The organism is Streptomyces sp. NPDC001204 (genome assembly GCF_053598035.1).
In genome coordinates this window covers 1-115343 of the sequence record NZ_JBSFJL010000025.1, presented here as the reverse complement: position 1 = coordinate 115343, position 115343 = coordinate 1, and the positions used below count along the sequence as shown (strand labels likewise).

The following is a 115343-nucleotide window of genomic DNA, read 5'->3' as shown; positions in this document are numbered from 1 at the left end:
CTGCCGAGTACGGGAGCATCTCGGCGTGGCGTTCCGCTTGTTCGAGCCACAGCGCATGCCAGCTGGCGGCGATGGGCAGGTCGACGGTGTCCACTGGTCCGCCCTTCAGGGCGTCGGCGGCGCCCACGGCCTCCAGCGAGTAGCCGAGGGCTTCGTCGACGCGGCCCGACTCCATGAGGCGTGACGCGTGGGGGATCAGCGCGCGGACGAGGTCGGCGACGCTGTCCGCGGTGCGCTCGCGCCGTGCCCTCTCCCGGTGCAGGGCGATCGACTGTTCTGAGTAGCGGAGGAACTCAGATGACGATGCGTTGGCTTCCTCAACCAGCAGCAGGTGCAGTCGGAGGGCCGAGATGAGCGGCGACAGGTGCGTGCTGCGGTCCTCGGCGGCCAGCTCACGGCGGACGAGGACTCCTTCTTCGGACACACGGAGGGCTTCCGTATGGCGGCCCAGTTCCGACAGGCGCAGCGCGTGCCGCGCGAGTTCCTCGGCGAGCCGTTGACGGTAGGCGCCTGGGTCCGTGTGCGCCAGTTCCTTCAGGGCCTCGACGGCTTCTTTCGAGTACGGCAGGGCGTCGAGCTGGTGGCCGGTCTGCTCGAGCAGGTCCGCGTGGTCCCGCAGGGACGCGGGGAGTTCCGGCAGGAGCCTCGTGCGGTCCAGCCGGACGAGGTCGCGGAGTCCGGCGAGGGACAGCTTGGACAGCGTGAGGGCCTCGTCGTTCCGGTCGAGGGTCGAGAGGAGTTGGGCGTGACGGGCGGCGGCGGCGTTCAGGTCCTGCAGGGATGGCAGGTGCACGACGCCGCCGGGCCGGAGTGTGAGTTCACGCAGCCCGTCGAGCGCGTCCTGGGACCAGCTCAGCGCCTCTTCGTGGCGTCCCGCGTCCGCCAGCCAGCCCGCGTGGTTGTAATGGGCTCGGGCCAGCTCGGGAAGGTACTCGTCCCGGTCCTGCTTGGTGAGGGTCATCAGCCATAGGATCGTCATGTTCGAGTGGGCGAGCGCCTCGTCGAGGCGACCTGACTGGGCGAGGCGGACCGCGTAGTTGCCTTCCGCGTAGGCGGCTTCGGGCAGGTACGAGGAGACGTCCTGTGGCGCCAGTGCGAAGAACCCGTGGAAGGCTTCCTCGGACAGGGCCAGCGCCCGCTCCCTCTGGCCGACGTTCGCGAGGCGGTGGGCCAGACTCCCGCGGATCCGGGCACGTCCAGCGTCATCCGCGCTGGCCAGGCGCCGCTCCAGCAGCCTGTCCGCGACCGCGGCCGCCGCGGGAGCCCACTCGCTGCGCTGCTCGGGCAGCAGCGCGTCGACAGCTTCAAGGACGTCCAGGTCGATGTGCGCGTGGGCGGCGAGCGCGGCCACGGCAGCGCTGCCCACCTGCAGAGCGAGCGCCGGCCGGGCGATCAGGAGCGGGTACAGCTGTGTCCGCGCCAGGTGGGGCCATCGGCCGGCGGCCTCGACAAGGGTGGTCAGCGCCCGGCGGGTCCACACGGGACCGGCGGCCTCCGCGGCCGGGTCGGTGCTGCCTGTCAGGGGCAGAAGCCGGGCGGGGGCTTCGTCGGACCACAGATCGGCGGGGAAGTCGTAGGTGTGGCCGGGGGTGAGCAGCGCCAGGTAGTCCTCGCCGAGGCGGTCCGGGTACAGCGGCTGCAGCACCGTGGAGGGGGCCTGGCCCGGGGCGCCCGTATGCGCGGCGGCCGGGTAGCAGCGCGCGTGGTCCTTCAGCATCGTCCCCGGCGATTCGGTGCTCTCGACGGCCGCCTGGAGAATGGCCTGCTTCCCGTCGGCGTAGCTGAGCGGGCCGGTGAGCGTGGCGGTGTAGACGAGTTGCCCCAACGCGTCCGCGGTGACCGTGAGGGGCTCCTCGCGGCGGCCGCGAAGGGACAGCCAGTGGTCACGCTCCCGTGCGAGGAGGTACGCCGACACTGCTGCGGGTTCTCCCGGCGCGGTGTCGCCCTGGCGGGCCGCGAGGACCGCGCCGAGTGCGGCCATGTGCACGGACAGGATGAGCTCGTACTCGTCTCGGGCCGACAGGTCCGGCGGAGGAAGCGCCGCTCCTGCTTCGGGTACGCCCAGCAGTTCCGCGAACCGGTCCCGGGCGGCGGCGAACAGCCCTTCCCGGGACACCAGCGGGTCGCTCTCCACCGGCGACAGTTCGAACCGTTCCGCGCGGATGCCGAAGTCGCGCTCGACGCGATACGTGATGTTCTGCCACCACACCCCGCTGGGCCGGGCGAGCAGCAGGACACGGACCCGGATGCCTCGGCCGGCTCCCACGCTCGTGTCCGCGAGCAGCGTCAGCAGGTCCTCGGTGTCCCACCGCTCTGCGTAGTCCACGACCACCAGGACACCGGCCGCGTGGTTCAGGCCGCCGGGGACGTTGAATGCCGGCGGCGCCTGCCGGTCCCGGTGATGGAACGCGCCCAGGACGATCCAGCCCTGCGCACGCCACTCCGCCGCGAGCTGCATCGCGAGCCGCGTCTTGCCCTGACCGCCGGGTCCGTGGACCAGGCACACCCGCAGTGCGCCCTCCGTGTCACGCCACCTGCGGGCCTGCGCGCGCTCCGCCAGCCGGCCCGCGAAGTTCACCGTCGCGGCGCCGGCGTGCAGGAGCGCGCTCGGCCGCACCGGCTCCGCCTCCGCAGCCGGGCCGCGTTCAGGGTTGGCGAGCGGCCACGGCGCGAGCCGGTACGGCTCACCGCCCTCGTACACGACCATGTCACCGGTGGCCTGGAAGATCCTGCCGAACCCGGATACGACAGCCCGCTGCTGCACCCGCGCACCGCCGGCATCCCCGGGCGGGGGCCCTTCCACGGCACTCACTTCGATCTCCGGTGGATCGTGATGTTCCCGCCAGCCTGGTTCACCTTGCTACCGCCGGACGCGACAGCCGACTGATGGACGCCTCCCGCCTCTTGCGGCCCTCCCAGGTGACGGTCCAGCGCATCGACCAGGACCTGCAACTCCTCCGCGAAGCCCGCGTCCCGGTCGGCGCGTTCCGCCACCGCGTCGCGAACCCGCCGGAACGTCCGATCGCTGACCGTGCCGTCCTCGCTCGAGGTCTCCGTGACCAGCGTCTCCAGCGCCGGGTCCCCGGGCAGGTTCCGGGTCACCAGTTCATGGATGGCGTCCATCCCGGTGTCGAGAACCTGATCGACCTCCTCGTCCGCCCGTCCTGCCACCCGGCGCAGCTTGCGGACCAGGTACCCGACCACGGCCCCCGCCAGCAGCTCAATGCCCGTCATCGAACCTCCCCCAGAACGAAATTCGACGCATAGTTCGCGCATGCATACCCACCAAGACCACCGGGGCCACCTCTGGACGGGCAGGTGCGCCGGCACCCGTCGCGCCGCCTCCGGCCCCCTACCCGTGGCGGCCGCCCGGCCCGCACCGCCCCCGACCCGCAGTCTCACGCGCGAGCAGCAAGATCCGCGAACCCGCCCCGCACCGGCGATCAGAGGCTGGTCACTTCGATGTCAACCATGTACCACCAGCAGACGAAGAACGTTCTTTGTTCCTACAGCCCTCAGAAGCTTGGCTTCTTCTAGACCCTGAAGTCGGTTGCCTGGAGGCATCGTTGCGCTCCAGGCAACCCGAAATAACGGCTACACACTGTGATGAGCTGGAGTCTTCGCGCTACTTTCTGACACCCAAGGGGAGTCTCGCCCGGACCAGTCGTGGACCAAACGGCGCCGAGGGACATCACCCCACGATCCGCCCGCTCATGAGCGCCGCGAGTCCAGGACTTCCTGGGACCGGCTCGAGACGACGGCCGAGCCGCCCCCGCGCGACCTCGTCGTCGAGTTCATGGGGTTCCACATCGGGTTCCGGCATGGATGACGGGGGCGGCGACCGATTCGGGGACACCGCCAACTGTCCGCCCGGCGAGAGAAGCTGCCCGGAAGATTTCAAGTCCAGTGAGACGGTCGCCAGCCCCCGCTGCCATACCGCTACTCCCCACCCCGTGCGCCTCCCGCCCTACGCTGCCGGTGATCCTACTGAGGGGGAAGGAGCCCTGAAGGACCTAGTCGCCATCAGGCCAGGAAGGCCCACACCGTCAGGCCGATCACGGTACAGCGAGCCTGAGGTGACTCAGCTGGGCGAACACCCTTCCAAGCTCCCAAGCCCTTCACCGTGGCCCACTCCGCCAGCCTCACGCGACGCGTGACCACCCGTCTATCACCTGCGGAAACAGCTCCGGTCACGCCGAGCGAAGCTCTGCCGGCGCATGGCGAAAAGCAGCGGAAGCGCTGACCGACGGCGAGACGTGAACTGTGGCTCCTGTGTACGGGGTTGGGGCCGGCGGGCAGAGTATGGGCACGGCGAGGACGAGGGGGAACGTCATGGGCAGCGAGCCGCTCGGGGGCTCCCGCATCCTGTCGGAACAGAACGGAGAGGCGGCACTGCACCGGCTGCGGGCCATGACGGTGTCCCACCGCAGGGCCCAGCGCCTGGCCAATGCGCGCATGGGGGTATCGGTTCTCCTGGCCGTGTCCGGCCTCGTCACCGTCTTCGTGCCGCATGTCAGCGCGTCCGTCACGGTGGTGGGCGCGGTGTGGGCGGTGGCGCACTCAGTCGGGCTCACACAGTGGGAGAGCAGCGAGGCCCGTCGCGCGGCGTTGTTGCAGGAGTCGTTCGACGTTCGGCTGTTCCACCTGGAGTGGAACAGCGCCATGGTGGGCTCCCCGCCCGCGTCACACCTGATCAGCAGTCTCAGCCGGCGTTACTCGGGTGAGGAGGCGGAGCTACGTGACTACTACGAGATCCCCGAACTGCTGCACCCTTATGACGTGGTCGCCTGCCAACTGCAAAATCTCGGGTGGGGCGCGCGGGTCCGCCGCCGTTACGCGCGGACGGTGCTGGCAGCGGTCCTGCTCTGGCTGGGTGGCGGTCTCGTCGTCGGCCTGACGACGCGTATGGAGGTGCTCGACCTGGTGCTGCTGTGGTACGTGCCGTCGCTCGGCGCGGCGATGATGGGTCTGGAGGTGTGCCGCACCCAGTGGCAGGTCGCCGCAGAACGGGAGCGGGTGATGGAGCTACTGGAGGCCAGGGTCGCCGCGGGCGGTGACACCGGCGCACTGATGGGTTTCGCCCGGCAGGTGCAGGACGTGATCTTCCATTCGCGGCAGCGGTACACGCGCGTGCCGGACTGGTTCTTCCGCCGCTTCAAGAGCACGGACCGGGCCGATTTCCAGGCCGCCATGGACGACGTGGCACGTCTCGTCGCCCGCCGGACGCCCCAGCCTGGCTGACCGGCCGGCGTCCGGCTGGAGTGGATCGCGCGCGAACGGGACACGGATCAGGGGAATGCACGGTGGAGAACGCGGACAGCCTCGCCTCTCTGTTCGAGAACGACGAGCTGGCGTCCAAGGCGCTGGTCGACTGGGCCCACAAGGTGCATCGGGGCCTGGTTCGGCCCCACGTGCCCCGGTGGCGACCGCTGGGCCAGGGTGCCAGCGGTGCCGGGCTGACGGCCGTGGTGGCCAGCCGAGGACCGGGGGTCATGGTGGTCAAGGTGTCCCCCCACGGCCAGGGAGGCGAGGGGCATCCCCACGCGGAGGCCCGCAAGACGGCTCAGAACCATGTGCCGACGTTGCACGGTTCATGGCCGGTGGAGGACGGGCGCGTACTGACGTTCCAGTCCCCCGCGACCGGCAGCCTGGACGACTTGTGCGCCATGGCGTCCCTGGGGAACGACCTGCCGGCCGGTTGCGCGTACCTCACGAGGTGGCTGCTGACGGAATGGAACAACGGCCCGGGGGGCGGCACGTCCGACCACCTGCCTGTCGGTGAGCTGCTGCGCCAGGAACTCGGAGCGCTTGTCTCCCGCGGTGGCTCGGCACTCGCCTACGGGTCACGGCTCGGGGGCTTGGAGGCGGACACGCCGTGGATCAAAATCAACGGCCTGGACCTGCCGAACCCTCTGGCGCTGGCCCAGGCGGACGCCGGGCACCCGAAGCTGGACGTCATGCGGGGACGGGCGCACGGCGACCTGCACCTGCACAACGTCCTGGTGCCCGTCCGGGAAGGCAGGGCCCGGTTCGAGAAGTTCCAACTCATCGACCTGGCGACGTTCTCGCAGAACGCCCCGTTGTCGCGGGACGTAGCCACGCTGCTCCTGTCCGCCGTGGAACCGACCGTCCGGGAACAGCCGACGGAGGAAGGCGATGCCCTGCTGCACTATCTGGTGCGACCCCACGAGGATTCCCTGCGCCAGATCAAGCCGGCGACGAAAGACATCGTGCAGACAGTGCGGGACACCTGCGAGGAGATCTTCGCGGGCGGCCTGTACGACCTGTGGCACCGCCAGTTCCTGCTCTCCCTGATCGTGACCGGTCTGCAGGGCAGCACCTACGAGAACATGGGCGACGGCGGCCGGTGGTGGTGTTTCAGGCTGGCGGCGCGCGCCGGTGGTGAGCTGCTGCAGCGGTTGGGCACCCCGATTCCGCCGGGCGTGACGATCACGGGACCGGAACCGGCCGGGCGGTACGTGACGTGCGGTACAGCGGTTCCGCCGGAGCGGTGGACCGGCGCCGCCGCAGCGGCGGACCGCGCGGTGCGGGCCGCGTCCGTGTCCCGGGGAGCCACCACGGATCGGTCGGAGGAGCTCCGCGAACTGGAAGCGTACAGCCACACCGCCGTCGCTGCGGCGGGCCACCAGGGTGCGTCCGGCATGCAGGCGCAGCCCCTGGACCTCACGGCGCTCGCTGTCCCCCGGGATCTGGAGAGAGACCTGCTCAAGCTGCTCGGCATGCGGCAGCCGATCTGCGTCGTCGGGGATCCGGGGAGCGGGAAGACGACGCTGCTGTGGCGGCTGCACCATGAGCTCTCGGCTGACCCGTTGGGCCCCCGGCCGTACTTCCTGCGGGCCGGCGACCTCCGGAACACGGCGTCCGGTGCCGGACTCGCCCTGGAGACGCTGCGCGCCGCCTGTCGTTCCATGACGGATCCCGCGGTCTTCCTCTTCGACACCGCGGACCTGCTGGTGTCGGACGCGACGGGCTTCCATGTGCTACAGGAACTGCTCACGATCGCCGCGGACAACTCCGTACGGGTCCTCATGACGTGCAGGAAGGAGGAGTGGAACGTCCTGCAGTCGCAGGTGGAGGACTTCGGCGTCCAGCAGCGCGTGCTGGGCCCCTACAGCCCGCGGGAGCAGGAAGCGGCCATCCGGTCGCACGCGCGGTACTTCTACGAGGGAGAGGCCGAGGTCTCCGTGGACAAGGTGTGCCGGGACATCGCCAACGCGGCGGTGCAGGGGCTGCCGATGCGTAAGGTCTGCGAGGCTCCCCTGACACTGCGCATGCTGTTCGAGACGTTCGCCCCCCAACCGCCCCAAGTGCAGGACATCGACACCGCGATCCTGTACGACCGGTACTGGAGCCACCGTGTCAGCCAGGACCAGCGAGCAGGAGACGCCCCCGCGACCGGCACGGGGCCGCTGCCCGATCTCACCGGGGCCGGTGAGGAACTGGCCCAGTTAATGCTGGGGGAAGGCAGGCTCGACATCTTGGGTGCGGAGGTGCTCGCCGATCGCTCACCCTCCGGCGGCCCTGGACTGGAACGCGGCCTCCAAGGGCTCGTGGCGCGGGGCGTGGTCGAACGACAGGGTGCCGGCACCACGGAGCGCTACACCTACTTCCACCAGACCCTGTTCGAGTACGCGGCGGGCCGCCGGCTCTCCCGGACTGCCGCGTCCGACGACCCGTCACTGCTGGGTGAGCTGCTGGGCTGGCTGAAGGACCATCCCGAGGACCAGTTCCGGCTCGCGGTCGCCGAGCAGGCGCTCATCCAGGCCGGCAGGGGCCGCAACCAGGCCGCCGAGGCGTGCACAGCACTGCTGACCGGCACGCTCGCCGACACCTGGGACGCCGGCACGGCGGACACACACCCGCTGCGCGCGATGCAGCTGCGGGTTTACGCCAGACTGCCACAGCCCGATGCCGCCCTGCGTTGTCATTTCACGTCGCTGATCGCCACGCTGGATCCCGACCTGGCGCGGGTCTACCTAGAGACACTGCCGACAACCCTGCACAAGGACGGTGACCGAATCGTCGATGAGTTGCTGGCCTTGTGGCGCAGCGACTCCGAGGAGTTGAGGCAGCCGGTGCTCATCGCTCTGAAGTGGTTCGCGGAGACGCTGCCCAAGAGCGTGATCACCGTCTTCGACCGGAGCTGCCCGTCCAACGCGACCCGAGGGGTCGCCTGCAAAGGCCCGCACTGTGATCCCCGGAGCTGCGTGTGGGCCTGGTTGCTGACTCTGCATAACTCCGAGATGCACAAGTTCCTCGGGGTTCTCGAGGCGCTCGCGCTGGAGAACCCCGGCTGGGTATGGCATCGGCTGCGCATGGTGGTGACGGATCCGCGGCGCGACCTACTGACGGTGGCCCGCTGCCTTCGGCTGGTGGCCCGGCCGCTCGAATGGCCGGAACGGGAACGGCCGTTCTCCGCGGTCCGGCATATCGTGCGCCACCGATGGGGCCACGGCACCAGGTTCAACAACAGCGATGTACAGGTCCAGGCGGCACTGGGACAATTGATCGCCGGCAACTGGCTGTCCAGCGGCCGACAGCCGCCGCTGGACTCCGTCCTGAGGGCCGCTGCCCGGCATCCCAAGGAATTCACGTCGTACGTGCAAGTACACGCCGTGGCGCGGATGGCGCGGCAGGCGTCCACCGAGGAGGTCGGCCACCTACTCGACGTGCTGGAGGAGGTCACCGCGCCGACGTCGCTGACTCTGCTGTCGACCTGCCTGCTGCTGCCGTTGCTGACCGCCACCCGCGCCCCGGACACGCTCGGCGGCGACACCCCGCCGAGCCGTGCCCGCGGACCGGAGCCGGCCGCCACCCAAGCGGTGCGCAGCTGGCTGGCGCTGAGACTGCGGACCCGGGACCGGGCCGCTCCCGCCGACGCCACCCACCAGTTGGCGGCAGAAACCTGGAAACGCAGCCTGGACGTGGCCACCACGGCCCGGCTGGTCGGCGAAGCGTGGCCGGAGGGCGCCGCAGGCCAGCAGCCTGATAGCGGAGGCAGTTGCGGTGCGGAAGCGGAGTTGCACCGGATCTGGCTGACCGATCCAGACGTGGCCATTCTGCTGGTCGCCGCCGCCGCGGCGGGACAGGCGCAGGCGCGGACGGCCCTGCGGCTGTGGCGCACCGAACGGGCGGGCAAGGGCCACGTCACGGGGCCTGGCAGGGGCACCGGTGTGACCCAGACGGACAAGAAGATCTCCAACTCTCTGCAGGCGCTGGTAGCGGAGCATCCCGAGCTGCTGGACGAGTTGTTCGCCGGAGGGGCCGTAGATCCCCGGCTCGATCCGGCGTGGCTGAACGCGGCGCTGCCTCAAGCCGGGACGGACATCGACCGCCGGCTGGCGGCCGCCCTACGTCGACATCGCACCGCACTCGAGGAGGTATGCGATCTCGCCGTTACGCGTGAATACGGCGCGGACAACGCCAGGACCGCCTTGCACGTACGCGGCAGGCTCATCGCCCTGGGCGTCCTCGGCCCCCCTGCCCCGGCCCGGCTGCGGGAGATGCTGGGCAGGCGCGGTCATCCGCGCCATGTCGGCGCCGCGCTGCAGCTGGTGGAGACCGTGGTCGAGCACAGTCCGAACGGCTCTCTAAACACTCCGGAGTGGCAGCAACTGGAGGAAGAGGACCTGCGTCACTTCGCGGCCGCCGACTACGTCGAGGGGCGTACCGGCCAGGGCGAGCGTGAGCTGGTGCAGGCCGCGGCCCGCCGGTGTATGACGGGTCTGCTGTGCCGCCACCACCCGCTCACCACGCAGGCGCAGGTCGGCCGGGCACGCAACGGGGCGTTGCGCCACCTGGCGACGGCCACGCAGGTCGGCGACGTGACGGTGCTCGGACGGCTCCTCGAACGCCTGGCCGACGCCGCACCGCAGGAGGCGGTGACGTTGGTCAACGCGGCTGCCAGGAAACTGCGCACGCTGTCCACGGGCAAGGTGACGACGCTGGCGCAGCGCTGGCAGAGGCCCCTCTCGCGCCTCGCCGAACGGGCCAGCCCGGAGCAGTGGAGGGAACTCGTCGAGGGTGTGTGGGACGGTCCGGTGGAACTCCTGCGCGTGCTGATCCGCAGTGGCATCCGCCACCGCACCGACGACACAGCGCGGTACCTTCTCTCGATCGCCGACAGCAACCCATGGCCCGGCGTGGTAAGGGAGACGGTCCGGATCGGCACCCTCCTCCGCAGCGAGGGCAGTCCACAGCGCTGGCTGCCGGCCCTGGAGACTCCGTCGAGCGCGCAGAAGTGATGGCCATCGACCGGGGGCCTTGGCCCAAGGCCCATCACCAAGTCCCGGACGATGCCCGGACCAGCCGCCAACCGAAGCTCACCCTGACGCCCATATCCGCAGGTCAAAGGGACCGCAGTCGTGTACCACCAGCAGACGAAGAACCTGCCGGGACGGACGTGCACCGCATCCAGCGCGGCGCCTCGCCCGACACACAGAAACCGAGCAGCAAGGCTGGGCTTGGTCACGCAACGGCTCAGGACCGCTCAGCCCTCAGATGTCCGAGTTCAACGGAGCGTAGTCAGCACCAGTCAGCGCGGGAGAGGTGAACACGGGTGATGACGTGGTCTTTTAGTCAGCACCGAACCAGCACCGGAGTCAGCACGGCACCGTTAAAATCACCCCTAAATGCGCTTCACGGACGGTCCTCACCTCGGCTCTCTTTGGGCCCCTGAATCACCGCTCCACGGGCGGTCATGGTGGCCGCACGCATAGCCAGCCGCCAGACTATGTTGGCTCGCCACATGTGCGTCTGACCTGCATGTTCCTACCGTGTGCCGACACGTACCCGTCCCCACCGCAGACGAGGAAGTGGCGCACATGGCCTCCCCGACCACCTCTCCCCCGCCCCCGGCGAACCTCCCCCGCATCGTCGCCGCCAGCCTCATCGGCACCACCATCGAGTGGTACGACTTCTTCCTGTACGGCTCGGCTGCCGCGCTCGTGTTCAGCAAGCTGTTCTTCCCGGACTCGGATCCGCTGGTGGGAACGCTGCTGTCGTTCCTGACGTATGCGGTCGGGTTCGCGGCGCGGCCGCTGGGCGCGCTGGTGTTCGGGCACTACGGTGACCGGCTGGGGCGCAAGAAGCTGCTGGTGCTGAGCCTGCTCCTGATGGGTGGGGCCACCTTCGCCATCGGGTTGCTGCCCACGCATGCGACGGTGGGCAGCGCGGCTCCGGTGCTGCTCACCGTGCTGCGTCTGGTCCAGGGCTTCGCGCTGGGCGGTGAGTGGGGCGGGGCCGTGCTGCTGGTGTCGGAGCACGGGGACGCGCGGCGGCGCGGGTTCTGGGCCTCCTGGCCGCAGACCGGGGCGCCCGCGGGGCAGTTGCTCGCCACCGGTGTGCTGTCGCTGCTGACCGCGGTGCTCTCCGACAGCGCCTTCGGCAGCTGGGGATGGCGCATTCCGTTCCTGCTTTCCGGTGTACTCGTCGTCGTCGGTTTGTGGATTCGTCTCTCCGTCGATGAATCGCCCGTGTTCCAGCAGGCGTTGGCGCAGGCCGAGAGCCGCAGGGCGGCGCGGGCGGCCGAGGACCGGACCGAGAGGCTGCCGCTGGTGTCCGTGCTGCGGCATCACTGGCGTGATGTGCTGGTGGCGATGGGGGCGCGTATGGCGGAGAACATCAGCTACTACGTGATCACCGCGTTCATCCTCGTCTACGCCACCACCTCCGCCGGCGTCTCCAAGCAGACCGCGCTCAACGCAGTGCTGATCGCGTCCGCGGTGCACTTCGCGGTGATCCCGGCCTGGGGTGCCCTGTCGGACCGGATCGGGCGCCGCCCGGTGTACCTGCTGGGTGCCGCCGGGGTCGGCCTGTGGATGTTCCCTTTCTTCTGGCTCATCGACACCGGCGGCTTCGGCCAACTCGTCCTCGCGGTGACCGTGGGCCTGGTACTGCACGGGGCCATGTACGCCCCGCAGGCGGCCTTCTTCGCCGAGATGTTCGCGACCCGCATGCGCTACTCCGGCGCCTCCATCGGCGCCCAGTTCGCCTCCGTCGCCGCGGGCGCGCCCGCCCCGCTGATCGCCACCGCCCTGCTGTCCGCCTACGGCAGCTCCACCCCCATCGTCCTGTACGTGATCGCGGCGGCCGTGCTGACGCTGATCGCGGTGGGAGTGGCCAAGGAGACCCGGCACCGCGACCTCGCCGACGTCGAGGCGTCCGCGGACGCCGGGCCCACGGCCGCCCGCACCGCCGGCGCGCGTAGCGTCTGATCCCCGCCCGCCCCCTGTTCCGGCCGGCCCCCGTACACCCGCTCGCGTACGGGGGTCAGCTCTGCGCCGGTACCGACAAGCGGTGCAGACGCAGGGCGAGTTGGATCTCCAGGGCGCGGGCCGGGGTCTGCCAGTCCCGGCCGAGCAGCCGGCCCACGCGGTCCAGTCGCTGGGCCACGGTGTTCACATGGACGTGCAGTGCGTCCTTGGTGCGGGCCGGGCTCATGCCGCACGCGAAGTACGCCTCCAGGGTGCGTATGAGCTCCGTACCGCGCCGCTCGTCGTAGGCGACGACCGGGCCGACGGTGCGGTCGACGAAGCCGCCGATGTCCCGGTCACCGGCCAGCAGCAGGCCGAGGAAGCCGAAGTCCTGGGCGGCGGCGCCGTCGCCGGTGCGGCCGAGCAGCCGCAGGGCGTCGAGGCAGCGCCGCGCCTCCTCGTAGGCGGCGGCTACGGTCTCGGGGTGGGCGGCCAGGTTCTCGACGGGGGCGGAGGCGCCCACGGTGACCGCCTCGTGCACCCCGGTGCCGAGGTGGCGGGCGGTTCTGCGGGCCAGTTGAGTGGCGTTGTCCCCGCGGCGCAGCGGCAGCAGCAGGACCGTGCCGCCGTCGCGGGCGGCGGCCAGTCCGTGCCGGGTGGCGGCCAGGTGAAACGCCGCCGACCACAGGCGGTGGCGGGCGGCGGCCTCCTGCTCGGCGTCGGCGGACGGGGCGTCGAGCCGGGCGGCGAGCACGACGTGCGTGGCGTCGAGGTCGGCGTCCAGCCGGGCGGCGCGCTCGCGCAGCAGGCGGGGATCGCGGTCACGGGCGTCCAGGAGGTCGTCGAGGAGTTCGCCGCGAACGCGCTGTTCGGCCTCGGCGGCCGACCGTCTGGCGAGCAGCAGCAGCGAGGTGACCATCGCGGCTCGCTCCAGCGTGCGCTGGTCGACGGGGTCGAGGCCGGGGTGACCGCGCAGCACGAGCGCGCCGAGCAGTTCACCGCCCGCGGCGACGGCGGCGATCCAGTCCGGACCGTGCGGCACCGCGTGTCCCTCGGCCCGGGATGCTTCCAGGGCGTCGGCGGGTGCGGCGGCGGCCTCGGTGAACTCGACGGCCCCGTCGAGCACTTGGGAGACGGCGGCGGCGACGTCGTGCACTCCGCCGCCGCGCAGGACGAGTTCGGCGAGCCGGTCGTGGACGTCGGAGGCGCGCTCGATGACGCCGCTTCGGTCACGGATGATCTCGTTGGCCCGCTCCAGGCCGGCGAGCGCCGAGCGGGTCTCGGTGAGCAGGTTGGCGCTGTCGATGGCCGCCGCGGCGAGGGCGGCGAAGGAGCCGAGCAGGGCGATCTGCTCCCGTTCGAAGACGCGGGCCCGCCGGTCGGCCGCGAACAGTACGCCGATCACCTGTGGCCCGAGCATGAGCGGCACGCCGAGGATCGCGACCAGGCCCTCGTCCCGCACTCCCGCGTCGATGGTTCCGGTGTGCTGGAAGCGGGGGTCCTTGAAGTAGTCGTCGGTGACGTAGGGGCGGGCCGTCTGCGCGACCAGGCCTCCCAGCCCCTCCCCCATGCCCAGGCGCAGTTGCTGGAAGCGGGCGGCCACCGAGCCCTCGGTGACACGCATGCAGGTGTCGCCGCGGGCGGGGTCGTTGAGGGTGAGGTAGGCGATGTCCGTGCCGAGCAGCGAGCGGGCGCGCTGCACGATCGCCTGGAGCACCGCGTCCAGGTCGCGCAGGCCGGCCAGGTCGTGGGCGGTCTCGAACAGCGCCGACAGCTCCGCCTCGCGGCGCCGCCGGCCCTCCAGTTCCGCGCGGACGCGCAGGGCGAGCAGTCTGGCCTGTTCGAGCGCGTCGATCCACTCGGGCGGCCGGCCCTCGGTACGGGCGAGCAGCACCGGCTGTTCGAAGGCGGCGGTGGGCGCGCCCCGGGCCAGCAGCTCGAGGAAGGGGGTCTCGGCGCTGCCGGCCGGAGTCCTGGCTGCGGGGCGCCGGGCGGACTGCACGTGATCGCTGGACATGCCCACAGGATCACCCATCGTCCGGTCCTCTCGTGGAGCCTGTGGAAAACCCGGGTGCGCAGAGGAACCGGGTGGCCGGTCAGTGCGCGGTCCACCCGCCGTCCAGGACCAGCGAGGAGCCGGTGACGAAGGAGGCCTGCGGTCCGCACAGGTACGCCACGGCCTCGGCGACCTCCTCGGGTCCGAGCAGCCGTTTGACCGCGCTGTCCTTGAGCAGCACCTCGGAGAGCACGCGCTCCTCGGAGATGCCGTGGGCCCGCGCCTGGTCGGCGAGCTGCGCCTCGACCAGGGGGGTGCGCACATAGCCGGGGTTGACGCAGTTGGAGGTGACGCCGTGCGGGGCACCTTCGAGGGCGGTGGTCTTGGACAGCCCCTCCAGGCCGTGCTTGGCGGCCACGTAGGCCGACTTGTAGGCGGAGGCGCGCAGGCCGTGCACGGAGGAGATGTTGACGATCCGGCCCCACTGCCGGCCGTACATGTGCGGCAGCGCGCCGCGGATCAGCCGGAAGGGCGCCTCCAGCATCACGGTGAGCACGGTGTGGAAGACCTCGGGCGGGAACTCCTCGATGGGGCAGACCAGTTGCAGCCCGGCGTTGTTGACGAGCACATCGGTCCCGGCGGCCGCCCGCTCGGCGGCGTCGAGGTCGGTGAGGTCGAGCACCAGCGGTTCGAGGGAGCCGGCGAGCGCGCCCGCCCGCTCGGCGAGCGCTTCCAGGCCCGGCGCGTCCCGGTCGACGGCTCTGACCCTCGCCCCGGCGGCGGCGAGCCGCAGCGCGCAGGCGCGGCCGATGCCTCCGGCGGCGCCGGTGACGAGCGCGGTGCGGCCGCCGAGATCGAGCGAGGGGGTGTGCGGAGCGGGGAGCGGCGAGGTCATGGGGTGACCCTAGGCAGACCGTCCGTCACACCACATATGGGCACGACCCATACTTCAGTCCAATTCCGTGGGGTTGAACCACGTGGGTGCATCGGACATGGCCTGCTTGATCCGGAACAGGCCGAACTCGTTCAGGTCCGGCAGCGCGTCCACCGCGAACCAGCCCACCTCCAGCGACTCGTCGTCGTTGACGCGTGCCTCGCCGCCCACGGCACGGCACCGGAAGGTGATGTCCATGTACTGGCAGATGTCGCCGTTGCCGTAGGTGACGGGGTCCAGCGCCTGGACCAGGACCACCCGCTCGGCGACGCAGTGCACCGCGGTCTCCTCGTGGACCTCCCGCACGCAGGCGGCCGGCTGCTCGCCCGGTTCCGGGATGCCACCGATCACCGACCACTTGCCGGTGTCGGAGCGGCGGCCCAGGAGCACTCTGCCGTCGTCGTCGAAGACGATGGCGGTGACGCCGGGCAGCCACAGCAGCTGGCTGCCGGCCGAGGTCCTGATGGTACGGATGAAGTCGGGAGTCGCCATGGAGCCGACCCTAACCGGCCGGATGCCCCGGACCATGGCGCGGTCAGGGGCATCCGGGGGGCGTACGTCCGGCGTACGGTTACATGTTCCGGGCGCGTCGCCCGCGCAGTCCGGCGCCGACGGCCCACCCGAGGCCGCCGGTCGCGACCAGTACCAGGGCGAGCTCCGGCAGGGTGCCCAGCCGGGTGGCGGGCGTCTCGGACGAGCGCAGCGGCACCTTCTGGACCAGGTAGCCGGGCACGAACATGCCGGTCTTCTGCGTGATCCGCCCGTCGGGCATGATGATCGCGCTGACGCCGCTGGTCACCGGGACGGTGACGGTACGGCTGTGCTCGACCGCGCGGATCCGGGACATGGCGAGCTGCTGGTAGGTCATCTCGCTGCGGTCGAAGGTCGCGTTGTTGCTCGGTACGGAGATCATCTGCGCGCCGGACGTGACGGTGTCGCGCACGGCCCAGTCGAAGGCCGCCTCGTAGCAGGTGGCCAGGCCCACCTTCGTGCCGTCGATGGTGAACACGCCCGGCTTGTCGCCCCGGCTGAAGTCCTGCCGGACCATCGACGTCCAGTCCTTGTTGATCGCCCCGAGCAGCGGGCGCAGCGGAAGGTACTCGCCGAACGGCTGGATCTGCCGTTTGTCGTACGTCTGGGTGGGTCCCTTGGCCGGGTCCCACAGGATCTGCTCGTTGAACAGTTCGCCGTCCCGCTCCACGACGCCGCCGACGGAGACCGGCACCCCGATCGCCCTGACGGCCATGCCGATGACGGCACGCGCGTCGGGGTTGACGAAGGGGTCGATGTCGGAGGAGTTCTCCGGCCAGAGCACGAAGTCCGGCCTGGCAGCCTTGCCCGCCTTCACCGCCTGGGCCAGCCGCTCCGTCTCGCGCGCGTGGTAGTCGAGGACCGCGCGCCGCTGGGCGTTGAACTCCAGGCCCGCCCGGGGCACGTTGCCCTGGATGAGGGCGACGGTCGCGGTGCCGTTCTCGGCCTTGTCGCTCACCAGGGGCCGGGCGGCCAACGCGCCCGCCACGGGGACGGCGACGCTCAGCAGGGCCGCCGCCGCGGCCGGACGCCGTACGGCTCCTTCGCGCCGCCCCCGCACCGCCAGGCGCACGGCCTCGCACAGGCCGAAACCGCACAGGGCGACCGCGAAGCCGAGCACAGGGGTGCCGCCCACCGCGGCCAGCGGCAGGAACACGCCGTCGGCCTGACCGAAGGCGATCTTGCCCCAGGGGAAGCCGTGGAACGGCACCCGTGCGCGTACCGCCTCGCCGGCGATCCACACGGCCGCTGCCCACAGGGGCCAGACGGGCAGCCGGGACACCACCGTGACACCCGCGCCCACCAGCGCGACGAAGACCGCCTCCACGGCGACGAGCGCCAGCCACGGACCGGGGCCGACCTCCACACCGGTCCACACCAGCAGCGGCAGCAGGAATCCGAGGCCGAAGAGGTAGCCGAGACCGAGGGCCGCCTTCCAGGTGCGTCCGCGCAGCACCCCGCCGAAGACCGCGAAGGCGGGCAGGGCCAGCCACCACAGGGGGCGCGGGGGGAAGCTGAAGTAGAGGAGGACGCCCGACAGGGCTGCTGCGGCGGCGGGCACGAGCCGGAGGAGCCTCGCCCTCCAGGGCACGGGCGCGGCCTGCGGTCGAAGCCGGTCCGACTCGTCGACGGAAGTTGCGGTGGCGGTCACTCCGGGAGTGTACGGCCGGCACTCTTCGAGGGACCGGCCAGGCCGCTCGGGCAGGTCAGGCCTTGCCGCGGGCCGACGGGTGCAGGCGGTCCCTGATCACGTGCACCGCCGTCTCGGCGTTGTCGATGGTGATCGTGAACGTATGGCCGTCCCACAGGCGCAGCACGACGCCCTCACCGCGGCGTACGACGACCGCGGTGCCCTTCTCGGGCCGCCACCGGTAGCCCCAGCCGCCCCAGTGGCGCGGGGTGACGTGGGGCGCGAACTCGGCGCCCGCGACATGGGCGAGCGGGATGCGGCGGCGCGGCAGACCGATGTGCCCGCAGCGCACCTCCAGGGACTCGTTGTCGACCCGTACGGCGACGTGCACGAAGGCGAGGGTGCCGAAGAGGACCAGCAGACCGGCCGCGATGCAGCCCACGACGGACATCACCAGCGGGGCGACGCCGGAGCTCCAGGCGGAGTCGACGGCCAGTTCGATGCCCAGTGCCATGCAGGCGGCGCCGGCCGGCGCCAGCAGCCACTGCATCCGGTTGGTGGCCCGTCCGGTCCACACCTCGGGATGGGAACTGTTCTCGGGGTGGAGGTGGTCCCTCATAACCATGAGGTTACTCAGGTTTCGCTGCGCGGGTAGCGCGTCGCACAGGGTGACGGACCCGGGCGGCCGTACCGGGACGGGGCGCGTCGGGTGGCCGGCCCGGGTCAGTGGGCCGGGGCTACCTGCTGGAGGAGGCGGCCTTCCGCGTAGGCCAGGGCCGGGGCGGGAAGGACGCCCTCCCGTCCGTTCAGCAGCACGGTCACGCCGCCCTCGGCCGCGGTCTCCGGCTCGGGCCGGGCGCCGATCCGGCGCAGCGCCTGGGCCGCGACGGCGCCCGCCGAGCCGTGCAGGGCCGGCGGCGGGCCGTCCGGGTGCCGGACCGCGGCCCGGATGCGGTCGGCGACCAGTTCGTAGTGCGTGCAGCCCAGGACGACGGTCGTCACGTCCGCGGGGGTGAGCGCGGCGGCCGCGGCGACGGCCTCGTCGATCGCCGTCTGGTCCGCGTGCTCCACCGCCTCGGCGAGGCCCCAGCAGGGCACCTCGGTGACCGGCACGCCGTCGGCGAAGTCGCGGATGAGGTTCCGCTGGTAGGAGCTGCCGGTGGTGGCCGGCGTCGCCCAGATGGCGACGGGTCCGCCGCCGGCCGCGGCCGGTTTGATCGCCGGCACCGTGCCGATGACCGGCAGGTCCGGTTCGAGAGCGGCCCGCAGGGCGGTGAGCGCGTGCACGGTCGCGGTGTTGCAGCCGACGATCAGGGCGTCCGGGCGGTACGCGGCGGCGGCCTCGGCGACGGCGAGGGCGCGCTCGGTGAGGTCCTCCGGCGTGCGCGGACCCCACGGCATGCCCGCGGGGTCCAGGGAGAGCACGAGATCCGCGTCGGGGCGCAGCCTCCGTACCGCAACGGTGGCCGCCAGCAACCCGATCCCGGAGTCCATGAGCGCGATCTTCACCCGGCCACGATAGTCGATCCCCTCGAACCGGCCGCCCGGGTGGGGCAGACTGCGCGGGTGAGCGTGATCGAGTGGAGTGCCGTCGGATCACTCGCCGCCTGGCTGTGGCTGCTGCTCTGCCAGGGCTTCTTCTGGCGTACGGACGTCAGACTTCCGCCCCACGAGGACCCGGCCCCGGGGAACTGGCCGTCGGTGTGCGTCGTCGTCCCCGCGCGGGACGAGGCCGGCGTCCTGCCGGAGAGCCTTCCCTCCCTGCTCGCCCAGGACTATCCGGGCCGGGCGGAGGTCTTCCTGATCGACGACGGCAGCCGCGACGGCACCGGGGAGCTGGCCCGCGAACTGGCCCGGCGGCACGGCGGGCTGCCGCTGACCGTGGCCTCACCGGGTGAGCCGCCCGCCGGCTGGACGGGCAAGCTGTGGGCGGTACGGCACGGCATCGGACTGGCACGCGCGCGTGGACCCGCCTACCTGCTGCTGACGGACGCGGACATCGCCCATGCCCCGGACAGCCTGCGCCATCTGGTGGCGGCGGCACGCACCGGAGGTTTCGACGTCGTCTCGCAGATGGCGCGGCTGCGCGCGGAGAGCCTGTGGGAGCGGCTCGTCGTACCGGCCTTCGTCTATTTCTTCGCGCAGCTGTACCCCTTCCGCCGGATCGGCCGCCGGGGAGCGCGGACGGCGGCGGCCGCGGGCGGCTGCGTGCTGCTGCGCGCCGAGGCCGCCGAGCGGGCGCGGATCCCGGAGGCGATCCGCCAGGCGGTGATCGACGACGTGGCCCTGGCCCGGGCCGTCAAGTCCGGCGGCGGCCACATCTGGCTCGGGCTCGCCGAGCGGGTGGACAGCGTGCGCCCCTATCCGCGGCTGCGCGACCTGTGGCGGATGGTCTCGCGCAGCGCCTACGCGCAGCTGCGCCACAATCCTCCGCTGCTGCTCGGCACGGTCGCCGGGCTGGCGCTGGTGTACCTGGTGCCGCCGGTGGCGCTGACCGCGGGCCTGGCGGCGGGCGACGCGGGGGCGGCGCTCGCCGGAGGCCTGGCCTGGCTGGTGATGGCGGCGACGTACGTCCCGATGCTCCGCTACTACCGGCAGCCTCTGTGGCTCGCTCCCCTGCTGCCGTTCACCGCGTTCCTCTATCTGCTGATGACGGTCGACTCGGCGGTGCAGCACTACCGGGGCCGCGGTGCGGCCTGGAAGGGCCGCACGTACGCGCGTCCGGACGCCGTGCCCGACGAGGGGTGAGCGGGTGACCGTTCACTTGCGGCCGGGGGTCCAGTTCATGCCCCAGCCGTAGGCGCGGTCGATGGTGCGCTGCGGACTGACCCCGCGTTCGGGCACCAGATAGCGGGCCTCCCGCTGGACCACGAGGTCGCCGCCGATGTTGGTGATCAGGGCGAGTGCGCACACCGTCGAGGGGACCGTGCACTCGTCCAGGGAGAAGTCGACGGGGGCGCCGTGCTGCGGCTGGAGGGTGACCGTGGCGTGCAGGTCGGCGAAGGAGCGGGCGCCTTCGTAGATGGTCACGAAGACGAGGATGCGGCGGAAGTCGCCGCTGTGGTCGAGGTTGATGGTGAGGTTCTCGCCGTCGGCGACGGCGCCGGTGCGGTCGTCGCCGTCGAGGTGGATGTACGGCGGCCAGTGCAGCGCGCCGAAGGCGTTGCCGAGGGCCTGGACGACGCCCTTGCGGCCGTCCGACAGCTCGTAGAGGGCGCAGAGGTCGAGGTCGAGGTCCCTGTGCATGGCCACCGCACGGCCCCGCTTGCTGCCCCAGCCGGAGAACTGTTTGCGCACCTCCCAGTTGAGGTTCACGCGCATGGCGCCCGTGGTTCCGCCCTGCTTGGTCAGCGACACCGAGGGAGCCGCCTTGGTGAGCGTCACCTTGCTCAGGCGGACCGGGGCCGCGGCGGGCGTGGGCGTGGCGGGTGCTTGCGTGGGCGTGGCGGGTGCGGGTGCGCCGAACGGGTTCGCGGGTGTGCCGGACTGAGGCATGGTGACCGGCGGCGGAAGGGGAACCGGCGGTCCGACCGGCGGCGGGGGCGTGGCCGGGAAGGGGGCCGGCGCGGGTGGCGGCGGCGCCATGGCGGGTGCCCGCGGGGCCGGCGCCGGGGGCGGCGTGTGCTGCGGCTCGTCCACGGTGATGCCGAAGTCCGTGGCCAGGCCCTCGAGTCCGCTGCCGTAGCCCTGGCCGACGGCCCGGAACTTCCAGGCGCCCTGACGGCGGTAGAACTCGCCGAGCACGAACGCCGTCTCGACGCTCGCGCCGGTGCTGTCGAACCGCGCGGCCACCGTGCCCCGGGCGGCGTCCCGGACCTCGATGTAGAGGCCGGGCACCTGTCCGAAGGTGCCGCCGTCCGCGGAGGCGGCGAGCACCACCTTCTCGATCGAGGGCTCCACGCGCGCGAGGTCGACGAGCAGGGTGTCGGTCACCTGGCCGCCGAGGGTGTCCTTGCCCTCGTACCGGACCGCGCCGGAGGGGTGGGCCGGCTGGTTGTAGAAGACGAAGTCCGCGTCGGAGCGCACCTTTCCCCCCACCAGCAGCAGCGCCGAGACGTCCGCGTCGGGGACCCCCGGACCGGGACGCCAGCCCACCTCGACGCGCAGTGCGGTGGCGGGCACCGGCGTGTTGGACCCCTTCGGCATGGACATCTTTCGCCCCCATCACATGTCGGACAAGCCGTGGCTCCGGCGGCCCGTCGGCTCGCTACCCGACCAACCTAAGCCCGATGACACCGAACTCCCATGAGAAGCACCGGAACACGCCTGGCCGACCGCCGGTAACCCAGCCTGAAGATCGGCTTATACAGCATCCGAGCCTTGCTCGATGCCCCTTTTTAGCCAAGTTCGCTCATATTGAGGACTCCACGTCACCGCCGACACGGAAAACAACCCTCTTATCGGTCTCCCCAACCAGCACATCGTGGGCTTTACTTATGGCCATGACCTCCCCCCGCTCCAGTTATGGCGGCGGCTACTACTCCGCCTCCTTCCCGGACACCCCGATCTACGACTCGCTCGTGGCCGAGCGAGGAACCCCGCAGATCGCCCCCATCCGTGTGCCGGCGCCGTACGACACGGGCAGCCACCTGACCGGCGGCGGCCCGATGAGCACCGGCAGCAACCTGCCCGCGCTGCCCTCGGCGCTGCCCGCCCTCCCGGCGGCCCCGTCCCAGCCCTCCTACGGCTACCCACAGGCGCCGCAACCCGTCCCCCCGCAGCCGGCGCCCACGGCCTACATCCCGCAACAGGCCTCCGCGCCGCGCGGGTATCCCGGCCCGCAGCAGCCGCAGCCACCACGCCCGATGGCGGGCGGCATCGGCTACGAGGCCATGCGTCCCGCCGCTCCCCGGCCCGCCCCGGCGCCCTACCAGGACCCGTACGGCAACCAGCAGTACCGCGGTTACTGATCCGCTCCGGTGCCGTCCGCTCCCCGGCTGTCCGTGCCGCCTGGCAGGATGAGGCCATGGGGAACGCGGAACTGCACGCGCTGCACATCCACCCGGTCAAGGCGCTGCGAGCCGTCCCGCTCGCGGAAGCCGTCGTCCAGCCCTGGGGGCTGGACGGGGACCGGCGCTGGGCGCTGATCGACGACGGGGGAAAGGTCGTCACGCAACGCCAGCAGCCGCACCTCGCGTTGGCCGCCGCCGCACCCGAGCCCGGCGGCGGCCTCCGCCTTTCCGCGCCCGGACGCGCCCCGGTCACCGTCTCCGTCCCCGCGCCGGGCGACACGGTGACCGTGGAGATCTTCGGCGAGAAGGTGGAGGCCGTCCCCGCGGACGCGGCCGCCCACGCCTGGTGCAGCGGCCTCACCGGGGACGACGTCCGCCTGGTCCACCTCGACGACCCCGCCACACGCCGGCCCGTCGATCCGGCCTACGCCCTGCCGGGCGAGACGGTGAGCTTCGCCGACGCCTTCCCGCTGCTGCTCACCACGCTCTCCTCCCTCGCCTCCCTCAACTCCCTGATCGCCGAGGGGGATCACGCCGGCGAGGGCCCGCTGCCCATGAACCGATTCCGGCCCAACGTCGTGGTGTCCGGCACCACCGCGTGGGCCGAGGACGACTGGTCGCGCATCGCCATCGGGGAAGTCACCTTCCGGGTCGCCAAGATGTGCGGACGGTGCGTGGTGACCACCACCGACCAGGCCACCGGAACGCGCGGCAAGGAACCGCTGCGCACCCTCGGCCGCCACCGCCGCTTCGGGGGCGAACTGGTCTTCGGCCAGAACCTGGTGCCCGAGTCCACCGGCACCATCCGGCTCGGCGACCCGGTCACCGTTCTCGAATGACGTCAGGCCACGGGCCGGGAACCCCGGAGCCCGGACCGGTCGTTGGGCCTTCGTGAGGAGTCCGTGAGAAGGCCCGGCCCGAGGTGATTTCCCTCTCTCTTCGGCCGGCGAGGGGACGAACTGCTCCGGCCGGGGTTATCACGGAGGGGAAGGGGGGTTCGGCAACCGTGCGAGCGATCAGCGGACTCTGGCGCTGGCGGCACAACCCGCTGCGGCGCAGGACCGATCTCGTCGAAGCGTGGGTGGCCCTGGCGGCGCTGCTGCTCGTCCTGGTCGCCGCCCCCGTGATCGGCTCCCTCACCGGTTCCCTCGCCCAGGACGCCCTTCAGCAATCGGTGCGCGAGCAGCGCCGGTCCCACCACCCGGTGGTGGCCACGGTGGTGCGGATACTGAACCGGCCGGATCCCGACCCCGAGATCACCACGGGACGGGAGCTGCGCAGCCGCGTCCTCGCCGAATGGACGGCCCCGGACGGCACCCGGCAGCACGGCCCGGTCACGACGGGCCTGGGGTCCCCCCACCCCGGCGACCGCTTCACGCTGTGGACGGACGGGCACGGCCGCACCGTGACCCGCCCCCTGGACTCCACGACGGCCACGACCCATGCGGTGCTGGCCGGTTGCGGCGCGGGCATGCTGGCCGCGGGCCTGGTGGAGGGGATACGCCGGCTGATCGTCCGGTGCCTGGTCCGCCGGCGGTACGCGCGCTGGGACCAGGCCTGGGACCGCGCGGGCCCGGACTGGGGCCGTACCGGCACCGGCAGCTGACGGCCTTTGGGCTCTGGTCAACCGAGCGTCCGCGCGCACGCTACGGTGGACCGGCCGACGCACTCGGCATCAACCAACCCGCGTACGACGAGGTGGGGGCACAGCAGCGCCATGGCACAGGGCACGGTCCAGGTGACGCACACCGGCACATCGCGGTGGCGGCGCCGCACGGGTGAGTACACATCGCTCGCCGCCGCCCTGGAGGCCGCGGCCGACGGTGACGTGCTCACCGTCGCCCCGGGCACCTACCGGGAGAACCTCGTCGTAGAACAGGCGGTGACCCTGCGCGGCCCGGAGGGCGCCCCGGGATCGGTGCGCATCGCCCCCACAGAGGGAGTGCCCCTGACCGTGCGCGCCTCCGCGGTCGTCCAGGACCTGTACATCGAGGGCCAGGACGCCGCCGCACCCGCCCTGCTGGTCGAGGAGGGCGCGCCGGAGCTCAAGGACGTGCGGATCGTGACCCGGTCCGCGGCCGGCATCGAGGTGCGCGGCGGCGCCCGGCCCACCGTGCGGCGCTGCACGGTCGACAACCCGGCCGGTGTCGGCATCGCCGTACTCGACGGCGGCGGTGGGGTGTTCGAGGAGTGCGAGATCGTCGCGGCCGGGCAGTCGGGCGTGGCGGTCCGCGGTGGCGCCCACCCCCGGCTGGAGAACTGCCGCATCCACCACGCCTCCGGCGCGGGACTGACGGCGACAGGCGACAACTCCGCCCTGGAGGCGGTGGGTTGCGAGATCTACGAGGTCCGGGGCAGCGGCGTGCAGATCACCGGCCGGGCCACCGCGCACCTCACCGACTGCGATGTGCACCGCACCGCCGCGGACGGTGTCACGCTCGACACCGACGCCGTGCTGACGCTGGCCGACTGCCGCATCCACGACATCCCGGAGAACGCGGTGGACCTGCGTTCCCGCTCCGTGCTGACGCTGACGCGGACGACGGTGCGTCAGTTCGGGCGCAACGGCCTGTCGGTGTGGGACCCGGGCACGCGCGTGGACGCCAACCAGTGCGAGATCTTCGACAGCACCGGCGACTACCCCGCGGTGTGGGTCAGCGACGGCGCCACCGCGGTGCTCGACTCCTGCCGGGTGCACGACGTGCCCGACGCGCTGTTCGTGCTGGACCGCGGCTCCCGCGCGGACGTCGTCGACAGCGATCTTTCCCAGGTGCGCAACACGGCGGTGTCGGTGAGCGACGGCGCCACCGCGCAGCTCGACGACTGCCGGATCAAGGACGCGGCCACGGGCGCCTGGTTCCGCGACCACGGCAGCGGCGGCACGCTCAACAACTGCACCGTGGACGGCACCCAGACCGGCGTGATCGTCACCAAGGGCGCCGACCCCACCATCGAGCGGTGCACGGTCACCTCCCCCGCCGAGGCCGGCTTCTACGTCTCCGCCGGGGGCCGCGGCAGCTTCCTGGGCTGCCGGGTGACGGGCAGCGGCGGCTACGGCTTCCACGTGATCGACGGCTGCCGTACGACGCTGAAGAAGTGCCGTACGGAGCGGTGCGCCCGCGGGGGTTACGAGTTCGCGGACGGCGGGCCGGACGCCGGGGCCGGGTCGGGCCCCGTGGTCGAGGACTGCACCAGCGACGAGAGCGGCGGCGTGCGCCCGCTCGTGGCCCGGGAGGCGGCCGTGCAGACCTCGCCCCCGTCCACCGGCCTGCTGGGCGCGATCCCCGGGCAGCGCACCACCGAGCAGGAGCCGCTGGTGACCGCCGGTGAGCCGGAGGTGCCCGCGCGGACCGCGAAGGACGTCCTCGGCGAACTCGACACGCTGGTCGGCCTGGACAGCGTCAAGCGGGAGGTGCGCGCCCTGACCGACATGATCGAGGTGGGGCGGCGCCGTCAGCAGGCCGGGCTGAAGGCCGCCTCGGTCAAGCGGCATCTGGTCTTCACCGGCTCCCCCGGCACCGGCAAGACCACGGTCGCCCGTCTGTACGGCGAGATCCTGGCCTCCCTCGGTGTCCTGGAGAAGGGCCACCTCGTGGAGGTGTCCCGCGTCGACCTGGTCGGCGAGCACATCGGATCCACCGCGATCCGCACCCAGGAGGCCTTCGAACGGGCTCGCGGCGGAGTGCTGTTCATCGACGAGGCGTACGCGCTCTCCCCGGAGGACGCCGGGCGCGACTTCGGCAAGGAGGCCATCGACACGCTGGTGAAGCTGATGGAGGACCAGCGGGACGCGGTGGTGGTGATCGTCGCCGGCTACACGGCGGAGATGGAGCGCTTCCTGTCCGTCAACCCGGGTGTGGCCTCCCGTTTCTCCCGCACCATCACCTTCAGCGACTACGGCCCCGACGAACTGCTGCGGATCGTGGAGCAGCAGGCGGAGGAGCACGAGTACCGGCTGGCTCCGGACACGGCGGAGGCCCTGCTGGCGTACTTCACCGCGGTCCCCAAGGGTCCCGCGTTCGGCAACGGCCGTACGGCTCGGCAGACCTTCGAGGCGATGGTGGAGCGGCACGCCGGCCGGGTCGCGCAGCTCGCCGAACCGAGCACGGACGATCTGACACTGCTCTACGCCGAGGACCTGCCCGCGCTGCCCTGAGAGCCGGGCCCGCCCGGCGGCTCCGGGCCGGTGTCCGCCTCTCCGGCCGGGACGTCGGGCTGCCCGTGGCGGGGCCCCGGCAGGTCCGGGCGCAGCCGGGCCAGCAGCCGGCGGCGTTCCTCGTCGAAGGCCGGGTCCGCCTGGTAGTCGGAGTGGCCCAGGATCGGGGCGGGCTGCGGATGGCGTGCGGTGCGGCCGTAGGCGAGCGGGTCCTTGAGCGGGGCACGGTCCACCTCGGGGCCGCAGTCGCCGGGCAGCCGGACCGGGCCGCCGGTCGGGCAGGTGCTCGGTGCGGCCCCGGCGGCAGACGACCCAGACGACGGCGGTGGACCACACGAGCAGGACGGTGAGCAGGAGGCGGCCCGCGGTGTCGAGGGCCTGGGGGCCGCCGGGGCCGCGGTCGAGGGCCGCCGTGGGCACGGCGATCGTCGCGGCGACCGTCAGCAGGCCCGCGGCGGTGTGCGCGGCGCGCAGCCGGGCCACCGGTCGGCGCCCGTACCAGAAGCCGGGACGGCTCAGGGATCCGTTGCCGGAGTCGTCCTCGGGCTCCGGGTCCCGGGAGATCGGCTGCTGGGACTCGTAGGCGCTCCAGGTGCGGTGCGCCAGTTACCACAGCAGCCCGGTGAGCGCGGCGGGCACCAGGGCGGCCAGGGCGAGGCGGCGGCCGGGCATGCTCCACCAGCCGCCGGCCGCGGGCGACAGGAAGCCCAGCCAGGAGTGCCGTGCGGCACACGCGTGCGTGCCCGCGCACTGCCAGGCCGTGAGGTCGAGGGCGACCTCGCAGGCGGCGACGAGCAGCACCGTCAGGGTCAGACCCGCCAGCCGCACCAGCAGTCCGCGCGCCGGAAGACGGCCGCGGTGTCGTCGCCGGTGATCCGCACCGTGCGCGGGGCGTCCAGCATCGTCTCGGGCGTGGTGCCGCCGACGCCGTGGACCAGGAGCTCCAGGGTGCGTCCGGTCGGCCCGTCAGGTGCGGCGGGGCCGTCAGCTCCGGCGGTCCCCGGTTGCCGCTGCGCACGTTCCACTGTTCGCACTTCCCCCGTGACGCCTCCGTCGGTCTGTGTCCGTGCGGACACCAGGATCGCCTCCCGTGGCACGCGGCACATCCCTCGTCACCGAATCTCCCAGATCCGGGTGACGAGAGGCGCGTACGGGAGGGCAACGATGTCATGCGCGCGTCGGTCGGGCGATGGCGCGGTGCGGACCGCCCCGTGAAAGGATGGGACGTCCGCGCACCGGAGGACATGACGGACCTTCTCGTCGTCGGCGGCTGCGCGGGGCGGGTCGGACGGCTTGAGGCGAAAGGAACCGGAGCGCACGTGAGTGAGAATCAGAACCTCCTCGCGGAGCAGCGGCGCGCACTGATCCTGGACGAGGTCCGGCGCCGCGGCGGTGTCCGGGTGAACGAGCTGACCCGGAAGCTCGGCGTGTCGGACATGACGGTGCGCCGCGATCTGGACGCGCTGGCCCGGCAGGGCGTGCTGGAGAAGGTGCACGGCGGCGCGGTTCCCGTGGTGGAGGCCAGTACGCACGAGCCGGGCTTCGAGGCCAAGTCGGGTCTGGAGCTGACCGCCAAGGAGGACATCGCGCGGGCGGCGGCCGCGCTGGTCTCACCGGGCACGGCGATCGCCCTCTCGGGCGGTACGACGACGTACGCGCTGGCCCAGCACCTGCTCGACGTGCCCGATCTGACGGTGGTCACCAACTCGGTCCGGGTCGCCGAGGTCTTCCACTCGGCGCAGCGCACCTCCGGCCGGCGGCAGGGCGCGGCGACGGTCGTGCTGACCGGCGGGGTGCGCACGCCGTCCGACTCGCTGGTGGGTCCGGTGGCCGACCAGGCGATCGCCGCGCTCCACTTCGACGTGCTGTTCCTGGGTGTGCACGGGATATCGGCCGAGGCGGGCCTGTCCACGCCGAACCTGGCCGAGGCAGAGACCAACCGTCGGCTGGTGCAGTCGGCGCGCCGGGTGGTGGTGGTCGCCGACCACACCAAGTGGGGTGTGGTGGGCCTGAGTTCCTTCGCCGCGCTGGACCGGATCGACACGCTGGTGACGGACGCGGGGCTGCCCGCGGGGGCACGCGCCGAGATCTCGGAGCACCTGCGGCTGGTCGTGGCGGGCGAGCCCGGGGACGAGACGGACGTCTGAGGGGCCGTCAGCGGGGGCGCGCCGTGCCCCGCCCGACCACCCGCCCCTTCCGCTGCCACTCCGGGGCCGGCCGGTCCCGAGGACCTGGACCGTCCGGCCGTACCGGCCCTCTCAGCCCGGCCACTCGCCGGTCGTCAGGAACGACTCCAGCGCCTGCGTGTACGGGGCGCTGTCGAGGCCCTGTGCGGTGAGCCAGGCGTCGGAGTAGTACTTGTCGAGGTAGCGGTCGCCCGGGTCGCACAGCAGGGTCACGACACTGCCCTGGCGGCCCTCCGCCAGCATTTCGGCGACGATCTTCAGGGCGCTCCACAGTCCCGTCCCGGTGGAGCCGCCCGCCTTGCGGCCGATGGCCCGCTCCAGGGCGCGTACGGCGGCCACGGCGGCGGCGTCCGGCACCTTCATCATGCGGTCGATGGCCCCGGGCACGAAGCTCGGCTCCATGCGCGGCCGCCCGATGCCCTCGATACGCGAGCCGCAGTCGCAGGTGACGTCCGGATCTCCGGTGGTCCAGCCCTCGAAGAAGCACGAGTTGTCGGGGTCGGCGACGCAGACGCGGGTGTCGTACTGCATGTAGTGGACGTAGCGCGCGATGGTCGCGGAGGTGCCGCCGGTGCCCGCGGTGGCGACGATCCACGCCGGCTCCGGGAAGCGCTCCAACTCCAGCTGCCGGAAGATGGACTCGGCGATGTTGTTGTTGCCGCGCCAGTCCGTGGCCCGCTCGGCGTAGGTGAACTGGTCCATGTAGTGGCCCCCGGTCTCGGCCGCGAGGGCGGCGGAGGCCTCGTACATCGTGCGGGGGTCGTCCACGAAGTGGCACCGCCCGTCGTGGAACTCGATCAGGCGGCACTTCTCGGCGCTGGTCGTGCGCGGCATGACCGCGATGAAGGGCACACCGATCAGCTTCGCGAAGTACGCCTCCGAGACGGCCGTCGAGCCGCTGGACGCCTCGATGACCGGGCGGCCCGGGCGGATCCAGCCATTGCACAGCCCGTACAGGAACAGCGACCGCGCCAGCCGGTGCTTGAGGCTTCCGGTCGGGTGGGTCGACTCGTCCTTCAGATACAGGTCGATGCTCCACTCCTCGGGCAGCGGGAAGCGCAGCAGATGGGTGTCGGCCGAGCGGTTGGCGTCGGCCTGCACCTTGCGGACGGCTTCTTTCAGCCAGTCCCGGTATCCGCTGTCGCTGCGGTCGACGTCGAGGGTGTCGCCGGTCCGGCGCTGCTCGGTGGTGCTCACGGCGGGCTCCTTACGCTGTGCGCCGGCGGCGTCCCGCGCGGCCGGACACGCTCGATGATAGACACCTTCAACACGCTTCTCACCTGCATAAACGCATCTTTGAGAGACTCAAGGAGACGCTTGGGAGCAGGCCGATCCGCGGCGAGGGGGCGCATGTGTGGGGGCGCGTTCGCGCGAGTGCTCCGGGCGCCACCCGCGAGCGCTCCCCGCGCACTGGTGCTCTGTGCCGAAGGCGTGCAGACTGCACCGCGGCGGGACGAAGCGCCCGCCGTGACACACGGGGATCTCGAACGAGCCGGGCCGGCTCGTGGACCAGGCGGAGCGGGAGCCGACGACACGCACGAAAGGGCGGGGAGATGGCCGAACCGGAGTTCACGGCCACGGGCGTACGCATCGACAAGCGGCTGCGCTCACTCACCCGGGCCGGACGGGTCCGGATCCGCGACGGCAGGCTGGAGCTGCTGACCAGCTACGGCAGTGAGATCGACAGCGCTCCGGTGCAGTCGGTGCGCGCGTCCCAGCCCTGGTACGCGCCGGACGACCGGGCGTTGGCCGACCTGGGCGGCGAGCGGTACCTGCTGACCCTGGGAGACCACGACCCCGCACCGGGCGAGCCGGGGCCGCCCGCGGCCCGCCGGTTCGTCGAGGCCGTCCGTCGAGCGGCGCGGCGCGGCGGCTGAGCGAGGCGAGTTGCGTGACCCCACACCGTGGGTCACGCTTGTCTCACGTCACTCAGGGTTTACCGGCGATAACGCTGCGAACCAGCCCGCCGGCCAGGCAGCAGGCGGCAATGTCACGCAGGCGTCCTGCTGCATCCGAAACGTCGTGTTCTTCCGGACCTCAACGTCGGGGAGTCGCAGCCGTGATCAGTCACCCGAGCAGGCACTGCACGGTGGAGCTCCAAGCCCTGCCGTCGCGGATCGGCCAAGTCCGCAGAATCGTATCGGCGCACTTGCGCTACTGGCATCTGGACCCTCTGATAGACCGGGCCGCGCTCGGTGTGACGGAGCTGTTGACCAACGTCCACCGGCACGCCCGGCCCGACAAGCTGTGCACCGTGGAGCTCGAACTGCTGCTGGAGCGGCTCACGGTCTCCGTGCGCGACCACGACCCTCGGCTCCCCGTGGTGGAGAAGATGGGTGACATCGCGCCGCTGGCCACCGAAGGGCGGGGGCTGGCGATGGTGGCCGCGATGAGCGAGAGCTGGGGCGCGCGGCCGGACGGCGAGCAGGGCAAGGTCGTCTGGTTCACCCTGCCGACCGCCGCCCCCTGGGTCGCGGTGCCGGCCCGGGCACCGGCGCTCGTGACCGCGGAGCGGTCGGCGCGCCGCTTGGCCGAGGCCGCCTCCGCGCTCGACGGCGTCCGGCCCGTCCGGCCGGTCCACGCTCCGGCCGGCTCCGCCGTCGTCGGTTGACCGCGTCCGCCGTGGTCGGCTGACGAGGGGGGCGGCCGGGGCGGTGACGGGCCGTAGGCCGTGACGGGCCGTAGGGCATGACGGGCCGTAGGGCATGACGGACCGTAGACGGACCGTAGGGCATGACGGACCGTAGGGCATGACGGACCGTAGGGCATGACGGACCGTAGGCCGCGACGGACCGTAGGGCATGACGGGCCGTAGGCCGTGACGGGCCGTAGGGCATGACGGGTCCTGGGCGGTGACAGGTCCTGGGCGGTGACCGGGTTGCCGTCCGGTCACCGCCCGGTGGTGTGCCGAGCCTGGCGGTGACCGACGGGCCGGTAAGCGCCGGGGCCGGAGTCGCAGTAACCGCCGGGGCCGGAATCCCACGGTGACCGCCGGGAGCCGGAGTCGCACTGACCCCGGCCCCCGGCCCCGGTGCTCACTCCGTGGCGATGGCCCTCAGCACGTCCAGGCGGGCGGCGCGCCGGGCCGGGCGCAGCCCCGCGAGCCCGCCCGCCGCGATCCCCACCAGTGCCACCACGAGCAGTTGCGCCGGCGGTACCGCGAAGGCGAACGCGGTGCCGCTCTCGCCGTCGGACGCCTTCACCAGCACCCAGCCGAGGAAGGCGCCCAGGGCGAGTCCGCCGGCCGTGCCGAACGCGGCGACCAGGACCGATTCCCAGCGGACCATGGCCCGCAGCTGGGACCGGGTCTGGCCGACGGCCCTGAGCAGGCCGAGTTCGCGGGTCCGCTCGTGGATCGCCAGGGTGAGGGTGTTGGCGATGCCGAGGAGCGCGATGAACACCGCGAGGGCGAGCAGCGCGTAGACCAGGGTGAGCATCATGTCGATCCCGGCCGCCGAGGACTGCGCGTACTCGTCGCGGGTCTGCACCTGCGGGTCGCCGTACCGGGCGGCGACCCGTTCGACGGCTGCCTTGCCCGCCTCCGCGCTCACGCCGGGCCGTAGGGAGACGGCGACGAGCCTGTCGGAGTCCTGGGTGCGGTGCGGAGCCCAGGCGGAGCGGCTGACGACGTAGTCGCCGGCGAGTTCGGACCGGCCGTAGACCGCGCGGACGGTGAAGGTCCGCGTGGTGCCGTCGGTGAAGGTGAGCCGTGCCCGGTCCCCCGTCGTCAGGCCCCGGCGGTCGGCCTCGTCGCGGGTGACGGCGAGGCCGTCGGTGCCCAGGCCGTTCAGGGAGCCGTCCACGGTTCCGAGGTCGAAGGTCCGGGCGAGCGCGACCGGGTCGGTGACGGTCAGGGCCCTCCCCTCGCCGTCGACCTCGGCGACGCCCCGGCCGAGTCCGACGGCCGTGTCCACCTCGGGCAGCCGCTGGATCGCCCCGGCCAGCCGGGGGCTCAGGCCGCTGCCGCCGGCTCCGAAGGACGGGGTGCTCACGGCGAGGTCGCCCGCGAAGGACCGGGAGACGGTCTGGTCCATGGTGGCCTTCAGCGAGGCGCCGAAGACCGTGAACAGCGACACCACGGCGACCCCGATCATCAGCGCGCTCGCGGTGGCCGCGGTGCGCTTCGGGCTGCGCAGCGCGTTGCGCCGGGCCAGACCGCCGGTGATGCCGCGCAACCGGCCGAGGGGGCTGCCGAGCAGGCGTACGGCGGTGGCGGAGGCGACCGGGCCGAGCACCACGAAGGCGGCCAGGGCGAGGACGGCGCCGACTCCGGCCGCCCATACGGACGGGGAGACCAGGACACCGGCGAGGGTCGCGGCGACGGCCGTCGCCGCGAGGACCGCTCCCGCCACGGCGCGCGGGCGGGAGGCGCCGGAGGTGTCGACGGCCGTCTCGCGCAACGCGGCCATGGGCGCGGTGCGGCCCGCCCGTACGGCGGGCGTCAGCGCGGAGCCGAGGCAGACCACGACACCGACCACCAGTGGCAGTGCCATCGACAGCGGCCGGACGACCAGGCTGCCCTCCGGGAAGGGGAATCCGATCGCCGGGAACAGCGCCTGGAGCCCGGCGGCGATCCCGATGCCGCCCGCCAGCCCGGCGGCGGACGCGGTCAGGGCGACGGCGCTCGCCTCCACGAGGGTGGCGGCGGTGACCTGCCGGCGGGAGGCGCCCAGAGCGCGCAGCAGCGCGTTCTCGCGGGTGCGCTGGGCGACGACGATCGCGAACGTGTTGTGGATGGAGAAGGTCGCCACCAGCAGCGCCACGCCCGAGAACACCAGCAGGAACGTGGTGAAGACGGTCAGGAACTGGCTGGAGACCATGTCGGTGTTCTCCCGCGCGGCCTCCTGGCCGGTGACCGCCTCGACGCCCTTGGGCAGTACGGGAGTCAGCCGCCGCACCAGCTCGGCCTGGCTCACCCCGGGTCCGGCCCGGACCTCGATGCTCGCCGCCTCCCCGGGCCGCGCGGTCAGGTACTTCTCGGCGTCGGCCTGGGTCAGTCCGGTGAAGGTCACCTGCGCCATGCCGTCCTCGCCGCCGAAGGTCGCCAGTCCCACGACCGTCACCTCGACGGGGTCGGGGGTGCGCAGCGTCGTGGTGTCGCCGATCCGCAGGCCGCCCTTCTTCGCGGCGCCGCGGTTGACGACGGCCTCGCCGGACTTCGCGGGGGCGCGCCCCTCGGCGAGCCGGTACGGATTGAGCTTCGGGTCGGTGATCCAGTTGCCGGCGAGGGTGGGCGGGCCCTGGCCGCCGATGGGCTCGCCGTCGCGGCCCAGGAGCTGGCCCGCGCCCTGGATGTCCGGGGCGGCGGCCGCGACACCGGGGAGCCGCTCGATGGTCCTCACCAGCGCGGTGTTCACCGGCCGGCGTACGCCCTGGCCCTCACCGGCCGCGGTGATGACGCCGGCGCTGCGGACGACGGCGTCCGTGCCGTCGGTCGCCTTGCCGAACATGGAGTCGAAACTGGCGCGCAGGGTGTCGCCCATGACCAGGGTCCCGGCCAGGAAGGCGACGCCGAGGAACACGGCGAGGAAGGTGCCGGCGAAGCGCCGCCGGTGGGCTCGCAGGGAGGAGAGGCTGAGGCGGAGGGAGGCGTTCACGTCCGCACCTCGAAGGCCTTCATCCGGTCCAGGACCCGGTCGGCGGTCGGGGACTCCATGCGGTCGACCAGGCGTCCGTCGGCGAGGAAGAGCACCTCGTCGGCGTGGGCGGCGGCGACCGGGTCGTGGGTGACCATGACGACCGTGCGGTCCGTCTGCCGCACCGCGCGGCCGAGCAGGCCGAGCACCTCCTGGCCGGAGCGTGAGTCGAGGTTGCCGGTGGGCTCGTCGGCGAAGACGACGTCCGGGCGGGCGGCGAACGCGCGGGCCACCGCGACGCGTTGCTGCTGTCCGCCGGAGAGTTCGGCGGGCCGGTGGTGCAGGCGGTCGCGCAGGCCGACGACCTCGACCAGCGCGTCGATCCACTCGGGGTCGCCCGGCCGGCCCGCCAGATCGAGGGGCAGCGTGATGTTCTCGGCGACGGTCAGGGTCGGCACCAGGTTGAACGCCTGGAAGACGAAGCCGACGCGGTCGCGGCGCAGCAGGGTCAGCCGGCGGTCGTCGAGACCGCCCAGTTCGGTGTCGCCGATGAACGCGCTGCCGGAGGTGAGCGTGTCGAGCCCGGCCGCGCAGTGCATCAGGGTGGACTTTCCGGAGCCCGAGGGCCCCATGATCGCGGTGAAGCGCCCGGCCGGGAAGCCGACGCTCACGCCGTCCAGGGCCCGTACGGCGGTGTCGCCGGCGCCGTGGACCTTCACGGCGTCGACGACCCGCGCGGCCGTCCTGGTGGCGGATGTGGTGGAAGAGGCGGTGGAGGCGGGCGTGGTGGTCATCGGGCACCGCCGGTGCGGCCGAACTGCTCCTCCAGCACCGACAGCCGGCGCCAGTACTCGTCCTCGTCGATCTCGCCGGAGGCGAAGCGGCGGCCGAGCACGGCGAGCGGCGAGTCGGCGGCGGGGCGCCCGTCCGGGCCGCGCCAGGGCCCGGTGTCCATGCCGCGCCAGGGGGCGCCGCGGCCGCGCCGGGCGGTACGGCGCAGGAGGGTGACGGCGCCGACGACGAGGGCCGCCCAGAACAGCGGGAAGAAGAGGATCCACGGCCCGGGGCCGCCGTCCCAGTTCGCCAGGGTCTGCATCTTGGTTCATCTCCCTTGAGGGGTCTGCCGAGAGGCTGCGGAGAGTTCTCCGTTGCTGCGTCGACAGTGGCTCGGGGAGGGGCTCCGGGTCGTCGTACGGCCAGCGGCAGTGCGGCTACCTCCCGGGGAGTACGGGGGCGTGCCGCGGCTGCTCCGTGCGGCCTGCCCCGGATCGCGGGACGGATCCGGCGCGGGCCCGCGGTCCGGCGGGCGGGGAGCCGCGGGCTACCGCGCGGGAAGTACGGGGGCGCCGGGGGCCGGGTCAGGTCAGGGCTGCCAGCGGGTCGTCCAGGACCGGCTGCCAGGCCAGTTCGGCCGCGCCGACCAGGCTGTTGTGGTCGAGGGTGCAGGAGAGGATCGGGACGACGCCGCTCTGGCCCCACAGGCTGCGGTCGGCGACGACGGCGCGCAGGCGGTCGGGGGCGGCGTCGAGCAGGGTGCGGTGCAGGCCGCCGAGGATGATCCGGTCCGGGTTGAGGATGTTCACCAGGCCTGCCAGGCCCAGACCCAGGCGGTCGACGAGGGTTTCGACGGCCCCGTGGACGGCCGGGTCGTCGTACTGGTCGCGGATCAGGTCCTCGGCCTGTCGCAGCAGGGACACCTCGGGGCCCGGTTCGCGGCCCGCGGTGGTGAGGAACGCCAGCGGGTCCGTCTCGACGTCCAGGCAGCCGCGGCTGCCGCAGTGGCAGGGACGGCCCTCGGGGTTGACGGTGAGGTGGCCGACCTCCAGCGCCAGGCCCGAACTGCCCGTGTGCAGCCGCCCGTCGAGGACCAGCGCGCCGCCCACGCCCCGGTGCCCGGTCGCCACGCACAGCAGGTCGCGGGCGCCGCGCCCGGCACCGTGCCGGTGCTCGGCGAGCGCGGCGAGGTTGACGTCGTTGGCGGCGAAGGCCGGTCCGGTGATCCCGGCCGCGCGCACGCACTGCGCGAAGATGCGCCGCACCGGTGCTCCGGCGGGCCAGGCCAGATGGAGCGGGTTGAGGGCGAGGCCCTCCGGCTCGGCGACCGCGGACGGCACGGCGAGTCCGGCGCCGACGCAGTGCAGGCCGGTCGTGCGGAGCAGGTCCGCGCCGGCCTCGACGACGGAGCCGAGCACTTCGGCCGGGTCGGCGTCGACGGTCCCGCGGCCGGGCGCGGTCGCCACGATCCGGCCGCCGAGACCGACCAGGGCGGCGCGGAATCCGTCGGCGTGCACCTGCGCGGCGAGGGCGACGGGCCCGTCCTCGGCGACCGCCAGGCGGTGCGAGGGCCGACCCTGGGAACCGGCCGCCGCGCCGGGCCGGGCGTCCACCCGGATCAGGCCCAGCGCCTCCAGTTCGGCGGCCACCGCGCCGGCCGTCGCCCGGGTCACGCCCAGCTCGGCGGTGAGGACCGCGCGGGTCGGGGCGCGCCCGGTGTGCACGAGCTCCAACGCGGGCCCGAGCGCGCCGCGCCCCCGGTCCAGCCGGGTCCTGGAGGTGCTCCCTTCCCCCGCCGTCCGGGGGTCCGCCTTGCCGCTCATGGGGGCGAGTCTCCCATGATCCGTACATCCGGTGACCAGCGACTCGTCCGGCGGGCCGCGCTAGAGGCCGCTCACCCTGAGGGTGAGGTTCAGCCGGCCGGTCAGCCCCAACTCGGCTGGTGCCGTGCCCGGATGGACGCGCGGCACCCCGTGGTACGCGAGGCGGGACGGCCCGCCGAACACGAACAGGTCTCCGCTGCGCAGTTCGACGTCGGTCCAGGGCCGGGTGCGGGTCCCGGTGTTGCCGAAGCGGAACACGCACGTGTCGCCGAGGCTCAGCGACACCACCGGCGCTGCGGACCTCTCGTCGCTGTCGCGGTGCATGCCCATGTGCGCCTCGGCGTCGTAGAAGTTGATCAGGGCGATGTCGTACGGCGCCGGGCCGGCCGCGCCGGGGCCCAGCGCGTCGGTCACCGCGCCGCGGGCCAGCTCGTCCAGCCACGCCGGGAACGGCTTGACCGGGGCTCCGTCGCCGTCGACGGCGGTATCGGCGTAGCCGTACGGGAACCAGTGCCGGCCCAGGCAGACCTGCCGGGCGGTCATCGTGCCGCCGCCGGGAGTCCGCACCGTGCGCAGGCCGGCCGGCGGGCGGGCCCACTCCCGGCAGGCGGCGAGCAGCGCGCGCTGCCGGGCCGGATCCAGCCAGTCCGGCAGGTGCACGGCACCCGGCGCGATCTGCCTGCGGTCGCGCGGGAACAGCTCGGCGTCCATGCTTCCCATCCTGCCGGACACGGCGTGAGCTGCGGCTCCGCTAGCCTTGACGAGCCATGAACGACCGTATGACCACACCTTGGGGCGAGCTGGAGCTCGCCCGGTTCCCGCAGGACCCGCGTGACCGGCTGCGGGCCTGGGACACCGCCGACGAGTACCTGCTGGGGCACCTCGACGAGCAGGGGACCGACCTGTCCGGGACCGTCGTGGTCGTCGGCGACCGCTGGGGCGCCCTGGTCACGGCGCTGGCCGCGCACCGGCCGGCGCAGATCACCGACTCCTTCCTCACGCAGGAGGCGACCCGCGCGAACCTCGCCCGGCACGGCGCGGAGCCCGGCGCGGTGCGCCTGCTGACCACGCAGGATCCCCCGCCGGGCCGGATCGACGTGCTGCTTGTGCGCGTGCCCAAGAGCCTGGCGCTGCTGGAGGACCAGTTGCTGCGCCTGGCGCCCGCGGTGCACGAGGGCACGGTCGTCGTCGGCACCGGGATGGTGAAGGAGATCCACACCTCCACGCTGACGCTGTTCGAGCGGATCCTCGGACCCACCCGGACCTCGCTCGCGCGGCGCAAGGCCCGCCTGATCCTCTGTACGCCGGACCCCTCCCTGGAGCGGCCCGCGAACCCGTGGCCGCACACCTACACCCTGCCCGCCGGCATCGGTGCCGCCTCCCGGCGGACCGTCGTCAACCACGCGGGTGTCTTCTGCGCCGACCGGCTCGACATCGGCACCCGGTTCTTCCTGCGTCACCTCCCGGACGGCGACGGCCGCCGGGTGGTGGACCTGGGCTGCGGCAACGGCGTCGTCGGTACGGCGCTGGCGCTGGCGAACCCCGGCGCCGAGGTGCTGTTCACGGACGAGTCGTTCCAGGCCGTGGCCTCCGCGGAGGGGACCTACAAGGCGAACGGCGTGCCGGGGCAGGCCGAGTTCCGCGTCGGCGACGCGCTGGCCGGGGTGCCGGCCGGCAGCGTGGACCTGGTGCTGAACAACCCGCCCTTCCACTCGCACCAGGCGACCACGGACGCGACGGCCTGGCGGATGTTCACCGGGGCGCGGCGCGCGCTGCGCCCCGGCGGCGAGCTGTGGGTGATCGGCAACCGCCACCTCGGCTACCACGTCAAGCTGCGCCGGCTGTTCGGCAACAGCCGGCTCGTCGCGAGCGACCCGAAGTTCGTGGTGCTGCGGGCCGTCAAGAGGTAGGCGCCGTACGGCGTGAGCCGATCACGCCGATGAGCCGCTCCACCTCCCCCACCATCGCCTCGCGGCCCACGCTGAGGTACTTGCGGGAGTCGACCGCCTCCGGGTGGGCCGCGAGGAAGTCGCGGATCGCGGCGGTCATCGCGATGTTGAGGGCGGTGCCGACGTTGACCTTGGCGATGCCCCCGGTGACGGCGGCGCTCAGTTCGCCGTCGGGGACGCCGGAGGAGCCGTGCAGGACGAGCGGCACGTCCAGCGCTCCGGCGAGTCGCTTGATGAGGTCGTGGTCGAGGGCGGCGGTGCGCTCGGTCATGGCATGGGTACTGCCGACGGCCACGGCCAGGGCGTCCACCCCGGAGCCGGTGACGAACGCGTGGGCCTCGGCGGGGTCGGTGCGCGCGCCGGGAGCGTGGGCGTCCAGCGGCGGCGCGCCGTTCTTGCCGCCGACCTCACCCAGCTCGGCCTCGATCCACAGCCCTTGGGCGTGAGCCCAGGCCGCGGCGGCGCTGGTCGCGGCGAGGTTCTGCGCGTACGGCAGCCGGGAGGCGTCGTACATGACGGAGCTGAAGCCGGCGTCGGCCGCCTGGCGCAGCAGGTCGTCGCTCTGCACGTGGTCGAGGTGCAACGCGACGGGTACGGTGGCGCGTTCGGCCGCCGCGGCGGCGGCGCGGGCGAGTGGCATCAGCCGTCCGTAGCGGAACATGACGGCGTTCTCGCTGACCTGGAGGACGACGGGCGTGCCGGCCGCCTCGGCCCCTGCGACGACGGCCTCGACGTGTTCCAGCGTGATGATGTTGAAGGCGGCGACTGCGGAGCGCGCGGCGGCCGCGTGGGCGACCAGCTCGCCGGTGACTGCAAGCGGCACGGTCTGTCCTTTCCGGTGCCGGATCGGGTGACGGGGTGTCAGGGAGCGAGGATCACCGAGCGGGTGAGGTGGCGGGGCTGGTCCGGGTCGAGTCCGCGGGCCGCGGCGACGGCGACGGCGAGCCGCTGGGCGCGGATCAGCTCGGCAAGCGGGTCGAGTTCACTCTCGATCCACAACGCGCCTGTGGCGCGGACCTGTTCGGCGAGTCCTTCCGGTGCCCGGCCGAGCATCCAGGTGGCCGTTCCGTCGGTGGTGACGCTGATCGGGCCGTGCCGGTACTCCATCGCCGGGTAGGCCTCGGTCCAGGACAGCGAGGCCTCGCGCATCTTCAGTCCGGCCTCGTTGGCCAGTCCGACGGTCCAGCCCCGGCCCAGGAAGGTGAACTGCGTGCAGGCGACGAGCCGTTCGGGCAGCGGAGCGGACAGGGCGGTGCGGGCGTCGACGACGACCTCGTCGGTGTGCAGTCCGAGGTGGGCGCGCAGCAGGGTGAGGGCGGTGGTCGCGAACCGGGTCTGCACCACGGAGCGTTCGTCGGCGAAGTCGAGGACCACGACCTCGTCGGCCGCGTCCATCACGGGGGTCCGGGGGTCGGCGGTGACCGCCGTCGTGCGGGTGCGTCCCTTCAACTCCCCCAGCACGTCGAGTACTTCTGTGGTGGTGCCGGAGCGGGTGAGGGCGAGGACCCGGTCGTAGGAGCGGTCGTGGGGGAACTCCGAGGCGGCGAAGGCGTCCGTCTCCCCCTGCCCCGAGCCCTCGCGCAGCGCGGCGGCGGCCTGGGCCATGAAGTACGACGTGCCGCAGCCGACGATGGCGACCCGCTCGCCCCGGGCCGGCAGCGCCCGGCCGTGGACGGCGACGTCGGCCGCGACGCGGGCCCAGCACTCGGGCTGACTGGTCAGCTCGTCCTCGACATGGCTCATGGCCCCTCCTCCTGCTCGACACAGACACGCGTTGACGTGATGCGTGTTTGTGCAAGATATCGTCGAGTTTCAAGCAAAATCAAGCATTCGGAGGAATGCCGAGTGCGCTAAGGTCACGGAGAACCCAGGGAACGGAGGAGGCGGATGTCACGCGACGCCCGCTGGAAGGCGCTGCTGGAGCTGCTCGTCGAGCGCGGCCGGCTGGACGTCGAGGAGGCGGCGGCCGGACTGGGGGTGTCGGCCGCGACGATCCGGCGGGACTTCGACCAGCTCGCCGAGCAGCAGATGCTGGTCCGCACCCGGGGCGGCGCCGTGGTGCACGGCGTCTCCTACGAGCTGCCGCTGCGCTACAAGACCGCACGCCATGCCTCCGAGAAGCAGCGCATCGCCAAGGCCGTCGCGGATCTCCTGGCGCCCGGCGAGGCGGTGGGCCTGACGGGCGGCACCACCACCACGGAGGTGGCCCGCGCCCTGGCGGTGCGCGCCGACCTCGCGTCCGGCTCCCCCGCGCTGACCGTGGTGACCAACGCGCTCAACATCGCCAACGAGCTCGCCGTCAGGCCCCAGTTCAAGATCGTGCTGACCGGAGGGGTCGCACGGCCGCAGTCGTACGAGCTCATCGGGCCGCTGGCGGACGGGGTGCTGAGTCAGGTCACGCTCGACGTGGCGGTGCTCGGAGTGGTCGGCTTCGACGTCGCGCACGGCGCGGCGGCACACGACGAGGCCGAGGCCGCCGTCAACCGGCTGCTGTGCGAGCGCGCCGAGCGCGTCGTCGTGGCCGCCGACTCCAGCAAGCTCGGCCAACGGGCCTTCGCCCGCATCTGCTCGGCCGAGTCGGTGGACACCCTGGTCACGGACGCGGCGGCGGGGCCGGAGACGGTCCGCGCGTTCGAGGAGGCGGGCCTGCGGGTGCTGGCCGTCTGACGTCGCCCGTCCCGCCGCCATGTCATATCCGCACGAAGCCCACACCGCGGACGTCGTTGCAGCCGCAGGGGATGGTCCGGCCGTCGTCCGGCGGTCCCTGGTGGGCCTTGAGCGCCACGCTCATCAGGCTCATCAGCAGATCCACGTCGGCCGAGGCGTCGAGGCGGAGGGTCACCCACGAGGAGCCCGGCACCACGCGGACCGCGGCGAAGCGCCGCAGGTCGCCCTCCAGGCGGCGGATCGCCCGGGCGGTCAGGTGGAGGTCGACGTCCCGGCCGGAGTGGAAGTGGGCGATCTCCCCGCCCGCCGAGCTGAGCGCCTGCCCGCTGCCGCAGCTCGGCACCGCCTCCGTGAGATCGGGCCAGGTTGCCAGCTGGGCGAGAGCGCGCGCGGCGAGCGTCATGGTCCCATCATGGCGCGCTCACCGTATGGCAACGGCCCCGTGAGAAAGCCTTAACCGTTCCGTGTCCGAAGGTCCGGCGCGGACCGGTGGTCCATGCCCGGGGACGGCCGTCCCCCCGGCACCGGCCCCCCTTGCCGGGCTCCCCGGAAGCCTTGGATCGCACCTGGGGGCACACTGGTCAGTGGGGGCCGTCGATGCTCACGAGGGGGTGTCGAAGGTGACACGTCGTGCGGGAGTGTGGCTGTGGCGATGGCGGCGCAATCCGCTCAGGCGGACCAGCGACGTGGTGGAGGCGTGGATCCTGCTCGTCGCCTGGGTCCTCGCCGTGGTCGGCGGTGTCCTCGCGGGCGTGCTGACGGCGGGCGCGATGCAGCGGGCGGCGGACCGGGTCCGCGCCGAGACCCACCCGGCGCCGGCCGTGGTGACGCAGGAGGCGGCCCGCGGGGGGATCCGGCCGGTGAGCAGTTCCCTGGGCTGGGGGACGGTCCGCTGGACGGACGCCTACGGCTCGGCGCACACGGGCCGGACCAGGGTCCCGGTCTCCGCGACACCCGGCGCCCACGTCACGGTGTGGACGAACGGGCAGGCGCTGGTCCCGCCGCCCGCCTCACGGGCCGACATCGCCTTCCAGACGACCCTGGGCGGGCTCTGGGCGGGTTCGACCGCCGTGGGCGTCGTCTTCGGCGGTGCCAAGCTGGCCAGGATCCGGCTCGACCGCCGGCGCTTCGCCCAGTGGGACGAGGAGTGGGCGCGCGTCGACACGCCCTGGGGCTGGAAGACGGGCTGAGGACGGGTCGCGCACCAGGGAGGGGCGCCTCTCCCCGGAACTGATCGCCGTACACTTTGAGCCCGAATGACCGGGCGGGCGGCACCGGCCCCCCGGTCCCGGCGATCAGAGCGAGGGAGTGCCCGTGCCCGGCCACCGTTCCATCACCGAGGCGGAGAAGCTCGCGCAGGCCAAGCTCGGTGGCATCCGCGTGCGCCGGGAGCAGATGGCGGCGGTCGCCAACATCTACCGGGCCGCCTCCGCGGTCCGCCAGCACCTGGAGAACTCGGTGCTGCGCGGCTCGGACCTGACCTGGACCGCGTTCGTCGTGCTGTGGGTGGTCTGGGTGTGGGGCGAGTCGGAGACCCGGCACGTGGCCGAGGAGGCCGGCATCTCCAAGGGCACCCTGACGGGCGTCTCCCGCACGCTGGAGTCGCGCGGGCTGCTGCGCCGCGCCGGGCACCCCACCGACGGCCGGCTCGTCCTGCTCTCGCTGACCGCCGAGGGCGAGGAGTTCATGAGCCGGGTCTTTCCGGAGTTCAACGAGGAAGAGGCCTTCGTCACCTCGCGGTTGAGCGGCGAGGAGTGCCGGGGTCTGGCGGAGATGCTGAGGCGCGTCGTCCTCCAGGTCGAGGAGCACGGCGAGGAACGCCGCCGGTCGCTGCTGGACGGCGCGGACCCGGCGCCGCGCCGCAGCGGGCGCCGCGCCAAGGGCTGACCCGCCAGGTTCCGCGCCGCCTCTGGTGCCCCGGGGCACTCAGGCACGGGCCGCCCCCACCAGCGCGTCGAACAGGCGCTGCTGCGCCGGATCCTCGTGCGCGGTGTCCTCGGGATGCCACTGCACGGCCGCGAACCAGCCCGTGCCGTCCACGCGCTCCACGCCCTCCACGGTGCCGTCGGCGGCCCGGGCGGTGACCGTAAGGCCCTCGCCGAGCCGGTCGATGTGCTGGTGGTGGTAGCAGGAGGCCTCCACCTTGTCGGCACGGGTGATCCGGGCCAGCGCCGAACCGGGGGCGAGGGACACGGGGTGCCGGACGTGCCGGTGGTCCTGGCCGGGGCCGCCCATGTCCTGGTGCAGCGTGCCGCCCAGCACGGTGTTGACCACCTGGAGACCGCGGCAGATCGCCAGCAGCGGCAGTCCGGACCCCAGGGCCCGGCGGGCCACCTCCAGGTCGAAGGCGTCCTGGAGGCCGTCGACGTCGTACACGCTGTCGTGGGCGTCGGCGGCGCCGTACCGGTGCGGCGCGAGGTCGCCGCCGCCGGGCAGCAGTACGCCGTCGAAGCGGGCGAGCCGCGCGGCGACGTCGTGCCCTGCGGGGTCCGCCGGATGGACGGTGGCCGGTTCGCCGCCGGCCCGCCACACCGCCTCGACCAGGGCGCGGGCGTTGACCTCGGCGGCGAAGCGCAGTGCGGAGGTGGTGGCGGAGAAACGGGCGGGGACCGCGATCAGGGGACGCACGGGGTTTCGGCTCACAGCTGGATCCAGGTGGTCTTCAGCTCCGTGTACTTCTCCAGGGCGTGGACGGACTTGTCCCGGCCGTTGCCCGACTGCTTCATGCCGCCGAAGGGGACGGTGAGGTCTCCCTCCTCGTAGCAGTTGACCCAGACGGTGCCGGCCCTCAGGGCGCGGGAGACGCGGTGCGCGGTGGACAGGTCGGAGGTCCACAGGCCGGCGGCGAGGCCGTACTCGGTGGCGTTGGCGAGCGCGACCGCCTCGTCGATCCCGTCGAAGGTCAGCACGGACAGGACCGGGCCGAAGATCTCCTCGCGGGCGAGCCGGCTGCGCGGGTCGACGCGGTCGAAGACGGTGGGCTCGGCGTAGACGCCGCCGGTCTCCGCCAGGATGCGCCGGCCGCCGGTGCGCAGGCGGGCCCCGTCGCCGGCGCCCTGCCGGACGTGGTCCAGCACACGGCCCAGGTGGGCCTCGCCGACCAGGGCGCCCATCTCGGTGGCGGGGTCCAGGGGGTCGCCCACCCGCAGCTCTCGCGCCCGCGCCACGACCGCGTCGGTGACCTCCTCGGCGATCGAGGAGTGCACCAGCAGCCGGGAGGGCGCGGTGCACATCTCGCCCTGGTTGAAGAAGATGCCCCAGGCGGCGGTGGCGGCGGCCCTCGCCAGGTCGGGGGCGTCGGGCAGGACGATGTTCGGCGACTTGCCGCCGAGCTCCAGCCAGACCCGCTTGAGGTTGGAGTCGGCGGAGTAGCGCAGGAAGTGGCGGCCGACGGCCGTGGAACCGGTGAACGCCAGCACGTCGACGTCCGGGTGGAGGCCGAGGGCCCGCCCGGCCACCGGCCCGTCGCCGTTCACCACGTTGAGCACCCCGGGCGGCAGCCCTGCCTCGGTGGCGATCCGGGCGAGCAGCAGCGCGGACAGCGGCGCGTTCTCCGAGGGCTTCAGTACGACGGTGCAGCCGGCCGCCAGCGCGGGGGCGACCTTCCAGCCGGCGAGCGTGAGGGGGAAGTTCCAGGGCACCACCGCCCCGACCACGCCGGCCGGCTCCCGGGTGACCAGGGCGAGCGCGTCCGCGGCCGTGTGCGGGGACTCGTCCGTGAGCTTGTCGGCGAGCTGCCCGTACCAGCGGAAGGTGTTGATCACGGCGCGCAGTTCGATGTCGTGGGCGTCGCTGATCGGCTTGCCCATCTCCAGGCTCACGGCGAGGGCGAGCTCCGTGCGCCGCTCCTGGAGGAGATCGGCGATGCGCAGGAGGACCCGGCCGCGGTCGGCGGGCGCCCACCGCGGCCACGGTCCGCTGTCGAAGGCACGGCGAGCGGCGGCCACGGCGGCGTCGACCTCGGCGGGGCCGGCGTCGGCGACCTCGGTCAGCACCTGGCCATTCCGGGGCGAGACCACCCGGAAGGCGCCGTCGCCGGCCTCCTCGGCGCCGTCGATGTGGTGCGCGCGAGGGGGCTGGAACTCCTTGGCCCGGTGGAGCCATTCGTCGTGGGTGACAGCGGACATGCGGTCCTCCAGACCACGTTGATCGTGCGTCGTTTCAGGGTGGGTGAGGGGGTTACGGCGTCGGCGCGCGCCGTCGCCCGACCCGTTCGTTGACCGCGCCGAGCGCCAGTACCGCCGGCACCAGGAGGGTGAGGCACACGGCCGTGCCGGTCGAACCGCCGATCAGGGTCGTGAAGTTGGCGAGGATCAGCCAGATCGCGCCCGCCAGGCCCAGCACGCCCAGCACCGGGGCGACGAGCGTGTTCCACACCCGGCTGTCCAGGCGCTCGCGGCGGAAGAAGACGACCACCGACACCGAGGTCAGCAGGTAGAGCAGCATCATCGCCAGGACGGCCACCCCGCTGAACCAGGAGAAGAGGGTCAGCACCGGGTCCTTGCCGGTCAGCGCGAACGGGACGACCAGGGCCACGGCGACCACGGTCTGCACCCAGCCGGCGGCCGCGGGCGCGTGGCGGGAGTTGAGCCTGCACAGGCCCGGCGGCAGCAGCCCGTCGCGGCCGAGCGAGAACAGGTAGCGGTTGGCGGAGTTGTGGAAGGTGAGGATGCCCGCGAACAGGGAGGTGGCGAGCAGGATCGGCAGCACCTGGTTCACCCAGCCGCCGAACTCCGCGGCGATCGGCGCGAAGACGAAGCCGGTGGAGTCCCCGCTCGCCAGCGCCTCGCCCGCGGCCGCCGACGCCTTCGAGGCACCGTAGGCGGAGATCAGCATCCAGGAGGTCAGCGCGAAGAAGCCGGTGACCACGAGCACGGACAGGTAGGTGGCCCGCGGGACGGTTCTGCTGGGGTCGCGCGCCTCCTCGCCGTAGATCGCGGTGGCCTCGAAGCCGAACATGGAGGCGACGGCGAACATCACGGCGACCCCGGGTGCGCCCCGGAGTGCCGCGGACGGCGAGAAGCTGTCGGTCACGCCGAGCCCCTCGGGCCCGCCGCCCTTGAACAGCATGACGAGTCCGAACACCAGCAGGATGCTGAACTCGGCGGTGACGAAGACGGCCAGTACGCGGGCGCCCATCTCGATGCCGGCGGCCCCGAGCACCTTCACCACGGCCATGGTGGCCAGCGCCCAGACCCACCACGGCAGGTCCAGGCCGGTGTGGTGGGCGACCAGTCCGCTGACGATGGAGCCGTACAGCCCGTACATGGCCGCCTGGATGACGCAGTACGAGAACAGGGCGAGGCCCGCGCTGCCGGCTCCGGCGGTACGGCCGAGCCCGGTGCCGATGTAGGTGTAGAAGGCGCCGGCGTCGACGACGTGCCGTCCCATGGCGACGAAGCCGACCGAGAACAGCAGGATCATGGCGCCCGCGAGCACATAGGCGGCGGGTGTGCCGGCTCCGTTGCCGATGGCTACGGAGATCGGGGCCGCCCCGGCGATCCCGGTCAGGGGGGCCTGCGCGGACAGGACGAAGAAGAGGATGCCCAAAACGCCCAGCGCATTGGGCTTGAGCGTGGCTGCGGTGGATGTGTCCCGTACGGTCCGCTCCGCGGAGGCCGTCTGACTGTCCACTCGGATCACCTGCCAGAGAAAGGAGGGTCGTTTCAGGCCAAACGAGTTGCCTCATCGTGAGGGCGGAACTATCCGTTTGACAAGGGGGTGAGGGCGGGGAATCCGTGCGGATCGGCGATTCCCACGCCGGCTTGGCCTGCGGTCCCGGCCGCGCCGGTGCGGCGTACGGGTCAGGCCTCGTCAGGCTCGACGGCGAGCTGCCCGAGCAGTTCGCGCAGCCGGGCGAGGGCCTCTTCGGTGACCTCGCGCTCGCCGAACACGAGCTGGTGCAGGACCAGGCCCTCCAGGGCCGCGAAGACCAGCCGGTACAGGCCCCGGTCGACCGGCCGGGCGAGCATCTGGGACAGCTCCCGCCGGGTGGCGCCGAAATACTCCTCGTACAGGGCGCGCAGGTGCGGCATGAGCTCGGGACGGCGGCGCGCCTCCAGCAGCAACTCGTACTGGAAGGCCTGGAGGTCCGGGCCGGACTCCACCATGTCCGACAGCCCGGCGGAGAAGTCCGCGACCCTGCCCGTGCCGGGTTCGAGCGCGCTGCTGTTCAGGGAGGAGCGCACGGCATGGGCGAGCGCCTCCTCGATCAGGGCGTCGCGCGAGCCGAAGTGGTGCACGACGAGCCCGTGCGTGACCCCGGCCTCCTGCGCCACGGCCCGGTAGGTCAGCTTGCGCAGCCCGCCGCGGGCCACCACCCGCACGGCGGCGTCGAGCAGCGCGTCCCGGCCGGCCCCGTAGTTCCGCACCCGCTTGCGCGACCGCCGACCGGGACCGGCGTCGGCGGGCGCGCCGGATCCGACGGCCCCGTCCGGCCCACCGGCGTCACCGGGCTCCGCCGACCCATGAGGTTCGTCCGCGGACGGTCCGGGTTCCACCGGCCCCACGGGGGCCGCGGAGGCGGCAGGCTCTGGAAGGCCCGCGGGCTCTCCCGGCCCACCGGGCTCGGCGGCCTCGCCGGACTTGGCGGCAGCCACAGCCCCGGTGGACGACCCCGCCGACCCGGATGACGCGCCAGGGACCGAAGCATCCCCGGACCCGCCGGAGTCGACAGCCCCGGCGGCACGCACAACGCCGGCGGCCCCCACCGGCCCGACCGGTCCGCGAGGGACCGCAGAATCCCCCGACTCGCCCGACCCGCCCGGCTCGCCCGACCCGGCGGGCGTACGCGTCCCCGCGCCCACCGCGGACCCGGCGGGCACCCCCGTCCCCGCGGTGGGCGCAGGGGCGGCGGGGCCGCCGGGAGCCGTGGGATCAGTGCTCTCCACGGGTGCTCCGGGTGCCCCGGGCGCCGCAGGCTCGCCACGCTTCGCGGGGTGTCCGGGCTCGGTCATGGCACCGACCCTATCGACCACGGGCCGCTCAGCGGCGCGGTGGACGGATGCCACGGAATTCCCAGTCGCCGCCGAGCGCGGTGGACAGCACCTCCTCGGACTCGGTGGGCTGGGCGCCGACGTCGGTCCGGATCGGGGCCGGACCGGTGACGACGTGGTTGGTGAGCCGGCCCAGTCCCTCGACCTCGACCTCGACGACGTCGCCCGGCCGGACGGGACGCGAGTTGGCGGGGGTGCCGGAGAGCAGCACGTCACCGGGGTAAAGGGTGATGGTGCGGGCGATGTCCGCGACCAGGTAGTGCATGTCCCAGGTCATCTCGTCGGTCGAACCGTCCTGGACGACCTCGCCGTTGACGTAGGTCCGCAGCCGCTTGCCGTGGAAGTCCCAGTCGGTGACCAGGCCGGGGCCGAGCGGGCAGAGGGTGTCGGAGCCCTTGACGCGCAGCATGGAACCGGCGTCGGTGTCGCGGAAGTCGTGCAGGCCGTAGTCGTTGGCGACCGTGTACCCGGCGATGTACTCCCCCGCCTCGGCCGGCGAGATGTTGCGCGCCGTCCTGCCGATGACGATGGCGACCTCGCCCTCGTAGTTGAGCCACTTGCAGCCCTCGGGGCGCACGATCGCGCCCTTGTGGGAGTTGAGGGCGGAGGTCGGCTTGTGGAAGTACGTCGGGGTGTCGGGCAGGCCGATCCGGAACTCGTCCACCCGGCTGCGGTGGTTGAGGTGGACGGCGATCACCTTGGAGGGAACCACCGGGGGCAGGTGCCGCGCGTCGTCGGTCTTGACGCGGCGGCCGTCCCCGGCGACCAGCTCGTCCCCGTCGACGGTGACCTGGACGGCGGCACCGTCGAGCAGGATGCGGCGGTACTCGGGCATGAGGGGCCTTTCTAGGCGGTCGGGTGCGATGCGGTGGACGTGGGCAGACCGCTGCCGGTCCAGCCCTCGGCCGGGCGGTCGAACCACAGGTGGACCTGGCCGGTGCCGATGGAGTTCTCGTACTCGCCGTACTGGCGGGCCCTGGCGACGCAGGCCCGCTCGCCGAGCGCGCCGGCCATCATCAGGTAGTGGAAGAACTTCGCCTCGGGCTTGTACTTCCAGAACTCGTCCATGGTGTCGAGGACCCTGTCGTGGCGGCCCTCCTTGAACCAGGCGATGCGCTCGTGGTCCGCCTCGCGGGCCTCGGCCGTGAAGATGTGGGCCGGGTCGCTGGCCTCGTGGTCGCGCAGCTCGCGCAGCGGCCAGAAGGTGTGCGACAGGGCACCGGAGGCGATGAGCAGGACCCGGCGGCCGGGGGTGGCGGCGATGCCGTCGGCGAGGGCGCGGCCGAGGCGCAGGTGGTCCTCCATGTCGCCGGTCTGGCAGACGCCGATGGTCACCCACCGCTTGCCGGGCAGTCCCTCGCCGAGGTACTTCCACAGATTGATGGTGGCGTAGTAGATCGGCAGGTACTCGTCGTCGATCGCCGTGATCCAGGTGCCGTGCTTGCCGGCGAACGAGGCGATGTTGTGCGCGAGTTCGGGGTCGCCGGGGAAGTCGAAGGGCATCCGGCACATGCCGCGCGGCAGCTCCTCGGAGGTGAACAGGCCCGCGCGCCGGTGCTGGGCGGTGACGACGAACTCGACGGTGGTCGCCCAGTGGGAGTCCAGCACGACCACGGTGTCGTATGCGTGTGCGTCATCACGTGCGAAGACGTCCTCGCGCAGCTGCTGAAGGCCGGTGACGAGGGTGATCTCCTTGCCCTCGTTCAGCTCCAGCCGGGTCGCCTTCGGCAGCACGACGGTGGGGACGTGGGCGAGCAGCCCCGCCCCGACGATCTCACCCATGGTCCTTCCATCCCTCCGGGGCGGTGACGGTGTTCTTCAGGTCGCAGTAGAAGTCGAAGCTCCAGTCGCCGCCCTCCCGGCCGACGCCGGAGTGGCGGGAGCCGCCGAAGGGGGCCTGGAGGTCGCGGACGAAGAAGCAGTTGACCCAGACGGTGCCGGCGACGAGCCGCGCGGTGACGCGTTCGGCGCGCTGGTGGTCGCCGGTGGCGAGGGTGGCGGCCAGGCCGAAGCGGGTGTCGTTGGCGAGGCGGACGGCCTCTTCCTCAGTGCCGAAGGTCTGGAGGGTCAGCACGGGGCCGAAGACCTCCTCCTGCACGATCTCCGAGTCCTGGGCGACGTCGGTCAGCAGCGTCGGCGCGTAGAACCGGTCGTCCTTCCGGTGGCCGCCGATGACGGCCCGGGCCCCGGCCGCGACCGCCCGCCGCACGAAGCCGTCGATCTTCTCCAGCTGGCGGGGGTGGATGTTGGGGCCGATGTCGGTGGCCTCGTCGCGCGGGTCGCCCTGCACCAGCCGGGAGGCCTTCTCCGTGAAGCGCCGGGTGAACTCCTCGGCGATCGACTCCTCCACCAGCAGCCGGGTGCCCGCCAGGCAGACCTGGCCGGCGTTGTCGTACTGCTCCACCGCGAGGTCCACGGCGAGGTCGAGGTCGGCGTCGGCGAACACCAGCAGCGGGGACTTGCCGCCGAGTTCGAGGCTGAGCGGGGTGAGGTTCGCGGCGGCCGACGCGGAGATGCGCCTGGCCGTCGGGACGGAGCCCGTGAAGCTGATCCGGCGCACGTCCGGATGCGAGGTGAGCACGTCGCCGATCTCCGAGCCGAGGCCCTGGACGACGTTGAGGACGCCGGCCGGGAGCCCGGCCTCGGCGGCGATGTCGGCGAGCAGCGAGGCGGTCAGCGGGGACCACTCGGCGGGCTTCAGGATCACCGTGTTGCCGGCGGCGAGGGCCGGGGCGACCTTCCAGGTGGCCAGCATCAGCGGCGCGTTCCACGGGGTGATCAGCACGCAGGGGCCGGCCGGGTCCCAGCTGACGTGGTTGGTGTGGCCGCGCGTCTCGAATTCCTCGTGGCCGAGCTGGAGCAGCCGGTCGGCGAAGAAGCGGAAGTTGTGCGCGACGCGCGGCATGACACCGCGGCGGTGGGAGCGCAGCAGGGCGCCGTTGTCGGTGGTCTCGACGATCGCGAGTTCTTCGAGCCGCTTCTCCACGCCGTCGGCGATGGCGTGCAGGAGGCGGGCGCGTTCGGCGGGCGGGGTGGCGGCCCAGGCGGGGAAGGCGGCCTTGGCGGCGGCCACGGCCGCGGCGGCCTCGCTCGCGGTACCGCGGGAGATCTCGCCGAGCGCGGCGCCGTCGATGGGCGAGACGTCGGTGAAGGTGCCCGCGGAGGCGACGCGTTCGCCGCCGATCCAGTGCTGGGTGTCGACGGCGACTGAGGCGACGGTGATGGTGTGGGTGTCGGTCATGTCCGGTCTCCAGGGTGTCTCGTCTGCGGGTGCGTCACTCGGCTCCGGACGTGCCGGACTCCAGCAGGCGGCCGCCGTCCCACACCACGCCGACCTGGCGGTAGTACGCGGCGATGGGCTCGCGCACCTCCAGCCGGGCCAGTTCCTCGGTGGGCGCCTCGAACAGCTCCAGATCGGCGTCGCCGATCCACGGCTGCCCGCCCTCGAAGGAGGCGGCGCCGGACTCGATCAGCTCGTCCAGGGCGAGGCCCTTGCCCTTCTCGACGGACGGCAGCCAGCGGTGGTGGGCCATGGGGTGGCCGTTGACGAAGCCGTTGGTGTCGGACGGCTCGCGCAGGGTGACCACGGCCTGGGCGATACGGCGGTCGGCGGCGGCGAGCGTCGCGCCGAAGCGGGCGCCCGCCTCGATCCGCGGGGCCGGTCCGTAGGGGTGCGGGCGGGTCTGGTGGATGGAGCCGAACTTCTTCGGGTAGCCCTGGTGCAGCCCGCGGGCGATGGCGAAGTCCTTGTCGACCCAGATGTGGACGCACCGCGTGTACGTCTGCCCGCGGTACTTGCAGCGGACGACGGCGAAGGCCTCCTTGTACTGGGCGCGCACCGGGTCGAGCAGCTCTTCGCCGGAAGCGGCGCAGGACTGCCAGTCGGCCCAGATCAGCGCCACGGCGCCGGGGTCCTCGTCGGCGAGTTCCAGCGGCTCGGGCAGCAGTTCGCGCACGCGTGCCGGGTCGGTGCGGTACTCGACGGTGAGCAGGTCGCCGGAGTAGTGCCACGGCGGGGAGGGGATCAGCGACGAGGCGCCCGTCGCCGTCTTGGGGTGGAAGAATCCGCGGACGGTGGTCATGGCAGGCGTTCCTTACACGGTGAGGGCGGGCAGCTTGAGCAGTTCCGCGCGGTGGCGGGCGGCGGCGGCCGCCGCGGCCCGACCGCCGAGGGCGACGACGCCGACCAGGCGGCCGCCGGTGTGGTAGCCGACGAGCACGTCCCCCTCCGGGTCGCCGTCGAGGATCCGTACGTCGCCGAGGCCGAGCCCGGGCGCGCCGAAGGACTGGAGGCGGAAGTCGTGCTGGTCGCTCCAGAAGGCGGGTAGCGGCGCGAACGCGTCGAGGCCGGCGTCGGTGCCGTCGAGGTGGGCGGCGAGCACGCGGGCGGCGTGCTTGGCGGTGTCGGTGGGGATCGACCAGTGCTCGACGCGGCGGGGTACGCCGTCGTAGCGGGCGTTGGGGAAGCGGGCGACGTCGCCGACGGCCACCACGTCGGGGCGTGAACCGACGCGCAGGTGCTCGTCGGTGAGCACCCCGTCGGTGAGGTCGAGGCCGTTGCCGTCGAGCCACTCGGTGTTGGCGACCGATCCGACCGACTCCACCACGACGTCCGCGGGGAGCACGGTCCCGTCGCCGAGCAGCACGCCGGTGACCTGGTCCGCGCCCTCGAAGCCGGCCACGCCGGTGCCGAGCGCGAAGCGCACTCCGCGTTCCTCGTGCCGTTTCCGCAGGGCCCCGGCGAGCAGTTCGCCGAGCGGTGCGGCCATGGGCAGGGGCAGCGGGTCCACGACGGTCACCTCGGCGGCGCCGAGGGCGACGGCGGTGGCGGCGACCTCGCAGCCGATGAAGCCCGCGCCCACCACGACCACCCGGGCGCCCGGGCGGGTCAGGGCCGCGCGCAGCTCGCGGGCGTCGTCGATGGTTCGGACGGTGTGCCTTCCGCGCAGGGGTCCGGGGCAGCGCAGGCGGCGGGGCCGCATCCCGGTGGCGACGACGAGTCCGGCGTAGGAGAGGGTCTCGCCGTCGTCGAGTTCGACCAGGCGACGGTCGAGGTCGGCGGCGACGACCCTGGAGCCCAGGCGCCATTCGGCGTCGGCGACGGCGGCACGAGGTCTGAAGGCCAGCGACTCGAAGGCCGCCTTGCCGGCCAGGACCTCCTTGGACAGCGGCGGCCGGTTGTAGGGCGTGTGGGGTTCCTCGCCGACCAGGGTGATCGGGCCGGGGTATCCGGCGGCCCGGAGCTGCTCGGCGGCGCGCAGACCGGCCATGGAGGCGCCGGCCACGACGACGGGTGCGCTCACGGCTCAGTCCTCGATCCGGATGGCCTGGAGCGGACAGACGTCGGCGGCCTCCTCGACCTCGTCGCGCAGCGCGTCGTCGGGGTCGCCGACGTAGGCCAGACGGCCGGTGTCGTCGAAGCTGAAGACGTCGGGGGCGGCGAAGACACACTGACCGTGGTCCTGGCACTTGTTCATGTCGACGACGACCTTCATGGCCGGTCCTCCTGGTGCTGAGGGCGTCGGGCGGGGGAGCTGGGAGGGAATGGGGCCCGGACCGGATGCGGCCGGGCCCCGGCCAACGGGGTGGGTGACACCGCACCCCGAACTCGTTTGGCGTCAAACAACATAGGAAGCGGCCGGACCCTGGTCAATAGCTATCCGGATGGATAAATTTTGCGGCCAACCTCTTGCGGCGAGGTGACAGGGGTCCATACCGTTTGGCACCAAACGTTGAGCGGCCCCTGCTCCTCCCCGCAGTGCGGCGCCGCCCCTCTTCCCTCTCCCAGCGCCCGCTCCGGCCTGGGAAGCGCCCCACATTCCCCAGAGGAGACTCCGGTGAGCGCATCCGACTCCCCATCCGTCCGCCGGCACCAGGACCGGCTCGCCGCCGAGGGCGTCGACGTGGTCCGCGTGACCTATCCCGACCTCATCGGCACCGACCGCGCCCGCGACGTCCTGCTGGAGCACCTGCCCTCGGCCTGCGACCACGGACTGGCCTTCTGCCGCGCCGTCTACCACACCAGCCCGCAGGGCGACGTCGTCCCGGTCGCCGGCGGCCTGGACGCGGGGCTGCCCGACATCTGCGTACGACCGGACCTCGACACCCTCGTGTCCCTGCCCTGGGAACCCGGCGTGGCGAGCTGCCTGGGCGACGTCACCGACCCCGCCACCGGGCTGCCCGCCCCCGAGTCACCCCGCGACCTGCTCCGCGCCGTCCTCGACCGCTGCCGCGGGCACGGACTGCACCCGGTGATCGGCCCCGAGCTGGAGTACTTCCTCTGTGAGCCCGCGCCCGGCTCCCCGCGCGGCTGGCGCCGCTACAGCGACGCCCGGGGCGTCGTCTACACCGCGGGCCTGCGCGCCGACGACGACAACCACCTGCTGCGCACCCTGCGCCTGCTGCGCGCCGCCGACCTCGGCGTGAGCAGCGGGAACCACGAGTTCGACGGGGGCCAGTTCGAGATCAACCTGACCCACTCGGAGGCGCTGTCGGCCGCCGACCGGGCCTTCCGCTTCAAGTCGGCGGTCAAGGAACTCGCCCGCAAGGAGGGACGCCTGGCCACCTTCATGGCCAAGCCGTTCAACGACGCGGGAGGCTCCGGCTTCCATCTGCACCTGTCCTGCGAGGACGACGACGGCGCCAACGTCTTCGACGACCCGGCGGCGCCGTACGGCCTGTCCGCGACCGCCCGGCACGCCGTCGCCGGCATCCTCGCCCACGCGCCCGCGCTCGCCGCGCTGGCCAATCCGACGGTCAACTCCTACAAGCGCTTCGGCCCGGACACCCTCGCCCCCTGGCTGATCGACTGGGGCCTGGACAACCGCAGCGCCATGGTCCGCGTCCCGCCCGAGCGGGGCGCCGGCTCCCGGCTCGAACTGCGCCTCGGCGACGCCGGCGCCAACCCCTACCTGCTCATCGCCGGGACCGTGGCCGCCGCCCTGCTCGGCGTCCTGGCCGGCGAGGAACCACCCGCCCCACTGGACGGATACGGCTACGACACCGACCGGTCAGCCATGCTCCCGGCCACCCTGTCCGCCGCGCTGGACGCCCTGGAGGCGGACACCGCGCTGACCGACGTCCTCGGCAAGGACTTCACCGCCTCCTACCTCACCTACAAGCGCGACGAGGTCGAACGCTTCGGACGGCACGTCACCGACTGGGAGTTCACCGAATACGCCTACCACCTCTGACCGAACCCGCCCCACCCGTGGCACCGCGCCCCGCCCCCGCCCCCTGACGCCGCATCCCGCCGGCACCGAGCCCCGTGACGCCGAGGAGACACCGCCCATGACCACCCCGACCCTGTCCGACGCCGTCCGCGAGCCTCTGCCGCTGGCCGACGTGAACCTCGCCGACCTGGACAACTTCACCGACGGAGTCACCCCCTGGCGCATGTTCCACACCCTGCGCCACGAGGACCCGGTGCACTGGCAGCCCGAGGAGGCACCCAACTCCGGCTTCTGGAGCGTGACCCGGCACGCGGACATCGCCCGCGTCGACCGCGACGCCGACACCTTCACCTCCACCCGGTTCGTCAACCTGGAGGAGGTCGACGACGACCAGATCAAGAAGCGCGCCTCCATCCTCGAACTCGACGGGGTCCGCCACCGCGCACTGCGCAGCCTGATCCAGCGCCAGTTCGGCGCGAACGTGATCAACAGCTACGGCGACTTCCTGCGCGGCCTGACCGCGACCACCCTGGACGCGGCCCTGGCCAAGGGCACCTTCGACTTCGTCAAGGACGTCTCCGCCGACTTCCCCATCAACGTGCTGGCCCGGCTGCTCGACGTGCCCCCGGAGGACAACCAGCAGCTCATCGACTGGGGCAACCGCATCATCGGCAACACCGACCCGGACTACGCCGACGTTCTCCTGCACAGCGAGGAGAGCGAGAAGTACCGCGACCTGCCCTTCCGCTCCCCCGCCTCCCTGGAGGTCTTCGCCTACGGCCGGGAGCTGGCCCGGCAGCGGCGCGGCGGCGACGGCACCGACCTGGTCTCCCGGCTCGTCAACGGCACCCCGCGGGACGGAGTGCCGCTCTCGGCGCAGGACTTCGACAACTACTTCCTGCTGCTGGTGGTGGCGGGCAACGAGACGACCCGCCACACCATCAGCCACTCCATGCTGGCCCTGCTCCAGCACCCCGAGCAGCTGGCCCGCCTCCAGGAGGACCCCTCGCTGATCCCCACCGCGGTCGAGGAGTTCCTGCGCTGGGCCTCGCCCGTGTACCACTTCCGCCGCACCGCCACCCGCGACACCGAACTCGGCGGCAAGCGGATCAAGGAGGGCGACAAGGTGGTCATGTGGTTCGCCTCCGGCAACCGTGACGAGGAGGTCTTCGGCAACCCGTACGACTTCGACGTCACCCGGCGGAACAACGACCACGTCACCTTCGGCAAGGGCAGCCCGCACCTGTGCCTGGGCAACCTGCTGGCCCGCACCGAGATCCGGATCATGTTCGAGGAGCTCGTCCCGCGCCTGGCCGGCATCCGTCTGGCCGGGGACGTGCCCCGGGTCCGCTCCAACTTCGTCAACGGCATCAAGAGGCTGCCGGTGGACGTGACCCTCGCCTGACGGACGCAGGCGGCCACCCGGCGGCCGCCTGCCTCATCAGGTCATCCGGCCGGGGACGTCCGGGTGTTCGACCCGGCAGACCAGGGCGTCCTTCTCGACGTCCGCCACGATCGTGTCACCGGGGTCGGCCGAGTCGCTCAGCAGCAGGGAGGCGATGCGGTTGTCGAGTTCGGCCTGGATGGTGCGGCGCAGCGGACGGGCGCCGAACTCGGGCTGGTGGCCGTGCGCGACCAGCAGCCGCTTCGCGGCGTCGGTGACCTCCAGTTCCAGGCCCTGGGCGCGCACCCGCCGGCGGCTGTGGTCCAGCAGCAGGTCCAGGATCCGGTCGAGGTCCTCGTCGCTCAGGCCGTGGAAGATGATGATGTCGTCGATGCGGTTGAGGAACTCGGGCAGGAACCTTCCGCGCAGGTCCTCCATCAGCTGGTCCTTGATGGCGGCGACGTTCCCGTGGTGGGCGAGGATCCGCTGGGCGCCGATGTTGGAGGTCATGATGACCACGGTGTTGCGGAAGTCGACGGTACGGCCCTGGGCGTCGGTGAGGCGGCCGTCGTCGAGGACCTGGAGCAGAGTGTTGAAGACGTCCGGGTGGGCCTTCTCCACCTCGTCGAAGAGCAGCACGCTGTAGGGCTGGCGGCGCACCTTCTCGGTGAGCTGGCCGGCCTCCTCGTGGCCGACGTAACCGGGCGGGGCACCGACGAGCCGGGAGACGGTGTGCTTCTCCTGGAACTCGCTCATGTCGAAGCGGACCATCCGGTTCTCGTCGCCGAACAGCAACTCGGCCAGTGCCTTGGCCAGTTCGGTCTTGCCGACGCCGGTGGGGCCGAGGAACAGGAAGGAGCCCACGGGCCGGTTGGGGTCGCCCATGCCGGCGCGGCTGCGGCGCACCGCCTGCGCGATCGCGGTGACGGCCTCGTCCTGGCCGACGACCCGGGAGTGCAGCGCCTCCTCCAGCTTCAGCAGCCGCGCCTTCTCGCTCTCGGTCAGCTGGGAGACGGGGATGCCGGTACGCCGGGACAGCACGTCGGCGATGTCGTCGACGGTCACCTCCAGCACGCCCTCGCGGCGCTCGGCCAGGCCCTCCAGCTCCGTCTCCACCTCGGCGATCCGGTCCTTGAGCCCGGAGGCCCGCTCGAAGTCCTCGGCGGCGACGGCCTGGTCCTTCTCGCGGCGCAGCTTGGCCAGCCGGTCCTCGCGCTCGATGACCTCGGTGGACCGGCCCAGGGACCGCAGGCGCACCCGGGCGCCGGCCTGGTCGACCAGGTCGATGGCCTTGTCGGGCAGGAACCGGTCGGTGACGTAGCGGTCCGACAGCTCCGCCGCGGCGACGAGGGCGTCGTCGCTGTAGCGGACCTGGTGGTGGGCCTCGTAGGAGTCGCGCAGACCCTCCAGGATCTGCACGGTCTCCTCGACGCTCGGCTCGGGCACCATGACGGGCTGGAAGCGGCGCTCCAGGGCGGCGTCCTTCTCCACGTACCGCCGGTACTCGTCGAGGGTGGTGGCTCCGACGACGTGCAGCTCACCGCGGGCGAGGGCCGGTTTGAGGATGTTGCCCGCGTCCATGGAGCCCTCGCCGGTGGCTCCGGCGCCGACGACGGTGTGCAGTTCGTCCAGGAACAGGATCGTCGACTCGGAGGCCGCCTTGACCTCGTCGATGACGTTCTTCAGCCGCTCCTCGAACTGGCCCCGGTACTGGGCGCCCGCCACCAGTCCGGTGAGGTCCAGGGCGACCACCCGCTTGTTCTCCAGGGTCTTCGGCACGTCCCCGTTGACGATCCGCTGGGCCAGCCCCTCGACGATGGCGGTCTTGCCGACGCCCGGCTCGCCGATCAGGACGGGGTTGTTCTTCGTGCGGCGGGAGAGGACCTCGACGGTCTGCTCGATCTCCATGGCCCGCCCCACCACCGGGTCCAGTTTCGCGGCCCTGGCCTCCTCGGTCAGGTCGCGCCCGTACTGGTCGAGGGTGGGGGTGTCGCTCGGGGGCTCGGCCCCGCCGGGCGCGGTGTCGGGGCGGGACGCCGTGTCGGCGCTGCGGCGCAGCTGGTCCGCCTCGATGCCGTGGGCGCTCAGGGCACGCGCCGCCGCGGCGCCCGGGGTGTCCAGCAGCGCGCCGAGGATGTGCTCGGGGCCGATGTACGACACTCCGGCCGCGCGGGAGTGCTCGTAGGCGCGCAGCAGCACCCGCTTGGCGGCCGGGGTCAGGCCGGGCTGCGCGGAGGGGGTGCCGCTCTCGCCGGGCAGCGCCTCGGCGAGGGCCGCCCCGAGCCGGTCCGGGTCGGCCCCGGCCTGGGCGAGCAGGCCGCGGGCCGGCTCCACCTGGGTGCACGCCCAGAGCAGGTGCTCGGTGTCCAGGTCGGAGCTGCCGTCCTCGGCCGCCCGCCCGGTGGCCTGGTTGATCAGCTCGCGCGCGGAGTCGGTCAGCAGCCGCCCGATCGGCACCCGCTGCACCTGCGGGGGCGCCGCGCCCGGCGTCATGCCGAAGAAGCGGTTGAGGATCTCGGAGAACGGGTCCGGGCCGCCGAAGGAGGCGCCGAAGGGGGACATCGTCATGATCGCCGTCCGGAACGTGGGCAATGAGTCACCTTCCAGCCCAACCCGCCGAATGGAGTACCGCAACGCGGCCTACGCCGGTCCGGTGCCGGAGGCGGCTCTCCCGGAGCCGAGCCGCGTCCTGCGGCTCTCCCCGGAACCGGGCCGCGTCCGGCAGACTCCCGGCATGGAGACCGCCGCGCACCTTCACGCACTGGACCGCCACGGCACTCTGCTGGCGGCCGCCGCCGAGCAGGCGGGGCCCGACGCCGCCGTGCCGGCCTGCCCGGGGTGGCGGGTACGGGACCTGCTGCGGCACACGGGCGTGGTGCACCGGTGGGCCGCCGGCATCGTCGCCGACGCCCGCACGTCACCGCGCCCGATGGGCGATCCGCCGGACCTGGACGGCGCCGCGCTGGTGGCCTGGTACCGGGCCGGTCACCGCCTGCTCGTCGAGACGCTGGCCGCGGCGCCCGCCGACGTGGAGTGCTGGACGTTCCACCCGGCGCCGTCCCCGTCCCCGCTGGCCTTCTGGACCCGGCGGCAGGCACACGAGACGGCGGTCCACCGCCACGATGCCGAGGCCGCGCGCGGCGGCACCCCGGACCCGCTCGGCACGGCCTTCGCCGTGGACGGCCTCGACGAGCTGCTGCGCGGCTTCCACGCCCGCTCCCGCAGCCGGGTCCGCAGCCGCGAACCGCGCCTCCTGCGGGTGCGCGCCACGGACGCGGACGCGGTGTGGACCGTGCGGCTGTCCGGCGAGCCACCGGTCACCACCCGGACCGCGGCCACCGCCTGCGACACCGAGCTCTCGGGCCCCGCCGACCAGTTGTACCTCGCCCTGTGGAACCGCGTCCCGATGCCGAACGTGACGGGAGACCACTCCCTCGCCACGCTGTGGCAGGAGACGTCGGGCATCGTCTGACGCCTCGCCGCGCCGCTCTTGCCCGCCGGGTACACGGCTGTTTGACTCCGGCCATGAAAGCTCACGGGGGACGGCGGAGTCAGGCCGAGCGGGACGCGATGACCATCGAGATCGGATACGCGCTGTGCAGCGCGGCGTTCGCGGCGGCGGTGGTGTTCGGGGCTGTGGCCGGCCCGGTGCTGCTGTTCGACCTGCCGCGGGGCGTCTCCACGGTGCTCCTCGGGGCGGGCCTGGCGCTCGCGCCGGTCGTCTTCACGGTCCGGGTCGTCAGCACGCTGGTGCGTTTCCGGCAGGCGTCTCAGCCCAGCCAGCCCGGTCGCACCAGGCCCGACTCGTAGGCCAGGACGACCAGTTGGGCGCGGTCGCGGGCGCCGAGCTTCACCATGGTGCGGCTGACGTGGGTCTTGGCGGTGAGGGGGCTGACGACCAGCCGGCGGGCGATCTCCTCGTTGGACAGGCCGATGCCGACCAGGGCCATCACCTCGCGTTCGCGTTCGGTGAGCTGCGCGAGGGCGTCGGCGGCCGCCGGTTCCTTGGAGCGGGCGGCGAACTCGGCGATCAGGCGGCGCGTCACGCCCGGGGAGAGCAGGGCGTCGCCGCCGACCACCGCCCGTACCGCGCGCAGGAGTTCGTCGGGTTCGGTGTCCTTGACCAGGAAGCCCGAGGCGCCCGAGCGGATCGCCTCGAAGACGTACTCGTCGAGTTCGAAGGTGGTGAGCATGACCACCTTGACGTCCTTCAGCCGCGGCTCGCCGGTGATGCGGCGGGTCGCGGCCAGTCCGTCGAGCAGCGGCATGCGGATGTCCATGAGCACCACGTCGGGGCTCAGGTCGCGCACCTTGCGCAGGGCCTCCTCCCCGTCCGCGGCCTCCCCGGCGACCTCGATGTCCGGCTGGGCGTCGAGCAGCGCCTTGAAGCCTGCCCGCACCAGCGACTGGTCGTCGGCCAGCAGTACCCGGATCACCGGTTCTCCTCCTCGGTCGTCAGGGGCAGTACGGCGAGCACCCGCCAGCCGCCGTCGGGGCGCGCTCCCGCGTCGATGGTGCCACCGAGGGCGGCGGCGCGCTCACGCATCCCGGCCAGGCCGTTGCCGCTGCCGCCGGCGTCCGCCCCGGTCGCGGGCCCGTCGTCGTCGATGCGCAGCCGCAGCGCGCTGCGGTCGTGGTCGAGACGGACGCGTGCGTGCCGCGACCCCGAGTGGCGTACGACGTTGGTGAGCGCCTCCTGGACGATGCGGAAGGCGGCCAGGTCCGTGCCGGGCGGCAGCCGGGGCGGCGCCCCTTGGACCTCGACGGTGAGGCCGGCGGTCGCCGCCTGGTCCACCAGCTCGGGCAGCCGGCCGAGGCCGGGCGCGGGGGCGCGCGGGGCGTCGCCGGGGGTACGCAGGGTGTCGAGCACCTGACGCACCTCCCCCAGCGCCTCCTTGCTGGCGGCCTTGATGGTGGTCAGCGCCGTGCGCGCCTGCTCCGGGTCGGTGTCGAGCAGGGCGAGGCCGACGCCCGCCTGGACGTTGATGACGGAGATGCTGTGCGCGAGGACGTCGTGCAGTTCACGGGCGATCCGCAGCCGTTCCTCGTCGGCCCGCCGCCGGGCGGCCTGGGCGCGCTCGGCGCGTTCCTTGACCCACTGCTCGCGGCGCACACGGGCCAGCTCCGAGACCGCGACGACGGCCACCACCCAGGTGGCGATGACCAGTTCCTGCCCCCAGGAGGAGGCGGTGTCCCCGGGCGGCGGCAGCCTGCGGTACAGCCAGAGCGCGATCAGCGCGTGCCCGGCCCACAGCATGGCCACCGACGCCCACGCGGCCCTGCGGTGCCCGGCGACGACGGCGCTGAAGCAGCTGACGGCGACGGCCAGGAACACGGGTCCGTACGGGTACCCGAAGGCGTAGTAGACGAGGGTGGAAGCCGCCGTGCCGAACACCACGAACGCCGGATACCGCTTGCGCCACAGCAGCAGCCCCGAGGTCACGAGCAGCAGCGCGAGCCCGTAGGCGTCCAGGGGCTCCCGGTGACCGTGCTGGTTGCGGGCCGCGAAGTGCGTACCGACGAGCACGAAGGCGGTGAACAGCGCGGTGGAGAGCCAGGGCCAGCGGCGGCGGGGCGCCTCCTCCTCGCCGGCGCGGTGCCACCACGGGGGGCCGTGCCGCCACCACTGCGGCGGGCCGCCCCGGCGTACGCGCTGCTCCGTCATGACCGCCACGCTAGACGGCCGACGCCACCGGGGGCGTCGGCCGAGCGAGGTGATCACACGTACTTCCCGGGGAGTACGCGCCCTCGCGGACGCCGGGAAGTGCGCGCCCTCGCGGGTGCGCCCCCGGTGCCGGCGGTGGTCAGGTTCCCAGGCCGATCCCGTGCGCGAGCCGGACCACCGCGTGCCGGAAGAACGGCTCGCGGTCCTCCACCACCCGGTTGAACTGTCCGAACAGCTCGAACCCGACCAGCCCGAAGAGCTGCGCCCACGCGGCGACGAGCGCGGCCCCCACCTCGGGCGGCAGACCGGGCGCGAGGTCCGCGGTCATCCGCTCGGCCTCGCCCCGCAGCTCGGCGGGGAGCGGCGGCACGGTCAACCCGTGCCGCTCATGGGCCTCGCGCACGATGCCGATGAGGACCAGACCGACGCGGGCCGCGGCCGGGACGGTGGTCATCGGGGCGGTGTAGCCGGGCACGGGGGAGCCGTAGATGAGGGCGTACTCGTGCGGGTGCGCGAGCGCCCAGCCGCGCACCGCCTCGCACACGGCGGTCCAGCGCGCCAGGGGCTCGGCGCCGGACGCGTCCGCATCCGCGGCCTCCGCGGCCTCGCCCACGGAGTCGTAGGCGTCGATGATGAGCGCGGTCAGCAGGTCGTCCCGGCTCGGGAAGTACCGGTACAGCGCGGAGGAGACCATACCGAGTGCGCGGGCCACGGCACGCAGCGAGAGTTTCGCGGCGCCCTCGGCCGCGAGCTGTCTGCGGGCCTCGTCCTTGATCGCCGCGGTGATCTCCGTCCTGGCCCGGGCGCGGGCTCCCTGTGCGGTGCTCATGCGGACCAGTGTTCCATGAATTCAGAGCACTGCACACAAAAAAGAGCAGTGCTCTTGCTTTGGATCACCGATCCACCCCACACTGTTCATCGAGCGAGAGCACTGCTCTCCCGAACCCGTGGGGGTCATCGTGTCGTCTTCTTCATCCTCTTCGTCGTCCTCGTCGCCGTACTACCTCAAGGGCAGCCCGATGGCCGTCCGCCTCAACGGCGTCATCGGCTGGCTGGCCCGCTACGGGCTGAGCCTCGCCGGCTCGGCCGAGCTGTCGGTGCGCGGCCGCAAGAGCGGCGAGCCGCAACGCATTCCGGTCAACCCGCACACGTACGAGGGCGGGCAGTACCTCGTCTCGGCGCGCGGCCACTCCCAGTGGGTGCGCAACATGCGCGCGGCGGGCGGCGGGGAACTGCGCGTCGGGCGCAAGGTCCGCGAGTTCACCGCGGTGGAGCTGCCCGACGCGGAGAAGCTCCCGATCCTGCGGACCTACCTGGAGAGATGGGGCTGGCAGGTCGACGGGTACTTCAAGGGCGTGACGGCGAAGTCCTCCGACGAGGAGATCACCGCGTCCGCCCCCGACCACCCGGTCTTCCGCATCACGGTCAGGAACTGACCGTGTCCTCGGCCGCGGACGGGGCCTGCCGCCGGTCCAGCGCGGTCAGGGCGCGGTGGGCCATGGGATGGGTGCGGACGATCTCGCCGAGCGAGGTGGAGCCCCGCGTGATGTCCGTGAACGCCTTCCAGGCGGGCCGGAAGCCGGTCAGGACGGCGTGGAAGATGCCCGGCCGGCGCTCGAACACCGCGAGCATCCGCTTGCCGACGGCCATCTCCACGCCCAGCCCCGCCTTGATCGCGAACGCGTAGTTCAGCGCCTGCCGCCGCGTGTCCACCGCGTCGTGCGCCTCGGCGACGCGCACCGCCCACTCCCCCGCGAGCCGCCCGGACCTGAGCGCGAAGGAGATGCCCTCGCGCGTCCACGGCTCGAGGAGTCCGGCCGCGTCCCCGCACACGAGCACCCGTCCGCGCGAGAGCGGCGAGTCCTCGGCGCGACAGCGGGTCAGGTGCCCCGAGGAGATGCTCGGTTCGAACCCCGCCAGGCCCAGCCGGGCGATGAAGTCCTCCAAGTACCGCTTGGTGGCGGCGCCTTCGCCGCGCGCCGAGATCACTCCGACGGTCAGGGTGTCCGCCTTGGGGAAGACCCAGCCGTAACTGCCGGGCATCGGGCCCCAGTCGATGAGCACCCGCCCGCGCCAGTCCTCGGCGACGGTCTCGGGCACCGGGATCTCCGCCTCCAGGCCGAGGTCCACCTGGTCCACCTTCACCCCGACATGCGCTCCTATCCGGCCGGCGCTGCCGTCGGCGCCGACCACCGCGCGCGCGAGCACCGTCTCACCGCCCTGGAGCACCACGGCGACCGTACGCCGGTCCGGCACCGCCGAACCGTGCTGCTCGACCCGGGAGACCGCGGCGCCGGTCCGCAGCTCGGCGCCCGCCTTCTGCGCGTGCTCGACCAACTGCTGGTCGAACTCGGGCCGGTTGATCAGCCCGAACAGCATCTGCTTGGAACGGCGGGTGCGGGTGAAGCGGCCGTTGTGGGAGAAGGTCACCGCGTGCACGCGGTCCTTCAGCGGGAGCGCGAAGCCGGGCGGCAGCGAGTCGCGCGAGGGGCCGATGATCCCGCCGCCGCACGTCTTGTACCGGGGCAGCTCCGCCTTCTCCAGCAACAGCACGCGCCGCCCCGCGACCGCCGCCGCGTAGGCGGCCGAGGCCCCCGCGGGTCCCGCGCCCACCACGACGACGTCCCACACCTGCTGCACGTCGTCCGCCGAAGAGTTCTCGCTGCTCACGATGGTCTACCGCTCCCGATCCAAGCCGCCTGCCGCTGCTGTCTCCCGCATCCTACGGCGGCCCCGGCAGTGGGCCGCTGTGGGAGGATCAGCAGCGTACGTGCCCCGTACACCGGGTCGCGCCTACGCTGACACGATCATCCGGAATACAGAAGTGCTCGCAAGTATCACTCTGGGTACTCACGAGTGCGCCTTCGCACCTACAAGGAGCGTGCCCATGTCGTCGAATCCTGTCGCCGAGACCGTCGCCTCCCTCATGCCCAGGGCACGGGCGGAACTCGCCGAGCTGGTGGCCTTCCAGTCGGTGGCGGACTTCGACCAGTACCCGAAGAGCGAGAGCGAGGGCGCCGCGAACTGGATCGCGGACGCGCTGCGCGCCGAGGGCTTCACCGACGTGGCCCTGCTCGACACCCCGGACGGCACCCAGTCGGTGTACGGCTACCTGCCCGGCCCGGAGGGCGCGAGGACGGTCCTGCTCTACGCCCACTACGACGTGCAGCCGCCGCTGGACGAGGCCGGCTGGACGAGCCCGCCCTTCGAGCTGACCGAGCGTGACGGCCGCTGGTACGGGCGCGGCGCCGCCGACTGCAAGGGCGGCCTCATCATGCACCTGCTCGCCCTGCGCGCCCTGAAGGCCGACGGCGGTGTCCCGGTCAACGTCAAGGTGATAGCCGAAGGCTCCGAGGAGCAGGGCACCGGCGGCCTGGAGCGCTACGCCGAGGAGCACCCCGAACTCCTGACGGCCGACACCGTCGTGATCGGCGACACCGGCAACTTCCGCGTCGGTCTGCCCACCGTCACCAGCACCCTGCGCGGCATGACCCTGGTCCGAATCCAGGTCGACACCCTCGAAGGCAACCTGCACTCCGGCCAGTTCGGCGGTGCCGCCCCGGACGCGCTCGCCGCGCTGATCCGTGTGCTGGACTCGCTGCGCGCCGAGGACGGTTCGACGACCGTCGACGGCCTGTCCGGCGACTCCGTCTGGGACGGCCTGGCCTACGAGGAGGAGCAGTTCCGCAAGGACGCCAAGGTGCTGGACGGCGTGGAGCTGATCGGCTCCGGCACGGTCGCCGACCGCATCTGGGCCCGCCCCGCCGTCACCGTGCTCGGCATCGACTGCCCGCCGGTCGTCGGCGCCACCCCGTCCGTGCAGGCCGGCGCCCGCGCCCTGGTCAGCCTGCGGGTGCCGCCGGGCGTCGACGCGGGCGAGGCGACCAAGCTGCTCCAGGCCCACCTGGAGGCCCACACGCCGTGGGGCGCCCGGGTGCGCACCGAGCAGATCGGCCAGGGCCAGGCCTTCCGCGCCGACACCACCAGCCCGGCCTACCGGGCGATGGCCGACGCGATGGCGGTCGCCTACCCCGGCCAGGACATGCAGTACGCCGGTCAGGGCGGCTCCATCCCGCTGTGCAACACCCTCGCCGCGCTCTACCCGCAGGCCGAGATCCTGCTGATCGGCCTGAGCGAGCCGGAGGCGCAGATCCACGCCCTGAACGAGAGCGTCTCCCCCGAGGAGCTGGAGCGCCTGTCGGTGGCGGAGGCCCTGTTCCTGCGCAACTACGCGGCGAGCTGACCCTCGCTCCGTCCGCGGCCCAGGTCCTCCGCCGTACGGCGGGATCCTGGGCCGCGGACGCACTCACCACTGCCTCGACGTTCAACTCCCTTGCCACGAGGTGCCGTTCCCAAGCAATAGGGGCCGACGAGCGCCCGGCGTCCGGATGAGGATGGGACCATGACCCTCTCCACCCGCATCGCGGCACACACCGACATCGCCACCGCCCTCTCACTTCTCAGCGACGGCGAACTCGCTCAACTCCTTGCGGGCGGCGAGCCGTTCGGCAACGGGATAGGCGGCCGTTCCGCGATCGTCGACGTGGACGGCCACCAGGTCTTCGTCAAGTACGTGCGCCTGACCGACGTCGAACGGCACACCGACCACCTGCGGTCGACCGCGAACCTCTTCGACCTGCCGCCCTACTTCCACTACGGCATCGGCAGCCCCGGACTCGGGGCGTGGCGGGAGCTCGCCGCGCACCGCATGACGACGAACTGGGTGCTCTCCGGCCGCTTCCCCGGCTTCCCCCTGCTGCACCACTGGCGGGCGCTGCCCGACACGCCCGGACCGCTGCCGGAGCTGCTGGCCGACGTGGAGCGGACCGTCGCCTACTGGGGCGGCGCCCCGCAGGTGGAGCACCGCATCGAGGCACTGCGCACGGCCACCGCGAGCCTGGTCCTGTTCCTTGAGTACGTGCCGTACACCGCGGACGACTGGCTCGCCGCCCGGCTGCGCGGCGACGCGGCGGACAGCGCGTGCGAGTTCGTCGAAACCGGCCTCGAGGCCCTCACCGGCTTCCTGCACGAGCACCGGCTGCTGCACCTGGACGCGCACTTCCACAACATCCTCACCGACGGCACCCGGCTGTACCTCACCGACTTCGGTCTCGCGCTGAGCGACCGGTTCCGGCTCACCGGGCGGGAGCGCGAGTTCTTCGGCCACCACCGCGGCTACGACCGCGCCTACACCGTCACGCACCTGGTGAACTGGCTGGTCAACGCCCTGTACACGTACGACCTGGAGGAACGCCGGGCCTTCGTCCGCGCCTGCGCCGAAGGCGCGCGGCCCGAGGGCGTCCCGGCGGCGGCCGCGGCGCTTCTGACCCGTCACGCGCCGATCGCCGCGCGTCTGAACGCCTTCCACGACCGTCTGCGCAAGGAGAGCAGGCTGACCCCCTATCCGTACGAGGAACTGCAAGGCGTCGGCGACAGCCTCACGCATTCGGCGCATTCCACGCGTTCCGCTTAGGACCGGGCGTCAGCCGACCGGGACCCCGGCCTCCAGGTACACCGCCGCGCCGCGCTCGCGGGCCCGCAGTGCCCAGCGCAGCCGGGCGTAGCGGACGGGTGGGAGCAGGTCGGCGGCCTCCCGCTCGGTGACGAAGCGGCAGGCGCGCAGTTCGGGTCCGGGCAGCAGCAGCCGCTGGGCCGCCGCGGAGTCCAGCCGGCCGCCGTCGAAGAGGAAGCGCAGACCGCCGAAGGCGGGGGGCGCGGGCGGCTCCCAGTCGACGACGAGCAGCCGGGGCACGTCGTCCAGCCGCACCCCCGTCTCCTCGGCGACCTCGCGCATTCCCGCACGGGCCGGCGCCTCGCCGGGTTCGACGACACCGCCGGGGAACTCCCAGCCGGGCTTGTAGGTGGGGTCGACGAGCAGCACGCGGTTCCGTTCGTCGAACAGGAGCACCCCGGAGGCGACGGTCTCGGCCGTGGGCTCCGGGGTCTGCACGATGTCGCAGACGGGCACGGCACCGCTGCTGACGGCCTCGACGACGCGGACGGCCGTCTCGTGCGGGGTGAGGGCGCTGGTGTCGACGGGGTGGGCGTCGGCGGTGAGCCAGGAGGCCAGCGCGGTCCGGTAGGGCTCGATGTGGTCGTAGGCCCACTGGCGGACGCGTATCTCGCCGTCGGGCAGGTCGGGCGGGACCTCCCGGTGGGCTATCCGCTCCCGCAGGATCGTTTCGGCCGGGGCGAGGAGTACGTGCCGTACGGCGATGCGGCGGGCGGCGAGCCCGCCGAAGATCTCGTCGCGGTGCTCCTGGCGCAGCAGGGTCATGGGCACCACGAGGGTTCCGCCCAGCTCGGCGAGCATCGCGGCCGCCGTGTCGATCACCATGCGCCGCCAGATCGGCAGATCCTGGTAGTCGCCGACCTCGGCGAGGTGTTTGGGCGGCAGCAGATACGTCAGCGCACCGCCGATGACCTCGGGGTCGAAGAGCGTACTGTTCGGGATCAGTTCGATCAGTTCCCGTGCGGTGGTCGTCTTCCCCGCACCGAAAGCGCCGTTGATCCAGACGATCACGGGTCCCCCTCTGCTGTCGGCCCCCTGTGGCTTGCCCGCTCCACCCTGCCACGGAAACCAGCCCCAGTTGAGGGCTGTCCACAGGACGGCGCCGGCACCCCCGCGACGGGGGCGCCGGCGCCGCGCCGGGCCGACGGGCGTCAGCCGTGGTGACGCCCGGACGCGTCGTCGTCCGTCGTGTGGCCTTCCTGATCGACGACCTGGTCGACGGTGCCCACGATGTCCTTCACGCTCCGGTCACCGAGCCCGTCGTGGTCGACGGCGTGCGACGGCGTGACGGCGGCCACGACGAATCCGGTGGCCAGGGACGCGAGGGCGAGCATGCTGCGCTTCTTCATGCTCGGTTCAACTGCGCCGACCGGCCGCGGGTCACGCTCGTGCACCCGACGGGAGCACTCACCCCTTCGTCGACCCCAGCGTCAGTCCCGCGATGAAGTGGCGTTGCAGGAGCAGGAAGACCACGATCGTCGGAAGGGCCACCAGGACCGATCCGGCCGCCAGCAGGTTGTAGTCCGTGAAGAACTGTCCGCGCAGGTTGTTCAAGGAGGAGGTGATCGGGAGCTTGCCGGGGTCGGAGATGAAGATCAGGGCCCAGAGGAAGTCGTTGTAGACCCAGGTGAACTCAAGGGTGGCCAGGGCCGCGAGGGCCGGTCGGCACAGCGGCAGCGTAATGCGCCAGAACCGGGTCCACACGCCCGCGCCGTCGACGATCGCCGCCTCCAGGATCTCCTGGGGCAGCGTGCGCATGAAGTTGGCCAGGACGAAGACGCAGAAGCCCAGCTGGAAGCCGATGTTGACGACGATGACGGCCCAGTAGGAGTCGTACATCGTCAGTGAGTCGGACATCCACCACGGCAACGGGATCCTGTTGAACAGGACGTAGAGAGGCGTGACGATCACCTGCTGCGGGAGCAGGTTGCCCGCCGTGAAGAACATCAGCAGGACGAGGCCGCCGCGCAGTCTCAGGCGCGAGACCGCGAACGCCACGAACGCCGCGAGGAACAGCGTGACGATCACCGCGGGCACCGCGATGATCAGCGTGTTGACGAAGTATCCGCCCATGCCGGACTCGGTGTAGGCCTGGCGGTAGTACGCGAAGGACAGATGGCTGGGCCAGGAGAAGTAGCCGTTCTGCGCCGTGTCCTGGTAGGGGCGCAGGGAGGCGTAGACGGCGAGCAGCAGCGGCGCGACGAACGCCAGCGACACCGCCGCCAGGAAGATCTGCACGCCCCAGCGGCCCCGCCGCCGGGGCCCCGCCGGCCGTGCGGGCGCCTGCGCCGGGCGGTGCACGGGCGCGGTGGTGCGGATGTCTGCCGTCATCGGTCGCGGGCCCCTCGCAGCTCTTGGACCAGGAACGTCACGATGCCCCCCAGGGACACGGTGAGCAGGACCACGGCGATGGCGGAGCCGAAGCCGATGCGGCTGGCCTCGCCGATGATGTTGTCGGTGATCAGCACCGACAGCAGTTCCAGGCCGTTGCGGCCCTTGTTGACCGCGTAGACGATGTCGAAGGCGCGCAGCGCCTCGATGACCGTGATGACGCCGACCACGACGTTCACCGGGCGCAGTGTCGGCAGGACCACGCGGAAGAACGTCTGGCGTTCGTTCGCCCCGTCGATCGCCGCCGCCTCCTTCAGCGCCGGGTCGACGGACTTCAGGCCGGCCAGGTAGAGGATCATGACGTAGCCGACGTGCCGCCAGCTCGCCGCGATCATCATCATCCAGATGTTGAGGCGGGAGTCGCCGAGCCAGTCGACGGGGTCGGTGTGGTTGCCGAGGAGGGTGTTGACCGCACCCTGGTCGGTGCCCAGCAGCAGTTGGGCGATGAAGCCGACGATGGCCAGGGAGAGCACCACCGGCAGGTAGAGCACGGACTGGTAGAAGCGGCTGAAGCGGACCCCCCGGTCGATGAGGACGGCCAGGAACAGTCCGAACGGCGTCGCGATCAGTCCGAGGAAGAGCAGCCAGAGGACGTTGTGGCGGACCGCGGGCCAGAACGGCGGGTAGTTCTCCGCGAGGTTCCGGTAGTTCTCGCCGCCGGCCCAGTGGATGTCCCCGATGCCGTCCCAGGAGGTGAAGGACAGTCCGATGGAGGCCAGCGTCGGACCCCAGACGATGGCGACGTCGAGCAGCACCGGTATGCCGAGCAGCACGACGAGGACGGCGAGGTCGCGGCGGGTGAACCGGCGCAGCCGTGGCCGTCCGGCGCGCCGCGGGGAGGTGAGCGCCACGGAAGATGTCCCCCAGTGATCAGCCGACGGGCTGCGCGAAGATGGTCTTCTTCTGCCGTTCGATGCTGTTGCACAGCCCGTCGACGTCCTTCGGGTCGCCGATGAAGTCCTGGATCGCCTGGATCATCACGGTGGAGGCGAAGTCGGGGCGGGTGTCGCGGTCCAGGAACTGCGAGATCTGCTTCGCGCCGGAGACGAGTTCGGCGGACTTCTTCTGCAGGGCGCTGTACTTGGAGGTGTCGGCGCCGGAGTTGACGGCCACGTTGTTCGGGTCGTACTGGAGGTAGATGTCCTCGGCCTTCGGTGTGCCGAGCCACTTGAGCAGGTCCTTGGCTGCGGCGACGTTCTTGGACTTCTTCGCCACGAGGAAGCCGTCGATGGGCGCCTCCACGGCGTCCTGGCCGTACTGCGGGTCGATCTCGGGGAACGCGAAGAAGTCGATGTCGTCGCGCTCGTTCTCCGGGAACTGGCTGCCGGGGTGAGGCATGCCGAAGACGGCCATGCCTGTCCTGCGCTGCTGAAGGCTCTGCCCGGCCTCCTCCCAGGTCCGGCCGAGGGCGCCCTTCTGGTAGTACGGCATGAGTTCGCGCCAGGTGTCGAAGACCTTCTTCACCCGGTTGTCGGTCCACGCCTCCTGGCCCGCCATCAGGGACTTGTGGAAGTCGTATCCGTTCAGGCGCAGGTTGATGTAGTCGAAGGTGCCCATGGCGGGCCAGCCGTCCTTGTCGCTGAAGGCGACCGGGGTGCCGTCCTTGGACATCTGTTTGGCCAGCGCGATGAACTGGTCCCAGTTCTTGGGCTGTTGGTAGCCCTTCTGCTGGAACAGGCTGGTCCGGTGGAAGACGGCCCACGGATAGTAGTAGTACGGCACGAAGAACTGCCGGCCGTCGTGCGTCGACTGTGCCTTGAGGGCGTCGGAGAACCCGGAGAAGGACGACCACACGTCACTGATGTCGGTCAGCAGCCCCTTCTCCGCGAAGTACTGCATGCGGTACCCGGCGAACCACATGAAGACGTCGTCGGGCCGGCCCTGGAGATACCGGTTGATGTTCTCCTGGAAGTCGTTGTGGTCCTTGGTGTTGACCTTGACCTTCTTGCCGGACTGCTTCCGGTAGGCGTCGAACGCCGCCGCGTACGCCTTCTTCGGTACCGCGTCCGATGCGTTCGACCCGACGGTGACCTCGTTCTTGCCTCCACCGGGTCCGGAACCGCAGGCGGACAGCAGGGCGGGAAGTGTGACCATGCCCGCTCCGACGGCCGCACCCTGCAGAACATTGCGCCGGGAGATCGGATGTCCTGCTTCATCTGTCGGCGGGATGAGTCGGTTGAACGATGACTGCGCCATATCCCCCTCCTCGGGGTGCCACCCAACACAACCGAACGAGAGGGTTGGATCTCACCGCCAACTTCCCTCGGAGTCAAGGGTTCTGACGGGATATCGAACAACCGTTACCGCTTCTCTTCCAACAGAGTCCGACAGCTCCTACCATAACCGCGCACCGATGACGCGGACATGATGTCATCCCATCTTTCGCGAGTTCGGAGGAGCGTTCTTATGCGTCACCCGCACACGCGCACCGCCCGCCGCACAGTGGTCGGGGCTCTGGCCGCAGGACTGCTGTGCACCACGGGACTCGCCGTCCCGGCCGTCGCCGCGCCCGCCGCAACGGCCCCCGCTCGGGACTCCGTCACGCCCACGCGGTCCGACGGGCTCGCCCTCACCCCTCCGATGGGCTTCAACAACTGGAACTCCACGCACTGCCGGGCCGAGTTCGACGAGTCCATGGTCAAGGGCATCGCCGACCTCTTCGTCGCCAAGGGGCTGAAGGACGCCGGGTACCAGTACGTCAACCTCGACGACTGCTGGGCCCTGCCCGCCCGCGACGCGAACGGCAAGCTCGTGCCCGACCCGGTCCGGTTCCCGAACGGCATCAGGGCTGTCGCGGACTACGTGCACTCCAAGGGACTGAAGCTGGGCATCTACACCAGTGCCGGCACCAAGACGTGCAACAGCGCCGGATTCCCCGGCGCGCTCGGCCACGAGTACAGCGACGCCCAGCAGTTCGCCGACTGGGGTGTGGACTACCTCAAGTACGACAACTGCAACAACCAGGGAGTGGACGCCAGGCTGCGGTACACCACCATGCGGGACGCGCTGAAGGCGACCGGCCGGCCCATCGTCTACAGCCTCTGCGAATGGGGCGAGAACAAGCCCTGGGAATGGGCCTCCGACGTCGGGCACCTGTGGCGCACGACCGGTGACATCAGCGACAGTTGGGGCTCGATGCTGTCGATCCTGAAGCAGAACCTGCCGCTCGCCCCGTACGCCGGTCCGGGCCACTGGAACGACCCCGACATGCTGGAGGTCGGCAACGGCGGCATGACGGACACCGAGTACCGCACCCACTTCTCGATGTGGTCCGTGATGGCCGCGCCCCTCCTCATCGGATCGGACCTGCGCAAGGCCTCCGGGGCGACCTTCGACATCCTGGCCAACAAGGAGGTCATCGCCGTCGACCAGGACCCGCTGGGCAAGCAGGGCACCGTCGTCTCCTCCGAGGGCGGGCGCTGGGTCGTGGCCAAGGAGATGAAGGACGGCAGCCGCGCCGTCGCCCTGTTCAACGAGACCGGCAGCCCGCAGCGCGTCGCCACCTCCGCGCGGGCCGTGGGCCTGCCCGACGCCGCCGCCTACACCCTGCGCGATCTGTGGCGGCACCGCTCCTACAACACCGCGGGCACGATCTCGGCGACCGTCCCGGCCCACGGCACCGTCCTGGTCCGGGTCTTCCCCGACAGCCGCTGGGCCGCGAACCCGCCCGCCGTCGAACTCGGCCTGGACGGCGCTCCGTTGCTGGAGGGGGGCAAGCCGGCGACGCTGACCACGACCGTCACCGACCTGGGCCGTACGCCGGCCACGCAGGTCTCCGTGTCCCTGACCGGCCCCGAGGGCTGGACGGTACGGCCCGAGTCCGCTACCCACGCCGGGTCGGTACCGACGGGCAAGGCGCTGCGCACGCGCTGGACGGTCACCGCACCGGCCGGAACGCCGACGGGGTCGTACGACCTGACGCTTCAGGCGAGTCACCGCTCCCCCGGCGGCGCCCGCGCCGACAGCGCCCTGGCCTTCGCCGCCGGCGTGGTGGTGCGGCCGCCCGCCGGGACGTCGTACCTCAGTGACCTTCCCTGGCTCTCGGCCACCAACGGCTACGGCCCGGTGGAACGCGACACCAGCAACGGCGAGAGCGCCGCCGGTGACGGTCACCCGATCACCCTCGGCGGAGTCGTGTACTCCAAGGGGCTCGGCGTCCACGCGGAGAGCGCCGTCGAGTACTACACCGGCGGGACCTGCCGGACGGTCACCGCCGACGTCGGCGTCGACGACGAGAAGAACGGCAGGGGCACGGTCGCGTTCGAGATCTGGGCGGACGGCAGGAAGGCCGCCGCCACCGGAGTCCTCACCAACGCGATGGGCGCCCGGCCGCTGTCGGCGGACGTGACCGGCGCGCAGGTGGTCCGCCTCGTCGTCACGGACGGCGGCGACGGCATCGACTCCGACCACGCGGACTGGGCGGACGCCCGCCTGATGTGCTGAGCCAGGCCGAGGAGGCGTTCCCCGGCGAAACACGCGCCGGGAGCGCCTCCTCGCACGCGTCCGGCTCTCAGAGGGGGCCGAGGTCGCCCAGCGGGTCCTCGTACGCGTCCGGCCGCTGCCGCCCCAGGAACAGCACCAGCGAGGCGGCGACGGCCACCAGCCCCGGCACCACACTGAGCGGGCCCGGCCCCAGCGCCCACCAGCACACGACGAACAGCGGCGGCGAGAAGGCGACCGCCACCAACGCGATGCGCTGGGTGACCCCGGCCGACCAGGCCGACCGCAGCGAGCCCGGGTCGGTCCGCCACTGCAGGACGATGCCGATCACGACCAGGGATGTCGTCACGACGCAGGTCGGCAGGCCGATGCGCGGGAACTTCTGCCATTCCACCCCGGAACTCGGTTCGAGCAACAGCGCGCCCTGGACGAGCACCCCGGCGCCGATCAGGGCGAAGGCTCCACCGAACGTCCGGACGAGCTTGATGTCGCGTGACGTTCTCGGCCGCCACGGCCGGCCGTTCAGCCGGAACCTCTGCCGTGTCGCCCCGCGATAGTCGAAGGCCAGTGCGCCGCCGAACACGACGGCCACGACTCCCCACACCAACAGGAAGAGGGCCAGGGCGTTTCCGCCCCCGGCCGTACTCTGCTGTGCCACCAACAGTCCCCCTCCGGCTTCAGACGTGCACGGCTCACATCATGGACCGCGGCCGCCGTTTCAGACCCCGGCCGCCGTCACGCCCGTTCGCGCCGCGAGCGCTGCCGCCGCCGCTCCCACCAGCCCGGCGTCCGTGCCCATCTGGGCCGGGGCGACCGTCAGACGACGTACGAAGGAGAGGGTGGCGTAGTCGGCCAGGGCGCGGCGCAGCGGGGCGAGGAGCACCTCCCCCGCCTTGGCCACTCCCCCGCCGATCACCGCGATGTCGATCTCGACCAGGGTCGCGGTGGCGGCGATGCCCGCGGCCAGGGCACGGGCGGCGCGGGCGAAGGAGGCCATGGCGACCGGGTCCCCGGCGCGGGCGGCGGCGGCCACCGCGGCGGCCGAGGTGTCGCCGTCGGGGCCCGGGCGCCAGCCGTGGTCCAGGGCCCGGCGGGCGATGTTCGGGCCGCTCGCGATGCGCTCCACGCAGCCCCGCGAACCGCACGGGCACGGGTCGCCGTCGAGGTCGACGCTGATGTGGCCGATGTGTCCGGAGTTGCCGGTCGGGCCGGGGTGCAGCCGCCCGTCGAGCACCAGGCCGCCGCCGACGCCGGTGGAGACGACCATGCACAGCGCGTTGTCGTGTCCGCGGGCGGCACCCTGCCAGTGCTCGGCCGCCGCGATCGCCACACCGTCGCCGATCAGTTCCACGGGCAGGCCGCCGGCCGCGGCGCGGGCCCGCTCGACCAGCGGGTAGCCCCGCCAGCCGGGCACGTTGACCGGACTGACCGTGCCCGCGGAGGCGTCCACCGGGCCCGCGCTGCCGATACCCAGGACCGTGGCACGCCCCCACAGCGGCGACGCACCCAGCTCACCGAGCACCTCCGCCACGGCCCGCATCACGGTGTCCCCGTCCTCCTGCGCGGGCGTCGGGCGCTGCGCGCGCACCAGGATGCCGCCGCGGCCGTCCACCAGCGCTCCGGCGATCTTGGTGCCGCCGATGTCCAGCGCAGCCACGAGGTCGGTGTGCATCAGAGTCAGATCTCCCCGTCAATCATGAGAAAACCAAGAGGTGGGCGCAGTCCGGTATCGCTGTGGGGGGGCGCGATCCGGAGTATGCGATGGACAGTCTCTCGCGCATATGACAACGTTGTCCAGGTTCTATGCTCGACGCCACATCCTCATACGAACCCATGGACCGACGCATCCCCGTGGACGCGATTCGTCCCCGTGGACGACAGGACAGGACGCCGCACCGTGCCCGAGACCGCCCGTCGAGCAGACCGCCCCGCAGACCACCCGCACCGCGGCTCCGGGAACCGCTACGGCAGCCGTCCGACCATGAAGGACGTGGCGGCACGCGCGGGCGTCGGCTTGAAGACCGTCTCCCGCGTGGTCAACGGCGAGCCCGGGGTCACCCCGGACACGGAGCGGCGCGTCCAGGACGCCATCGCGGCCCTGGGCTTCCGCCGCAACGACAGCGCGCGGGTGCTGCGCAAGGGCCGTACGTCGAGCGTGGGCCTGATCCTGGAAGACCTCGCCGACCCGTTCTACGGGCCACTGAGCCGCGCGGTCGAGGAGGTGGCCCGCGCCCACGGCGCCCTGCTCATCAACGGCTCCAGCGCGGAGGACCCGGAGCGCGAGCAGGAACTGGCGCTGGCACTGTGCGCACGGCGGGTGGACGGGCTGGTCGTGATCCCGGCCGGTGACGACCACCGGTATCTGGAGCCGGAGATCAAGGCGGGCGTCGCGACCGTGTTCGTGGACCGTCCGGCCGGGAACATCGAAGCCGACGTCGTACTGTCGGACAACTTCGGCGGCGCCCGCGACGGCGTGGCCCACCTGATCGCCCACGGCCACCGCCGGATCGGCTTCATCGGCGACATGCCCCGCATCCACACGGCCGCCGAGCGTCTGCGCGGCTACCGGGCGGCGATGGAGGACGCGGGCATAGCGGTCGAGGACTCCTGGATGTCGCTGGGCGTCACGGACCCGGAGCGGGTGCGCCGCGCCGCCGAGACGATGCTGTCCGGGCCCGATCCGGTCACCGCGGTGTTCGCGGGCAACAACCGGGTGACCGTCACCGTGATCCGCGTGCTGGCCGAGCAGGCGCGCCGGGTCGCCCTCGTCGGCTTCGACGACATCGAACTGGCCGATCTGCTCCAGCCGGGCGTCACCGTCGTCGCCCAGGACGCGGCGGCCCTCGGCCGGACCGCCGCCGAGCGCCTCTTCCGCCAGCTGGACGGCACCCTCCTCGCCCCGGAACGCATCGAACTCCCGACCCGGCTGGTCACCCGCGGCTCGGGCGAACTGCCACCGTCGGACTGAACCACTCGTGGGGCCGGCCCGTTGCGGGCTCTCCCGGAGGCACCCGGGCGATGCTGCGCGCGGCAGGGCCGGGCCCGACGCCTGCGCGCGGGGCAGGTGGGACACGTGGCCGGACACCCGTACCAAGGTGGAGCACGCGGATGATCAGGGCGGCACCGAGAGGCGCACGGGGGCGTGACCGCGGGGGTCAGGGCCCCGCGGTCACGCCCCTGTCAGGTGCCCCCGGCTACTGCGCCGCGGCGGTCAGGTCGCCGCGGCGCGGGGCGGAGAAGGACTCCAGGTCGGCTCGGGTCAGACCGGTGAGCCGGGCGACCTCGGCGGAGTCGAGGGCGCCGCAGTCCAGGCCGCGCAGCAGGTAGCCACTGAGCGCCTTGGCGGTGGCGGGCTCGTCCATGACGTCGCCGCCGGCACGGCTGGCGTAGCGGGCAAGGCGGACCGCCGCCTGCTCGAAGCCCTCGCGGTAGAAGGCGAACACGGCCGCGTACCGGGTGGGGATGTGACCGGGGTGCATGTCCCAGCCCTGGTAGTAGGCGCGGGCCAGGGCGCGGCGGGTGAGGCCGAAGTGCAGTCGCCAGGCGTCGTGCACCTTCTCGGTCGGGCCGACCGGCAGGACGTTGGTGGAGCCGTCCGAGACGCGTACGCCCGTGCCCGCCGCGGCGACCTGCATCACGGCCTTGGCGTAGTCGGCGGCCGGGTGGTCGCTGGCCTGGTAGGCGGCGGAGACACCGAGGCAGGCGCTGTAGTCGAAGGTGCCGTAGTGCAGTCCGGTCGCGCGGCCCTCGGCGGCCTGGATCATCCGGGCGACGGTGGCGGTGCCGTCGGCGGCGAGGATGGACTGGCTGGTCTCGATCTGGAGCTCGAAGCCGAGGCGGCCGGGCGCCAGCCCATGGGCCTTCTCGAAGGCCTCGAGCAGCCGGGCCATGGCGGTGACCTGCTCGGGATAGGTCACCTTCGGCAGCGTCAGGACCAGCCCCTCGGGCAGGCCCCCGTCCGCCATCAGGCCGGTGAGAAAGATGTCGAGGGTGCGGATGCCCCGGTCGCGGACCGCCGCCTCCAGGCACTTCATGCGGATGCCCATGTAGGGGGCGGCCGTCCCGTTCCGGTACGCCTCGGCGACCAGCCTGGCCGCGCGGGCGGCCGCCTCGTCCTCCTCCGCGTCCGGGCGGGGGCCGTAGCCGTCCTCGAAGTCGATCCGAAGGTCCTCGATGGGCTCCCGCTCCAGCTTGGCGCGGACGCGGTCGTACACGGGAGCGGCCAGCTCGTCGCTCAGGCCGAGGACGGCGGCGAAGGAGGCCGCGTCCGGGGCGTGTTCGTCGAGCGCGGCGAGCGCCTGGTCGCCCCAGGAGCGGATGGTGCCGGCGTCGAAGACGTCGCCGGGCACGTAGACGGTGTGCACGGGCTGGCGGGTACCGGGGTCGCCCGGGTAGAGGCGCTCCAGTTCGGCGTCGACCGGCGCGAGGGAGGCGCTGATCTCCTCGCTGACGGCGCCCGCGAGGCTCGTCGCCACGTTCTCCTGCTGGCCCTGACCCATCCCGCACCCTCCTGTTTTCCGCTTCCCGGAATCAATAATCCGCAGTACGAAGTTATCCGTGGATCTTCCCGTGGGTCAACACCGTCTTTCGCGCGACCGCCCACGCCTTCATCCTGGCGCGCGGGAGGAGGTGATCACCCGTTAAGGCTCCGGAGGCTCCGGGGGGTGCCGCCGGGACGAGCCGAGGCCCCCGCGTCCCACCCGGAGAGGGCGGGGCACGGGGGCCTCGGTCGGCGTCGGAGGATCAGCCCTTGCGGGCCTTGATCTCCTCGGTGAGCTGCGGGACGACCGCGAACAGGTCGCCGACCACGCCGTAGTCGACCAGGTCGAAGATCGGGGCCTCGGAGTCCTTGTTGACCGCGACGATCGTCTTCGAGGTCTGCATGCCCGCCCGGTGCTGGATCGCGCCGGAGATGCCGTTGGCGATGTACAGCTGCGGGGACACGGACTTGCCGGTCTGGCCGACCTGGCTGGTGTGCGGGTACCAGCCGGCGTCGACGGCGGCACGCGAGGCACCGACGGCCGCGCCGAGGGAGTCGGCGAGCGCCTCGATGACCGCGAAGTTCTCCGCGCCGTTCACGCCGCGGCCGCCGGACACCACGATCGCGGCCTCGGTCAGCTCCGGACGCCCGGTCGACTCACGCGGCGTCCGGCCGGTGATCTTGGTGCCGGTGGCCTGCGCGGAGAAGGACACGTTCAGCGCCTCGACCGCACCGGCGGCCGGGGCGGCCTCCACGGCGGCCGAGTTCGGCTTGACGGTGATGACAGGGGTGCCCTTGGAGACACGGGACTTGGTGCTGTACGAGGCGGCGAACACCGACTGGGTGGCCACCGGACCCTCGTCGCCGGCCTCCAGGTCGACGGCGTCGGTGATGATGCCGGAACCGATGCGCAGCGCCAGGCGGGCGGCGATCTCCTTGCCCTCGGCGGAGGACGGGACGAGCACGGCGGCCGGGGAGACGGCCTCGACCGCGGCCTGGAGGGCGTCCACCTTCGGCACGACCAGGTAGTCGGCGTACTCGGGCGCGTCGTGGGTGAGGACCTTCACCGCGCCGTGCTCGGCGAGCGTCGCGGCGGTGTCCGCGGCACCCGCGCCGAGGGCGACGGCGACCGGCTCGCCGATGCGGCGGGCCAGGGTCAGCAGTTCCAGGGTCGACTTGCGGACGGCACCGTCCACGTGGTCGACGTAGACGAGGACTTCAGCCATGGGACTTCTTCTCTCCTGCTTGCGAAGGGGGGCGGTCGGCGGGTTGCGGGCCTCAGATGAACTTCTGGCTCGCGAGGAACTCGGCGAGCTGCTTGCCGCCCTCGCCCTCGTCCTTGACGATCGTGCCGGCGGTGCGGGCCGGGCGCTCCGTGGCGGAGTCGACGGCCGTCCAGGCGTTCTCCAGACCGACCTCGTCCTCGTCGATGTCCAGGTCGGACAGGTCCCAGGACTGAACCGGCTTCTTCTTGGCCGCCATGATGCCCTTGAAGGACGGGTAACGGGCCTCGCCCGACTGGTCGGTGACCGACACCACCGCGGGCAGGGACGCCTCGAGCTGCTCGGATGCGGCGTCGCCGTCCCGGCGGCCCTTCACGGTGCCGTCCTCGACCGACACCTCGGCCAGCAGCGTCACCTGCGGCACGCCCAGGCGCTCGGCCAGCAGCGCCGGGACCACGCCCATGGAGCCGTCGGTGGAGGCCATGCCGGAGATCACCAGGTCGTAGCCGGCCTTCTCGACCGCCTTGGCCAGCACCAGCGAGGTGCCGATGGCGTCCGTGCCGTGCAGGTCGTCGTCCTCGACGTGGATCGCCTTGTCGGCGCCCATCGAAAGCGCCTTGCGCAGCGCGTCCTTGGCGTCCTCCGGACCCACCGTCAGAACGGTGACCTCAGCCTCGTCGGCGTTCTCCGCGATCTGCAGCGCCTGCTCGACCGCGTACTCGTCCAGCTCGGAGAGCAGACCGTCCACGTCGTCCCGGTCGACGGTCAGGTCATCGGCGAAGTGCCGGTCGCCAGTGGCGTCGGGCACGTACTTCACAGTGACAACGATCCTCAAGCTCACGCCGGCTCTCCTACTGCATCGTCTTCTCTGGGCTGCCTTCCTGCAGGCAGCATAGGCGCCTGAAGCGGCCGATCCCGGTCAGGGCGACCGCGCGCTCCGAGCGGAATATTACTCGTCAGTACACCCAGTTCATGCCCGCTGAGCAAGCGCTTTGAACTGTGACCTTCGCAACGCAGCGTAACCGGAACCCGACGGCTTCGCAGGGGAGCGCCGGGGTGATCAATCACGCAGCGCGCTGAAGCGGCCCTGATGGTAGAGAAGCGGACGGCCGGCGCCCGTGGGGTCGCCCAGGACGACCTCGGCCAGCACGATGCGGTGGTCCCCGGCGGGCACCCGCGTGACGACCCGGCACACCATCCAGGCCAGCACGCCGTCGAGGACGGGCACCCCCTCGGGACCCTCGCGCCACGCCGTCGGCGCTCCGAAGCGGTCGGCACCGCTGCGCGCGAAGGTGGCGGCCAGTTCCTCCTGGTGCTCCCCGAGTATGTGGACGCCTACGTGCTCGGTCGCGGCGATCGCCGGCCAGCTGGAGCCGCCGGTGCCGACGCCGAAGGAGAGCAGCGGGGGCTCGGCGGAGACGGAGGTGAGGGAGGTGGCGGTGAAGCCGACCGGACCGGCGTCGCCCCGGGCGGTGATCACCGCGACGCCCGCCGCGTGCCGCCGGAAGACGGAGCGCAGCAGCTGGGGGGAGGCGAGCTGGACGGTGGCGGAGGCGCCCAGGTCGGACGTGGCCGTCATGGAGCTGTCCTTCTGCTGGTCGGACGAGCGGGATCCGTGGCTGCTCAACAGTCCGGGCGGCACGCGCTCGTGGGGCGGGCTGGGTCGACGCGGGGCCGCCCGAGAAGAAGGAGTTCCGAGGGCATGCGGTCAGGCTCACGATAGTTGGCGTGCCCAGTCAAGTACGTCCCGGGATGTGGGTGCTGTCCCGCCGTCATGGATCGGGGCCTCACAACGCCTCCCCCAGGGCCGCGATGACGTCCGCCTTGCGCGGCTGTCCGGCGGCCCGCCGTACCACGCGGCCGTCCGCGTCGAGGACGAGCACGGTCGGCGTCCTGAGGATCCCGAGTTCGCGCACGAGGTCGAGCCGGTCCTCGGCGTCGACCTCGACGTGCGCCACGCCGGGGACCATGCGGGCCACCTCGCCGAGGACTCGCCTGGTCGCCCGGCAGGGTGCGCAGAACGCGCTGGAGAACTGCACCAGCGTGGCACGCGCGCCGAGGTCCTCACCGAGTTCGGCCGCCCCGAGCCGCCTGTCCTCGCCACATCCCCGCACGCCTGCTCTCCTCTTCCGCCGTGCCGCCGTACCTTCGCGAACGCGCCCGCGCGCGCCCACCGGTTCAGCGCGCCCGGGAGCGCGGAGATTCCCGGAACCCGGGACGGGTCCGCCGGGCGGTGGCCGCGGCCGGTGGTCCGCGGACGCGGTGTGGCCGCTATGGGCCGTCGGGCGGAATCTCACGGGTGACGTGACGAGGATCTCGCCGTGGACGGGCACGTGGACTGGCTCCCGGGCCGTTCTTGGGGCACGATCTGCGACAGGCCGTAAACCTACGGCAGCGTAACTTCAGCCGGGAGCCCCTTCCCTGGCAGAGAGAAGGGTCCGTCCCGCTCATGGCAGAGCTCGTCTACCGCCCCGTCATCGGTCTCGCCCGCACGATGTTCAAGGCGTGGGACCTCAAGATCGACTGCCGGGGCTCGGAGAACATCCCGCGCACGGGCGGCGCCGTGCTGGTGAGCAATCACATCAGCTATCTGGACTTCGTCTTCAACGGGCTCGCGGCGCTCCCGCAGAAGCGCCTGGTGCGTTTCATGGCCAAGGAGTCGGTCTTCCGGCACCGGATCTCCGGCCCCCTGATGCGCGGCATGAAGCACATCCCGGTGGACCGCGCCAACGGTGAGGCGGCGTACGCGCGAGCGCTGGACTCGCTGAGGTCCGGCGAGGTGATCGGGGTGTTCCCGGAGGCCACGATCTCCGAGTCGTTCACGCTGAAGAGCTTCAAGTCGGGCGCGGCGCGCCTCGCGCAGGAGGCCGGCGTTCCGCTGATCCCGATGGCCGTCTGGGGTACGCAGCGGCTGTGGACCAAGGGCCACCCGCGCAACTTCAAGCGCAGCCACATCCCGGTCACGATCCGCGTGGGCGAGGCCATGGAGGCCTCCCGCGAGCAGTACGCGGGCGCCATCACCCGCCGGCTGCGCGAACGCGTCCAGGAGCTCCTGGAGGCCGCCCAGCGCGCCTACCCGGTCCGCCCCCGGTCCGCCGACGACACCTGGTGGATGCCCGCCCACCTCGGCGGCACGGCCCCGACCCCGGACCAGCTCCGCACGGCCGGAGCGCACTGACCGTTCCTAGAAGCTGAGCGGGAGTGAGTCCTGGTGCCAGGATTCGTGCTCAGCCGTGTGCCCCGAACGGTTGTGAGCACACTGGTCGCCGGCTTTCGCTCCGCGTCCGGCGCCGGCGGATCGTCTCCGTGGTCCGGGAATGCGGGGGCGGGGTCCCTCACGCCCCGGGCTGCCCGGTCGGGCCTGGACGGTCCGATGCCCCGCACGATCGCTCCGGTCGTGTGAGGGCGGTGCCGTCCGACGCCGGATCGGGCATCCCAGGGCGCGCCTTCCGATTGCCACGGCGGCAGCCTCGTGCCGCGTGGGCTTCCTGTTCTTGCTGCTCAGGGGCTTTTGCCAGCGCTGGGCGCCCCAGCGGCTGGTGTAGGCCGGGTCGACGGCGACGACGGTGACGCCGAGCTCGGCAGCCATGGGCACGAGCCGTGTGCGCAGGCGGGCGGTGGGCAGGCCGGAGATCAGCTTGGGGAACCGCTTGCGGCGGCCGTGCTTCTCCCGGGTCTTGTCCGCGGCGAAGTCCAGGTCCTCGATCGCGAGGGCCAGACCGCGCCGCGCCGTCCAGTGCAGCAGGCGGATCAGGGCGTGCCGCAACTGCGCGTCCCGATGCTGCGCGCTGCCGGTCAGCCGGTAGTCGAATCTGCGGGGCGCGCCGACGGGGTTGCCGTGCTCATCCGGGCGCCAGGCGGCCAGGTGGTCGGCGTTCATGTCCATCCCGACCAGCCCACCCGCACGAGCCGCTTCCAGCGGCACCGTCCTGACCTGCGGGATCTGCCAGGAGGCGGTCACGTACCAGCGGTTCCGGTCCGTGTCGTAGTTGATGCGGGAGGCCACCGCACGATGGGCGGCGATGCGGTCGGCCCACTCTTCCTCCCGGTGGCGGAAGCCGATCCGGCAGGCGAGCACGTACCGGCCGTGCGGCGCGTTGGCCAGCCCGGCCAGCGGCGCCGGGAGTTTGATGCTCATCTCACCGCCTGGTGTGATGCGGATCGTCTCGTTGCCGTACCGCTTGCCGGACTCGCCATCGGCCTGGAGAAACCAGTGCTCGGCCTGCCGCAGCAGTTCAAACCCCGGCCGGAGCCGCACGACAGGCCGGGAAGGCGGCGGACAGGCCTGTGCCTAGGACGCGGGCGGCCGTACGGTGACCTCGGCGCCCGGGCTGAACTTCTCCAGCAGTTCGGCGAGTTCGGCCGCCGCCGCCTCCGCCTCGGCGACCGGCATCGGGGCCAGGCTCTCCAGCAGGAAGATGCCCGACGCGGTCTGCTCGGTGAGACGGGTGCGCGGGCCCTGGCGCCAGTTCCAGCGGCGGCAGGTCACGCCGGCCTCGTCGCACCACACCACCTCGCCCGCGTCCGGGTGTTCGACGGTCTCCTCGCCGCCCGTGACGGTCACGAAGTCCTCCTCGCCACTGGCCCGCACCAGGCGCATACCGCCCTCGATCCGGTCGAGGTCCTCGCCTCCGACGGGGATCAGATGGGCGACGCTGATGGCGTTGTAGAGATCGACGAGCAGGTTGATGCGGGGCAGTCCGGCGTCGGTCAGCGCCCGCCGGGCCAGCGCTTCCGCCGAGTTGCGGGTACGGGAGGGCTTGGAGCCGAACGCCGTGTAGGTCTCGCGCCAGGCGGCCATGTGCGGGTCCTCGTGCGGGGCGCGCCCGTCCAGACGCGCCGCCAGACGGCGTGCGGCCTCGTCGAGGAGCGCCGAGGAGGCCTCGGTGCTCGGTCCGCCCACCAGCCCGTGGGCCTCGACGGCCACGTGGGTGAAGCCGGGCGCGAGTGCGCGAACCTCGTCGGACACGGTGAGCGTCAGTGCCATGTTCTCCCGCCTCGCGGTCAGAGTGCGGCAGGGAGCGTCTTCCACAGCCGCGGCCGGTCCGGAGCGGCCGTGAGGGCGGCCAGCACGGCCGGGTGCGGTTCAGCGTACAGCACTGGATAGTCCAGCTCGTTGGACTTCGGATCCGGTACGAAGGCCAGGCGCTCACCGGTGAGGGAGAACCGGGCGTCGACGCCCGGCTTGTTGCCGCGCGGGTCCTGCCGGTGCCAGGCTCCGTTGAACCGGACGGCGACCAGTCCGTGCACCACGTGCCCGCCGTCGTCGTGCGTCAGCCGCTGGTAGCACAGCGCCGTCGGGATGTCCTCGGCCCGCAGCAGCGCCGCCAGGGCATGGGCCTTGGCGTAGCAGATGCCGGTGCGCAGCCGGAGCACGTCGGAGGCGCGCCAGGTGACGCGCGGGTCGCCGGAGTCCTGCGAGTGCGGGATGCCGTCGCGCACGAACTCGTACGCGGACCGCGCATAGGCATACGAGTCCGCCACCCCCTCGGCGAGACGGGCAGCCGTCTCGCGGACCATCGGGTGGTCATGGTCGATCGCCTCGTCGGCGGCCAAATACGCAGACAGGTCGGGGGTGTTCTGGATCAGCTCCATGCCCGCAGAGCATAGGAATGCGACCACTCGAACGTCAATGAATTTTCGAGCGATCGCATAACTATGCAGATCCGACCGGTGTGAGGACGCTAGCGCGCCATCTCCTCCTTCAACGCGGCCACGAACGTGTCCACGTCGTCCTCGGTGGTGTCGAAGGCGCACATCCAGCGCACGACGCCCTCCGCCTCGTCCCAGAAGTAGAAGCGGAACCGCTTCTGCAGGCGCTCGCTCACCTCGTGCGGGAGCTTGGCGAAGACCCCGTTGGCCTGCACCGGGTAGAGGATCTCCACGCCGTGCACGGCGCGCACGCCCTCCGCGAGCCGCTGCGCCATCTCGTTGGCGTGCCGGGCGTTGCGCAGCCACAGGTCCTTGGCGAGCAACGCCTCCAACTGCACCGACACGAAACGCATCTTGGAGGCGAGCTGCATGCTCATCTTGCGGATGTGCTTCATGTGGCGGACCGAGTCCTGGTTGAGGACCACGACCGCCTCGCCGAACATCGCGCCGTTCTTCGTCCCGCCCAGGGAGAGGATGTCGACGCCGACGGCGTTGGTGAACGTCCGCATCGGCACGTTCAGGGAGGCGGCCGCATTGGCGATGCGGGAGCCGTCCAGGTGCACCTTCATGCCCCGCGCGTGCGCGTGCTCGCAGACGGCGCGGATCTCCTCGGGCGTGTAGAGGGTGCCGAGTTCGGTGCTCTGCGTGATCGAGACGGCCTGCGGCATCGCCCGGTGCTCGTCCTCCCAGCCGTACGCCTGCCGGTCGATCAGCTCGGGGGTGAGCTTGCCGTCGGGCGTGGGCACGGTGAGCAGCTTCAGGCCGCCCATGCGCTCGGGGGCGCCGCCCTCGTCGACGTTGATGTGCGCGCTCTCCGCGCAGATTACCGCGCCCCAGCGGTCGGTGACCGCCTGGAGCGCCACGACGTTCGCGCCGGTTCCGTTGAACACCGGGAACGCCTCCGCGGTGGCGCCGAAGTGGCTGCGGACGATCCGCTGGAGGTTCTCGGTGTAGTCGTCCTCGCCGTACGCGACCTGGTGCCCGCCGTTGGCCACGGCCAGGGCGGCGAGCACCTCCGGGTGGACCCCGGCGTAGTTGTCGCTGGCGAACCCGCGGACCTCGGGGTCGTGGTGGCGACGCGCATCGGTCCTGGGAGGGTTCACGGCTTCTCGGTGAGCCACAGACGCTTTCCGTTCACTTCCGCGGCGGGCTTGCTCCACACGTCGACGATGGCGTCGGCCAGGTCGCTGACGTCCGTGAAGCCCGCGAACTTCGCGTTGGGGCGGTCGGCGCGCATCGCGTCGTGCACCAACGCCTTCACCACCAGGATCGCAGCCGCGGACGTCGGCCCTTCGGCGCCCTCGCTCTTTCCCGCCTTGCGGAAGAAGTCGGCCATGGCCAGGGTCCACGCCTCGGCGGCCGCCTTGGCCGCGGAGTACGCCGCGTTGCCCGCGGTGGGCCTGCTGGCGCCGGCCGCGCTGATCAGGACGTACCGGCCGCGCTCGCTGCGCTGCAGCGCCTCGTGGAAGGCCAGGGAGGTGTGCTGCACGGTGCGGATGAGCAGCAGCTCGAGGAAGTCCCAGTCGTCCAGGCTGGTCTTGGTGAAGGTCTCGCTGCCGCGCCAGCCGCCCACGAGGTGGACCAGGCCGTCGATCCGGCCGAAGTCCTTCTCGATGTGCGCGGCCCAGTCGCGGGTGGACTGGAGGTCGAGCAGGTCGACGGTGTCCCCGGTGACGCGGGCGCCGCCGGAGGCGTACCGGGCGGCGTCCACGGCCTGCGAGAGCCGCTCCGGGTCGTTGTCCGCGCCGACGACGGTCGCACCCGCCTCGGCGAGCCTGAGCAGCGCCGCCCGGCCGGCCGGTCCGCCCGCGCCGGCCACCGCGATCACCGCACCGCTGAGAGCCCCGTTCCCCACCATGTTCCTCGCCTCCTGCGCAGTGTTCTCGGTTTCGCGGCCGCTCACGCGGCGACCCGCTCGGCGCTGTCCGCCACGATGCCCCTGGTCGAGGCGATCACGTTCTTCAGCTTCTTGGACAGTGCCTCGTAGAACATGCTGAGCGGAAACTCGTCCGGAAGCACGTCATCCACGAGCTTGCGCGGGGGCTGGGTCAGGTCCAGGGCGTCGGGGCCCTTGGCCCACTTGGAGCCCGGGTGCGGAGCGAGGTAGGCGGAGACCAGTTCGTAGCCGGCGAACCAGTGGACCAGCTTGGGGCGGTCGATGCCGTCGCGGTAGAGCTTCTCGATCTCGGCGCACAGCTGGTTGGTGACCTGCGGGGCGCGCTCCCAGTCGATGGCCAGCTTGTTGTCGGTCCAGCGCACCACGTCGTGCTTGTGCAGGTAGGCGAAGAGCAGCTGACCGCCGAGGCCGTCGTAGTTGCGCACGCGCTCGCCGGTGACCGGGAAGCGGAACATGCGGTCGAACAGCACCGCGTACTGCACGTCACGGGCCTGCGCGACACCGTCGGCCTGGAGCTTCACGGCCTCCTTGAAGGCGGTGAGGTCGCAGCGCAGCTCCTCCAGGCCGTACATCCAGAACGGCTGGCGCTGCTTGATCATGAACGGGTCGAACGGCAGGTCGCCGTGGCTGTGGGTGCGGTCGTGGACCATGTCCCACAGCACGAAGGCCTCCTCGCAGCGCTTCTGGTCGTGGACCATGGCGGCGATGTCCTCGGGCAGTTCGAGGCCCAGGAGGTCGACGGCGGCGGCGGTGACGCGGCGGAAGCGCGCGGCCTCGCGGTCGCAGAAGATGCCGCCCCAGGAGAACCGTTCCGGCGCCTCGCGCACGGCGATGGTCTCCGGGAAGAGGACGGCGGAGTTGGTGTCGTAGCCGCCCGTGAAGTCCTCGAACGTGATGCCGCAGAACAGCGGGTTGTCGTAGCGGGTGCGCTCCAGCTCGGCCAGCCAGTCCGGCCAGACCATGCGCAGCACGACCGCCTCCAGGTTGCGGTCCGGGTTGCCGTTCTGCGTGTACATGGGGAAGACGACCAGGTGCTGGAGGCCGTCCGCGCGGTTCGCGGCGGGCTGGAAGGCCAGCAGCGAGTCCAGGAAGTCCGGCACCTCGAAGCCGCCCTCGGACCAGCGGCGCAGGTCCCGCACGAGTGCCTCGTGGTAGGCGGCGTCGTGCGGCAGCAGCGGGGACAGCTCCTCGACGGCGTCGATCACACGCCGTACGGCGGCGTCGGCGTCCGCGCGGCCGGGGGCGCCCTCGGCCGTGAAGTCGATCGAGCCGTCCTTCGACTGCCATGGCCGGATTCGCTCCACGGCATCCTTGAGCACGGGCCACGCCGGGTGCTCAACCACCCTGGCCACCGGAGGAACCTTCTCCTCCGCACCCACCTGCACAAGAATTTCCGTCATGTCTCATCCTCCACGGGACAACCTCGCGTAAGGAGACGGTATACATACAGGGTTTCTCCCAGCAAGGGGAGCCTCGGGAAATTATTCTGCGCGCAGCCATGGTCACCGGCTATTTTCCTGCCGTACACCCGGACGGGGCCAGACCCGGTGGGCCGGTCGAGTGACCGACGCCACGTCTCTCCGGGGGCGGTTTCCGGCCGTGGGCGACCGTGCGGTGACTTCACGGCCCGGCGGTCAATGCCACAAGGGGACTCGCCCACGCCGGAGTGACCGCCGCGGCGGATCCGGCCCGTTCCCGCGGGCCGTCACCCCACTGCGGCGTGTACGCGGGGGTTCAACCAGCGTGTGGGCCATTAGGCTGCGTCACTACCGCGCGGACGACGAGGTCCATCCGCTCCGCGCCGCGCAGAGCCGCCGTCGACGGAAGCGAGTTGAACTTTGAACTTCCTTACCATCGGTCACCGCGGAGTCATGGGAGTCGAGCCCGAGAACACCCTCCGTTCCTTCGTCGCCGCCCAGCAGGCCGGACTGGACGTCGTCGAACTCGATCTGCACCTGAGCAAGGACGGCGCCCTCGTCGTCATGCACGACGACAAGGTGGACCGCACCACCGACGGCAGCGGCGCGATCGCGGACAAGACACTCGCCGAGCTGCGCTCCCTGGACGCCGGACGCGGCGAGCGGATCCCGGTCTTCGAGGAGGTCCTCGACGCGGTGCGCTCACCGCTCCAGGCCGAGATCAAGGACGTGGCCGCGGCCCGCGCACTGGCCGAGGTGCTGCACGAGCGGGACCTGGTCTCCCGCGTCGAGGTGTCCTCGTTCCACGACGAGGCGATCGCCGAGATCGCCCGGCTGGTGCCGGGAGTGCGCACCGCGCTCGTGGCCAGCCGCTACGACTCCGAGGTCGTCGAGCGCGCCACCGCCGCCGGCGCCGCGACCGTCTGCCTCAACATCCGCCGGCTCACCCTCGAGATCGTCGAGCACGCGCGCAAGGCGGACCTGCGGATCATCGGCTGGGTCGTGAACACCCTGGACCATCTGCGTCTGGTCCGCGCCCTGGAGCTGGACGGCGCGACCACCGACTACCCGGAGATCAAGCTCACCGGCCGCTTCACCGCCTGACCCCGGGGCAGGGACCCCTAGGCGAGTTCCTTGACCAGCAGCTCGAACTCCAGGTCGTCGCGCTGCGGAATGCCGAACCGCTCGTCGCCGTACGGGAAGGGGGTCGTCCTTCCCGTACGGCGGTAGCCGCGGCGCTCGTACCAGGCGATCAGGTCCTCGCGCACGGAGATCACGGTCATGTGCATCTCCCTGGCGCCCCAGTCCTCCCGGGCCCGGCGCTCGGCCTCCGCGATGACCGCCTTGCCCAGGCCCGCGCCCTGCAGCGTGGGGCTGACGGCGAACATGCCGAAGTAGGCGTGGTCCCCCTGGTGCTCCAGTTGGCAGCAGGCGACCACGCGGCCGTCCCGCTCGACCGTCAGCAGCCTGCTCCCGGGCGACTCGATGACCTCCAGCACGCCCCCGGGGTCCGTCCGCTGCCCCTGGAGGATGTCCGCCTCGGTGGTCCAGCCCGCCCGGCTGGAGTCCCCGCGGTACGCCGACTCGATCAGGTGCACCAGCGTGTCGACGTCGGCGTCGCGGGCGTCACGGAAGGTCAGTCCGCTGGCGGCGGTCTTCATGGGGCGGGCCTTTCGGTTCGGGCGCTGTCGGGCGGGGCGAGCGCCATCCTGCCACTAGGCTCCCGGTGCATGGTGCACGTACTCAGCAGCCGGACACTGGTCCGGCCCACGGACCCCGAGCGCTCCCGTGTCTTCTACGGCGAGCGGCTCGGCCTCGCCGTCTACCGCGAGTTCGGCACGGGGCCGGAGCGCGGCACCGTCTACTTCCTCGGTGGCGGTTTCCTGGAGCTCTCCGGGCGCTCCGACGGTCCGCCGTCCCCGTCCGTGCGGCTGTGGCTCCAGGTCGAGGACGTGGCGGCGGCCCACGAGGAGCTGCGGGCGAAGGGCGTCGGGATCACGCGTGAGCCGGTGCGCGAACCGTGGGGTCTGATCGAGATGTGGATCGCCGATCCGGACGGCACGCCCATCGTCCTCGTCGAGGTGCCGGCGGAGCATCCGCTGCGGTACCGGGCGGGGATCTGAGCCGGATCCGGGCGCGGCGGCCGCGGGCGGCTCCCGCTGGCCCGCGTCGGCGGCCGGGGCTAGCGTGCTGGTGGGTGGGGATGAGCCTTCCCGGAGGAGTGCCATGGAGTTCGACAAGCCTGTGGTCGGCGGACCCTGCTGGGCGGAGCTGGGCACCAGCGATCTGGAGGCTGCCACACGGTTCTACACGGAGGTGTTCGGCTGGCGCATGCGGCGCGACCCCCGGCTGGTCTCGGGTGACTACACCCTCGCCCACCTCGGGGACGCGCCGGTCGCCGCGATCACCCCCCTGTACCAGAGGTCGCAGCCGGTCGCGTGGAACGTCTCGTTCGCCGTCGCCGACGCGGACGCCGTGGCGAACAAGGTGGTGGAGGCCGGCGGGACGGTGATCCACGGTCCGAGGGACATCTACGACGAGGGCCGCTTCACCGTCGCGCTCGACCCGTCGGGCGCGGCCTTCCAGATGTGGCAGGCGCGGGAGTTCTCCGGTGCCGGGGTGTTCAATCGGCCCGGCTCACTCGGCTGGGTGGAACTGGTCACCCGCAACCCCAAGCGGGCCAGGGACTTCTACACGAGCGTGTTCGGCTGGAGCGTCAACGCCTCGGAGTGGTACACGCAGTGGGGTCTGCACGGCGAGGACTTCGGCGGCGTGACGGCGATGCACGACCGCTTCCCGGCCGATGTGCCGCCGCACTGGCTGCCGTACTTCGCGGTCGAGGACGTCGACGCGACCACGGACGTCGCGGTCCGGGCCGGCGCCAAGGCCCTGCTGGAGCCCACTGCGCTCCCGGACGGCCCCCGTATCGCGGTCCTGCGGGACCCCCAGGGCGCGACCTTCGGCATCTACCGGTCCGCCCGGGAGAGCTGAGGCCCGCCCAGGAAGGCCGAGGTCCGCTCTGGGGAGCCGAGGAACCCGTGACGGTCCACCCCGGATCCACGAACGAGACGGTCGTGGATCCGGGGTGGACCTCCGGCTCAGAGGCGCAGGGCGCCCGGGCGCCCCTCCAGCCGGCCGAGCAGCTCCCCCAGGAGCGCGGCCAGGCCGTCCCGTTCCCGCCCGGCCAGGCCGGACAGGACGGCCCGTTCGTAGGCGAGCTGCTCCGGCAGGATGCCGTCGACGAGGTCCCGTCCGGCGTCCGTGAGGCGGACGTGGGCGACCCGGCGGTCGCGGGTGTCGCCGCGGCGCTCCACCAGTCCGCGTTCGGTCAGCTGCTTCAGGCGTTTGGTGACGGCGGCCCCCGAGGAGAACGTCTCGCGGGTCAGTTCGCTCGGGGTGAGCTCGTCCCCGGTCCGCCGCAGCGCCCCGAGCAGGTCGAACTCGGGCCGGCTGAGGCCCGCCCGGCGCAGCGGCGCGTCCTCGGCCTGCTGGAGGAGGGCGGCGCAGCGGTTGATCCGGCCGATGATCTCCATCGGCGCGGTGTCCAGGTCGGGGTGGACGGCCCGCCACTGGCGGACCACTCCGGCGACGGTGTCGCCGCCCGGCTCGGTCCCCGCGGGCCGGATCCGCTCGTGCGCCGCGTCCCCGGTCACCGCGTCCCCGTGGGCCGGCCGTCCGTTCCTCGCCGTCATGGCCGTACGTCCTCCGTCGTCTCGCCCGTGCTCGCCGGGGCGTGCAGGCCCTGGCGTCGTACCGTCGCGGCGAGCGTACGGTGTGCGGACTGCTCGGTGAGCACGACCCGCTCCTGGGGCAGGGCGCGTTGCCACCACTCGCCGGACGCGGCGTCCGCGGTGGCGCGCAGGTCGGCCAGCGCGGCGGCCAGGCTCCGGCGCGCGGACTCCAGGGCGGCGGGCGCGGGCCGCTCCTCGGCGACCAGGCGGGCCGCTCCTTCGCGGGCCCGGTCCACGGCGGCCAGGGCGTGCTCGATGCGGTCGCCGGCCCGGCGGTTGGTGACGGCGACGGCCGCCACGAAGCCGACCAGCGCGCCGACCAGGGTGTCCACGGCCCGCTCGGTGATCAGCTCGCCCGGCTCGTGGTACCCGGCGAACTCGATGATGAGCAGCGCCAGGGGGGTCACGCAGATGCTGCCGAGCCAGTAGTTGCGGCCGATCAGCGCCTCGGCGCCGAAGTTGAAGGCCATGCAGAGCAGGACGAGGGCCAGGTCACTGGCGTGCGCGAGCGGGGCGACGGCGCCGAAGACGAGGACGCCGACGAGGTTGCCGACGACGCGCTGGATGCCCCGCTTCCAGGTCAGGGTCATGTTGGCCTGGTAGAGGGAGGCGGCGGTGACCAGGGCCCAGTAGGGGCGGCCGACGCCGAGCGCGAGGGAGGCGTAGCCGGCGAGGGCGCAGCCCAGCGCGGTGCGCACCGCGATCGGGGTGAGCGGGCCGAGCCGGGTCCACCAGGGCCGGCGGGGAGCGGTGGTCTCGGCGTCCACGCCGAGCAGTTCGTCGGCGGCCGCCGCCGTCTCGCCGGCCTCGGGGATCGGCCCGGTCCCGCACAGTCGGCGGGCCCAGGTGCGCAGCTTCTCGGGGTCCGTGTCCGCCGGGGCGGCGAGCGCGACCTCGGCGCGCACGACGAGCCGTTCCAGGGCGCGCCGGGGAGCGGTGCGGGTGCCGGTGGACAGCAGCGTCTGCCAGGCGGCCTGGACGGCGGCGGCCGCGGCGGCGCGGGTCCGGGTGTGGCCTTCGCCGGTGCCGCCGGTGGCCGCGTGGGCGGCGGCCGCGTTCAGCGCCTGCGCGGTGGCGCGGCGCTCCGGGCCGTGCGGGCGCAGCAGCCCGGGCGCCATGCCGACCAGCCAGGCCCAGGCCGCCGCGGCCAGGGCCAGCGCCAGGTGGCCCGGGACCTGGCCGAGGGTCTGCGGGGCGAACAGGGAGGCGGAGCTGATGAAGGTGAGGACGACGTTGCCGGGCGGTCCGATGCGGGTGGCGTCGCAGAGCGCCTTCTGCACGGCCGCCATCAGGGCGCCGATGGTGACCAGGACGACCGGGTCGGTGGTGAGCGAGGCGGTGACCAGGGCGAGGGCGAGGCCGCCGATCATGCCGAGGACCACCCAGGCCAGGGCGCGGGCCCGGGCGGCGTAGGGGCGGTTGTGCGCGTACAGGGCGCACAGCGAGCCCGCCATCGTGTACATGGCGAGGTCGAGCCGGCCGAGGACGAGCAGGGTGAGGGTCGGCAGGGCGACCGAGACGACGACGCTCAGGGCGGGCTTGAACCAGATGTCCGAGGGGCGGCCGAGCCGCAGCACGCCGGTGAGCGGAAGACGCCGGGCGATCCGGCCGGGAGTGGGGGGCACACTGCTCATACCGACAAGATTAGCAGGTGTTTTACCTGTAAAGCATATCCGATGAGCGCGCCGCCACCGGCTCGTAACGTGACGTGCTTCCCCGAACGCGCCCCGTATACCCCCTTGCGCTCGTGTGCGCACCGCGTGCCCCGGGCATCGCTTGACCGACCGGCCGTCCGGCGGCGGCCGTGATCCGTCGAGCGGGGAGGTGGGGGGTGCACGGATCGACTTCGCCCGGCTGGCTGCTGGTCGCGCTGTGCGCGGCGACCGGGGTGTACTGCCTGCTGCGGATGCGCAGCACCGTCGAGGACCAGCGTCGTTCCGCGGGCGGCGAGGCGGTCATGGGCTTCGGCATGGCCGCCATGGCCGTCCCGGCCGCGGTGTTCACACCGCCGCTGTGGGCCTGGTCGGCCTACGGGGCGGTCTTCGGCGCGACCGCGCTGCGCTCGCTGTGGTCGGCGCGGACGAGCCCGCACCACCTGCACCACCTGGTGGGCGCGGCGGCCATGGTCTACATGTCCGTGGTGATGGCCGTGTCGCCCGGCTCCCACCACCACGGCGGGGCGGGAGTGCCGCCGCTCACCGGCGCGCTGCTGCTGTACTTCGCCGGATACGTCCTGCTGTCCGGCGTCCGGCTGGTCCCCGCCGGGACGGTGGCGGGGAGCGTCGCGCGCGGCGGCACGGGGTGGGGCGACCGTCCGGAACTGGCACGGGCGTGCCGGTTGTCGATGGGTATCGCGATGGTGGCGATGCTGCTGACCCTGTGATCCGCCGGGCGGGACGGCGGGGCAGGCACCACGGAGCCGTGGTCTGCGTCACTTTGCCGCGGAGCCGTACCCTCGGCGCTGCCGGCCGCTCATAGGGTGGCTCGCATGATGGTCCCCGCGGTCCTGCTGCTGCTCGGCGCCCTGACCGCCGTCGCCGCCCCTCGGCTGCTCGCCCGGGCCGACTGGCCGGACCGTGAACCGGTGCTCGCGCTGTGGGTGTGGCAGTGCGTGGTCGCCGCGGTCCTGCTGTGCTGCGCGTTGTCGATGACGCTCAGCGCGGCGGCCGCCTGGCAGGCGGTGCGCGGCCATGTGTTCGCCCCGGCTCCGCGTTCGGTGGTGGAGGCGTACGCGCTCGGCACGGCCGACGCCTGGGCGCCGACGACCGCGGTGGCGCTCGCGTGCGGCGGGGTGTGGAGCGCGGCGATGCTGCTTCGCGAGGTGGTGCGGGCCCGGGCGCGACGCGGGCTGCGCCGCGCCGAACTCCTCGTCCGTGCCCCGCTGCTGCCCGGCGAGGAGTCCGGCGCCGACCGGCTCGTGGTGCTGGAGGGCGAGCGGCCGGACGCCTGGTGGCTGCCGGGACCGTCGCCCCGGCTGGTCATCACCACGGCCGCGTTGCGCCGCCTGAAGGGGCGGCAGCTGGACGCCGTCCTCGCGCACGAGCAGGGCCACGCGCGGGCCCGGCACGACTGGCTGCGGCACTGCTCCGCGGCGCTCGCCGGCGGCTTTCCGCAGGTGCCGGTGTTCGCCGCGTTCCGCGACGAGATGCACCGCCTGGTCGAACTCGCCGCCGACGACATGGCGTCACGCCGCTTCGGCCGCCTGACGACCGCCCTCGCCCTGGTCGGACTCAACGAGCACCGCGGCGTGTTCGGCCCCTGCCCCGCCGCCCAGGCGCACGTCCCTCAGCGCGTGCACCGCCTCCTCACTCCCCCGAACCGCCTCCCTGCCGCCCGCAGACTGCGCCTGACGGCGGTCGCCTCCCTCGTCCCGGTGATACCGGTCCTGGTGGCGGTGATCCCCGGCTTGAGGGCGCTGGGTTAGGAACGGCACCCGTCCCACCCGTCCGTGACCGGTGTCCGGTGGCCGGGGTACCCGGAGTTGGGCCATCATCGGCCCATGGCTGCCGTGCTCTTCGACTTCTCCGGGACCCTCTTCCGCGTCGAGTCCTGCGAGTCCTGGCTGAGAGCCGTCCTGAACGAGGCTGAACTCACGCTTGACGAGCGAGAGTTGGCCCGGACGGCACGGGCGCTGGAGGAGGCCGGGGCGCTGCCGGGCGGGGCGCCGCCGGCGCGGCTGCCCGACGAGGCGGCCGGGCTGTGGGAGATCCGGGACCGCAGCGCCGAACTGCACCGCTCCGCCTACACCGCCCTGTCCCGCCAAGTGCCGCTGCCCGACCCGGCGTTGCACGACGCGCTGTACGAGCGGCACAGGACGCCGCCGGCCTGGGCCCCCTACCCGGACGCGGCCGAGGTGCTGCGCACGCTGCACGAGCGCGGAGTCGGGGTGGCCGTGGTGAGCAACATCGGCTGGGACCTGCGCCCGGTGTTCCGCGCCCACGGCCTCGACGCGTACGTGGACGCCTACGTGCTGTCGTACGAGCACGGCGTCCAGAAGCCGGACCCGCGCCTGTTCGCTCTCGCCTGCGCGGCGCTCGGCGCCGACCCGAAGGACGTGCTGATGGTCGGCGACAGCCGCCACGCGGACGGCGGCGCGGCCGCCCTGGGCTGCGGTGTGCACTTCGTGGACCACCTGCCGGTCACACGGCGGCCGGACGCGCTGCTGCCGGTCCTCGGCCTGCTCGACCGGACGGACTGAGCCTCCACCGCACGGCCGCGCCGCCGGCGCCCCCACCCGGCCCCGGCGGCAGCCTCTTGACGGCATCGGGTACGCAAAAGTCCGCCCGCCTCGGACGATCCCCCGTTTCGCCCGAGACGGACGGCAGCGCGACGGACCCCTGCCGGGGCCGGTCCGCTCGCGCTGAGTATAGTTGGCTGGCAGCCAGTCAACGCAGGAGTCACAGCATGTCCCCGCGAAGCGCCTCGGTCAATGAAGAGTTGCGACGGCGTTCCCGGGAGCGGCTCCTCCAGGCGGCGGTCGAGCTGGTCGGCGAGCACGGGTACGACGCGACGACGCTCGGCGCCATCGCCGACCGCGCGGGGTCGGCACGCGGCCTGGTCTCCTACTACTTCCCCGGCAAGCGCCAGCTGGTGCAGTCCGCCGTGCACCGGCTGATGCACCGCACGCTCCAGGAGGCGCTGGAGCGCGAGCCGCGCACCGAGGACGGCCGGGAGCGGCTGGCGCGGGCCGTCGACGCGATCCTGGGTCTGGCCCGGGACCGGCCGGTGCTGATGCGCCAGCACATGGCGGGGATCCTGCTCGAGGAGGGCTTCGTGCAGTGCCCGGAGCAGCAGCGCCTCTCCGAGCTGCTGCGGGACACGGTGGCCCGGCGCGGTTCGCAGGACGTCGACGCCGACTACCCGATGCTGCGCGCCCTGCTGATGGGCGCCGTCTACGCCGCGCTGGTGCCCGGGGCGCCGATGCCGGTGCCGGTGCTGCGGGCCGAGCTGTTCGAGCGCTACCGGCTCGACTGGGACATGGGAGCGCCGCCGGAGGCGCAGCCGCCCGGCGGCTCCTGCGACACGGACCTGTCCCGCTTCTTCGCGACCGGCCGGATCCCGGCGCCCCCGCCGGAGCGGTAGCCAGGCGGCCGGCGTACGGATCCGGGCCGCGACACGCGGGCGGTCCCGCGCGGCCTCCCTCCCCCGGCGGTCCGCTTGGTGCCATGCTGGAGCCATCAGCGATCTCCTGCGGTCCATGTGCGATCCATCGGGGTAAGGAGTTCCGCCGTGCTGCGTGTCGCCGTCGTCGGCTCGGGGCCGAGTGGGTGCTACACCGCTCAGGGCCTGGTCCAGCAGGACCCCTCGGTGCGCGTCGACGTCCTCGACCGGCTGCCGTGCCCGTACGGGCTCGTGCGCTACGGCGTGGCGCCGGACCACGAGAAGATCAAGTCCCTGCAGAACAACCTGCGGACGGTCCTGGAGCACGAGCGGGTCCGGTTCCTGGGCGGCGTCCAGGTCGGCGGCCCCGGCGGACTGCCCGCCGCGCGGCTGCGCGAGCTGTACCACGCGGTGGTGTACTGCGTGGGCGCCGCCACCGACCGCCGTCTGCACATCCCGGGCGAGGACCTGCCGGGCAGCTGGTCGGCGACCCAGTTCGTCTCCTGGTACAGCGCCCACCCCGACTCCGTGGACAGCGGTTTCGTGCGGGGCGCGCGGTCGGCCGTCGTCGTCGGCGTGGGCAACGTCGCCGTGGACGTCACGCGCATCCTGGCGCGCGGCGCGGCCGAGCTGAGCCCCACCGACATGCCGGAGGCCGCGCTCGCCGCGCTCACCGCGAGCCGGGTGACCGAGATCCACATGGTGGGCCGGCGCGGCCCGTCGCAGGCCCGCTTCACGACCAAGGAGCTGCGCGAGCTGGGCGCCCTGCCGGACACCGACGTCGTCGTCGACCCGGAGGAGCTGGCGCTGGACCCGGCCTGCGCCGATCCCTCGGCGCTGCCGGCCGCCCAGCGCCGCAACATCGAGGTCCTGCGCGGCTGGGCCGCGACGCCGCCGAGGGGCGGCGCCCGCCGGATCCGGCTGCGCTTCTTCCTGCGCCCCGTCGAACTGATCGCCGACGACGGCCGCGTGAGTACGGTGCGGCTGGAGCGCACGGCGCCGGACGGGCACGGCGGCGTCGTCGGGACGGGTCGGTACGAGGACATCGCGGCCCAGCTGGTGCTGCGGTCGGTGGGCTACCGCGGAGTGCCGCCGGACGGGCTGCCGTTCGACGCGGGCACCGGCACCGTGCCGCACCGGGACGGGCGCGTGCTGCGCGACGGCGCCGTCGCGCCCGGCGAGTACGTGGCCGGCTGGATCAAGCGGGGTCCCACGGGTGTCATCGGCACCAACCGGCCGTGCGCGAAGGAGACGGTGGCCTCGCTGCTCCAGGACGCGCCCGGGCTCGTGGGCAGGCAGGTGCCGGACGACAGCCTCCCGGTGCTGCGTGCCGAGGGTGTCGAGCCCGTACGGTGGGCGGGCTGGCAGGCCATCGAGCGGGCCGAGGCGGAACTCGGCGTCTCCCTCGGGCGCAGCGTGGTCAAGCTGCCGGACTGGGAGTCCCTGCGGGCGGCGGCCCGCACCGCGGTCTCCCAGGCCTAGGGTCTTTCGTCCGGATCGTGCAAGGGCCCGCGAGCCCGGCGTGATCCGAACGAGAGGCACCAGCCCTGGGAGCCGGTCCGGGACCGCCAGCCGAAACGGCGTTCTCCTGTCCAGCGGCGGAAGATCGCACCCCGGCAGGGGGCGGGGTCGCCCTGGTGCGTATCCGCGGGAATCCCATAGCGGGTCCGGTCCCGCCAGGCTCCGGCGGGACCGGACCTCCGACCGTCATCCTCCGGCCGCCAGCTCGCGGACGAACTCCGGACCGCCCTCCGGCAGCAGCCGTACGACGGTCTCCTCCAGGCGGGGCAGGACCCGCTGACCGGCCAGGGCCAGGGCGATCGCCGCGGCGACGCCGGCCCAGGCCACCGGACCGAGCGGGGTGCAGCCCAGGATCCGGCTGACGCCGGGGGTCTGGATCAGGGCGGCGAGGGCCAGGGCGGAGCCCAGGGACGTCACCCGGACCAGCGTGCTGCCCCGGCGGTCGAGGAGGGTCTGGGCGAGCTGGGTGCCGACCACGCCGCACAGGGCCATCGTGCTGGAGCGGCGGGCGGTGCCGGGTGTCCAGCGGCCGATCATCCATGCCGTGGCCGCGCCCAGACAGGTGGTCAGGGCACGGTGGCGGATCTGCCGGATCAGTCCCTCGCCCAGGACGGAGCCCGCCGCGTCCTCCGGCGTCGCCGACCGCGCCTGCTCGGGGTCCTCCTTCGGGGTCACCGCCACGGCCATCGCCGGGAACAGGTCCGTGAACAGGTTCACCATGAGCATCTGCCGCGTGGACAGCGGCGCGGTGCCCGACAGCAGCGTGCCGAACAGGCCGAAGCCGATCTCGCCCGCGTTGCCGCCGATCAGGATGGCGATGGCGTCGGCGACGCTGTGCCACAGGGCGCGGCCCTCGCCGATCGCGTCGATCAGGACCGTCAGGTCGTCGTCGGTCAGGACGATGTCGGCGGCGTTGCGCGCGGCCGCGGAACCGCGGGCGTTGATGCCCACGCCGATGTCGGCGGCGCGGATCGCCGCGGCGTCGTTGGCGCCGTCGCCGACCATGCCGACCACCCGGCCGGCGTCCCGCAGCGCCTCGACGACCTGGAGCTTCTGCTCGGGCGCCACCCGGGCGACCACTCCGGCGTCGCGCAGCATCCGGGCGCGGGCCGACCTGTCCGCGGCGGCGAGTTCGTCGCCGGTGACCACGGTGGTGTCCTTGGGCCAGCCCAGCTCGGTGGCGATCGCCCGGGCGGTCTGCGGATGGTCGCCGGTGAGCATGACCGGCCGTACACCCTCTTCGTACAGGCCCCTCACGAGCGCCATGGACGTGTCGCGCGGCACGTCCGACAGCGCCAGCAGCCCGATGAACTCCAGGCCCGAAAGCGTCCGTTCGAGTGCGTCCTCCTCGCTCTCGTGCTCGTCGAGCCGCCGCTGCGCGACCGCCAGCACCCGCAGCCCGTCGCCGGCCAGGGCGTGCGAGGTCTCGATGGCGTGGGCCGGGAGGGCGGGACAGGCGGGGAGCACCGTCTCGGGGGCGCCCTTGACGACCAGCAGGCGGGGTCCGTCCGCGACCCGGCCGACGGCGGCCGCGTATCCGCGGGCGGCCTCGAAGCCGAGGTCTTCCAGCTCGGCCCAGTCCGGGTCGGGACCGGCCGCGTCGAGGACGGCCTCGTCGGTGGCGTGCACCGGCCGGTCCGAGTCGCCGTTGAGACGCGGACAGGCCCGCGCCGCGGACCGCAGGGTGCGTGCGGAGGCCTCGTCGTCCACCACATGGACCTCGCCGTCGGCGTCGGACGCCCGCACCACGCGCAGCCGGTTCTCGGTGAGGGTGCCGGTCTTGTCGAAGCAGATGGTGTCCATCCGGCCCAGCGCCTCCAGCGCGCGCGGGGTGCGGACCAGGACGCCGTCGCGGCTGAGCCGCCGGGCCGCCGCCAGCTGCGCCACGGTGGCGACCAGGGGCAGGCCCTCCGGGACGGCGGCCACGGCGACTGCCACGCCGCCGCTGACCGCCTCGCGGACCGAGGTGCCGCGCAGCAGCGCGATACCGGTCAGCGCGGCTCCGCCCGCCAGCGTCAACGGCAGTGCCTTGCGGGTGAGTTCCTGGAGCCTGGCCTGCACGCCCGCGGACGGGGGCGTGCGGGCGGCGAGGTGCACGGCGCGCGCGGCCTCGGTGCTCTCGCCGGTGTCGACCACGACGGCCCGGCCCTGCCCGGCCACCACGGTCGTGCCCTCGAAGACCATGCAGCTGCGGTCCGCGACCGCGGCGTGCGGGGTCGGGTCGGTCTGCTTCTCCACCGGAAGGGACTCCCCGGTCAGCGCGGACTCGTCGACCTCCAGGCCGTCCTCCCACAGCAGCCGGGCGTCGGCGGGCACCACCTCGTCGCCCTTCAGCTCGATCACGTCGCCCGGCTTGAGCTTCCCGGCGTCGACCGTGATGGTGGCCCCGGACGGGGCCTGCGAGTCCGGGGGCGCGATGCGCGCCTTGCGCTTCTGCTCGGCGATCAGGCCGGACAGGGCGCGCTCGGCGCGCAGCCGCTGGAATCCGCCGACCAGGGCGTTCAGGTCGAGGGCGCCGACCACGAGGAGGGCGTCCACCACGGAGCCGAGGATCGCCGAGGCCGCCGAGCCGACGGCCAGGACCGGGGTGAGGGGGTCCCGCAGTTCGCCGCGCACGGCCTGCCCCAGCTCGTACGTCCAACGGACCGGGGCGAGGACCGGGTTCCGGACGATGCCGGCCACGGCCTTGCGGACCTGGGCGGCGGCCCACTCGAACGGCGTGAGCCGGCCCGCCGCTTCCTGGTCCAGCCGCTTTTGGGTCTCCTTCGCGTCGAGTTCGTGCCAGTGCACGCGGGGTCGCGGGTGCGGGGCGTGCGCCGCCGCCACGGCGAAGGCGGCGCGCGTCCCGGACAGCAGGGCGGCGGCCGCCGCGGCGTCGACCGGCGCGTGCCGCAACCCGGGCAGGATGGCACGGCGGCCGCCCCCGCGCTTGGACTCGCCGATGGCCACGAGCAGCCCGGACAGCGCGGCGCCGGACCGGGCCAGGGTCTGCGCCCGGTGGCCGGTCCTCCGGGCCGCCGGGACGGCCGTCAGCACCCGCCACACGTCGGGCAGTCCGTGCAGGGCGAGGATGTCCGCGCCCCAGACGACGGCGGCGTCGCCGTCCACGAGGGCGAGGGCGAGGTCGCTGCCGCGCAGTCCGGCCAGGACGTCGTGGTCCTCGGCGGAGCGCATCCGGGCGACCGTGAGTACCGTGCCCTCCTCGTCGCGCAGCCCGTACACCACGTCGTCCAGGGGCCGCCGGGCGTCCACGACCTGGTCGGCGAGGCCGGTGAGGTCCTCCAGGGCCGGATCGTCCACCAGGACCACCCGCAGTCCGGCCCGGCGTGCCGCGTCCAGGACCGGTTCGACCCACGGGTCCGCCTCCCCCTCCTCGGTGCGCAGCGCGCTCGAGTGCAGGACGACGGTGCCGGCCATCTCCAGTTGCCGCAGCCGCTCCGGGGCCCGGACCAGCACGCCGGTCGGGGCGAGCAGCGTGCCGAGCACGGCGTGGAAGACGGCGGGTCCGTAGCGCGCGGCCTTGGGCGAACCGGCGAGCACCGCCTCGGCCGCCTCGGCCCCGTTGCGCTTGACCAGCATGGTCAGCGCCGCGCCCGCCAGACTGCCGGCGGAGGCGTGGTTGGCGTACTCCTGGGCCGGTGTGATGCGCAGCGGCGGGCGCGGGGTGTCGTCCGCGGCGACGCTGACACGGCCGGGTGCGCACAGCTGGTCGTGGAACGCGTCGAAGGCCGCCGTGCGGGCCACCGTGTCGGCCAGTTGACCGGCGCGCAGCGCACCGTCCAGGACCAGCGAGGTGGGGGTCTGGCCGGTGCCGTGGGCGGCCGCGTTCGCGCAGGCGAGTAGGAGGTCCATACGGGACCTGCCCAGCCGGGCGCTCAGCGCGGCACGGAAGTGCGGGTTCTCCCGCAGCAGTGTCACCGCGGCGGTCACCATGCGCGGTGAGGGCGGCAGGCGCAACGCGTAGGAGGCCAGTGCGACGCCCACGCCCACCACGTCGGCGGCGAGCGTGGCCGCGGCCGCCCGCACCCCGGCCGGATCCCCCGGATGTGTGATGTCCTCCGGATCGTCGCCGTCCAGGACGAGTCCGTGCCGGGCCGCGAGGTCGGCCGCGTGGTCCACGACCTCATCGGCGGCCTCCTCCGCCGTCACGGCGACGACCAGCCGCCCCAGACCCTCGTCCCAGCACGCGAAGAGCACGTCGGGCCGTTCGGCGAGCGTCGTGGCGATGTGCCGCGCCAGATGTTGCTTCCCGCCCGCGCGCAGCACCTTCTCGGGGTCCAGGGAACGCAGCGACAGGTGCGCCCGGGTGCCGGACCGCCAGTGGCGGTCCGTGCCGGGCAGCGCGCTGCGGGCGACACGTACGACCCGCGCGGCGGCGTCCACGCCGCGTACGCCGGCCCGTGCCGTTCCGGCCACCGCTCCCGCGGCGGCCCCGACCGCGGGTGCGGCCCTCCGGGTGATCAGCCGGGCAGCGGCCGACGGGGCAGTCAGCAGTCCGAGCACCATGGCGCGTCCTCAGAGGGAGGTGCGGTCGGGCCGCGCCGTCGGGCCGAGGGGTCCGGCGGCCGCCGCCTGCCCCTTCGAGGACTTGCCTCGACCGGCCCCGGACGTCCTGGTCTTCGCCGGTTCGTCTGGCCCGGTGTCCGTGTCCGGGGCGGACGCCTGCTCCTTGGTGCCGGTACCGGCGCCCTGCGCGGTCTCCCGGGCGGCCGTGCCGCGCTTCTTCGAGGGCTTGCGTGCCGCGGTGGTGGCCGGTGGCAGCTCCGGTGCCTGTGTCTGTTCCTCGGCGGCGGGCCGTTCGGGGCGGGGCTGGGTGAGCCAGACCACGGCCGCGCCGGTGAGCGCCACCGGCCACTCCACCACTCCGGCGACACCGAGCACTCCGGCTCCGGTATACACCGCGAGCCGCCGCCCGCGCGGCGAGACCGCGCCGACCTTGTCCAGCGTCCCCTGCGCGGCCCGGCCCACCGCCTCGGCGCCGGGCACCTTCCGCAGCACCGAGGCCGCACCGTGCAGCGGCGCCGCAAGGGCAGACGACGACTTCCGCTCAGCCATGACTCTCCTCGCCTGGGGTGAGATCGACTCCTCGTGGCCACCGGGTGCCCACAACCGTGCTGGTCACCCCGTCTCTCCCAGAGAACGCCACGGGTCGCGTCCACGCCACCGGGCTCCGCCGTCCGCCACGTTCCGCGTCGCGGACGGAATTCCGGCCGGCACCCTGCCCGCAGCACCGGCGGGATGCCGGCCGGAGCCGGCCCGTCCCCGCGCCGGAACCAGCGGAACCGCTCGGGAACGGGGCACCCGGCACGACTCCCGCACCCCTGCGGCTGCGGGCGCACCAACCCGCCGCACACCCCACCGCAGGGCCGGCAGACATCCCGCCCGAAAGGCCGACGCCCGAGAGCCCAACGGCCGAGCCGCCCACCCCACACCGGCATCAGCGGGCCCCGGGAAGCGGCAAGGAGCCCGCCCTTACGGACGCAACCACCGCGCCGAACGCCCACCCGAAGGGCCGACAGGCGCCCGCCCCGAAGCCGACACCCGACACCCGACACCCGACACCCGACATCCGACAGCCGACAGCACAACGGCCGAGCCGCCCACGCGAAAGACAGCAAGCCCCGGGGAGCGGCAGGCACCCCACCCACACGGGCGCACCCGCCGCAACGAGCCCCACCCGAGAGGCCGACAGGCGCCCGCCCCGAAGCCGACACCCGACACCCGACACCCGACACCCGACACCCGACACCCGACAGCACAACGGCCGAGCCGCCCACGCGAAAGACAGCAAGCCCCGGGGAGCGGCAGGCACCCCACCCACACGGACGCACCCGCCGCAACGAGCCCCACCCGAGAGGCCGACAGGCGCCCGCCCCGAAGCCGACACCCGACACCCGACACCCGACACCCGACACCCGACACCCGACACCCGACAGCACAACGGCCGAGCCACCCACGCGAAAGACAGCAAGCCCCGGGGAGCGGCAGACACCCCACCCACACGGGCGCACCCGCCGCACCGAGCCCCCACCCGAAAGACCGACAGGCGCCCGCCCCCGAGGCGGGCGCCCGAGAGCCCGACGGCGGAGCCGTCCGTCCCCCGCGTCAGGAGTGGCGGAACAGTCCCGCGGGGACCGCCCCCGCGAGCAGCCCGTAGCCCTGCGGGTTGAGGTGCAGCCAGTCCCCGGCGTGGAGGTCGGGCCGCAGCCGGCTCGGCCGCGCGGGATCGCGCACCGCGCGGTCGAAGTCGATGAGCGCGTCGAAGTGCCCGCTCGCCCGGATCCAGGCGTTGACCGCCTGGCGGGACTTCTCCCGCAGGCCCGCCGGGTCGTCGTAGGGGTCGTTGCCGCCGAACGGCAGCAGGGTGGCGCCGTAGACGCGGATGCCCTGGGCGTGGGCGCGCACCTCGATCTGCTGGTAGGCGGCGATCAGGTCCTCGGTGACCCGGCGCTGGGCGGCCGGGGTGGCCTCGGCGGTGCCGATGTCGTTGACGCCTTCGAAGACGATCAGCCAGGCGACGCCGCTGCGCGCGAGGATGTCGCGGTCGAGGCGGGCGAGGACATTGGGGCCGAGACCGTCGTTCAGGACGCGGTTGCCCCCGGCGGCCTGGTTCAGGACGGCGAGGTCCGCGGTGGCGGGGCGGGAGCGGAGCCGGTCGTAGAGCTGGTCGGACCAGCGGTCGTTGGCGTTGGTGGTGGAGCCGCGCCCGTCGGTGAGCGAGTCGCCGAGGATCGCCACCGCCTCGGTCGAGGCCTTGGCCTCCACCTCGACGTCGCTGATCAGGTACCAGTGGTCGACCGGGGTCGCCCCGGTCAGGTCGGCGTCCCGGGTGTGGTCGCCGTGGACGAGGTACGACGTCGTACGCGAACCCGGGTGCGAGGTGAGGGCGAGGGAGGGCTGCCCCTCCGCGAGATAAGCCGTCACGGTGAGGTTGGACGCGGCGCGCAGGTCGAGGTCCAGCGGGTCGGAGACGACCTGGGCCCCGGTGGGCACGGTCGTCGACGCCCGCCCGGAGAACGTCACCTTCCGGGTCGTACGCGGCTCGACGGCGCTGACTCCGGCCGCGCCCTCGCGCGGCAGCGCCACCGTCACGGCGGTCAGGGACAGCGGGGTGTCACCGAAGGCGTTGGAGAAGCGCAGTCGGATGCGGTGGCCGCCAATGGAGACGCGCAGTGTCTGCCGCACGGTGGTGTCGACGAGGACGGCACGGTCGCCGGTGAACGGCGCCGGCGGCAGGTTGCCGGGTTCGGTGAGCTGCGGCATCGCCGTCCAGGTGTTCACCCAGTGCCGTGCGGCCGCGGCCGGCGGCCGGTCGGCGGCGGTCACCCGGTCCGACCCACGCACCAGGGCGGTGACGGCCGAGACGGTGACGACGAGGGCCAGCACCAGGACGCACACGCCGATCAGGTCGGCGCGCAGCGTTCTGGCGGGGCGGGTTCTTCCGGGCGGTGTCACTTGCGTCCTCCGTTGGATGTGCGGGGCTGCGATCGGACGGGTGCGGGCGGCGGCCCGAGGCGCGCGGGACTGCCCCCGGCGGGCCGCCGCTGCTGCATGGTGGCATGGACATGGCCATCATGGAAGCGCTCCCACACCCGGCGTCGGCACCCTTTCACCCTCCACCCGCGAGTGGCCGGATGTGACCTGCGCGAGGCGTTGACTAGAAAGCGCTTGCACTCTACGGTCCGTTCAACAGCGTGAACGGCAGGCGCTACTTCAGGCCCCTGAGTCACACTGCTCACGCAAGTCGTTCCACATGATGTTCGACATTCACGTATACGACCTCACCCGGTCTCGTATACACCCCCCACCCAGTCCTTCCGAAGGGACAGCATCCGCATGCGAACTCGCCTCTCACGTCCACACGCGCCCAGGTCGGCGCTGGCGGCGGCCGTCGCCGCGGCCGCGACCCTCGCGGTGCTCGCCCTGCCGCAGCAGGCCGGGGCCGCCGAGAGCTCACCGGTCGGTTTCGGCGCCGGCACGACCGGCGGCGGCAGCGCCTCGGCGGTGACCGTCTCGACGCTCAGCGACTTCAAGACGGCCGTGACCGGCAACACCGCCAAGGTGATCAAGGTGAGCGGCCTGATCCCACTGAGCGGCCAGGTCGACATCGGCTCCAACACCACGGTGCTGGGCGTCGGTTCGTCGTCCGGGTTCACCGGCGGCGGGCTGCGCCTGAAGAACGTCAGCAACGTCGTCGTGCGCAACCTCCAGATCAGCAAGGCCGTCGGGACGGACGCGATCACCGTCCAGGGCTCGACCAAGGTCTGGATCGACCACAACTCCCTGTCCTCCGACCGCGACCACGGCAAGGACTACTACGACGGCCTGCTCGACGTCTCGCACGCCTCCGACTACGTCACGGTGTCCTGGAACACCTTCAAGGACCACTACAAGGGCTCGCTGGTCGGCCACAGCGACAGCAACGCGAGCGAGGACACCGGGCATCTGCGGGTGACGTACCACCACAACTGGTTCAACAACGTCAACTCCCGCATCCCGAGCCTGCGTTTCGGCACGGGGCACTTCTACGACAACTACGTCGTGGGCGCCGAGGCCGCCGTGCACTCGCGCATGGGCGCCCAGATGCTGGTCGAGAACAACGTCTTCCGCAGCTCGTCGGTCGCCGTCACCACCAACCGGGACAGCAAGCAGGACGGTTACGCCAACCTGCGGGGCAACGACCTCGGCGGCGCCGCGACCGAGGTGTCGCAGACCGGCACCTTCACCAGCCCTCCGTACAGCTACACGGCAGAGGCCGCCTCCGGTGTGGCCTCCTCGGTGACCGCGGGCGCGGGCACCGGGAAGATCTGACCGCCGCCCGGCCATCACCCGACCGCACGGAAGGAACAAGGACATGACGTCCGCAGCACGACCGCACCTGCGACGGCGCGCACTGACCGGGGGCCTGGCCGCGCTCGGCCTCTCGGTTGCCATGCTCATGACCGAAGGCGCTCCTTCGGCGAGCGCCGCCACCTGGCCCACCGCCAACGGCAGTCAGGCGGTTTCCGCCACCATCTCGGTGTCCGGCACCAAGGACTACGGGATGACGCGCCTGTACGGCAGCGGGGCCCTGGGCACCGGCGGCCAGGAGGAGAACCAGAAGCCGATCCTGGAACTGGCCGCCGGCGCCGTCCTGAAGAACGTCATCATCGGCTCCCCCGCCGCCGACGGCATCCACTGCCTGGGCAGCTGCACGCTCCAGAACGTCTGGTGGGAGGACGTCGGCGAGGACGCCGCGACGTTCCTCGGCTCCTCGTCCTCCAACGTCTACACCGTCTCCGGCGGCGGCGCGAAGGAGGCCAGCGACAAGGTCTTCCAGTTCAACGGCGCCGGCACGCTGAACGTGTCGAACTTCGCGGTGCAGAACTTCGGCACCTTCGTCCGCTCGTGCGGCAACTGCAAGACGCAGTACAAGCGGACCATCAACCTCAACACGATCGAGGCCACCTACAAGGGGGGCCGGATCGCCGGCATCAACACCAACTACGGGGACAGCGTCTCCCTGAAGAAGATCACCATCGTCGGGGACTCCGGCAAGAAGATCATCCCCTGCCAGAAGTACACCGGGAACAACACGGGCGCCGAGCCGTCCAAGGGCGGCACGGACGCCGACGGCACGTACTGCAAGTACACGGCGTCCGACATCACGTACAAGTGATGCCGGCGCGGTGAGAGCGCGGTCGCGCGCGGCGCGCCCGAGGGCGCCGCGCGCGACCGCCGTACGCTCACCCCCTCGCACGTCCGAGCATCTCCTCGGTCAGCTCCCGCCGGCATTCGGTGTACGCGGTGCGCAACGCCGGGCCCGGCCAGTGCGCGGGCAGCAGGGGCTCGGGCAGCACGGGATCGGCCAGCAGGTGCCGTACGACGGCCGCGAGGGCGGTGAAGCGGTCGGCGGGCCGGTCCGTGCGCGCGACAAGACCGAGCAGCGTGCGGGCGGTCGCCGCCCAGTCGTCGACCGGCCACAGGCGCGCGGCCAGGCCGGCGGCGGGCTCCTCGGGCCGGGCGGTGAAACGCCGGACCACCGGAGACAGTCCGTCAGGCCAGGGTCGGCGCAGGTTGGCGGGGCGCAGCCAGACGCCCTCGCGGAGTTCGGCGAGCCGGAGAGCCGTCAACCGGGCGCGCAGCTCGGCGCGTTCGGCCGGCTCGCGGCCGGTCGCCGTCACGACGGCCATCTCCCACTCCCCGTCCCAGGGGCACGTCTCGGGGTGCACGGCCGCGTCCTGGCGCCGCTGGCGCTCCAGCAGCCGGTCGCTGAGGCCGTGGACGGTGTCGGAGCGTCGCAGGTCTCCGGCCGCCACCATCCGGCTCAGGGCCGCGCGCAGGGTGGACCCGCCGATCCCGAAGGGTTCGACCGCCCTCACGAGGTCCTTGACCGGCAGTTCGGGCGGGTGCGTGCCCAGCAGCAGGCTCAGGACGACCGACCGCGCGGACAGCGGGCGCAACCCGGCCACGGCGGGCTCCTGGGAGGCGTTCATGGTCACGTACTGTACGGACACCCGGCGTGTTGCACTATTGCTGCGACCGCAGCCAGAGTGCAACATGGGTGTCATGGCCTCGACACTCGCGCACGAGCAGCAGGAACGACAGGCACAGCGGGCACGGCAGGTGCGGCAGGCACCGGCGGTGCGGCCGGACGGAGAGGCGCAGCTCGAACCGCCGCCCCGTCCGCACGGGCAGGACACCACGCACGCCGTCACCAACCAGGCCCCTCCCCTGGCGCCCTACGACGCGTCCGACGACGCGGCGCTGCTGGAGGGGTTGCGCCGTGAGGGCGCGGGCTGGGCCGAGGAGGACGTACGGCGGCTCGGGGCGCTGGCCGGGAGCGTTCAGGCGCAGGAGTGGGCCGACCAGGCCAACCGGCACGAGCCCGAACTGCGCACCCACGACCGCTACGGCAACCGGATCGACGAGGTCGACTTCCACCCCGCCTGGCACCACCTGATGAGGACGGCGGTCACCGAAGGCCTGGCCGGCGCCCCCTGGGCGGACGAGCGGCCCGGCGCGCACGTGGCCCGCAGCGCCGGCGGCCTGGTGTGGGGGCACACGGACGCCGGACACGGCTGCCCGACGTCCATGACGTACGCCGCCGTACCCGCCCTGCGCGCCCAGCCGGAACTGGCCGCTGTCTACGAACCGCTGCTGGCCGCCCGGGTGTACGAGCCCGGGCTGCGGGTGCCGGCCGAGAAGCAGGGCCTGCTGGCGGGTATGGGGATGACCGAGAAGCAGGGCGGCTCGGACGTACGGACGAACACCACGACGGCCACGCCGACCGCGGAGCCCGGGGTGTACACCCTGCGCGGGCACAAGTGGTTCACCTCGGCGCCCATGTGCGACGTCTTCCTGGTGCTGGCCCAGGCTCCGGGCGGGCTGTCGTGCTTCCTGGTGCCGCGCGTCCTGCCCGACGGCAGCCGCAACACCTTCCGCATCCAGCGGCTCAAGGACAAGCTGGGCAACCGGTCGAACGCCTCCTCCGAGCCGGAGTTCGACGGGACGGTGGCCTGGCTGGTCGGGCCCGAGGGCCGGGGCGTCAAGACGATCATCGAGATGGTCACCTGCACGCGCCTGGACTGCGTGATGATGTCGGCGGCGCTCATGCGCAAGACACTCGTCGAGGCGGGCCACCACGTGCGGCACCGCGGCGCCTTCGGCGCGCTGCTCATCGACCAGCCGCTGATGCGGAACGTGCTGGCCGACCTGGCCCTGGAGTCCGAGGCCGCGACGACGCTCACGCTGCGGCTGGCCGGTGCGGCCGACCGGACGGTGCGCGCGGGCGGCGGGGGTGACGAGGCCGCGTTCCGGAGGATCGCGACCGCGGTCGGCAAGTTCTGGGTCACCAAGCGGGGGCCCGCCTTCACGGCGGAGGCCCTGGAGTGCCTGGGCGGCAACGGCTACGTCGAGGAGTCCGGCATGCCCCGGCACTACCGGGAGGCGCCGCTGCTGTCGATCTGGGAGGGCTCGGGGAACGTCAACGCCCTGGACGTCCTGCGGGCACTCGGCCGGGAGCCCGGCGCGACGGAGGCGCTGTTCGCCGAACTCGCCCTGGCCCGGGGCGCCGACGCCCGCCTGGACGCGGCCGTGACCCGGCTCGAGGCGGGTCTGGGCGAGGCCTCTCCGGCCGGCGCCCGCCGTCTGGTCGAGCTCATGGCCCTGACCTTGCAGGCCTCCCTGCTCGTGCGGCACGCCCCGTCCGCCGTCGCCGACGCCTTCTGCGCGACCCGGCTGGGCGGCGACTGGGGTCACTCCTTCGGCACCCTGCCGGACAGCGCAGACGTCGACGCCATTCTGGAACGGTCACTTCCGGGTTAGGCGCCGTGCCGGGCGTCTGCAGGCACCGGCACGCCAGCCGCGGGGCCGGTCACCAGGTCTTGCGGCTCCACAGCGGGCCGAAGCGGGCCCACTCGGTGTCCCACTGGTCCAGGCGACGGCGTTCCAGGCAGGCGCGCAGGGCACGGCCGGTGACGAGGGGGACGGCGGCGGCGCCCACTCCCACCAGGCCGCCGGACATCAAGGCCCGGGCGCGGGCCTGGGCGGGCGTGGCCGGTCCGGTCACCAGCCGGCCCCGGGAGTCGGTCCACACTGTGACCGCGGTGCCGACGGCGCTGCCGGGCCACACCCGGGCCCAGCCGGTGCGCGCGGTGCCGTCCGGGGTGGTCCAGCGCACCTTCCCCCACACCCGGAGGGTGGTGCCGGGAGTCCCGCCGGTCCCGGCGGACGAACCGGGCACCTGCTCGGTGACCCGCGCGACCGTGGACGTCCGCGCGAGGGGTTCGAGGGCCATGGCCTGCTCCGCGCCCCTGGCAGCCGTCCATCCGGCGAGCACCCCGGCGACAACCGCGAGCACCCAGGCGCCGAGCACGACCCAGGCCTCCACCATGTCGGCGCGGCGTTTGAGCGGATTGCGGCGCCACCGCCACAGCCACACCTTCGGACCACGGAACGCCATCGACGGCATCCTCCTCATGAGCGCACGGACCTGCCGGACCGCCCTCCCATACGGCGGAGGGCTCCCCGATGCTCACGCCGGGTTCCCCGCCCCGGCCCTGCCATGGGTGCCGCGACCCGGCCGTCCCCGGCTCCCACGGCGGGGGCGATCGGGTGCCGTCTCCCAGCCATGCCGCTGTGACCTGCGACGACGCCGATACGGAGAGGACTGTCAGTGGTGGGGTGCACACTGGCCGGTGTCCAGGACAAAGACGTCCGGACGAAGACCTCGCGGAGGTGATCGGCATGACCGAGGTACTGCTCGCCGTGGGCACGCGCAAGGGCTTGTTCATCGGGCGGCGGCGGGACGGCGTCTGGGAGTTCGACGACAGTCCCCACTTCAACGCCCAGGCCGTGTACTCGGTCGCCATCGACGTCCGCGGCTCCGTACCGCGGCTGCTGGCCGGCGGGGACAGCGCGCACTGGGGCCCCTCGGTGTTCCACTCCGACGACCTGGGCCGCACCTGGACCGAGCCGGCCCGCCCCGCCGTGAAGTTCCCCAAGGACACCGGCGCCTCGCTGGAGCGGGTGTGGCAACTGCACCCGGCCGCCGCCGAGCCCGACGTGGTCTACGCGGGCACGGAACCGGCCGCGCTGTACCGCTCGGAGGACCGCGGCGAGAGCTTCGACCTGGTCCGCCCGCTGTGGGAGCACCCCACCCGGTCGAAGTGGGTGCCGGGCGGCGGCGGTGAGGGCCTGCACACCGTGGTGACGGACCGGCGCGATCCGCGGGCGGTCACGGTCGCCGTGTCCACCGCCGGGGTGTTCCGCACGGCCGACGGCGGAGTGAGCTGGACCCCGGCCAACTGCGGGGTGTCCGCAGTGTTCCTGCCGGATCCGAACCCGGAGTTCGGCCAGTGCGTGCACAAGGTCGCGCAGGACGCGGAGAACCTCGACCGGCTGTACCTGCAGAACCACTGGGGCGTGTACCGCAGCGACGACGGGGGTGCGCACTGGACGGACATCGGTGAGGGCCTGCCGTCGACGTTCGGCTTCGCCGCGGCCGCCCATCCGCACCGCGGCGACACCGCGTACGTCTTCCCGATCAACGCGGACGCGGACCGGGTGCCCGCGGGCCACCGCTGCCGTGTGTTCCGCACCGAGGACGCGGGCCGGAGCTGGGAGCCGCTCGCGGCGGGCCTGCCCTCGGAGGACCATTACGGCACGGTGCTGCGGGACGCGTTGTGCACGGACGACGCGGACCCGGCCGGCGTCTACTTCGGCAATCGCAACGGGGAGGTGTACGCGTCGGCGGACGACGGCGACACCTGGCGGCAACTGGCCTCGCACCTGCCCGACGTGCTCTGCGTGCGCGCGGCGGTCATCGGTTGAGAGGAGCTCCTACTCCTTCAGGCCCACCGCCGCGACGGCGTGGCCCTGATCGCGGGTGATGTCCGCCGTACCGGGGTCCGGGCGCCAGTCGGCGGACCTGACCAGACCGGGCTCGACCAGACGCAGCCCCCGCAGCAGGCCTCCGATGTGCTCCGGCGAGCGCAGGTGGTACGAGTTGGCGGACTGCGCGTTGTAGGCCGTGATGGCCGAGTTGAGCCTGTCGCTGGTGTCCGTGCCGTCGCTGAAGGCCACGTAACTGCCGCGCGGCAGCGCGTCGATCAGCTCGGCCACGATCCGCTCGGGCTGCTCCTCGTCCGGGAGCTGCCCGATGATGCCGAGCAGGATCAGGCCGATGGGCCGGTCGAAGTCCAGCGTCTGGGCCGCCTGGGCGAGGATCTTCCGCGGATCGCGCACATCGGCGTCGAGGTAGGCGCACTCGCCCTCGGGCGTGCCGCGCAGCAACGCGTCGGCGTGGACGAGGACGATGGGGTCGTTGTCGACGTAGACGATCTTGCTGTCGGGTGCGATGCTCTGGGCGACCTCGTGCGTGTTGTTCGCGGTGGGCAGCCCGGTGCCGATGTCGAGGAACTGGCGGATCCCGGCCTCGCCCGCCAGGTACCGCACCGCCCGCGCCAGGAAGCTCCGTTGCTGACGTGCGATCGCCGCGATCCCGGGGAACATCCGCAGGATCACGTCGCCGGTCTCGCTATCCGCCGGGTAGTGGTCCTTGCCGCCGAGCAGGTAGTTCCACACTCGGGCAGAGTGGGGTCGATCCGTCTGCAGTGTGCTTTCCCAGTCGCTTCGATCAGCCATGGGGAGAGCATCGCACACGGGACCGCCGGCATGATCAACTTCTGTGCCGGCGGCCGTCGTTGTCAGCAGGCCCGGCCCGCGGCCGCGAACTGGCCTTCCCGGCCGGACCGTTGACCACGGCCGGGCTCCTCACACGTCGCGGGCGGTCAGGACCTAGTGCCGCATCAGGCAACGTTCGCCCTGTTGACGACCTTGCGGAGGCGTTCGTCGGCAGCGTGCTTGTTTCGCCAGATGATGTAGCGGCGGA

97 protein-coding genes and 3 pseudogenes (1 of these 100 running past the window's edge) are annotated in these 115343 nt (G+C 72.7%); 37 read left to right on the top strand and 63 right to left on the bottom strand.

Annotated elements, in window-relative coordinates; translation table 11 throughout:
• Both ACWC91_RS29130 and ACWC91_RS29125 read right to left on the bottom strand, forming a co-directional pair.
• Positions 1-2764, bottom strand: partial view of a hypothetical protein gene (locus ACWC91_RS29130; RefSeq protein ID WP_450643277.1) — the 5' portion only. 440 nt of this gene lie to the left of the window's left edge; only the first 2764 of its 3204 coding nucleotides appear in the window; its start codon is at positions 2762-2764; its stop codon lies beyond the left edge, outside the window.
• Positions 2765-2808: 44 nt separating this feature from the next.
• Positions 2809-3234: a hypothetical protein gene (locus ACWC91_RS29125; RefSeq protein ID WP_281154156.1), complete on the bottom strand. Its 426-nt coding sequence runs from the start codon at positions 3232-3234 to the stop codon at positions 2809-2811.
• A gap of 1098 nt (positions 3235-4332) precedes the next feature.
• Here ACWC91_RS29125 and ACWC91_RS29120 point away from each other — a divergent pair.
• The 3 genes from ACWC91_RS29120 to ACWC91_RS29110 all read left to right on the top strand — a co-directional run bounded on the left by ACWC91_RS29120 (position 4333) and on the right by ACWC91_RS29110 (position 12236).
• Positions 4333-5241 (top strand): S-4TM family putative pore-forming effector, encoded by a 909-nt coding sequence (locus ACWC91_RS29120; RefSeq protein WP_450643276.1) that lies wholly within the window; start codon positions 4333-4335, stop codon positions 5239-5241.
• 62 nt (positions 5242-5303) lie between these two features.
• The gene (locus ACWC91_RS29115; protein ID WP_388729118.1) at positions 5304-10265 is read left to right on the top strand and encodes an NACHT domain-containing protein; all 4962 of its coding nucleotides are present in this window, start codon (positions 5304-5306) and stop codon (positions 10263-10265) included.
• Between the two features lie 579 nt (positions 10266-10844).
• The gene (locus ACWC91_RS29110) at positions 10845-12236 is read left to right on the top strand and encodes an MFS transporter (protein ID WP_450643274.1); all 1392 of its coding nucleotides are present in this window, start codon (positions 10845-10847) and stop codon (positions 12234-12236) included.
• Between the two features lie 55 nt (positions 12237-12291).
• Here the strand turns inward: ACWC91_RS29110 and ACWC91_RS29105 are convergent, their stop codons facing one another.
• The 6 genes from ACWC91_RS29105 to ACWC91_RS29080 form a co-directional block, all read right to left on the bottom strand.
• On the bottom strand, positions 12292-14232 hold the full coding sequence (locus ACWC91_RS29105; protein ID WP_450643273.1) for a helix-turn-helix domain-containing protein: 1941 nt from the start codon (positions 14230-14232) through the stop codon (positions 12292-12294).
• A gap of 79 nt (positions 14233-14311) precedes the next feature.
• A complete protein-coding gene (locus tag ACWC91_RS29100) occupies positions 14312-15106 on the bottom strand; it encodes a 3-hydroxybutyrate dehydrogenase (protein ID WP_450643271.1) in 795 nt (264 codons plus the stop codon).
• Between the two features lie 54 nt (positions 15107-15160).
• On the bottom strand, positions 15161-15637 hold the full coding sequence (locus ACWC91_RS29095) for an NUDIX hydrolase (RefSeq protein WP_450643269.1): 477 nt from the start codon (positions 15635-15637) through the stop codon (positions 15161-15163).
• 79 nt (positions 15638-15716) lie between these two features.
• Entirely contained in the window at positions 15717-17327 is a 1611-nt protein-coding gene (gene lnt / locus ACWC91_RS29090) for an apolipoprotein N-acyltransferase (RefSeq protein WP_450643268.1), read from the bottom strand.
• 55 nt (positions 17328-17382) lie between these two features.
• Complete coding sequence (locus tag ACWC91_RS29085; RefSeq protein ID WP_225079969.1) at positions 17383-17925, bottom strand: hypothetical protein; 543 nt, start codon at positions 17923-17925, stop codon at positions 17383-17385.
• Positions 17926-18029: 104 nt separating this feature from the next.
• The gene (locus ACWC91_RS29080) at positions 18030-18815 is read right to left on the bottom strand and encodes a glutamate racemase (RefSeq protein WP_225079970.1); all 786 of its coding nucleotides are present in this window, start codon (positions 18813-18815) and stop codon (positions 18030-18032) included.
• 39 nt (positions 18816-18854) lie between these two features.
• On the opposite strand from ACWC91_RS29080, the gene ACWC91_RS29075 reads away from it, so the two are divergent.
• Complete coding sequence (locus tag ACWC91_RS29075; protein WP_450643266.1) at positions 18855-20054, top strand: glycosyltransferase; 1200 nt, start codon at positions 18855-18857, stop codon at positions 20052-20054.
• 12 nt (positions 20055-20066) lie between these two features.
• Here ACWC91_RS29075 and ACWC91_RS29070 read toward each other — a convergent pair whose 3' ends face one another.
• Positions 20067-21452 carry a TerD family protein gene (locus tag ACWC91_RS29070; protein ID WP_225080020.1) on the bottom strand — a complete coding sequence of 462 codons (1386 nt, stop codon included), beginning with the start codon at positions 21450-21452 and terminating at the stop codon, positions 20067-20069.
• Positions 21453-21748: 296 nt separating this feature from the next.
• On the opposite strand from ACWC91_RS29070, the gene ACWC91_RS29065 reads away from it, so the two are divergent.
• From ACWC91_RS29065 to ACWC91_RS29050, 4 genes are all read left to right on the top strand, one after another.
• Positions 21749-22216, top strand: coding sequence for a DUF6643 family protein (locus ACWC91_RS29065; RefSeq protein WP_450643264.1), 468 nt, complete (start codon positions 21749-21751; stop codon positions 22214-22216).
• A gap of 56 nt (positions 22217-22272) precedes the next feature.
• On the top strand, positions 22273-23097 hold the full coding sequence (locus ACWC91_RS29060) for an MOSC domain-containing protein (protein ID WP_225079973.1): 825 nt from the start codon (positions 22273-22275) through the stop codon (positions 23095-23097).
• Between the two features lie 167 nt (positions 23098-23264).
• Entirely contained in the window at positions 23265-23864 is a 600-nt protein-coding gene (locus ACWC91_RS29055; protein WP_225079974.1) for an Rv1733c family protein, read from the top strand.
• Between the two features lie 111 nt (positions 23865-23975).
• Positions 23976-26414: a right-handed parallel beta-helix repeat-containing protein gene (locus tag ACWC91_RS29050; RefSeq protein ID WP_450643261.1), complete on the top strand. Its 2439-nt coding sequence runs from the start codon at positions 23976-23978 to the stop codon at positions 26412-26414.
• Here ACWC91_RS29050 and ACWC91_RS29045 read toward each other — a convergent pair.
• Positions 26384-26647, bottom strand: a complete 264-nt coding sequence (locus ACWC91_RS29045) for a hypothetical protein (RefSeq protein WP_281154166.1) — start codon at positions 26645-26647, stop codon at positions 26384-26386. The two genes, ACWC91_RS29050 and ACWC91_RS29045, sit on opposite strands and share 31 nt — an antisense overlap.
• A gap of 37 nt (positions 26648-26684) precedes the next feature.
• A pseudogene (locus ACWC91_RS29040) lies at positions 26685-27439 on the bottom strand (hypothetical protein); the annotation flags it as partial.
• A gap of 294 nt (positions 27440-27733) precedes the next feature.
• On the opposite strand from ACWC91_RS29040, the gene ACWC91_RS29035 reads away from it, so the two are divergent.
• Positions 27734-28561 carry a DeoR/GlpR family DNA-binding transcription regulator gene (locus ACWC91_RS29035; RefSeq protein WP_281154167.1) on the top strand — a complete coding sequence of 276 codons (828 nt, stop codon included), beginning with the start codon at positions 27734-27736 and terminating at the stop codon, positions 28559-28561.
• Between the two features lie 111 nt (positions 28562-28672).
• On the opposite strand, the gene ACWC91_RS29030 is transcribed toward ACWC91_RS29035, so the two are convergent.
• Positions 28673-29797 (bottom strand): PLP-dependent cysteine synthase family protein, encoded by a 1125-nt coding sequence (locus ACWC91_RS29030; RefSeq protein ID WP_450644848.1) that lies wholly within the window; start codon positions 29795-29797, stop codon positions 28673-28675.
• Positions 29798-30153: 356 nt separating this feature from the next.
• Between ACWC91_RS29030 and ACWC91_RS29025 the strand changes: the two genes are divergently transcribed.
• Both ACWC91_RS29025 and ACWC91_RS29020 read left to right on the top strand, forming a co-directional pair.
• Positions 30154-30477, top strand: a complete 324-nt coding sequence (locus ACWC91_RS29025; RefSeq protein ID WP_225079981.1) for a hypothetical protein — start codon at positions 30154-30156, stop codon at positions 30475-30477.
• 182 nt (positions 30478-30659) lie between these two features.
• Positions 30660-31211: an ATP-binding protein gene (locus ACWC91_RS29020; RefSeq protein ID WP_225079982.1), complete on the top strand. Its 552-nt coding sequence runs from the start codon at positions 30660-30662 to the stop codon at positions 31209-31211.
• A 424-nt stretch (positions 31212-31635) separates the two neighbouring features.
• Here ACWC91_RS29020 and ACWC91_RS29015 read toward each other — a convergent pair whose 3' ends face one another.
• From ACWC91_RS29015 to ACWC91_RS28995, 5 genes are all read right to left on the bottom strand, one after another.
• Positions 31636-34197 carry an ABC transporter permease gene (locus ACWC91_RS29015; protein WP_376502350.1) on the bottom strand — a complete coding sequence of 854 codons (2562 nt, stop codon included), beginning with the start codon at positions 34195-34197 and terminating at the stop codon, positions 31636-31638.
• Positions 34194-34970 carry an ABC transporter ATP-binding protein gene (locus ACWC91_RS29010; RefSeq protein WP_450641939.1) on the bottom strand — a complete coding sequence of 259 codons (777 nt, stop codon included), beginning with the start codon at positions 34968-34970 and terminating at the stop codon, positions 34194-34196. Before ACWC91_RS29010 ends, ACWC91_RS29015 begins: the two co-directional genes overlap by 4 nt.
• On the bottom strand, positions 34967-35272 hold the full coding sequence (locus ACWC91_RS29005) for an SHOCT domain-containing protein (protein WP_225079985.1): 306 nt from the start codon (positions 35270-35272) through the stop codon (positions 34967-34969). Before ACWC91_RS29005 ends, ACWC91_RS29010 begins: the two co-directional genes overlap by 4 nt.
• A 262-nt stretch (positions 35273-35534) precedes the next feature.
• A complete protein-coding gene (locus ACWC91_RS29000; RefSeq protein WP_450641936.1) occupies positions 35535-36773 on the bottom strand; it encodes an ROK family protein in 1239 nt (412 codons plus the stop codon).
• 60 nt (positions 36774-36833) lie between these two features.
• Complete coding sequence (locus ACWC91_RS28995; protein WP_225079987.1) at positions 36834-37484, bottom strand: alpha-ketoglutarate-dependent dioxygenase AlkB family protein; 651 nt, start codon at positions 37482-37484, stop codon at positions 36834-36836.
• 68 nt (positions 37485-37552) lie between these two features.
• Here ACWC91_RS28995 and ACWC91_RS28990 point away from each other — a divergent pair, with 68 nt between their 5' ends.
• Complete coding sequence (locus ACWC91_RS28990) at positions 37553-38683, top strand: methyltransferase (RefSeq protein WP_450641948.1); 1131 nt, start codon at positions 37553-37555, stop codon at positions 38681-38683.
• On the opposite strand, the gene ACWC91_RS28985 is transcribed toward ACWC91_RS28990, so the two are convergent.
• Together ACWC91_RS28985 and ACWC91_RS28980 are read right to left on the bottom strand one after the other, a co-directional pair.
• Complete coding sequence (locus tag ACWC91_RS28985; protein ID WP_225079988.1) at positions 38673-39545, bottom strand: ketose-bisphosphate aldolase; 873 nt, start codon at positions 39543-39545, stop codon at positions 38673-38675. The two genes, ACWC91_RS28990 and ACWC91_RS28985, sit on opposite strands and share 11 nt — an antisense overlap.
• 38 nt (positions 39546-39583) lie before the next feature.
• Positions 39584-40465 (bottom strand): SIS domain-containing protein, encoded by an 882-nt coding sequence (locus ACWC91_RS28980; RefSeq protein WP_225079989.1) that lies wholly within the window; start codon positions 40463-40465, stop codon positions 39584-39586.
• 144 nt (positions 40466-40609) lie between these two features.
• On the opposite strand from ACWC91_RS28980, the gene ACWC91_RS28975 reads away from it, so the two are divergent.
• Positions 40610-41389: a DeoR/GlpR family DNA-binding transcription regulator gene (locus ACWC91_RS28975; protein WP_225079990.1), complete on the top strand. Its 780-nt coding sequence runs from the start codon at positions 40610-40612 to the stop codon at positions 41387-41389.
• Between the two features lie 22 nt (positions 41390-41411).
• On the opposite strand, the gene ACWC91_RS28970 is transcribed toward ACWC91_RS28975, so the two are convergent.
• Positions 41412-41792: a luciferase domain-containing protein gene (locus tag ACWC91_RS28970; RefSeq protein WP_225079991.1), complete on the bottom strand. Its 381-nt coding sequence runs from the start codon at positions 41790-41792 to the stop codon at positions 41412-41414.
• Between the two features lie 217 nt (positions 41793-42009).
• Between ACWC91_RS28970 and ACWC91_RS28965 the strand changes: the two genes are divergently transcribed.
• Positions 42010-42579: an Rv1733c family protein gene (locus tag ACWC91_RS28965; RefSeq protein WP_225079992.1), complete on the top strand. Its 570-nt coding sequence runs from the start codon at positions 42010-42012 to the stop codon at positions 42577-42579.
• Positions 42580-42703: 124 nt separating this feature from the next.
• Positions 42704-43276: a MarR family winged helix-turn-helix transcriptional regulator gene (locus ACWC91_RS28960; RefSeq protein WP_225079993.1), complete on the top strand. Its 573-nt coding sequence runs from the start codon at positions 42704-42706 to the stop codon at positions 43274-43276.
• Positions 43277-43315: 39 nt separating this feature from the next.
• On the opposite strand, the gene ACWC91_RS28955 is transcribed toward ACWC91_RS28960, so the two are convergent.
• From ACWC91_RS28955 to ACWC91_RS28910, 10 genes are all read right to left on the bottom strand, one after another.
• Positions 43316-44032: a gamma-glutamyl-gamma-aminobutyrate hydrolase family protein gene (locus tag ACWC91_RS28955; RefSeq protein WP_450641932.1), complete on the bottom strand. Its 717-nt coding sequence runs from the start codon at positions 44030-44032 to the stop codon at positions 43316-43318.
• Positions 44029-45516 carry an aldehyde dehydrogenase gene (locus ACWC91_RS28950; protein ID WP_450641930.1) on the bottom strand — a complete coding sequence of 496 codons (1488 nt, stop codon included), beginning with the start codon at positions 45514-45516 and terminating at the stop codon, positions 44029-44031. The genes ACWC91_RS28955 and ACWC91_RS28950 overlap by 4 nt, the downstream gene beginning before the upstream one ends.
• Positions 45517-45568: 52 nt before the next feature.
• On the bottom strand, positions 45569-47023 hold the full coding sequence (locus tag ACWC91_RS28945) for an APC family permease (RefSeq protein ID WP_450641929.1): 1455 nt from the start codon (positions 47021-47023) through the stop codon (positions 45569-45571).
• A gap of 170 nt (positions 47024-47193) precedes the next feature.
• Positions 47194-47760 carry a TetR/AcrR family transcriptional regulator gene (locus tag ACWC91_RS28940; RefSeq protein ID WP_225080022.1) on the bottom strand — a complete coding sequence of 189 codons (567 nt, stop codon included), beginning with the start codon at positions 47758-47760 and terminating at the stop codon, positions 47194-47196.
• A gap of 613 nt (positions 47761-48373) precedes the next feature.
• The gene (locus ACWC91_RS28935; RefSeq protein WP_225079997.1) at positions 48374-49219 is read right to left on the bottom strand and encodes a fumarylacetoacetate hydrolase family protein; all 846 of its coding nucleotides are present in this window, start codon (positions 49217-49219) and stop codon (positions 48374-48376) included.
• 11 nt (positions 49220-49230) lie between these two features.
• Positions 49231-50166 carry a 3,4-dihydroxyphenylacetate 2,3-dioxygenase gene (locus ACWC91_RS28930; RefSeq protein WP_450641926.1) on the bottom strand — a complete coding sequence of 312 codons (936 nt, stop codon included), beginning with the start codon at positions 50164-50166 and terminating at the stop codon, positions 49231-49233.
• Positions 50159-51625, bottom strand: coding sequence for an aldehyde dehydrogenase (locus tag ACWC91_RS28925; protein ID WP_450641924.1), 1467 nt, complete (start codon positions 51623-51625; stop codon positions 50159-50161). The genes ACWC91_RS28930 and ACWC91_RS28925 overlap by 8 nt, the downstream gene beginning before the upstream one ends.
• Positions 51626-51659: 34 nt before the next feature.
• A complete protein-coding gene (locus tag ACWC91_RS28920) occupies positions 51660-52466 on the bottom strand; it encodes an acetoacetate decarboxylase family protein (protein WP_225080000.1) in 807 nt (268 codons plus the stop codon).
• A gap of 12 nt (positions 52467-52478) precedes the next feature.
• Entirely contained in the window at positions 52479-53687 is a 1209-nt protein-coding gene (locus tag ACWC91_RS28915; RefSeq protein ID WP_450641922.1) for an NAD(P)/FAD-dependent oxidoreductase, read from the bottom strand.
• A 3-nt stretch (positions 53688-53690) separates the two neighbouring features.
• A complete protein-coding gene (locus tag ACWC91_RS28910) occupies positions 53691-53879 on the bottom strand; it encodes a ferredoxin (RefSeq protein ID WP_141363829.1) in 189 nt (62 codons plus the stop codon).
• 342 nt (positions 53880-54221) lie between these two features.
• On the opposite strand from ACWC91_RS28910, the gene ACWC91_RS28905 reads away from it, so the two are divergent.
• Complete coding sequence (locus ACWC91_RS28905) at positions 54222-55577, top strand: glutamine synthetase family protein (RefSeq protein WP_450641920.1); 1356 nt, start codon at positions 54222-54224, stop codon at positions 55575-55577.
• A gap of 97 nt (positions 55578-55674) precedes the next feature.
• On the top strand, positions 55675-56961 hold the full coding sequence (locus tag ACWC91_RS28900; protein WP_281154177.1) for a cytochrome P450: 1287 nt from the start codon (positions 55675-55677) through the stop codon (positions 56959-56961).
• Between the two features lie 36 nt (positions 56962-56997).
• Here ACWC91_RS28900 and ACWC91_RS28895 read toward each other — a convergent pair whose 3' ends face one another.
• Positions 56998-59508: an ATP-dependent Clp protease ATP-binding subunit gene (locus ACWC91_RS28895; protein WP_225080023.1), complete on the bottom strand. Its 2511-nt coding sequence runs from the start codon at positions 59506-59508 to the stop codon at positions 56998-57000.
• Between the two features lie 166 nt (positions 59509-59674).
• Between ACWC91_RS28895 and ACWC91_RS28890 the strand changes: the two genes are divergently transcribed.
• Complete coding sequence (locus tag ACWC91_RS28890; protein ID WP_225080024.1) at positions 59675-60412, top strand: maleylpyruvate isomerase family mycothiol-dependent enzyme; 738 nt, start codon at positions 59675-59677, stop codon at positions 60410-60412.
• Positions 60413-60465: 53 nt separating this feature from the next.
• A complete protein-coding gene (locus ACWC91_RS28885; RefSeq protein ID WP_225080004.1) occupies positions 60466-60750 on the top strand; it encodes a DUF6332 family protein in 285 nt (94 codons plus the stop codon).
• Here ACWC91_RS28885 and ACWC91_RS28880 read toward each other — a convergent pair.
• From ACWC91_RS28880 to ACWC91_RS28870, 3 genes are all read right to left on the bottom strand, one after another.
• Complete coding sequence (locus ACWC91_RS28880; protein WP_141363819.1) at positions 60711-61376, bottom strand: response regulator transcription factor; 666 nt, start codon at positions 61374-61376, stop codon at positions 60711-60713. The two genes, ACWC91_RS28885 and ACWC91_RS28880, sit on opposite strands and share 40 nt — an antisense overlap.
• A complete protein-coding gene (locus tag ACWC91_RS28875) occupies positions 61373-62605 on the bottom strand; it encodes a sensor histidine kinase (protein WP_450641918.1) in 1233 nt (410 codons plus the stop codon). Before ACWC91_RS28875 ends, ACWC91_RS28880 begins: the two co-directional genes overlap by 4 nt.
• A gap of 139 nt (positions 62606-62744) precedes the next feature.
• Positions 62745-63434 (bottom strand): TetR/AcrR family transcriptional regulator, encoded by a 690-nt coding sequence (locus tag ACWC91_RS28870; RefSeq protein ID WP_225080006.1) that lies wholly within the window; start codon positions 63432-63434, stop codon positions 62745-62747.
• Between the two features lie 190 nt (positions 63435-63624).
• Here ACWC91_RS28870 and ACWC91_RS28865 point away from each other — a divergent pair, with 190 nt between their 5' ends.
• A complete protein-coding gene (locus ACWC91_RS28865) occupies positions 63625-64041 on the top strand; it encodes a nitroreductase family deazaflavin-dependent oxidoreductase (protein WP_450641945.1) in 417 nt (138 codons plus the stop codon).
• Here the strand turns inward: ACWC91_RS28865 and ACWC91_RS28860 are convergent.
• A complete protein-coding gene (locus tag ACWC91_RS28860) occupies positions 64031-65275 on the bottom strand; it encodes a geranylgeranyl reductase family protein (protein ID WP_450641915.1) in 1245 nt (414 codons plus the stop codon). The two genes, ACWC91_RS28865 and ACWC91_RS28860, sit on opposite strands and share 11 nt — an antisense overlap.
• A gap of 217 nt (positions 65276-65492) precedes the next feature.
• On the opposite strand from ACWC91_RS28860, the gene ACWC91_RS28855 reads away from it, so the two are divergent.
• Together ACWC91_RS28855 and ACWC91_RS28850 are read left to right on the top strand one after the other, a co-directional pair.
• Positions 65493-66848 carry a dipeptidase gene (locus tag ACWC91_RS28855; RefSeq protein ID WP_225080008.1) on the top strand — a complete coding sequence of 452 codons (1356 nt, stop codon included), beginning with the start codon at positions 65493-65495 and terminating at the stop codon, positions 66846-66848.
• 159 nt (positions 66849-67007) lie between these two features.
• Complete coding sequence (locus ACWC91_RS28850) at positions 67008-68078, top strand: protein kinase family protein (protein WP_450641913.1); 1071 nt, start codon at positions 67008-67010, stop codon at positions 68076-68078.
• 9 nt (positions 68079-68087) lie between these two features.
• Here the strand turns inward: ACWC91_RS28850 and ACWC91_RS28845 are convergent, their stop codons facing one another.
• The 5 genes from ACWC91_RS28845 to ACWC91_RS28825 form a co-directional block, all read right to left on the bottom strand.
• Positions 68088-69128, bottom strand: a complete 1041-nt coding sequence (locus ACWC91_RS28845; protein WP_225080010.1) for an NUDIX hydrolase — start codon at positions 69126-69128, stop codon at positions 68088-68090.
• Positions 69129-69268: 140 nt separating this feature from the next.
• A complete protein-coding gene (locus ACWC91_RS28840; protein WP_225078516.1) occupies positions 69269-69466 on the bottom strand; it encodes a hypothetical protein in 198 nt (65 codons plus the stop codon).
• A 58-nt stretch (positions 69467-69524) separates the two neighbouring features.
• Positions 69525-70448: a carbohydrate ABC transporter permease gene (locus ACWC91_RS28835; protein WP_141363769.1), complete on the bottom strand. Its 924-nt coding sequence runs from the start codon at positions 70446-70448 to the stop codon at positions 69525-69527.
• Positions 70445-71359 carry a carbohydrate ABC transporter permease gene (locus tag ACWC91_RS28830; RefSeq protein WP_225078515.1) on the bottom strand — a complete coding sequence of 305 codons (915 nt, stop codon included), beginning with the start codon at positions 71357-71359 and terminating at the stop codon, positions 70445-70447. Before ACWC91_RS28830 ends, ACWC91_RS28835 begins: the two co-directional genes overlap by 4 nt.
• A 19-nt stretch (positions 71360-71378) precedes the next feature.
• Positions 71379-72647 (bottom strand): ABC transporter substrate-binding protein, encoded by a 1269-nt coding sequence (locus ACWC91_RS28825; protein ID WP_450641943.1) that lies wholly within the window; start codon positions 72645-72647, stop codon positions 71379-71381.
• A gap of 267 nt (positions 72648-72914) precedes the next feature.
• On the opposite strand from ACWC91_RS28825, the gene ACWC91_RS28820 reads away from it, so the two are divergent.
• Positions 72915-74951 carry an NPCBM/NEW2 domain-containing protein gene (locus ACWC91_RS28820; RefSeq protein WP_450641909.1) on the top strand — a complete coding sequence of 679 codons (2037 nt, stop codon included), beginning with the start codon at positions 72915-72917 and terminating at the stop codon, positions 74949-74951.
• A gap of 67 nt (positions 74952-75018) precedes the next feature.
• Here ACWC91_RS28820 and ACWC91_RS28815 read toward each other — a convergent pair whose 3' ends face one another.
• The gene (locus ACWC91_RS28815) at positions 75019-75606 is read right to left on the bottom strand and encodes a hypothetical protein (RefSeq protein WP_450641907.1); all 588 of its coding nucleotides are present in this window, start codon (positions 75604-75606) and stop codon (positions 75019-75021) included.
• Between the two features lie 60 nt (positions 75607-75666).
• A complete protein-coding gene (locus ACWC91_RS28810) occupies positions 75667-76620 on the bottom strand; it encodes an ROK family protein (protein WP_141363763.1) in 954 nt (317 codons plus the stop codon).
• A gap of 225 nt (positions 76621-76845) precedes the next feature.
• Between ACWC91_RS28810 and ACWC91_RS28805 the strand changes: the two genes are divergently transcribed.
• Positions 76846-77916, top strand: a complete 1071-nt coding sequence (locus ACWC91_RS28805; protein ID WP_225078510.1) for a LacI family DNA-binding transcriptional regulator — start codon at positions 76846-76848, stop codon at positions 77914-77916.
• Between the two features lie 226 nt (positions 77917-78142).
• Here the strand turns inward: ACWC91_RS28805 and ACWC91_RS28800 are convergent, their stop codons facing one another.
• From ACWC91_RS28800 to ACWC91_RS28780, 5 genes are all read right to left on the bottom strand, one after another.
• On the bottom strand, positions 78143-79447 hold the full coding sequence (locus tag ACWC91_RS28800) for a DUF6986 family protein (RefSeq protein WP_450643064.1): 1305 nt from the start codon (positions 79445-79447) through the stop codon (positions 78143-78145).
• A 244-nt stretch (positions 79448-79691) separates the two neighbouring features.
• A complete protein-coding gene (locus ACWC91_RS28795) occupies positions 79692-80654 on the bottom strand; it encodes an electron transfer flavoprotein subunit alpha/FixB family protein (protein ID WP_450643066.1) in 963 nt (320 codons plus the stop codon).
• Between the two features lie 52 nt (positions 80655-80706).
• Complete coding sequence (locus ACWC91_RS28790; protein ID WP_225078507.1) at positions 80707-81492, bottom strand: electron transfer flavoprotein subunit beta/FixA family protein; 786 nt, start codon at positions 81490-81492, stop codon at positions 80707-80709.
• A 219-nt stretch (positions 81493-81711) separates the two neighbouring features.
• Entirely contained in the window at positions 81712-82230 is a 519-nt protein-coding gene (locus ACWC91_RS28785; RefSeq protein WP_225078506.1) for a flavin reductase family protein, read from the bottom strand.
• Between the two features lie 208 nt (positions 82231-82438).
• Positions 82439-82825, bottom strand: coding sequence for a TlpA family protein disulfide reductase (locus tag ACWC91_RS28780; RefSeq protein ID WP_376502391.1), 387 nt, complete (start codon positions 82823-82825; stop codon positions 82439-82441).
• Between the two features lie 275 nt (positions 82826-83100).
• On the opposite strand from ACWC91_RS28780, the gene ACWC91_RS28775 reads away from it, so the two are divergent.
• On the top strand, positions 83101-83829 hold the full coding sequence (locus ACWC91_RS28775; protein ID WP_281154190.1) for a lysophospholipid acyltransferase family protein: 729 nt from the start codon (positions 83101-83103) through the stop codon (positions 83827-83829).
• A 6-nt stretch (positions 83830-83835) separates the two neighbouring features.
• On the opposite strand, the pseudogene ACWC91_RS28770 reads toward ACWC91_RS28775, so the two are convergent.
• From ACWC91_RS28770 to ACWC91_RS28745, 6 genes and pseudogenes are all read right to left on the bottom strand, one after another.
• Positions 83836-84876 (bottom strand): annotated as a pseudogene (locus ACWC91_RS28770) (IS200/IS605 family accessory protein TnpB-related protein); the annotation flags it as partial.
• A 66-nt stretch (positions 84877-84942) separates the two neighbouring features.
• Complete coding sequence (locus tag ACWC91_RS28765) at positions 84943-85638, bottom strand: B3/B4 domain-containing protein (RefSeq protein ID WP_450643068.1); 696 nt, start codon at positions 85636-85638, stop codon at positions 84943-84945.
• Positions 85639-85655: 17 nt separating this feature from the next.
• Positions 85656-86246: a transglutaminase domain-containing protein gene (locus ACWC91_RS28760; RefSeq protein ID WP_225078503.1), complete on the bottom strand. Its 591-nt coding sequence runs from the start codon at positions 86244-86246 to the stop codon at positions 85656-85658.
• Between the two features lie 89 nt (positions 86247-86335).
• Positions 86336-87406 carry a threonine aldolase family protein gene (locus ACWC91_RS28755; RefSeq protein ID WP_450643070.1) on the bottom strand — a complete coding sequence of 357 codons (1071 nt, stop codon included), beginning with the start codon at positions 87404-87406 and terminating at the stop codon, positions 86336-86338.
• On the bottom strand, positions 87403-88161 hold the full coding sequence (locus ACWC91_RS28750) for an SDR family NAD(P)-dependent oxidoreductase (protein ID WP_450643071.1): 759 nt from the start codon (positions 88159-88161) through the stop codon (positions 87403-87405). The genes ACWC91_RS28755 and ACWC91_RS28750 overlap by 4 nt, the downstream gene beginning before the upstream one ends.
• Before the next feature lie 41 nt (positions 88162-88202).
• The gene (locus tag ACWC91_RS28745; RefSeq protein ID WP_225078501.1) at positions 88203-89600 is read right to left on the bottom strand and encodes a DUF6421 family protein; all 1398 of its coding nucleotides are present in this window, start codon (positions 89598-89600) and stop codon (positions 88203-88205) included.
• A 438-nt stretch (positions 89601-90038) separates the two neighbouring features.
• Here ACWC91_RS28745 and ACWC91_RS28740 point away from each other — a divergent pair, with 438 nt between their 5' ends.
• Positions 90039-90722: a glycerophosphodiester phosphodiesterase gene (locus ACWC91_RS28740; protein WP_450643073.1), complete on the top strand. Its 684-nt coding sequence runs from the start codon at positions 90039-90041 to the stop codon at positions 90720-90722.
• Between the two features lie 17 nt (positions 90723-90739).
• On the opposite strand, the gene ACWC91_RS28735 is transcribed toward ACWC91_RS28740, so the two are convergent.
• Positions 90740-91279: a GNAT family N-acetyltransferase gene (locus ACWC91_RS28735; protein ID WP_225078499.1), complete on the bottom strand. Its 540-nt coding sequence runs from the start codon at positions 91277-91279 to the stop codon at positions 90740-90742.
• A 69-nt stretch (positions 91280-91348) separates the two neighbouring features.
• On the opposite strand from ACWC91_RS28735, the gene ACWC91_RS28730 reads away from it, so the two are divergent.
• Together ACWC91_RS28730 and ACWC91_RS28725 are read left to right on the top strand one after the other, a co-directional pair.
• Positions 91349-91741 (top strand): VOC family protein, encoded by a 393-nt coding sequence (locus ACWC91_RS28730; protein WP_225078498.1) that lies wholly within the window; start codon positions 91349-91351, stop codon positions 91739-91741.
• A gap of 103 nt (positions 91742-91844) precedes the next feature.
• Positions 91845-92609, top strand: a complete 765-nt coding sequence (locus ACWC91_RS28725) for a VOC family protein (protein WP_225078497.1) — start codon at positions 91845-91847, stop codon at positions 92607-92609.
• 107 nt (positions 92610-92716) lie between these two features.
• Here ACWC91_RS28725 and ACWC91_RS28720 read toward each other — a convergent pair whose 3' ends face one another.
• Entirely contained in the window at positions 92717-93310 is a 594-nt protein-coding gene (locus tag ACWC91_RS28720; RefSeq protein WP_225078496.1) for a MarR family winged helix-turn-helix transcriptional regulator, read from the bottom strand.
• On the bottom strand, positions 93307-94983 hold the full coding sequence (locus ACWC91_RS28715) for an FUSC family protein (RefSeq protein WP_225078495.1): 1677 nt from the start codon (positions 94981-94983) through the stop codon (positions 93307-93309). Before ACWC91_RS28715 ends, ACWC91_RS28720 begins: the two co-directional genes overlap by 4 nt.
• A gap of 197 nt (positions 94984-95180) precedes the next feature.
• Here ACWC91_RS28715 and ACWC91_RS28710 point away from each other — a divergent pair, with 197 nt between their 5' ends.
• From ACWC91_RS28710 to ACWC91_RS28690, 5 genes are all read left to right on the top strand, one after another.
• A complete protein-coding gene (locus ACWC91_RS28710; protein WP_225078494.1) occupies positions 95181-95732 on the top strand; it encodes a DUF5134 domain-containing protein in 552 nt (183 codons plus the stop codon).
• A 105-nt stretch (positions 95733-95837) separates the two neighbouring features.
• Positions 95838-96773, top strand: coding sequence for a M56 family metallopeptidase (locus tag ACWC91_RS28705; protein ID WP_450643075.1), 936 nt, complete (start codon positions 95838-95840; stop codon positions 96771-96773).
• 75 nt (positions 96774-96848) lie between these two features.
• The gene (locus ACWC91_RS28700) at positions 96849-97547 is read left to right on the top strand and encodes an HAD family hydrolase (RefSeq protein ID WP_225078492.1); all 699 of its coding nucleotides are present in this window, start codon (positions 96849-96851) and stop codon (positions 97545-97547) included.
• A 206-nt stretch (positions 97548-97753) separates the two neighbouring features.
• Positions 97754-98431: a TetR/AcrR family transcriptional regulator gene (locus tag ACWC91_RS28695; protein WP_225078491.1), complete on the top strand. Its 678-nt coding sequence runs from the start codon at positions 97754-97756 to the stop codon at positions 98429-98431.
• Between the two features lie 147 nt (positions 98432-98578).
• A complete protein-coding gene (locus ACWC91_RS28690; protein ID WP_450643078.1) occupies positions 98579-99931 on the top strand; it encodes an FAD-dependent oxidoreductase in 1353 nt (450 codons plus the stop codon).
• Positions 99932-100156: 225 nt separating this feature from the next.
• On the opposite strand, the gene ACWC91_RS28685 is transcribed toward ACWC91_RS28690, so the two are convergent.
• From ACWC91_RS28685 to ACWC91_RS28675, 3 genes are all read right to left on the bottom strand, one after another.
• Positions 100157-104476: an HAD-IC family P-type ATPase gene (locus ACWC91_RS28685; RefSeq protein ID WP_450643080.1), complete on the bottom strand. Its 4320-nt coding sequence runs from the start codon at positions 104474-104476 to the stop codon at positions 100157-100159.
• A 9-nt stretch (positions 104477-104485) separates the two neighbouring features.
• Positions 104486-105025, bottom strand: a complete 540-nt coding sequence (locus ACWC91_RS28680) for a hypothetical protein (RefSeq protein ID WP_225078488.1) — start codon at positions 105023-105025, stop codon at positions 104486-104488.
• A 1050-nt stretch (positions 105026-106075) separates the two neighbouring features.
• The gene (locus ACWC91_RS28675) at positions 106076-107377 is read right to left on the bottom strand and encodes an SGNH/GDSL hydrolase family protein (protein ID WP_450643084.1); all 1302 of its coding nucleotides are present in this window, start codon (positions 107375-107377) and stop codon (positions 106076-106078) included.
• Positions 107378-107806: 429 nt separating this feature from the next.
• On the opposite strand from ACWC91_RS28675, the gene ACWC91_RS28670 reads away from it, so the two are divergent.
• Both ACWC91_RS28670 and ACWC91_RS28665 read left to right on the top strand, forming a co-directional pair.
• Positions 107807-108781: a pectate lyase family protein gene (locus ACWC91_RS28670; RefSeq protein WP_450643081.1), complete on the top strand. Its 975-nt coding sequence runs from the start codon at positions 107807-107809 to the stop codon at positions 108779-108781.
• Between the two features lie 43 nt (positions 108782-108824).
• Positions 108825-109628 carry a pectate lyase gene (locus ACWC91_RS28665; protein ID WP_450643083.1) on the top strand — a complete coding sequence of 268 codons (804 nt, stop codon included), beginning with the start codon at positions 108825-108827 and terminating at the stop codon, positions 109626-109628.
• Between the two features lie 67 nt (positions 109629-109695).
• On the opposite strand, the gene ACWC91_RS28660 is transcribed toward ACWC91_RS28665, so the two are convergent.
• Complete coding sequence (locus tag ACWC91_RS28660) at positions 109696-110445, bottom strand: PaaX family transcriptional regulator C-terminal domain-containing protein (protein ID WP_225078484.1); 750 nt, start codon at positions 110443-110445, stop codon at positions 109696-109698.
• 73 nt (positions 110446-110518) lie between these two features.
• On the opposite strand from ACWC91_RS28660, the gene ACWC91_RS28655 reads away from it, so the two are divergent.
• Positions 110519-112276 carry an acyl-CoA dehydrogenase family protein gene (locus ACWC91_RS28655; RefSeq protein WP_450644814.1) on the top strand — a complete coding sequence of 586 codons (1758 nt, stop codon included), beginning with the start codon at positions 110519-110521 and terminating at the stop codon, positions 112274-112276.
• Positions 112277-112325: 49 nt separating this feature from the next.
• On the opposite strand, the gene ACWC91_RS28650 is transcribed toward ACWC91_RS28655, so the two are convergent.
• Positions 112326-112913, bottom strand: a complete 588-nt coding sequence (locus tag ACWC91_RS28650) for an Rv1733c family protein (protein WP_450644812.1) — start codon at positions 112911-112913, stop codon at positions 112326-112328.
• Between the two features lie 284 nt (positions 112914-113197).
• Here ACWC91_RS28650 and ACWC91_RS28645 point away from each other — a divergent pair, with 284 nt between their 5' ends.
• On the top strand, positions 113198-114283 hold the full coding sequence (locus tag ACWC91_RS28645) for a WD40/YVTN/BNR-like repeat-containing protein (protein ID WP_450644810.1): 1086 nt from the start codon (positions 113198-113200) through the stop codon (positions 114281-114283).
• A gap of 9 nt (positions 114284-114292) precedes the next feature.
• Here the strand turns inward: ACWC91_RS28645 and ACWC91_RS28640 are convergent, their stop codons facing one another.
• Together ACWC91_RS28640 and ACWC91_RS28635 are read right to left on the bottom strand one after the other, a co-directional pair.
• Positions 114293-115096 carry an SAM-dependent methyltransferase gene (locus tag ACWC91_RS28640; protein ID WP_225078480.1) on the bottom strand — a complete coding sequence of 268 codons (804 nt, stop codon included), beginning with the start codon at positions 115094-115096 and terminating at the stop codon, positions 114293-114295.
• Positions 115097-115260: 164 nt separating this feature from the next.
• Positions 115261-115343: pseudogene (locus ACWC91_RS28635) on the bottom strand (transposase); the annotation flags it as partial.

Coding starts and splice junctions, on each gene's coding strand:
- ACWC91_RS29125 (WP_281154156.1), bottom strand. CDS start 3,234: ATGACGGGCATTGAGCTGCTGGCGGGGGCCGTGGTCGGGTACCTGGTC.
- ACWC91_RS29120 (WP_450643276.1), top strand. CDS start 4,333: ATGGGCAGCGAGCCGCTCGGGGGCTCCCGCATCCTGTCGGAACAGAAC.
- ACWC91_RS29110 (WP_450643274.1), top strand. CDS start 10,845: ATGGCCTCCCCGACCACCTCTCCCCCGCCCCCGGCGAACCTCCCCCGC.
- ACWC91_RS29105 (WP_450643273.1), bottom strand. CDS start 14,232: ATGTCCAGCGATCACGTGCAGTCCGCCCGGCGCCCCGCAGCCAGGACT.
- ACWC91_RS29100 (WP_450643271.1), bottom strand. CDS start 15,106: ATGACCTCGCCGCTCCCCGCTCCGCACACCCCCTCGCTCGATCTCGGC.
- ACWC91_RS29095 (WP_450643269.1), bottom strand. CDS start 15,637: ATGGCGACTCCCGACTTCATCCGTACCATCAGGACCTCGGCCGGCAGC.
- ACWC91_RS29085 (WP_225079969.1), bottom strand. CDS start 17,925: ATGAGGGACCACCTCCACCCCGAGAACAGTTCCCATCCCGAGGTGTGG.
- ACWC91_RS29070 (WP_225080020.1), bottom strand. CDS start 21,452: ATGCCGAAGGGGTCCAACACGCCGGTGCCCGCCACCGCACTGCGCGTC.
- ACWC91_RS29065 (WP_450643264.1), top strand. CDS start 21,749: ATGACCTCCCCCCGCTCCAGTTATGGCGGCGGCTACTACTCCGCCTCC.
- ACWC91_RS29060 (WP_225079973.1), top strand. CDS start 22,273: ATGGGGAACGCGGAACTGCACGCGCTGCACATCCACCCGGTCAAGGCG.
- ACWC91_RS29050 (WP_450643261.1), top strand. CDS start 23,976: ATGGCACAGGGCACGGTCCAGGTGACGCACACCGGCACATCGCGGTGG.
- ACWC91_RS29025 (WP_225079981.1), top strand. CDS start 30,154: ATGGCCGAACCGGAGTTCACGGCCACGGGCGTACGCATCGACAAGCGG.
- ACWC91_RS29010 (WP_450641939.1), bottom strand. CDS start 34,970: ATGACCACCACGCCCGCCTCCACCGCCTCTTCCACCACATCCGCCACC.
- ACWC91_RS29005 (WP_225079985.1), bottom strand. CDS start 35,272: ATGCAGACCCTGGCGAACTGGGACGGCGGCCCCGGGCCGTGGATCCTC.
- ACWC91_RS29000 (WP_450641936.1), bottom strand. CDS start 36,773: ATGAGCGGCAAGGCGGACCCCCGGACGGCGGGGGAAGGGAGCACCTCC.
- ACWC91_RS28995 (WP_225079987.1), bottom strand. CDS start 37,484: ATGGACGCCGAGCTGTTCCCGCGCGACCGCAGGCAGATCGCGCCGGGT.
- ACWC91_RS28990 (WP_450641948.1), top strand. CDS start 37,553: ATGACCACACCTTGGGGCGAGCTGGAGCTCGCCCGGTTCCCGCAGGAC.
- ACWC91_RS28980 (WP_225079989.1), bottom strand. CDS start 40,465: ATGAGCCATGTCGAGGACGAGCTGACCAGTCAGCCCGAGTGCTGGGCC.
- ACWC91_RS28975 (WP_225079990.1), top strand. CDS start 40,610: ATGTCACGCGACGCCCGCTGGAAGGCGCTGCTGGAGCTGCTCGTCGAG.
- ACWC91_RS28970 (WP_225079991.1), bottom strand. CDS start 41,792: ATGACGCTCGCCGCGCGCGCTCTCGCCCAGCTGGCAACCTGGCCCGAT.
- ACWC91_RS28950 (WP_450641930.1), bottom strand. CDS start 45,516: ATGTCCGCTGTCACCCACGACGAATGGCTCCACCGGGCCAAGGAGTTC.
- ACWC91_RS28935 (WP_225079997.1), bottom strand. CDS start 49,219: ATGCCCGAGTACCGCCGCATCCTGCTCGACGGTGCCGCCGTCCAGGTC.
- ACWC91_RS28930 (WP_450641926.1), bottom strand. CDS start 50,166: ATGGGTGAGATCGTCGGGGCGGGGCTGCTCGCCCACGTCCCCACCGTC.
- ACWC91_RS28925 (WP_450641924.1), bottom strand. CDS start 51,625: ATGACCGACACCCACACCATCACCGTCGCCTCAGTCGCCGTCGACACC.
- ACWC91_RS28920 (WP_225080000.1), bottom strand. CDS start 52,466: ATGACCACCGTCCGCGGATTCTTCCACCCCAAGACGGCGACGGGCGCC.
- ACWC91_RS28910 (WP_141363829.1), bottom strand. CDS start 53,879: ATGAAGGTCGTCGTCGACATGAACAAGTGCCAGGACCACGGTCAGTGT.
- ACWC91_RS28900 (WP_281154177.1), top strand. CDS start 55,675: ATGACCACCCCGACCCTGTCCGACGCCGTCCGCGAGCCTCTGCCGCTG.
- ACWC91_RS28895 (WP_225080023.1), bottom strand. CDS start 59,508: ATGACGATGTCCCCCTTCGGCGCCTCCTTCGGCGGCCCGGACCCGTTC.
- ACWC91_RS28890 (WP_225080024.1), top strand. CDS start 59,675: ATGGAGACCGCCGCGCACCTTCACGCACTGGACCGCCACGGCACTCTG.
- ACWC91_RS28885 (WP_225080004.1), top strand. CDS start 60,466: ATGAAAGCTCACGGGGGACGGCGGAGTCAGGCCGAGCGGGACGCGATG.
- ACWC91_RS28875 (WP_450641918.1), bottom strand. CDS start 62,605: ATGACGGAGCAGCGCGTACGCCGGGGCGGCCCGCCGCAGTGGTGGCGG.
- ACWC91_RS28870 (WP_225080006.1), bottom strand. CDS start 63,434: ATGAGCACCGCACAGGGAGCCCGCGCCCGGGCCAGGACGGAGATCACC.
- ACWC91_RS28865 (WP_450641945.1), top strand. CDS start 63,625: ATGGCCGTCCGCCTCAACGGCGTCATCGGCTGGCTGGCCCGCTACGGG.
- ACWC91_RS28855 (WP_225080008.1), top strand. CDS start 65,493: ATGTCGTCGAATCCTGTCGCCGAGACCGTCGCCTCCCTCATGCCCAGG.
- ACWC91_RS28850 (WP_450641913.1), top strand. CDS start 67,008: ATGACCCTCTCCACCCGCATCGCGGCACACACCGACATCGCCACCGCC.
- ACWC91_RS28840 (WP_225078516.1), bottom strand. CDS start 69,466: ATGAAGAAGCGCAGCATGCTCGCCCTCGCGTCCCTGGCCACCGGATTC.
- ACWC91_RS28835 (WP_141363769.1), bottom strand. CDS start 70,448: ATGACGGCAGACATCCGCACCACCGCGCCCGTGCACCGCCCGGCGCAG.
- ACWC91_RS28820 (WP_450641909.1), top strand. CDS start 72,915: ATGCGTCACCCGCACACGCGCACCGCCCGCCGCACAGTGGTCGGGGCT.
- ACWC91_RS28810 (WP_141363763.1), bottom strand. CDS start 76,620: ATGCACACCGACCTCGTGGCTGCGCTGGACATCGGCGGCACCAAGATC.
- ACWC91_RS28800 (WP_450643064.1), bottom strand. CDS start 79,447: ATGGGTCAGGGCCAGCAGGAGAACGTGGCGACGAGCCTCGCGGGCGCC.
- ACWC91_RS28795 (WP_450643066.1), bottom strand. CDS start 80,654: ATGGCTGAAGTCCTCGTCTACGTCGACCACGTGGACGGTGCCGTCCGC.
- ACWC91_RS28785 (WP_225078506.1), bottom strand. CDS start 82,230: ATGACGGCCACGTCCGACCTGGGCGCCTCCGCCACCGTCCAGCTCGCC.
- ACWC91_RS28775 (WP_281154190.1), top strand. CDS start 83,101: ATGGCAGAGCTCGTCTACCGCCCCGTCATCGGTCTCGCCCGCACGATG.
- ACWC91_RS28765 (WP_450643068.1), bottom strand. CDS start 85,638: ATGGCACTGACGCTCACCGTGTCCGACGAGGTTCGCGCACTCGCGCCC.
- ACWC91_RS28760 (WP_225078503.1), bottom strand. CDS start 86,246: ATGGAGCTGATCCAGAACACCCCCGACCTGTCTGCGTATTTGGCCGCC.
- ACWC91_RS28750 (WP_450643071.1), bottom strand. CDS start 88,161: ATGGTGGGGAACGGGGCTCTCAGCGGTGCGGTGATCGCGGTGGCCGGC.
- ACWC91_RS28745 (WP_225078501.1), bottom strand. CDS start 89,600: ATGACGGAAATTCTTGTGCAGGTGGGTGCGGAGGAGAAGGTTCCTCCG.
- ACWC91_RS28735 (WP_225078499.1), bottom strand. CDS start 91,279: ATGAAGACCGCCGCCAGCGGACTGACCTTCCGTGACGCCCGCGACGCC.
- ACWC91_RS28730 (WP_225078498.1), top strand. CDS start 91,349: ATGGTGCACGTACTCAGCAGCCGGACACTGGTCCGGCCCACGGACCCC.
- ACWC91_RS28725 (WP_225078497.1), top strand. CDS start 91,845: ATGGAGTTCGACAAGCCTGTGGTCGGCGGACCCTGCTGGGCGGAGCTG.
- ACWC91_RS28720 (WP_225078496.1), bottom strand. CDS start 93,310: ATGACGGCGAGGAACGGACGGCCGGCCCACGGGGACGCGGTGACCGGG.
- ACWC91_RS28715 (WP_225078495.1), bottom strand. CDS start 94,983: ATGAGCAGTGTGCCCCCCACTCCCGGCCGGATCGCCCGGCGTCTTCCG.
- ACWC91_RS28705 (WP_450643075.1), top strand. CDS start 95,838: ATGATGGTCCCCGCGGTCCTGCTGCTGCTCGGCGCCCTGACCGCCGTC.
- ACWC91_RS28700 (WP_225078492.1), top strand. CDS start 96,849: ATGGCTGCCGTGCTCTTCGACTTCTCCGGGACCCTCTTCCGCGTCGAG.
- ACWC91_RS28695 (WP_225078491.1), top strand. CDS start 97,754: ATGTCCCCGCGAAGCGCCTCGGTCAATGAAGAGTTGCGACGGCGTTCC.
- ACWC91_RS28685 (WP_450643080.1), bottom strand. CDS start 104,476: ATGGTGCTCGGACTGCTGACTGCCCCGTCGGCCGCTGCCCGGCTGATC.
- ACWC91_RS28680 (WP_225078488.1), bottom strand. CDS start 105,025: ATGGCTGAGCGGAAGTCGTCGTCTGCCCTTGCGGCGCCGCTGCACGGT.
- ACWC91_RS28670 (WP_450643081.1), top strand. CDS start 107,807: ATGCGAACTCGCCTCTCACGTCCACACGCGCCCAGGTCGGCGCTGGCG.
- ACWC91_RS28665 (WP_450643083.1), top strand. CDS start 108,825: ATGACGTCCGCAGCACGACCGCACCTGCGACGGCGCGCACTGACCGGG.
- ACWC91_RS28660 (WP_225078484.1), bottom strand. CDS start 110,445: ATGAACGCCTCCCAGGAGCCCGCCGTGGCCGGGTTGCGCCCGCTGTCC.
- ACWC91_RS28655 (WP_450644814.1), top strand. CDS start 110,519: ATGGCCTCGACACTCGCGCACGAGCAGCAGGAACGACAGGCACAGCGG.
- ACWC91_RS28650 (WP_450644812.1), bottom strand. CDS start 112,913: ATGGCGTTCCGTGGTCCGAAGGTGTGGCTGTGGCGGTGGCGCCGCAAT.
- ACWC91_RS28645 (WP_450644810.1), top strand. CDS start 113,198: ATGACCGAGGTACTGCTCGCCGTGGGCACGCGCAAGGGCTTGTTCATC.
- ACWC91_RS28640 (WP_225078480.1), bottom strand. CDS start 115,096: ATGGCTGATCGAAGCGACTGGGAAAGCACACTGCAGACGGATCGACCC.